The organism is Pseudomonas sp. BP6 (assembly GCF_017875935.1).
Classification (GTDB): Bacteria; Pseudomonadota; Gammaproteobacteria; order Pseudomonadales; family Pseudomonadaceae; genus Aquipseudomonas; species Aquipseudomonas putida_Y.
Genome location: NZ_JAGINI010000001.1, coordinates 4,616,974 through 4,732,316 on the forward strand (window position 1 = coordinate 4,616,974; position 115,343 = coordinate 4,732,316).

The following is a 115,343-nucleotide window of genomic DNA, read 5'->3' on the forward strand; positions in this document are numbered from 1 at the left end:
GGAAACCCACATGGGCCATGTGCACGCGAATCTGGTGGGTACGGCCGGTTTCCAGCTTGACCCGCACATGGGTGTGCGAGCGGAAGCGCTTGAGTACGCGGTAGTGGCTGACCGCCGGCTTGCCGCCGTCGGTTACAGCCATGCGCTGGCGCATGCCGCCGTGACGGCCGATGGGCGCGTCGATCTTGCCACCGGCAGTCACCACGCCAATCACGATGCACTCGTAGATGCGGCTGACCTTGCGGGCCTGCATCTGCTCGACCAGCTTGGTCTGCGCCTGCAGGGTCTTGGCCACCACCATCAGGCCGGTGGTGTCCTTGTCCAGGCGGTGCACAATACCGGCGCGCGGCACGTTGACGATGTCTGGCACATGGTGCAGCAGCGCGTTGAGCAGGGTGCCGCTGGCATGCCCGGCCGCCGGGTGCACAACCAGCCCGGCAGGCTTGTTGATCACCAGGATGTGGTCGTCTTCGTAGACGATATCCAGTTCGATATCTTCTGCGATCCACTCGCCCTGGGCCTCTTGCTCGGCCTCCAGGGCAAGCAGAGAACCACCATGAACAAGGTCTCGAGGGCGCACGACTGCACCATCGACCGTCAGGCGGCCCTCTTTGATCCACGAAGTTAGCCGCGAACGCGAGTACTCGGCGAACAATTGGGCGGCGACCTGGTCGAGGCGTTGGCCGCCCAGTTCGGACGGTACCTCTGCGCTAAGTTGAATGATCTCGGACATGCTCGATTCGGCGGGCGCACAGCCTTTGGTTTCGGCTGCGAGCTTGTGGTTAAATACGGCTTCTTTTGTCCCGGGGTTGGCCGGGGCGCTCATCATAACAGGACGGCACCGCCCAAGACAGCGGCCGTCAAAGGGACGCAAGCCGCCATGCGAGTGAAACACCTGCTGCTGATCGCCATCCTCGGGCTTACCGCGGCCTGTTCCTCTAATAAAGAGGTCATTGACGAGAACCTCAGCGAGGCCGAACTGTACCAGCAGGCCCAGGCTGATCTGGACAACTCCAGCTACACCAGCGCCGTGAACAAGCTCAAGGCCCTGGAGTCGCGCTACCCGTTCGGCCGCTATGCCGATCAGGCGCAACTCGAGCTGATCTATGCCAACTACAAGAACTCCGAGCCCGAGGCAGCCAAATCGGCCGCCGAGCGCTTCATCCGCCTGCACCCGCAGCACCCGAACGTCGATTACGCCTACTACCTCAAGGGCCTGACTTCGTTCGACCAGGACCGTGGCCTGCTGGCGCGCTTCCTGCCGCTGGACATGACCAAGCGTGACCCGGGCGCCGCCCGCGACTCGTACAACGAGTTCGCCCAGCTGACCAGCCGTTTCCCCAACAGCCGCTACGCGCCAGACGCCAAGCAGCGCATGATCTACCTGCGCAACCTGCTGGCTTCTTACGAAATCCATGTGGCCGACTACTACCTGAGCCGCCAGGCTTATGTAGCGGCTGCCAACCGTGGCCGTTACGTGGTGGAAAACTTCCAGGAAACCCCGTCCGTCGGTGACGGCCTGGCGGTGATGGTCGAGTCGTACCAGAAGCTGCACCTGGACGAACTGGCCGCCACGAGCCTGGAAACCCTCAAGCTCAACTACCCGGACCACCCGAGCCTGGTCGATGGCGAGTTCCAGCCCAAGCAGACCGAGTCTGACGGCCGCGGCTGGCTGTCCAAGGCCACCTTGGGCCTGATCGAAACCGATACCCCGCTGCCGCCAGGCGAAACCCGCGCCAACCAGGACGTGGTCAAGCAGTTCCAGGACGCGCGCGACGAGATGCCGCGAGAGCTGCTGCCTAAAGACGAGAACGGCGACCCTATCGTGCCGGAAGGCCCGAAAGAAGCCGAGAAAGACCGTTCCTGGTTCAGCTACATGACCTTTGGTCTGTTCGACTGACCCACAGCGGTAAATGAAAGGGAGGCCAGGCCTCCCTTTTTTTATGGCCGCGTCCTAGACTGTCGGCTTCTTCAACCGACAAGCTGGACATCATGGTTCGCCTACTTTTCTGGATCGCCCTGATCGCCGCCGCGTTCTGGCTGTGGCGCAAATACAAAGTCAGCCAGCAGTCGCACCCCGAGGCGAAGCTGGATGCGCCGCTGAAGATGGTGCGCTGTGCCCATTGCGGTGTGCACCTGCCCAACGACCGGGCGCTGCAGCAGGGCAATGAGTGGTATTGCAGCCAGGCCCACCTGCAGCAGGGCCCTGGCCACCAAGGCTGAACACGATGTCTGTTCAATCCTGAAACCAATTCGAAATCTGTGGGAGCGGGCTTGCCCGCGAAGCAGGCACCACGGTGTATGGCACCGGCTTCGCCGGTGTTCGCGGGCACGCCCGCTCCCACAGTTTTTATCTGCAATTTCGTGTTCCACATATCCCTCCCCGACCCTTTCACACCATTTACGACCCCTCCCCCCGGCCAGCATTGACCCATCCGGCCAAAATTCGCTAAATCCTATTTATCCGCATAAATATGAAAAATAGCGAAATGCTCAAACCCAAACGCAAGCGCCAGAAGCTGTCCGATGTGATCGTCGAATCAGTCAAGCGCTCGATCGTCACCGAAGCGCTGCACCCCGGCGACCGCCTGCCTACCGAGCGGGAGCTGATGGAGCATTTCGAATGTTCCAAGGGCACCGCCCGCGAAGCGCTAAAGGCACTGGAGGTGGAAGGCCTGGTCAGCACCCGCACCGGCCCGACCGGGGGTGCCTACCTGAACGAAGTGGGCACCGAGCCAGCCAGCCGCGCGCTGCGCAACTACCTGCACTTCCAGCACCTGGACGGCGAGCAGGTGTACCAGCTGCGCAAAGTCATCGAGGTAGAACTGGCGGTGTCGGTGATGGGCAAGCTGAGCGAAGCCGATTACGCCGCGCTGCAGGCCAATATCGACTTCTGCAGCGCGCCGGAAGACAGCGAAGAAGGCCAGCGTGAGCAGCGCTTGGCGGAGCTTGAATTCCACACCCTGCTGGCCAATCGCTGCCCCAACCCGTTGCTGCGTTTCATGGCGGTGTTCCTCAACGACCTGCTGCGCGACCTGGTGGTGCTGAAAAAGGCCTACCTGCCCAAGCGCCAGCAGTTCGCCGCCGCCAACATCGACTACCACAAGCAACTGCTGACCGCCTTGCGCGCCAGCGACGAACCCGCCGTACGCCGGCTGATGCACGAACACATGTGCGACGCCGAGCACCACATGACCGCGCTGGAAGGCGAGGTTGCCCGTAACTTCCTGCTGGAGTTCGATCACCACCACTGATGCGCCTGTAAAGAGGCCTGCACACAGGCCCGGCCGTACCCGCTTTGTCATTGCCACTCCTGCCTAATAACCACAAACAAGGAGTTACTCATGCAAAGACGTACCCTGCTCAAGGCAGGCCTTGCCCTGGGTGCCTTAGGTAGCCTCCCCTTGGGGGCACACCGAGCATTCGCCGACCAACCGCTGACCTTCTATGGGCTCAAGTCCATGTCGGGCGCCTTCGCCAGCTACGGCAAGTACGCCGACATGGGCTCGCGCCTGGCCATCGCCGAGCACCCACAGTTGCTCGGGCACCCGCTCAAATACAAAGTCATCGACACCGAAGGCAACGCCGGCAAGGCGGTGCGCAAGGTACAGGAAGCCATCGGCCAGGATGGCGCACGCTTTTTCCAGGGCTGCACCCTGTCGTCTTCGGCACTGGCGGTGTCCAAGGAGATCCACAAAGCCGGCGGCGTGTTCATGACGCCTGTGGGCGCCGATGAAATCACCGGCAAGGACTGCAATGCCTCAACCTTCCGCTGGTCGGTGCCCACCTATGGTGCCATCCGCGAAACCCTGGTGCCGATGAGCCGCCAACTGCCCCAGGCCAAGCGCTGGTACACCATCACCCCGCAATACGTATTCGGCGATGCCCTGCTGGACAACGCCCGCAAAGTGTTCGCCGAGCTCGGCGTAGAACACATCGGCAACAGCTATCACTCGTTGCAGGAGCAGGAATTCTCCGGCTACCTGACCAACGCCATCGCCGCCAAGCCCGACGTGCTGGTGCTGCTCAATTTCGGAAGCCAGGCCTCCAACGCCCTGCGCCAGGCAGTCAACTTCGGCATCAAGGACCGCATGAAAGTGCTGATGGTGTGGTCTGCCGGCCTCGACCAGTTCCAGGAGCTGGGCAGCGACGTGCTCGAGGGCGTGTACCTGGGCGCGCAGTACTGGCACCAGGTCGACACCCCGCTGAACAAACAGTTGGTCGCCGCCACCCGCAAGGCCTATGGCATCAACCCCAACTACCCGCTGGCCGCCGACTACATCGGCACCAAGGTGATGCTCGAGGCCATCGTCAAGGCCGGCAGCCTGGACGGGGCCGCCGTGTCTGCGGCATTGCAGGGCATGCGTTTCCAGGGCCCGACCGGCGAAGAACTGATCCGCCCGGGTGACCACCAGGTGCTCAAGGACTACTACCTGCTGCGAGGCAAGCCCCAGGGGCAGATGCGCGACGAGGACGACCTGGCCGAAGTCATCAGTTCGGGCCGCTCGTTCGTCGAGGTCGATCACACCGGTTGCGCCCTGGCCTGAAGCTGCGGCGTTAGTCACAAACACTTGTACAGGCAGCCGCCCAGCGCGCTGTCGAGGGCACGCTCATGCTCGATTTGTACCTGTTCCAACTGCTCAACGGCCTGGGCCTGGGGATGATCTACTTCCTCATCGCCGTGGGCCTGACGATCATTTTCGGCCTGCTCAACTTCGTCAACTTCGCCCACGGCGCGTTTTTCTTGCTGGGCGCCTACCTGTGCTACACCGCCGTGGCCGTCACCGGCAACTTCTGGCTGGCACTGCTGATTGCGCCACTGGTGGTGGCCGCGCTGGCCTGGGCGGTCGAGCGCCTGTTGATCAAACGCATCTACCACCTGCCACACACCTTCCAGATCCTCGTCACCCTCGGCATCGCGCTGATCATCCAGGAAGCGTCGGTGCTGATCTGGGGCCCGGTGGGCAAGAGCATTGCCGTGCCACCCGAACTGCGCGGGGTGCTGATACTCGGCGACTTCATCTACCCCTACTACCGCTTGTTCCTGATCGGCTTCGCAGCGCTGATCGGTATTGGCCTGTGGCTGCTGCTGGAACGCACCCGTTTCGGCGCATTGGTGCGGGCCGGTAGCGAAAGCACCGAAACCGTGTCGCTGTTGGGCACCAACATTTTCCGCCTGTTCTCCCTGACATTCGCCCTGGGCGTGGGCCTGGCGGGTGTGGCGGGTGTGCTGTTCGCGCCGCTACGGGGCGCCCAGCCCTTCGTCGGCCCAGAGATCCTCGGCATTGCCTTCGTGGTGGTGGTGATTGGCGGTATGGGGTCGTTCGGCGGGGCGCTGGTTGGCGGCCTGCTGGTGGGTGTGGTGCAAAGCATGATGACCAGTCTCTGGCCGCAAGGCGCCAGCCTGATGATCTATGGCGCCATGGCAGCAGTGATTCTGGTCCGTCCCTACGGCCTGTTCGGGAGAGCCTGAGATGAGCGAGAAAAACCCATTGCCAGTCGCCAAGGGCCGCGCCCCGGCACTGCTGTCGCTGGTAATTGCCAGCCTGGTGGCACTGCCGCTGTTGCTGCCATCGGCCACCCTGGCCACCGAGATCCTGATCTTTGCCATGGCCGCACTGGCCTGCAACCTGCTGCTCGGCTACACCGGACTGCTGTCGTTCGGCCAGGGCATCTTCTTTGGCGTGGGCGCCTATGGCGCAGCGCTGCTGATGATCCACCTGCAGTGGGGCATGTTCGCCGCGCTGCTTGGCGCAGCTGTGTTCGGCGCCCTCCTCGCGCTGCTGGTGGGCGCACTGGCGATCCGTCGCACGGGCATCTACTTCGTCATGCTGACCCTGGCCTTCAGCCAGATGGCCTACTTCCTGGCCTATACCCTCAGCGACTGGACCGGGGGTGACAACGGCCTGCTCGATGTGCCACGGCCGAATATCGAAATCGCCGGCCATGTGCTGGTCGACCTGGCCGACCCGCGGCACTTTTATGGATTCGTCGCGGTGCTGTTCCTGTTGATCTTCGCCGCAGCCCTGCGGGTGATCCGTTCGCCATTCGGCAGCACCCTGCTGGCCATCCGCGAAAACGAGACCCGCGCCGCCGCCATCGGCTACGACACCCGCCATTTCAAGATTCTGGTGTTCATGCTGTCGGGCGCCATCACCGGCATCGCCGGGGCGCTGTACGCCATGCTGCTGCACTTTGCGCCGCTGTCGAACATCGACCTGATGATGAGCGAGAACATCCTGATCATGACCATCGTCGGCGGCACCGGCTCACTGTTCGGCTCGCTGCTGGGCGCCGGCGCCATCGTGCTGCTGGGTGACGTGCTGTCGGAACTTTGGCCACGCTGGCTGATGCTGCTGGGGGTGATCCTGATTCTGGTGGTGGTGTTCATGCGTGGCGGCCTGTGGGGCGGCCTGACCGAACTGGGCAAGCGCCTGCTGGCCACCCGCAATGTCCATGACAAACCCCAGGCCAAGACCAAGGAGACCCTGTGATGAGCGACTACCTCCTGGAAACCCGCCACCTGGAGCTGGCCTACGGGCCGTTCAAGGCGGTCGCGGGCGTTGACCTCAAAGTGCGAGCCGGCACCATCCACACCGTCATTGGCCCCAACGGCGCCGGCAAGACCAGCCTGTTCCACTGCCTGACCGGCGAGCGTCAGGCCACGGCCGGCAAGATCCTGTTCAATGGCCAGGACATCATTCGCAAGCCGTCCCACGGGCGGGTGGCGCTTGGCATGGCGCGTTCGTTTCAGCTCACCAGCCTGTTCCAGAACCTTTCAGTGCGCGAGAACCTGCGCCTGGCCGCCCAAGGCCGTGATGGCCTGGGCGCGCTGAACTTCTGGCGTAGCGTCGAGCACAAGCGCAGCCACTGGAACACCGCCGACCAGGTGCTGGAGCGCCTGAAACTGAGCGCCCGTGCCGAAACCCTGGCGGGCGAGCTGTCGCACGGCCAGCAAAGGGTGCTGGAAGTGGGCATGTCGATCTGCGCCAAGCCCACCCTGCTGATGCTCGACGAACCCACTTCGGGCATGGGCATCGACGACATCCCGGTGATGACCGACCTGATCCGCGACCTTGGCCGCGACCATACCGTGCTGCTGATCGAGCACAACATGAGCATTGTCATGTCGATCAGCCAGCGCATCACGGTGATGAGTCACGGCCAGATCCTGGTCGAGGGTACCCCTGAACAGGTGCGCAACGACGAGCGCGTACGCACCGCCTACCTTGGAGAGGCCGCCTGATGCTCAACGTCGATTCGATCCATTCCTACTACGACAAGAGCCATGTGCTCGAAGGTGTCTCGCTCAAGGTCGAGGCAGGCGAACTGGTAACGCTGCTGGGGCGCAACGGTGCAGGCAAGACCACCACCTTGCGCAGCATCCTCGGCATCGTCCGCCCACGACAGGGACAGATCAGCTTCAACGGCCAGCAATTGGTCGGCCGCGAAATTTTCGATATCGCCCGGCTCGGCATTGCTCTGGTGCCGGAACACCGCGGCATTTTCCGCCAGCTCAGCGTGGAGGAGAACCTGAAGATTGCCGTGCGCAAGGCCAGTCGCTGGCAGCTGGAGGACGTGTACAGCATGTTCCCGCGGCTCAAGGAGCGGCGCCGCAACGGTGGTTTCGCCCTGTCCGGTGGCGAACAGCAAATGTTGGCCATCGCCCGCGCGCTGCTCAACGGCCCCAGGCTGCTGATCCTCGACGAGCCCACCGAGGGCCTGGCCCCGGTGATTGTCGATGAACTGGTGAAGATCCTGCGACGGATCAAGGACGAAGGGCTGTCGATCCTGCTGGTAGAGCAGAACCTGATGGTCTGCGATGCCCTTGCTGATCGCCACTATGTGCTGGAGCAGGGCCGCGTCGCTTACCAGGGCAGTGCGGCACAGTTCCGCGAGGACCCGAGCATCAAGAACCGTTACCTGGCCCTTAGCGCCTGACCCGACCGTGCCTACCTGTACCGGCCTATTCGCGGGTGAACCCGCTCCTACAAGGGTGTCACCACCCTCAGCCCTGCGAGGCCTTTGTAGGAGCGGGTTCACCCGCGAATAGGCCAGTACAAGCAACCCAGTAATTTCAGGAGAGATGAACCATGAACACCCGCATCGATCCCTCGCAGCACCTGCTCGGCCAAGGCCCGCTGGTCAACCGCGAACGCCTTTGGCAATCATTGATGGACCTGGCCCAACTCGGCGCCACTGCCAAGGGCGGCGTATGCCGCCTGGCCCTGACAGACCTCGACCGCCAGGCTCGCGACCTGTTCGTCCACTGGTGCGAAGAGGCCGGCTGCACGGTCAGCGTCGACGCCATCGGCAACATCTTCGCACGCCGCCCCGGGCGCAACCCTGCCCTGCCGCCGATCATGACCGGCAGCCACATCGACACCCAACCCACCGGCGGCAAGTTCGATGGCTGCTACGGCGTCATGGCCGGCCTCGAAGTGATGCGTACGCTCAACGACCTGCACCTGACCACCGAGGCCTCGCTGGAAGTGGTGGTATGGACCAACGAAGAAGGTTCGCGCTTCCCGCCCTGCATGATGGGCTCGGGCGTGTTTGCCGGTAAGTTCGGCCTGCAGGAAACCCTGGACAAGGCAGACGACCAAGGCCTGTCGGTTGGCGCGGAACTACAGCGCATCGGTTACGCCGGCGCGCGCCTGCCTACCGGGCATGCCGTGGGCGCCTACTTCGAAGCCCATATCGAACAAGGCCCGGTGCTGGAAGACCAACGCACCACCATCGGCGTGGTCCAAGGCTGCCTGGGGCAGAAATGGTTCGACCTGGTACTGACCGGTGTCGAGGCGCATGCTGGCCCCACGCCCATGCACCTGCGCAAGGACGCATTGGTCGGCGCTGCCGAGGTGGTGGCTGCGGTCAACCGCGTCGCTCACGCGCACCAGCCACATGCCTGTGGCACGGTCGGCTGCCTGACCTTGCACCCAGGCTCTCGCAACGTTATCCCCGGCCAGGTGCACATGACCATCGACCTGCGCCACCTCGACCCTGGGCACCTCGACGCCATGGTCAGCGAAGTGCGCGCAGCCATCGAAACCAGCACGGTGAAACATGGCCTGAGCTATCAGCTGACCCCGACAGCCGACTTCCCGCCGCTGTACTTCGCCGAGCAGTGCGTGGATGCCGTGCGCCAGGGGGCGCGCGCGCTGGGCCTGAGCCACATGGATATCGTCAGCGGCGCCGGTCACGATGCGATCTTCCTCGCTGAACTGGGCCCGGCCGGGATGATCTTCGTGCCATGCGAAGGTGGCATCAGCCACAACGAAATCGAAAATGCCGCGCCCCAGGACCTGGCCGATGGCTGCGACGTCCTGTTGCGCGCCATGTTCCAGGCCGCCAACCCGGGAGCCCGTTAAGATGACCCAGAAAACCGCGATTGGCGAACTCACCGCCGCCGAACTGCTTGAACTGTACCAGCGCCGCCAGCTGTCACCCGTCGAGGTGGTCGACGATGTGCTGGCGCGCATCGACCTGTATAACCCGGCGGTCAACGCCTACTGCCATGTGGATGACGAGGGTGCCCGCGCCGCCGCCCGCGCCAGCGAACAACGCTGGCAGCGCGGCCAGCCCTGTGGCCGACTGGATGGCGTACCCGCCTCGATCAAGGACCTGACCCTGACCCGCGGCATGCCTACCCGCAAGGGCTCGCGTACGACCTCGGGTACCGGGCCATGGGAGGTCGATGCGCCCGTCTCTGCGTTCATGCGTGAAGCCGGTGCAGTGCTGGTGGGCAAGACCACCACGCCAGAGTTCGGCTGGAAAGGCGTGACCGACAACCCGCTGTACGGCATTACCCGCAACCCGTGGGATACCAGGCTGACTGCTGGGGGGTCGTCTGGCGGTGCAGCAGCAGCAGCCGCGCTAAATCTGGGGGTGCTGCATCAGGGCAGCGATGCCGGTGGTTCGATTCGCATCCCCTGCGCATTTACCGGCACCTTCGGCATCAAACCGACCTTCGGCTATGTGCCGCAATGGCCGGCCAGCGCCATGACCGTGCTGTCGCACCTGGGGCCGATGACGCGTACCGTGGACGACTCGGTGCTGATGCTCGACTGCGTAGCGCGCCCCGATGCCCGCGACGGTTTGGCCGGCGCACCCCGGCAGGCGCCGTGGCTCAGCCAGCAGCAAGATCTGAGCGGCCTACGCATCGCCTACAGTGCCAATTTCGGTTACGTGCAGGTCGACCCACAGATCCAGGCACTGGTGGCGCAAGCGGTGCAGCGCCTGGCGCGGCTGGGTGCGCAGGTAGAGGAAGTGGACCCGGGCTTCAGCGACCCGCTAGAAACCTTCAATACCCTGTGGTTTGCCGGTGCGGCGCGGTTGGCCAGTGCCTTGAGCGATGAGCAGAAAGCGTTGCTTGACCCGGGGCTGCGCTGGATTGCCGAACAAGGCGCACAGATCAGCCTTGGCGAATACACCCAGGCGCTTGAGGCACGGGCAGAATTGATAGCGAAGATGAATGCCTTTCATCAGCGATATGACGTGCTGGTATCGCCGATGCTGCCGTTGGTGGCGTTCGAAGCCGGACACAACGTGCCGCCTGGGTCGGGGATGGCGCAATGGATGGAGTGGACGCCGTTCAGTTACCCCTTCAACCTGACCCAACAGCCGGCGGCCTCGGTGCCCTGCGGGTTCACCCGCGAGGGGTTGCCGGTGGGTCTGCAGGTGGTGGCCGGGCGCTTTGCCGATGAGCAAGTGCTGCGGGTGTGCAAGGTGTATGAGCAGCATTATCCGAGCCGGCACCTGCAAGCACCGATTACTGGCTGAAATCTGTGTTGGCTTCTGCGGCCCTTTCGCGGGTGAACCCGCTCCTACACGCACCGATTACTGGCTGAAATCTGTATTGGCTTCTGCGGCCCTTTCGCGGGTGAACCCGCTCGTGTAGGAGCGGGTTTACCCGCGAAGAGGTCCTCAGCCCAAACGCCCTTCTGGCGCATACGGCGCCGGGTCGATAATCGGCTCGGCCCCTGTCAGCAAATCGGTAAACAGTTGGCACGACGCCGGTGCCAGCACCAGCCCGTTGCGATAATGCCCGCAGTTGAGCCACAAGCCTTCATGCCCCGGCACAGGCCCAATGTAAGGGATGCCTTCTGGCGACCCCGGCCGCAGTCCCGCCCAGTGCGCCACCACTGTGGCGCCTTCAAGCTCAGGCAACAACTCCACTGCCGATGCCTTCAGGCTTTCCAGAGCATCCCCGGTCGGGGTCTTGTCATACCCGGCATGCTCCAGCGTGCTCCCCACCAGAATGTGCCCGTCACGTCGCGGGATTGCATAGCGCCCCTTGGCCAGCACCATGCTCGGCAAGAAGTCTTCTGCGCACTTGAACAGGATCATCTGGCCCTTCACGGGCTCCACCGGCAGTTCAAGGCCAAGGGTACGCAACAGGTCGCCACTCCAGGCGCCTGCGCTGAGCACAACCTCATCCGCCGCCAGTACGCCATCAGCCGTCTGTACACCAGCCACGCGCCCCTTTTCCTGCACGAAGCCGGTGATCTGGCAGTGTTCGCGCAAGCTCACGTTCGGCAGCGCCAGCAACGCCGCCTTCAGCGACTTGACCAAGCGCGGGTTGCGCACATTGGCCACGCCAGCCATGTAGATGGCGTGCTTGAAGCCCGGGCCCAGCACCGGCACCGCATCGTAGGCCGCGGAAATATCCACGGCACTCAGCGGCCGCTGCTCGCGCGCGGCCCAGGCCAATGCTTCGGCCTCGTCGTCCAGGTCGAGCCAGTACAGCCCGGTGGTGTGAACTTCGGGGTCGACCCCGGTGCTGGCGAACAGACGCTCGCCCAGCTGTGGATAAAAGTCCTGCGACCAGTGCGCCAGAGCGGTCACGGCGGGGCTGTAACGCCACGGGTACAACGGCGAGACAATGCCTCCGCCAGCCCAGGACGACTCTCGGCCAACCTCGCCCTGATCGCACACCACCACCTGGCCGACCTTGGCTGCCAGGTTGAATGCCGTCAGCAGGCCGATCACCCCGCCACCAACCACCACTACTTGCTTGCTCATCTGTCGATCCAACACCTGAAGTAAAACCGCGATGCACCGGGCATCATTGAACCTTCAACTTCCCCAACAGTGCGGGCCGTGCTCAACGGCGCCCGGATTGTGCTGCACGCCAGCCTGGTCGAGCTGGAAATCGCCACAGCCATCCTGCGCCATCAGCCCATGCGGTAGCCGCCGGGCGCGCAGCGTGAAGGTGTCACTGTCGCGCTGGGCCTGCAGGCTGTAGTAGCGGGTACCTTCGGGCAAGACCAGGTCGCCCTCGGCGTATTGGCCAGTGCGCACGCGGTGGCGCTCAAGGCGCAGGGCGGCATCATGCAGCAGGCCAACCACTTCGCTGCGCGCGGCTCGCCGAAGCTGGTCGCTGTAACTGGGGTAGGCAATGGCTGCCAGAATGCCGGTCACGGCCAGCACAATCAACAACTCGATCAGGCTCAAGCCTTGCTGCATGTCAGTCTCCTCGCAATCTTTGCCGCCAGGTGATGCGTTGGGTTTGATTGCCGGCCACGGCGTAGACCGCTTCCAGCACATGCCGTGAGCGGCTTTGCTTGCTGACGGCGGTAATCCGGAACAGGCTAACCGGCTGCCCTTCGGGCATGTGCGCGGCACGTGTGCTGACACCCAGGTTCTGCAGCTGGAAAAAGCCGGTCTGGGTACCTTGCCACTGCCCAACCAGATCGTGCGGCCTGGGCGGTGGCAGGCACGCGATACAAACGTCAGGGGGCGCCCGTTCAAGTTCGCGTACCCCAGCCAGCAAAGTGGCCTCAGCCTCTTCCAGCGCCATCAGGCCATCGCTCAGGTAGCCGGTCATCCGCGTTTCCACCAGCGCGTCGCGCAGGGCAGATGTGGCAAGCAGGCCCAGCAGGACGCTCAGGACCAAGGCCAGTAGAAGAACCACGCCACGCTGGTGAGTCATGAAGCGGGGACCGGGTTGCGGATTGCGACGCTCAACTCATGGCGCTGCTGAACCTTGAGCGTGGGTTCGTAAAGCGTCAGGCTGATATCCACCCGTTCCCCCCCCACCATCTGCACACGCTCTACACGCATCGCCTGCACATTATCAACCAACGGTTGAAATTTGCTGTTTCCGCGTTTGAACCTCAGCTTATCGCCCTGGAACTGGTAGACATACCTGCTGACCGGGTACACCAGTGGGTCCCCAGCCTTGCGCGCTGCATCGACAGACGCTTTGGTCAGGCAATCGGTGTGCAGAAACCAGTCAGGTCGGCCAGCTTGCCCAGGCAACTCCGCCACGATCAGGCTGAGGGTGGACGCTTCGATCACCAAGGGGCGAGCGAAGACCTGCTGTAATGCCGGGTCATCGAAATCGGAAGGTTTCAGGCGCAAACAGCCAAACATGCCGGCCATGCGAATATCCTGGGCCATGCGCAACAACGCCTGCCGCGCCTCATCCTGCATGCGCAGCGCAGTACTTTGCAGGCGCCAGGCCTGGTGAGCCGATGCAAAGAGCTGACTGGCGGCCGCCAACAGCATCAACCCGATAGTCAGCGCCAACATAAGCTCAACCAAACCAAAACCACGTTGGCCGCGCCTCATCGACGCCCCCGTTCATGCTCGCTGTGCGCCGCCATTGCCGCCTGCCCATTGCGACGCGCACTGTCCACAGCCTGCAAGGCCTGCAGTTGCAGCCCCGCTGCGGCGAACATACCCACGGCCACGACCACAACCGCCAACAGCACTTCCAGAAGCGTCATGCCCCCTTGCCTTGCGTGCATCCCTGCACCTCCTGCGACTTTTCCCGTCATTGCTTTCAACTTGGGCGACTGGACCTCTTGTCCAACCGCCAGGAAGCTATAGCCAAGCACGTCCAGGGAGGAATGCACGGTGAAGCAACGCGGCGTAACACTGATACAAATGTTGTCGGCCTTGGCCGTGGCGGTGTTGCTGACGCAGTTCGGCATACCGGCCTACGCCAGAATGAGCGATGACCTTCACAGGGCAGCAGCAGCGCGTGATCTGGCCCAAGCGTTGCGTAGTGCACGCAGCCATGCGCTGTTGCAGGGCCAGCCGGTGCTGGTGCTAGCGCTGGACGGTAATTGGGGGAATGGTTGGCGGGTGGTGCTGGAGCATAACCGGCAGGTGCTACGCGAACAGCGCCTTGCAAAGCCGCTGAAAATAACCAGCAATCGCGGTGAGCAGTTCAAATTCAGTGCGCTGGGCGTGCCAATGACGTCGAGCAACGGCTGGTTGGGCGCAACACTGGAAATGTGCGAACGCTCCGCTGCTCGCAGCCGATATCAGGTGGCGCTGGCATCAAGCGGCAGAGTCAGGTTGCTTACGGAGGACCAGAGCAATGACCGCTGCTAGCGCGGTCATTGCAGGAGCGGTCTTGTGTCGCGCAAGGGCTGCAAAGCAGCCCCTGCATTGGCGGCGGTGCTGCCCGTCAGATCAGCGAGCGAACCCGCAGCTCTTTGGGCATTGAAAAGGTGATGTTCTCTTCGCGCCCGTCCAGCTCTTCAGCGCCAGTGGCGCCCCAGGCCTTGAGCTGTTCGATCACGCCACGCACCAGCACTTCGGGCGCAGAAGCACCGGCGGTGATGCCGATCCGCGCGGTCTGGTCAAACCAGCCGCGTTGCATGTCCTCGGCACCGTCGATCAGGTAGGCCGGGGTGCCCATGCGCTCAGCCAGCTCGCGCAAACGGTTGGAGTTGGAACTGTTCGGGCTGCCCACCACCAGCACCACGTCGCTCTCGCCGGCCAGTTGCTTGACGGCATCCTGGCGGTTCTGGGTGGCGTAGCAGATGTCGTCCTTGCGCGGGCCACCGATGTTCGGGAAACGCGCACGCAGAGCATCAATGACGCGGCTGGTGTCGTCCATCGACAGTGTTGTCTGGGTGACGAAAGCCAGGTGGTCCGGGTCGCGCACCTGCAGGTTGGCCACATCTTCCTCGTCTTCGACAAGGTAGATGGCGCCGCCGTTGCTGGCATCGTACTGGCCCATGGTGCCTTCGACTTCCGGGTGCCCTTCGTGGCCGATGAGAATGCACTCACGGCCATCGCGGCTGTACTTGGCCACTTCGATGTGAACCTTGGTCACCAGCGGGCAGGTGGCATCGAACACTTTCAAGCCACGGCCAGCAGCTTCCTGGCGCACAGCCTGGGAAACACCGTGGGCACTGAAGATGACGATGACATCGTCCGGCACCTGGTCCAATTCTTCGACAAAGATGGCGCCGCGGTTACGCAAGTCTTCCACCACGAACTTGTTGTGCACCACTTCGTGACGCACATAGATCGGCGGGCCGAAGACTTCCAGCGCGCGGTTGACGATCTCGATCGCCCGGTCGACCCCGGCGCAGAAGCCGCGAGGGTTGGCGAGTTTGATTTGCATGCTCGGCTCCAGGCTTACAGGGCCTTCACCTCGAGGATCTCCACCTCGAAGGTCAGGGTCTTGCCAGCCAGTGGGTGATTGAAGTCGATGGTGACCTGGTCGTCATCGAACGCTTTGACCACACCCGGCAGCTCGGTGTTGGCGGCGTCGTTGAAGATGATCAGCAGCCCTTCGGACAACTCCATGCCTTCGAAGTTGGACCTCGGCATGACCTGCACGTTCTGCGGGTTAGGCTGGCCGAAGGCGTTCTCCGGGGCCACTGCCACGGTGCGCTTGTCACCAGCCTTGAAGCCGAACAGGGCGTTTTCAAAGCCCGGCAGCAGGTTGCCATCACCCACTTTGAAGGTGGCCGGGGCTTTATCGAACGTGCTGTCGACGGTATCGCCATTTTCCAGGTGCAGCGCGAAGTGCAGGGTGACTTCGGTGTTCTGGCCGATACGGGTGTCAGTCATGGACCGGATCCTCAGACTTCTTGCTCTTGAACATATCCAGCGCCAGCATCACCGCACCAACGGTGATGGCGCTGTCGGCCACGTTGAAGGCCGGGAAGTAATGGCGGTTCTGCCAGTGCACCAGGATGAAGTCGACCACATGGCCCAGCACGATGCGGTCGTACAGGTTGCCAATCGCCCCACCCAGCACCAGCGCCAGCGCCACGGCCAGCCAGGTCTCGTTGCGCCCCAGGCGCTTGAGCCACACCACCAGCACCGCGCTGACCACCACGGCGATCAGGGCGAACAACCAGCGCTGCCAACCCGCACCGTCAGCCAGGAAGCTGAACGCAGCACCGGTGTTGTAGGCCAGGGTCCAGCTGAAGTAGTCAGGAATGACCACGATCTGCTGGTACATGGTCAGGGTGTTGTTGAAGTACAGCTTGGTGGCCTGGTCGACGACCAGGACCAGCAAGCTCAGCCACAGCCATGCAAGGCGCCCGAAGCGCCCCGCTGCAGGGTTAGGCATAGTGGCGTACCTCACCCGAGCCGGTCAGGTTGTCGACGCAACGGCCGCAGATTTCCGGGTGTTCCGGATGGCTGCCAACATCGGCGCGGAAGTGCCAGCAACGGCCGCACTTGGTGTGGCCGGACTTGACCACTTTCAGCTTGAGGCCTTCGACCTCAGTGGCTACGGCTTCGGCCGGCGCCTGTGCGAATGGCACCACGCTGGCGGCCGAGGTGATCAGCACGAAGCGCAGCTCGTCGCCGAGCTTGCCCAGGTCGGCACTCAGGCCTTCGTCGGCGTACAGGGTAACTTCAGCCTGCAGGTTGCCACCAATGACCTTGGCGGTACGCTGGTTTTCCAGCTCTTTGTTCACCGATGCCTTCACCGCCATCACGCGGTCCCAGTAAGCGCGGCCCAGCTCGGTGCCTTCCGGCAGCTCGCTCAGGCCTTCGTACCAGCCGTTGAGCATCACCGACTCGTTGCGCTCGCCCGGCAGGTACTGCCAGATTTCGTCGGCGGTGAATGCCAGGATCGGCGCGATCCAGCGCACCAGCGCTTCGCTGATGTGGTACAGCGCAGTCTGGCAGGAACGGCGGGCGACACTGTTGGCGCCGGTGGTGTACTGGCGGTCCTTGATGATGTCGAGGTAGAAGCCGCCCAGCTCCTGTACGCAGAAGTTGTGCACTTTGGAGTAGACGTTCCAGAAACGGTACTCACTGTAGTGCTCTTCCAGCTCGCGTTGCAGCAGCAGGGTACGGTCCACGGCCCAGCGGTCCAGCGCCAGCATGTCTTCCGGGGCCAGCAGGTCGCGGGCCGGGTCGAAGCCGGACAGGTTGGACAGCAGGAAGCGTGCGGTATTGCGGATACGCCGGTAGGCGTCGGCACTGCGCTGCAGGATCTGCTCGGAAACGGCCATTTCACCGGAATAGTCGGTGGCCGAAACCCACAGGCGCAGGATATCGGCACCCAGGGTGTTGTTGACCTTCTCCGGTTCGATGGTGTTGCCCAGCGACTTGGACATCTTGCGGCCGTTTTCGTCCACGGTGAAACCGTGGGTCAGCAGCTCGCGATATGGCGCATGGTTATCGATGGCACAACCGGTCAGCAAGGAAGAGTGGAACCAGCCGCGGTGCTGGTCCGAACCTTCCAGGTACAGGTCGGCGCGCGGGCCGGTAGTGTGGCCAATGTCGTGCGAGCCACGCAGCACATGCCAGTGGGTGGTGCCCGAGTCGAACCACACGTCGAGGGTGTCGGCGATCTTGTCGTACTGGTCGGCTTCAGCACCCAGCAGTTCAGCGGCGTCCAGCTTGAACCAGGCCTCGATGCCTTGCTGCTCGACACGCTTGGCCACTTCCTCCATCAGCTCGACAGTGCGTGGATGCAGCTCGCCGGTCTGCTTGTGCAGGAAGAACGGGATCGGCACACCCCAGTTGCGCTGACGCGAGATGCACCAGTCCGGGCGGTTGGCGATCATCGCGTGCAGGCGCGCCTGGCCCCAGGCCGGAACGAACTTGGTGTCTTCGATGGCTTTAAGCGCACGCTCACGCAGCGGCTCGCCGGTGGTCGGCTGCTTGTCCATGCCCACGAACCACTGCGCGGTGGCGCGGTAGATCAGCGGGGTCTTGTGGCGCCAGCAGTGCATGTAGCTGTGGCTGATGGTTTCGGTGTGCATCAGCGCACCGACTTCGCTCAGCTTCTCGACGATGGCCGGGTTGGCCTTCCAGATGAACTGGCCGCCGAAGTAGGGCAGCGAATCGACATACACGCCGTTGCTCTGCACCGGGGTGAGGATGTCGTCATTGACCATGCCGTAGCGCTTGCAGGTGACGAAGTCGTCTTCACCGTAGGCTGGCGAGGAATGCACCACGCCGGTACCGGCGCCCAGCTCGACGTAGTCGGCCAGGTAGATTGGCGACAGGCGATCGTAGAACGGATGGCGGAAGTTGATCAGTTCCAGCGCCGAACCTTGGGCGGTGGCCAGGACCGAGCCTTCCAGGTTGTAGCGTTTCAGGCACGACTCGACCAGCTCTTCAGCCAGCACCAGCAGGCGCTCGCCGGTGTCGACCAGGGCGTACGTGAACTCCGGGTGGATATTCAGGGCCTGGTTGGCCGGGATGGTCCACGGGGTGGTGGTCCAGATCACGATGGCGGCCGGCTTGGCCAGCGAGGCCAGGCCGAAGGCGGCGGCGAGCTTGGCGTCATCGGCAACCGGGAAGGCCACGTCGATGGTCTGCGACTTCTTGTCGGCGTACTCGACTTCCGCTTCAGCCAGCGCCGAACCGCAGTCAAAGCACCAGTTCACCGGCTTCAGGCCCTTGAACACGAAGCCTTGCTTGACCATTTCGGCCAAGGCACGGATTTCACCGGCCTCGTTGGCGAAGTTCATGGTCTTGTATGGGTTGTCCCAGTCACCCAGTACGCCCAGGCGGATGAACTCGGTCTTCTGCCCTTCGATCTGGTCGGCAGCGTACTCGCGGCACAGCTCGCGGGTACGATCAGCGGAAAGGTGCTTGCCGTGGGTAACCTCGACCTTGTGCTCGATCGGCAGGCCGTGGCAGTCCCAGCCTGGCACGTACGGCGCATCGAAGCCGGCCAGGGTCTTGGAACGGACGATCATGTCCTTGAGGATCTTGTTCAACGCATGACCGATATGAATCTTGCCGTTGGCATAGGGCGGGCCGTCGTGCAGGACGAACTTGGGACGATCCTTGCCAATTTCGCGCAGCTTCTGGTACAGGCCAATGCTGTCCCAGCGCTGCAGGATCTGCGGTTCGCGCTGAGGCAGGCCGGCCTTCATGGGGAAGGCGGTGTCCGGAAGGTTAAGCGTGGCTTTGTAGTCGGTCATTTCAGGCTCTTCGTTAGCGGTTGAGCGTGCCAATGTGCACGTGCGGCGGCGATATCCGCATCGATCGCCGACTTCAGCGCCTCCAGGGAGGCGAATCGCTGCTCTTCACGCAGCTTGTGGTGGAACTCCACCGTCAGGCGCCGGCCGTAAAGATCGCCGGCAAAGTCCAGAAGATGAATCTCCAGGTGCGGGCGCCCATCACCGGCAACGGTGGGGCGCACGCCGATATTGCCGACACCCGGCCAAGCTTTGCCGTCGATCACGATGCTGGCCAGGTATACCCCGGACAGCGGCACGCGGCGGCGCTTGAGCTGGATGTTGGCGGTTGGTGTGCCGAGCTGGCGGGCCAGCTTCTGGCCGTGCAGCACGCGGCCTGTAATGCGGTACGGGCGGCCCAGCAGGTGTTCGGCCAGCTCGAAGTCGCCCTCGGACAAGGCCTTGCGCACTTCGGTGCTGCTGACCCGCAGGCCATCCTGGATGACCGTGTTGGCGGCCTCGACGGTAAAGCCGTACGCGTTGCCGGCCTCGACCAGGAAAGCGAAGTCGCCAGCGCGATCGCAGCCGAAGCGGAAGTCATCGCCCACTTCGAGATGACGCACGCCCAGACCGTCGACCAGAATGGCCTTGACGAAGGCATCGGCGCTGAGCTTGCTCAGACGCTGGTTGAACGCCAGGCACAGCACCCGGTCGATGCCTTCGGTCGCCAGCAGCTCGATCTTGTCGCGCAGCCGAGCCAGGCGTGCCGGCGCGGTATCGGGTGCGAAGTACTCGCGTGGTTGCGGTTCGAAGATCACCACGCAGGTCGGCAGGCCCAAGGCCTGACCGCGCTCGCGCAGGCGCGCCAGGATTGCCTGGTGGCCGCGGTGAACCCCGTCGAAGTTGCCAATGGTGGCGACACAGCCCCGGTGCTCGGGGCGCAGGTTGTGAAGACCTCGAACCAGCTGCATAACGCGCTTCTTGCTCATAAAGTGGCCGATTATAACCACACCCGGGCGCTGGTGACAGGCAGCAGCGCCCAAGGGCGGCGTGGAATGCGAAAAACCGACGCCTGACCCGCCCAAAGCCTCAGTGCAAGGCCTTGCGAGCGAAATGCCGGGGCCGGAAGCCGCACAGGTACAGGCAGCCAAAATACGTCACGACACCCGCCAGGATCAGCGCCCCAAGCCGCAGGAAGCGCTCAAGCATGATGCCCTGCTCCCAGGCCGGCATATAATGCATGCCCGCCAGCAGTACTGCCGACATCAGTGCCACCGCCAACACAAGCTTGAGCAGGAACACTGCCCAGCCTGGCTGAGGCTCGAACAGCTGCTGACTGCGCAGCTTCCAGAACAGCAAACCGGCATTCAGGCAGGCACCGAGGCTGATCGCCAATGCCAGGCCGGCATGTGCAAGCGGGCCGACCAGGGCAAGGTTGAACAGCTGGGTGCAGACCAGGGTAAAGACTGCGATCTTCACCGGCGTGCGGATATTCTGCTGCGCGTAGAAGCCAGGTGCCAGTACCTTGATCAGAATGATCGCCAGCAAGCCCACGGAATAGGCGATCAGCGCTCGCTGGGTCATTGCCGCATCAAACGCGCTGAACTTGCCATATTGAAACAAAGCAACGGTCAGCGGTTCGGCAAGAATGGCCAAAGCCAGTGTGCAGGGCAGCACCAGCAAGAAGCACAGGCGCAGGCCCCAGTCGAGAATCCGCGAGTACTCCTCGCGATCCTTGTTGGCGTAGGTCTTGGCCAGGGTGGGCAGCAGGATGGTGCCCAGGGCCACGCCCAGCACGCCCGAAGGCAGCTCCATGAGGCGGTCGGCGTAGTACATCCACGACACCGAGCCGGCCACCAGGAAGGAGGCAAAGATGGTGTTGATGATCAGCGAGATCTGGCTCACCGACACCCCCAGGATCGCCGGCAGCATCTGCTTCAGTACCCGCCACACACCCGCGTCCTTGAGATTCAGACGCGGCAGCACGAGCATGCCGATCTTCTTCAGCGCTGGCAGCTGGTACAGCAACTGCGCCAGGCCACCCGCCAGCACGCCCCAGGCCAACGCCATGATTGGCGGGTTGAAGTACGGCGTCAGCAACACGGCGAAGGCGATCATCGCCACGTTCAGCAGGGTGGGCGTAAAGGCCGGCACCGAAAAGCGGTTCCAGGTATTGAGGATCGCGCCGGCCAGGGAAGACAGCGAGATCAGGAATATATAAGGAAACGTCACCCGCAACAGGTCGGTGGTCAGCTCGTATTTTTCGGTGCTGTCGACAAAACCCGGGGCAGTCGCCCACACCACCCACGGTGCAGCGAGGATGCCGATGGCGGTCACCAGGGCCAGCACCAGGGTCAGAAGGCCGCTGACATAGGCAATGAAGGTTCGCGTCGCCTCCTCGCCCTGCTGGGTCTTGTACTCGGCCAGAATCGGCACGAAGGCCTGGGAGAATGCACCTTCGGCGAAGATGCGCCGCAACAGGTTGGGCAGTTTGAACGCGATGAAGAAGGCGTCGGTAGCGACACCAGCACCGAAGATACGGGCCAGGATGGTGTCGCGAACAAAGCCCAGCACCCGCGAAATCATGGTGATCGAGCTTACTGCAGCCAGGGATTTGAGCAGGTTCATCGAAAAGATTCACGCCAATGACAGAGGACGCTGCCAGACAGCGTCCGAATGTGCGATACTCCCGCGCCTTCGCAGGGGAGCCAAAAATTCCCGAGTGTACAGGTCGCGCAGCAGAAAGGAATCTTTCCTACCTGTTGGCGCACCGCTCGGCGGAACCTTGCAGGTGGCCTTGACATCCGCTCGACTGATCGGCATGATTCGCGGCCTATTTTGTTTGCTATTTACCTAAAGTCTTTCGAGGAGCTCGACGGTGGCCAACACACCTTCCGCCAAGAAACGTGCAAAACAGGCTGAGAAGCGTCGCAGCCACAACGCCAGCCTGCGTTCCATGGTTCGCACCTACATCAAGAATGTAGTCAAAGCCATCGACGCAAAAGACGCCGAAAAAGCGCAAGCCGCTTACGTTCTGGCTGTACCTGTAATCGACCGTATGGCCGACAAGGGTATCATCCACAAGAACAAGGCTGCTCGTCACAAAGGCCGTCTGAATGGCCACATCAAGGCGCTGAAAGAAGCTGCAGCTGCCTAAGCGACGTGCAAGTCGAAAAGCCGACCCTAGGGTCGGCTTTTTGTTGCCTGCGATTTATGCTTGCAGGCACAGCTCCATGTGGGACTCGATCTCTGTGGGAGCGGCCTTGTGTCGCGAAAGGGCTGCGGAGCAGCCCCGGCAATCTCAGCTTCTGCGCTGAAACCGAGGGGCCGCTACGCGCCCCTTTCGCGACGCAAGGCCGCTCCCACAAAAAAGCGGGGCCGCGCTTGGCGGCCCTACTTTTACATCACTTGGCGATCTGAATCTTCGGTGCCCACTGCAGCCATTCATCCTCGGCCTTGTCGAACAAGGCAAAGGTCTGCCGCGGCCGTGCCGGGTTACCCATCTGCTCGCCATCTGGCGTTGCGAAGGCGATACCGCCATCGATCAGGGTTTCCACCGACTCGGTATGCACTGTAGCCCCCTTGAACAGCCCCCAGTCGAAACCGAAACCACTGCTGTTCCAGAAGCGGCTACCGCTGCGCACCAAGGCGGCATAGCGCGGCTCGATGAGGATATGAATCAGCACGCGGTCAGCGCTCTGGCCCAGCTCGAAGCCTGTCACCTTGCCCACCTTGACCTCACGATAAGTAACCGGCACACCCGGCTTGATCGAGCCGCGGCGTGGCGCACTGAGCGTCAATGGCAGGCCGACCTCTGGCCCTGCTACCTGCGGGGCATCTGCCAAGGCGATGAAATCGCGCTGTGGCCCACGGTCCTTGGCTGCTGGCTGCACCTCCAGGTACTGCCCACCAATCAGAGTGTCGAGGTTTTCAGTGCGCACCAGGCCCAGGGCCGGCTTGACCACCCAGAACTGCGTCCCGGCACGGGCAATACGATCCGCCGCTTCGGTAATCCGCGCCCGCAGCAGCACCGCCTGCAGGTCATCGGTGAGGTCGACACTCTCGATACTGCCCACATCCAGGCCGCGGAAGCGGATGGCCGTGCCCGGCTTCAGGCCATCGGCACGCTCTACACGGATGGTGATCAACGTACCCGCACGGTTTACCGCCTCCTGACTGTCATGCAGGCGGAAGCGTGGAATGTGTCGCTTCAGCGGTACATCGGGCCGTGGCGTATCGAACGCAATACCGCCGGCCATCAGTGTTTGCAGCGACTCACTCTTGATCTTGATGCCCGACAGGCCGCCGGTCAGGGTGATCCCACTGACATTCCAGAAGCGCGACGAACCATTGACCAGCTTCTCGTACTCCTTCTCGATATGCACACCGATCAAGATGCGGTTGCTGTTACGGGCGAACTGATAGCTCTGCACGCTACCCACCTTCACCTGGCGATACATCACCGGGCTGCCGATTTCCAGCGAACCCAAGGTGTCGGCGAACAACACCATGTGCAGGCCCGGCGCCTTGAGGTCGAGCGGCGGCGCCTTGGCACGCGCCTCGAACTCACGCTCTGGCCGTGCGCCCTTCTCACCTGGACGAATGGCGATGTAGTTACCTTTGACCAGCGCTTCCAGGCCAGTGATTCCCGCCAGGGAAATCGACGGCTTGACCACCCAGAACTGCGTCCCCTCTACCAGGTAGTCCTCGGCCAGCGGGTCGAGTGTCAGCTCAGCCGAAGCGCTGGCCAGGTTGTCTTCCATCTTCAGGGCTTTCAGCGAGCCCACCTGGATGCCTTTGTACATGACGGGCGTGCGACCCGCCTGCAGCCCCTCATAATCGTTCAGCTTCACTTTTACCCGGATACCCGCCTGGGCGGCATCGAAGTCCTCGTACAGGCGGAACGGCAGGCTCGGATCGGTGGGTGGGCTGTCCTTGCGGTACTCCGGCGTGGCGAAGGCGATACCACCCGCCACAATGCTCGACAACGACTCACTGCGCACCTTCACACCCGAAAGTGAAGCATCGATGCTGACACCGCTGGCGTTCCAGAAACGCGTGTGCTTACGCACCAGGCTGGCGTAGGCCGGCTCGATGAAGACTTTCACCTCTACGGTGCTCTGGTCCTCGGACAGGCGGTAGCTTTTCACCCGGCCAACCTGAATCTGCTTGTAGAACACCGGGCTGTCCCGGTTGAGCGAGCCCAGCCTGTCGGCCTTGAGGGTCAGGTGCAGGCCTGGTTCCGAGTCCGAGAGCGGTGGCGCCACCTCCAATGCAATGAAGCGCTTGGTACGCTCCCCCTCCCCCGGACTAACGGCGATGTAGTTACCCGACACCAGTGTTTCAAGGCCAGATATACCGGCCAGACTGACACTCGGCTTCACCAGCCAGAAACGCGTGCCTTTGTTCAGATGGGGCTCGGCGGCTTTGTTCATCTCGATGGTGGCGATCACCCCCTGCGTGTCGCCCTTGGCGTCGAGCACCAGGCTTTTCACCTTGCCAACTGGCATACCCTTGTAGATGACCTCGGTCTTGTTGGCGACGATACCCTCTCCCGACTCGAAGCGGACTTCAATTTCCACGCCAGCGTCGCGGTAGGCCTGCCACGCGAGCCAGCCACCGATCATCAGTGCAATCAAGGGCAGGATCCAGATGGCCGACCAGTTCGAGGCTGGGCGGGTTTTAGCCGTTGGCAGGTCACTCATGGTCGTCATCCGACTCCGTGTTATCCCAAATCAGTCGGGGATCGAAAGTTAAAGCGGCAAGCATTGTCAGGATCACCACAGTTGCGAAGGCGACAGCGCCCAGGTTGGCTTCGACACTGGCTATTCGGCCAAAATTCACCACTGCCACCAGGATGGCAATGACGAAGATGTCCAGCATGGACCAGCGCCCAATGAATTCGATGAAGCGGTACATCAATATCCGCTGTCGGGCTGAAAGCGGTTGCCGCCGCTGAACGGAGTACAACAGCAGGCCGATGCCCACCAGCTTGAAGGTGGGGACCAGGATACTGGCAATGAACACCACAGCCGCAATGGGCACCATGCCGTGCTTGAGCAGGGTGATGACACCGGACATGATGGTGTCCGGACTGCCCTGACCGAGGGTGCTCACGGTCATGATCGGCAGTATGTTGGCCGGGATGTAGAGGATCGACGCCGCAATCAGCAACGCCCAGGTACGCACAATACTGTTCGGCCGGCGTGCATGCACAATAGCGCCGCAGCGTGTGCAGGTTTGCGCAGTACTGCCGTCCTCTCGCCTGTTCAGTTCGTGACACTCATTGCAGACAAGAATGCCTGCGTCAATCGCCCGCATGCAGGTCCTCCCCTGATAACGCACTCCAGATCTGGTGGGGCGACATCACCACCTCGAGCCACACCTGGATCAATAACAGACTGATGAAACAGAACAGCCCCAGGCCCACGGTGAGTTCGGCCAGATCCACCAGTTTGACGATGGCCACCAGCACCCCCATGAAATAGACCTCGAGCATGCCCCAGTCACGCAGGTGGTGATAGATGCGGTAGAAGACCAGGCCGTAGTCACGCCCGAAGTTCAGGCGGATGCTCAACAGGACGGCCAGTTGGCAGAGCAGTTTCGCCAGTGGAATGACCATGCTGCAGAGCAACACCACCACGGCAACACCGCGCATTCCCGAGTTGTACAAGCCGAGCACGCCACTCCAGACGGTATCGTCCGAAGTCTGACCAAGCAGGTGCAACTGCATGATCGGCAGAAAATTGGCCGGCACGAACAGCAAAAGGGCTGCCAGTACCAGGGCCAGGCTGCGATTGACCACATTGTGCCGGTGGGCATAGAGCTCGTAGCCGCAGCGCGGGCATTGGGCCTTCTCATCGTGCTGCAGCACTGGCTTGCGCAGCAGCAGGTCGCATTCATGGCAGGCGACAAGCTCGTCCAACGGCAGCTGGGCCAGGGTTTCAGGTTCGACAGAATTGGACATAGGGCGCTTCTGAATAGGTGCGTGAGGGCTATTCTAGTGTTCTGGCTCGAATTATGGGAGGCGACGTTGGCCTGGAGGGTATGCGCCCCTGCCTGGCGTTGCACCCTTCCCTGTAGGAACGGGTTTACCCGCGAACCCTGTAGGAGCGGGTTTACCCGCGAACACCGGCGAAGCCGGTGCCCTCCACCGAGTTGCCTGCTTCACGGCATGCCCACAGTGATTCAAACAAGCCCTGGCTTTTTTTCCCACAAAGACAAAACCCCTACCTGCATGCGCAGATAGGGGTTTTGCGAAATGAATCTTGACGATGACCTACTCTCACATGGGGAAACCCCACACTACCATCGGCGATGCATCGTTTCACTGCTGAGTTCGGGATGGGATCAGGTGGTTCCAATGCTCTATGGTCGTCAAGAAATTCTGTAGCCAGAATGTCCAGATGGACAGCCCAGCGAATCCGGATATGCGATATTTGTGGTCTTACGAATTTTCGGGTCTTTCGTCTTCACCACCGCAACCTGCGTCAGCAAATTGCTTGGGTGTTATATGGTCAAGCCTCACGGGCAATTAGTATTGGTTAGCTCAACGCCTCACAGCGCTTACACACCCAACCTATCAACGTCGTAGTCTTCGACGGCCCTTTAGGGGATTCAAGATCCCAGTGAGATCTCATCTTGAGGCAAGTTTCCCGCTTAGATGCTTTCAGCGGTTATCTCTTCCGAACATAGCTACCCGGCAATGCCACTGGCGTGACAACCGGAACACCAGAGGTTCGTCCACTCCGGTCCTCTCGTACTAGGAGCAGCCCCTCTCAAATCTCAAACGTCCACGGCAGATAGGGACCGAACTGTCTCACGACGTTCTAAACCCAGCTCGCGTACCACTTTAAATGGCGAACAGCCATACCCTTGGGACCGGCTTCAGCCCCAGGATGTGATGAGCCGACATCGAGGTGCCAAACACCGCCGTCGATATGAACTCTTGGGCGGTATCAGCCTGTTATCCCCGGAGTACCTTTTATCCGTTGAGCGATGGCCCTTCCATACAGAACCACCGGATCACTAAGACCTACTTTCGTACCTGCTCGACGTGTTTGTCTCGCAGTCAAGCGCGCTTTTGCCTTTATACTCTACGACCGATTTCCGACCGGTCTGAGCGCACCTTCGTACTCCTCCGTTACTCTTTGGGAGGAGACCGCCCCAGTCAAACTACCCACCATACACTGTCCTCGATCCGGATAACGGACCTGAGTTAGAACCTCAAAGTTGCCAGGGTGGTATTTCAAGGATGGCTCCATGAGAACTGGCGTCCCCACTTCAAAGCCTCCCACCTATCCTACACAAGCAAATTCAAAGTCCAGTGCAAAGCTATAGTAAAGGTTCACGGGGTCTTTCCGTCTAGCCGCGGATACACTGCATCTTCACAGCGATTTCAATTTCACTGAGTCTCGGGTGGAGACAGCGCCGCCATCGTTACGCCATTCGTGCAGGTCGGAACTTACCCGACAAGGAATTTCGCTACCTTAGGACCGTTATAGTTACGGCCGCCGTTTACCGGGGCTTCGATCAAGAGCTTCGCTTGCGCTAACCCCATCAATTAACCTTCCGGCACCGGGCAGGCGTCACACCCTATACGTCCACTTTCGTGTTTGCAGAGTGCTGTGTTTTTAATAAACAGTCGCAGCGGCCTGGTATCTTCGACCGGCATGAGCTTACGGAGCAAGTCCTTCACCCTCGCCGGCGCACCTTCTCCCGAAGTTACGGTGCCATTTTGCCTAGTTCCTTCACCCGAGTTCTCTCAAGCGCCTTGGTATTCTCTACCTAACCACCTGTGTCGGTTTGGGGTACGGTTCCCAGTTATCTGAAGCTTAGGAGCTTTTCTTGGAAGCATGGTATCAACCACTTCGTCGCCTAAAGGCAACTCGTCATCAGCTCTCGGCCTTGAAATCCCGGATTTGCCTAAGATTTCAGCCTACCACCTTAAACCTGGACAACCAACGCCAGGCTGGCCTAACCTTCTCCGTCCCTCCATCGCAATAACTGGAAGTACAGGAATATTAACCTGTTTTCCATCGACTACGCTTTTCAGCCTCGCCTTAGGGACCGACTAACCCTGCGTCGATTAACGTTGCGCAGGAAACCTTGGTCTTTCGGCGTGCGAGTTTTTCACTCGCATTGTCGTTACTCATGTCAGCATTCGCACTTCTGATACCTCCAGCAAGCTTCTCAACTCACCTTCACAGGCTTACAGAACGCTCCTCTACCGCATCATCATAAGATGATACCCGTAGCTTCGGTGCATGGTTTGAGCCCCGTTACATCTTCCGCGCAGGCCGACTCGACTAGTGAGCTATTACGCTTTCTTTAAAGGGTGGCTGCTTCTAAGCCAACCTCCTAGCTGTCTAAGCCTTCCCACATCGTTTCCCACTTAACCATGACTTTGGGACCTTAGCTGACGGTCTGGGTTGTTTCCCTTTTCACGACGGACGTTAGCACCCGCCGTGTGTCTCCCATGCTCGGCACTTGTAGGTATTCGGAGTTTGCATCGGTTTGGTAAGTCGGGATGACCCCCTAGCCGAAACAGTGCTCTACCCCCTACAGTGATACATGAGGCGCTACCTAAATAGCTTTCGAGGAGAACCAGCTATCTCCGAGCTTGATTAGCCTTTCACTCCGATCCACAGGTCATCCGCTAACTTTTCAACGGTAGTCGGTTCGGTCCTCCAGTCAGTGTTACCTAACCTTCAACCTGCCCATGGATAGATCGCCCGGTTTCGGGTCTATACCCAGCGACTAAACGCCCTATTAAGACTCGCTTTCGCTACGCCTCCCCTATTCGGTTAAGCTCGCCACTGAATATAAGTCGCTGACCCATTATACAAAAGGTACGCAGTCACCTAACAAAGTAGGCTCCCACTGCTTGTACGCATACGGTTTCAGGTTCTATTTCACTCCCCTCTCCGGGGTTCTTTTCGCCTTTCCCTCACGGTACTGGTTCACTATCGGTCAGTCAGTAGTATTTAGCCTTGGAGGATGGTCCCCCCATATTCAGACAAAGTTTCTCGTGCTCCGTCCTACTCGATTTCATTGATAAGAGATTTTCGTGTACGGGGCTATCACCCACTATGGCCGCACTTTCCAGAGCGTTCCACTAATCTCAAATCAACTTAAGGGCTGGTCCCCGTTCGCTCGCCACTACTAAGGGAATCTCGGTTGATTTCTTTTCCTCAGGGTACTTAGATGTTTCAGTTCCCCTGGTTCGCCTCTTGCACCTATGTATTCAGTACAAGATACTCAGCTTATGCTGAGTGGGTTCCCCCATTCAGAGATCTCTGGATCACAGTCTGTTTGCCGACTCCCCAAAGCTTATCGCAGGCTACCACGTCTTTCATCGCCTCTGACTGCCAAGGCATCCACCGTATGCGCTTCTTCACTTGACCATATAACCCCAAGCAATCTGGTTATACTGTGAAGACGACATTCGCCGAAAATTCGTACGTTGCTCTTTCGAGCAGAACTCACAAATTTTACCTTAGCCTGATCCACCAGCAGTGAAACTGGTGTTCAGTCTATATCTATCACATATCCGAATTTTTAAAGAACGATCTGACAAAAGTCAGAAATCAACATTCGAGCTGAATGTTCATTTCTAAGTTCTGACAAGTGACTGCGTACGGCGAAAGTGGTGGAGCCAAGCGGGATCGAACCGCTGACCTCCTGCGTGCAAGGCAGGCGCTCTCCCAGCTGAGCTATGGCCCCGTATTTTACGGCTGAACCATGTAATGGTAGGTCTGGGCAGATTTGAACTGCCGACCTCACCCTTATCAGGGGTGCGCTCTAACCAACTGAGCTACAGACCTATAACAGGGTCGCGTTACAGCATCGTCTTTTACAATGAATCAAGCAATTCGTGTGGGAGCTCATCAGCAGGCTGATGTCGTCGATTAAGGAGGTGATCCAGCCGCAGGTTCCCCTACGGCTACCTTGTTACGACTTCACCCCAGTCATGAATCACACCGTGGTAACCGTCCTCCCGAAGGTTAGACTAGCTACTTCTGGTGCAACCCACTCCCATGGTGTGACGGGCGGTGTGTACAAGGCCCGGGAACGTATTCACCGCGACATTCTGATTCGCGATTACTAGCGATTCCGACTTCACGCAGTCGAGTTGCAGACTGCGATCCGGACTACGATCGGTTTTGTGAGATTAGCTCCACCTCGCGGCTTGGCAACCCTCTGTACCGACCATTGTAGCACGTGTGTAGCCCAGGCCGTAAGGGCCATGATGACTTGACGTCATCCCCACCTTCCTCCGGTTTGTCACCGGCAGTCTCCTTAGAGTGCCCACCATAACGTGCTGGTAACTAAGGACAAGGGTTGCGCTCGTTACGGGACTTAACCCAACATCTCACGACACGAGCTGACGACAGCCATGCAGCACCTGTGTCAGAGTTCCCGAAGGCACCAATCCATCTCTGGAAAGTTCTCTGCATGTCAAGGCCTGGTAAGGTTCTTCGCGTTGCTTCGAATTAAACCACATGCTCCACCGCTTGTGCGGGCCCCCGTCAATTCATTTGAGTTTTAACCTTGCGGCCGTACTCCCCAGGCGGTCAACTTAATGCGTTAGCTGCGCCACTAAAATCTCAAGGATTCCAACGGCTAGTTGACATCGTTTACGGCGTGGACTACCAGGGTATCTAATCCTGTTTGCTCCCCACGCTTTCGCACCTCAGTGTCAGTATCAGTCCAGGTGGTCGCCTTCGCCACTGGTGTTCCTTCCTATATCTACGCATTTCACCGCTACACAGGAAATTCCACCACCCTCTACTGTACTCTAGCTTGCCAGTTTTGGATGCAGTTCCCAGGTTGAGCCCGGGGCTTTCACATCCAACTTAACAAACCACCTACGCGCGCTTTACGCCCAGTAATTCCGATTAACGCTTGCACCCTCTGTATTACCGCGGCTGCTGGCACAGAGTTAGCCGGTGCTTATTCTGTCGGTAACGTCAAAACAGCAAGGTATTAGCTTACTGCCCTTCCTCCCAACTTAAAGTGCTTTACAATCCGAAGACCTTCTTCACACACGCGGCATGGCTGGATCAGGCTTTCGCCCATTGTCCAATATTCCCCACTGCTGCCTCCCGTAGGAGTCTGGACCGTGTCTCAGTTCCAGTGTGACTGATCATCCTCTCAGACCAGTTACGGATCGTCGCCTTGGTGAGCCATTACCCCACCAACTAGCTAATCCGACCTAGGCTCATCTGATAGCGCAAGGCCCGAAGGTCCCCTGCTTTCTCCCGTAGGACGTATGCGGTATTAGCGTTCCTTTCGAAACGTTGTCCCCCACTACCAGGCAGATTCCTAGGCATTACTCACCCGTCCGCCGCTGAATCAAGGAGCAAGCTCCCGTCATCCGCTCGACTTGCATGTGTTAGGCCTGCCGCCAGCGTTCAATCTGAGCCATGATCAAACTCTTCAGTTCAATACTGCTTGGGTTTTTAAGAAACCCTAAACTTGGCTCAGCAATCTCAAATGACTATGTGATTTCTCGCATGGCCACTTGTGATGCTGATAATCTTTTTGACTATCAGTCCGTACTCACAAGCACCCACACGAATTGCTTGATTCGATTTGTTAAAGAGCGTTTGGTTAAGAGCTTTTCGTCTCAACCGAGGCGCGCATTCTACGCTTTCCTCAGAGCCTGTCAAGCGTTTATTTTGAAGTTTTTTGCGAGAAACTCGTTTAGCTTCAAACACTTGGCTCGCTGCGATCTCTCGTAGCGGGAGGCGAATCATACAGCACTTAGAAGCACTGTCAACCACCTTTTCAACCGCTTTCGATCATTTGATCGTAGCCCTTGCAGCACCTTCAGAATTGTCTAACTCATTGAATTTCAAGGAGTTTGTCGTTCCGTTGTCGCTGGAAGTGGGGCGCATTATAAGGGGATTCGCGAGGGCGTCAACCTTTAATTTCAAGAAAGTGAAATATAAGGGGAAAAGACCGTATCGGGGCTACCAGTGTTCGCCACAACAGTTTCAGCGCCTGTGAGACCGAGCACCGCCCGCGCGGCGCTTCGCGGGTAAACCCGCTCCTACGTTTGTTTCGGACCAGTCCCTCCTGTACCGGGCGCGCGCGACCGCCTTGTTGGTACGCCGCGATATCGAGACAGGCACCAAGGCGTTCGCGCGCGAATCCCACAGGCATAATTGGCCCGAAACAAACGTAGGAGCGGGTTTACCCGCGAAGCGCCGCGCGGGCGGCGCTCGATCTCACAGGCGCTGCAGGGGTTATGGCAGACACATCTCACCGCCAAAACCACCTCAAGACATCAACAACAGCAACAACCAAACCCCAAAAAACAAAACGGGGAGGCCTGACGGCCTCCCCGCTTCATCTACTTCCCTTACAGGCTAGGGAATGCAAACTGCGACGCTTCATGGCTGGCCCGCTGCGGCCAACGCTGGGTAATTGCCTTGCGGCGGGTATAGAAGCGCACACCATCCGGGCCATAGGCATGCAGGTCACCAAACAGCGAACGCTTCCAGCCACCAAAGCTGTGGTAGGCCACCGGCACTGGCAGCGGTACGTTGACACCCACCATACCCACTTCGATCTCGTCGCAGAACAAACGGGCCGCTTCACCGTCACGGGTAAAGATGCAGGTGCCGTTGCCATACTCGTGATCGTTGATCAGCTGCATGGCCTGCTCCAGGCTATTCACCCGGACCACGCACAGCACCGGACCAAAGATCTCTTCTTTATAGATGCGCATCTCCGGGGTCACCTTGTCGAACAGTGTGCCACCCACGAAGTAGCCATCTTCATTACCCGCCACACGGAAGCCACGTCCATCCACCACCAGCTTGGCGCCAGCAGCAACACCGTCATCGATGTAACCCACGACCTTGTCACGCGCTGCCGCAGTCACCAGCGGGCCCATGTCCAAGCCACACGAGGTGCCGGCACCAATCTTCAGCGCCTTGATCTGTGGCTCCAGCTTGGCAATCAGGGCATCGGCCACTTGGTCGCCCACGCATACGGCTACCGAAATGGCCATGCAACGCTCGCCACACGAACCGTAAGCCGCGCCCATCAGGGCACTGACTGCGTTGTCCAGGTCGGCATCCGGCATCAGCACCGCGTGGTTCTTCGCGCCCCCCAGGGCTTGTACACGCTTGCCACGCTTGGTGCCTTCGGCATAGATGTACTCGGCGATCGGGGTCGAACCCACGAAGCTCAGTGCTTTCACTTCCGGTGCTTCGATCAGCGCATCCACCGCTTCCTTGTCACCGTGCACCACGTTGAGGATGCCCTTCGGCAGCCCGGCTTCCAGCAGCAACTGGGCAATGTACAAGGTCGAGCTCGGGTCACGCTCGGAAGGCTTGAGGATGAATGCGTTGCCGCAGGCGATGGCCAGCGGGTACATCCACAGCGGCACCATGGCGGGGAAGTTGAACGGGGTAATACCGGCAACCACGCCCAGCGGCTGGAAATCGGACCAGGCGTCGATGTTCGGACCGACGTTGCGGCTGTACTCCCCCTTCAGCACTTCTGGGGCTGCACACGCGAACTCGACGTTCTCGATACCACGCTTCAGTTCGCCGGCGGCGTCCTCCAAGGTCTTGCCGTGCTCTTCGCTGATCATCTGCGAAATCTTGGCTTCGTTCTGCTCCAGCAGTTGCTTGAAGCGGAACATCACCTGGGCGCGCTTGGCCGGAGGGGTGTTGCGCCAGGCCGGGAAGGCGGCCTTGGCCGAGTCGATCGCTTCCTGAACAGTTGCGCGGCTGGCCAGTTCGACCTTGCGAACGGCCTGGCCAGTGGACGGGTTGAAGACATCGGCGGTGCGCTCACCCTTGGTAACCAGTTCGCCGTGAATCAGGTGCTGAACAATGCTCATGCAAAACTCCAGATAAACAAAGGAGAGCCAGGCACGCGCTGCGTGCGTGCGCCTGGCATCAAAATCGGAAAGATCAGTCGATCAGGTTCAGGGTTTCGCCTACCGCATCGAACAGGCGGTCCAGTTCCTGCGGCTTGGTATTGAAGGTTGGGCCGAACTGCAGGGTGTCGCCACCAAAGCGTACATAGAAGCCCGCTTTCCACAGCTTCATGGCCGCTTCGTATGGGCGAACGATGGCATCACCGTCACGGGCGGCGATCTGGATGGCGCCGGCCAGGCCGTAGTTGCGGATATCGACGATATTCTTGGTGCCCTTCACGCCGTGCAGCAGCTTCTCGAAATGCGGCGCCAGTTCAGCAGCGGACTGCACCAAATTTTCCTTCTGCAGCAGGTCCAGCGCGGCGATACCGGCGGCACAGGCTACCGGGTGCGCCGAGTAGGTGTAGCCGTGTGGGAATTCCACCGCGTATTCCGGGGTCGGCTGGTTCATGAACGTCTGGTAGATCTCGCTGCTGGCAATCACTGCGCCCATCGGGATGGCGCCGTTGGTCACCTGCTTGGCGATGCACATCAGGTCTGGGGTAACGCCGAAGGCTTCCGAGCCGGTCATCGCACCCATGCGGCCGAAGCCAGTGATCACTTCGTCGAAGATCAGCAGAATGTTGTGCTGGGTGCAGATTTCACGCAGACGCTTCAGGTAGCCCTTCGGCGGCGGCAGCACACCGGCCGAACCGGCCAGCGGCTCGACGATGACTGCTGCGATGTTGGAGGCATCGTGCAGCTCGATCAGCTTGAGCATTTCGTCAGCCAGAGCGATACCGCCCTCTTCCGGCATGCCCTTGGAGAAAGCGTTCACCGGCAACACGGTGTGGGGCAGGTGGTCGACGTCCAGCAACTGACCAAACATCTTGCGGTTACCGTTGACGCCACCCAGGCTGGTACCCGCGATGTTCACGCCATGGTAGCCACGGGCACGGCCGATGATCTTGGTCTTGGTTGCCTGGCCTTTCAGGCGCCAGTAAGCACGCACCATCTTCAGTGCGGTATCGGCGCACTCGGAACCGGAGTTGGTATAGAAGACGTGATTCAGATTGCCCGGAACCAGCTCGGCGATCTTTTCCGCCAGCTGGAACGACAGCGGGTGGCCGAACTGGAACGCTGGCGAGTAGTCCAGCGTACTCAGTTGGCGGCTCACCGCGTCAGCGATTTCCTTGCGAGTGTGCCCTGCGCCGCAGGTCCACAGGCCGGACAGGGCGTCGAAGATCTTGCGCCCGTGGTCATCGACCAGGTAGTTGCCTTCGGCCGCCACGATCAGGCGAGGGTCACGCTGGAAGTTGCGGTTGGCGGTGTAGGGCATCCAGTGGGCGTCCAGCTTGAGCTGGCTGGCGATACCGGCAGGGGCGGTTTCGGGCATGTTCATCGGCGGTTCCTCGGAAGACGATTAGGCAACGATGTATCTTGTTGCAGCTAAATTGGCACGGCGATAGAGTCTGAAAAAGCCTACATTTCTAACCTTCAGACAGGCCGAGACTAAACTAATGAGCCGACGACCCGATCCACTCGCCCAAGTCAGCGATTTCGACATCCGCCTGCTGAAGATCTACCGCAGCGTCGTCGAGTGCGGTGGCTTCTCGGCTGCCGAAAACGTACTGGGCATAGGTCGCTCGGCCATCAGCCAGCAGATGAACGACCTCGAGCAACGCCTCGGCCTACGCCTGTGTCAGCGCGGCCGCGCCGGTTTCTCGCTGACGGAGGAAGGCCGCGAGGTCTACCATTCAGCCCTGCAACTGCTCAGTGCACTGGAAAGCTTCCGCACCGAGGTCAACGGCCTGCACCAGCATTTACGCGGCGAGCTGAACATCGGCCTGACCGACAACCTGGTGACCTTGCCGCACATGCGTATCACCCACGCCTTGGCGGAACTCAAGGATCGGGGCCCTGACGTGCGCATCCAGATCCGTATGATCGCCCCCAGCCAGGTCGAGCACGGCGTGCTCGACGGCAGCCTGCACGTTGGCGTCGTACCACAGACCAGCCCGCTATCGGGGCTTGAGTACCAACCGTTGTACAGCGAACGCTCGCTGCTGTACTGCGCAGTCGGCCACCCGCTGTTCTACGCCGACGACCAGCAGATAGACGACGAACGCCTCAACAGCCAGGAAGCCATCACCCCCACCTTCCGTCTGCCCGCCGAAATTCAGGCGCATTACCAGGCACTGAATTGCACAGCCAGTGCTTCTGACCGCGAGGGCATGGCGTTTCTCATCCTCACCGGGCGCTATATCGGCTACCTGCCCGACCACTACGCCACGTTCTGGGTCCAACAAGGCCGTTTGCGTGCGCTAAAGCCCAGGGAGCGTTTTTATGACCTGAGCCTGAGCTGGGTCACCCGCAAAGGCCGGCGCCCCAACCTGGTGCTGGAAAGCTTCCTCGAAAGCCTGGCTGCGACACGTTGATGCCAGTCTGTGCCGTAAACGCTTGTCACTTCGGCACAGGCAGGTAATCTTGTGCCACAGCCGCAGCCACTGCCCCGTACGGAATCGTCCATGACCCTAGAAGTCCCTGCGCATCGCCTCTCCGCCTCGGGCAAGCCCGCGGGCCGTATCCGCCAGAAGAACGAACAGGCCATTATCCAGGCCGCCGAAGATGAATTCGCCCGCCATGGTTTCAAGGGCACCAGCATGAACACCATCGCCCTCAAGGCGGGGTTGCCCAAAGCTAACCTGCACTACTACTTCACCAACAAGCTGGGCCTGTACATCGCCGTGCTCAGCAACATCATCGAGTTGTGGGACAGCACCTTCAACGCCTTGAGCGTCGATGACGACCCCGGTGAAGCCCTGAGCCAGTACATCCGCACCAAGATGGAGTTCTCCCGGCGCAACCCGCAAGCTTCGCGCATTTTCGCCATGGAAGTGATCAGCGGTGGCACCTGCCTGACCGAATACTTCAGCGCCGATTACCGCGAATGGTTCCGCGGCCGTGCTGCGGTATTCCAGGCCTGGATCGAAGCAGGCAAGATGGACCCGGTCGACCCCGTGCACCTGATCTTCCTGCTCTGGGGCAGCACCCAGCACTACGCCGACTTTGCCACCCAGATTTGCCAGGTGACTGGCCGCAGCCGCCTGACCAAACAGGACATGGAAGACGCGAGCAACAACCTTATCCACATCATTCTGAAGGGCTGCGGCATCAAGCCGGCTGCCTGACCGTCCTTTATGCCTTCTACCCTGCTCGACCTCTGCGAATACCGCGAGGAAATCCGCAAAAGCCGCTTCATCACCCTCGCCGGGCCGATCAGCAGTGCCGCCGACGCGATGAATTTCATCGAACGTCACAGCGACTTGGCCGCAACCCACAACTGCTGGGCCTGGAAACTCGGCGCGCAGTACCGCAGCAGCGACGATGGCGAACCCGGTGGCACCGCTGGGCGGCCGATCCTGGCGGCCATCGAAGCGCAGGACTGCGACCAGGTGGTGGTGCTGGTGATCCGCTGGTACGGCGGCATCCAATTGGGCACCGGCGGCCTGGCCAGGGCCTATGGCGGCGGCGCCAACAAGTGCCTGCAACAGGCGCCCAAGCGCCTGCTGGTGCAACGCAGCAATTTCAGTTGCAGCTGCAGTTTCAGCGAGCTGGCGCTGGTGAAGCTGCGCCTGGCCGAGGTTGACGGCCTGGTCCTGGATGAACAGTTCACCGCCAATGGTGTTGACCTGCTGATTGCCCTCGGTGACGCCCACCTGGCGCCATTGCAACAGCAACTGGCGGATTTGAGCCGCGGACGTATTTTGCTCGAAGCACGCTGAACATTGCCCACAGCAACTGTGGGCCTGCCTGTGGATAAGCTTGGGGCAAGCTCTTGCAGGCTAGTGATTTCAAGGCCCTCAGAGCCTTGATCATATTTTGATCACTATTTGATGACAGTCGTAAACTGCTGAATGTGCGCGACTTACCCCCAGCGAACCGCCCACCCAAACCGCACCCCACTCGCTCACCTTGCACACAATAACTGTGGACCAGCTTGTGGATAACCCGTGTGCCAACCGGCGAAGCGCCCGGCCCCGCAAGGCCCAGACGAAACTGACCATTTTTTGACCAACAGCAAACCAGGCACGCATATCCGCCGTGACGTATGCTCAGTTCCTTTCTCCTACACCGATAAAGGAATGTTCCTATGGCTAATTCAAGAACTGCCCTCATCATCGGCGCCTCGCGCGGGCTTGGCCTGGGCCTGGTACAACGCCTGCACGAAGACGGCTGGAAAATCACTGCCACCGTCCGTAACCCGCAGCAGCCCGGCGCCCTGGCGAACGTGCCCGGCGTGCACATCGAGCAGCTGGAAATGAACGACACCGTCCAACTCGATGGCCTGAAGCAACGCCTGCAAGGCCAGGTATTCGACCTGATATTCGTCAACGCCGGGGTCATGGGCCCCTTGCCGCAAGATCTGGAGGCGGTAAGCAACAGCGACATTGGCGATCTGTTCATGACCAACGCCGTGGCGCCGATACGCGTGGCTCGCCGCCTGGTGGATCAAATACGCGAAGGCAGTGGTGTGCTGGCCTTCATGAGCTCGATCCTGGGAAGCATCACCATCCCCGACGGTGGCGAAATCTGCCTGTACAAGGCCAGCAAGGCGGCACTGAACTCGATGATCAACAGCTTCTTCGTTGAGCAGCAGCGCCCGGACCTGTGCGTGCTGGCCATGCACCCGGGCTGGGTGAAAACCGACATGGGTGGCGAAAACGCCGATATCGATGTGCTCACCAGCACCCGCGGCATGATCGAACAGATCAAGGCCCAAAGCGGCAAGGGCGGCCTGCGCTTCATCAACTACAAGGGCGAACCCTTGGTCTGGTGATTCACCAGGTCGCAGCCCGGCTGGGCGCATTGCCCGGCCGGCCCCTGTAGAATGGCCGCAACTGTACCTGATTGAGATGAACCACTATGTATGACTGGTTGAACGCCCTGCCCAAGGCCGAACTGCACCTGCACCTGGAAGGCTCGCTGGAGCCCGAGTTGCTGTTCGCCCTGGCTGAGCGCAACAAGATCGCCTTGCCCTGGGCCGATGTGGAGACCTTGCGCGGTGCCTATGCCTTCAACAACCTGCAGGAGTTCCTCGACCTGTATTACCAGGGCGCCGACGTGCTGCGCACCGAGCAGGACTTCTACGACCTGACCTGGGCCTACCTGCAGCGCTGCAAGGCCCAGAACGTGATCCACACCGAACCCTTCTTCGACCCGCAGACCCATACCGACCGTGGCATTGCTTTCGAAGTGGTGCTCAACGGCATCAGCCAGGCGCTCAAGGATGGCCGCGAACAGCTGGGCATCAGCAGCGGCCTGATCCTCAGCTTCCTGCGCCACCTCAGCGAGGATGAAGCGCACAAGACCCTCGATCAGGCCTTGCCGTTCCGCGATGCGTTCATTGCCGTAGGCCTGGACAGCTCGGAGATGGGCCACCCACCCAGCAAGTTCCAGCGTGTGTTCGACCGCGCCCGTAGCGAAGGCTTCATCGCCGTTGCCCATGCTGGCGAAGAAGGCCCGCCTGAGTACATCTGGGAAGCCCTCGACCTGCTGAAGATCAAACGTATCGACCATGGCGTGCGCGCCATCGAGGACGAGCGCCTGATGCAGCGCATTATCGACGAGCAGATCCCGCTCACGGTGTGCCCGCTATCCAACACCAAGCTCTGCGTGTTCGACCACATGAGCCAGCACAACATCCTCGACATGCTCGAGCGTGGCGTGAAAGTCACGGTCAACTCGGACGACCCGGCCTACTTCGGTGGCTACGTCACGGAGAACTTCCACGCTCTGCATACCCACTTGGGCATGACCGAAGACCAGGCGCGTCGCCTGGCGCAGAACAGCCTGGACGCACGGCTGGTTTGAGTAGCATGACGACGTTGCGCTCAACCGACCTGCAACGTCGCCACGCGGGCTATGCGATTGATCTGCTGGATACCCAGCGCCGAGATATGCAATGCCCGCGAGTCCTCCAACTCACGCATCCAGCCAGATTGCAGGAACAACCTGAACAAGGCCTGGCCCAGTACGCCCCCCAGATGCGGGCCCTGGTCATTCCATTCGGTGCAGCGGCAGATCACGCAACCTCGTTGCTGGTGTGGCGCCAGGGCATCTATGTACACCCCGACCAAGGCCAACTGCGCCCGCCCCTCGTCACTGACCCTCAAGTGCCGTCCGCTGCCTTCCAACCAGCCAGCCACCACCATGCGATGGTACAGCTCACTGGCCAAATCCCCACCCAGGTGATCGCCACAACGGCGCGCCCGGCGCATCGACAGGGGCAGCGACGATACCGGCGCTTCGGCACGCTCTCCCCTGGCGCTTTCCAGTTGTACGCTGGCCAAGGCCTCTACCGCTGCTCCGACCTGCGGGGTAGCCAGGCAGAAGTAACGTTTGCGGCCCCTGGCTTCATGCCTGAGCAAACCGGCCGACGACAGCAGCGAAAGGTGTGCGCAGGCTGACGATGAAGTCAGGCCAGTCATTATCGCGAGCTCATTGGCCAATCGTGGTGTGCCATCGATCAATGCCCACAGCATGGCACTGCGCTTGGGGTCGGCCATCAGGCTGGCGATCTGGCTGATACTGCTGGCTGCGTTCATGTCCTTGTAACTCCCTGCAATTTCACGGTGGGGATGCGATGGCCAACCCTGCCAGGGAAGCGCCTCTCGCTGGCACTGGCCTGGTTCGCCAGTATAAGCCGCAGAAAACGCCGTTCAGACGCCCACCTGCCGCAGCACCCAGGATGAAAAACCACTGGGTATGTCTACCCATGGCAAGCAGCGAAGCGGCTGCGAAATACTCCCCGGCACCACGTCAACCAAGGCACCGGTACGCCCACACAGGCGCGCTGAAACATCTTGATGAAAACAAACTTGCAGTCATTTCAGATACGGCCCACAGCAACCTTCCGCAAATAGCGCGAAACAAAGCGAAGGTTCTGTGGGTTTGCAGGCATTGCGCCCAAAGCAGGAAACACCGCCAGGAAAATGCACGCACCTACCGTCAGTCAGGACGCTGAAGCGGTGTCATGGCAGGCTCGCGGGCCAGCGCTACACTTGAGCCGCTGCCCTTTCTGGAGGTATGCCGCGATGAAAATTATCGTAAGTGCGTCGAGCCGAAACCCCGCCTGTCCTTGGCAAGTCCAGCTCGATCAGCACGTGGTCAGTTTCCGCAGCGAGGCTGAGGCACGTGCCTTCGTCGCCACGCTGGAAAACCGTCTGCAGGCACCTCATCCCCTCATGCGGGAGCCTTGGCCTGCAGACGTCGGGTCAACAGCGCGACACTGACCGCCAGCGCCCCGCACAGGCTGATCACGATTGCCATTGGCACCGCACTGCCGTCATGCAGCAGGCCGACCAGTGCGGCAGCACCCGCAGCGACGCTGAACTGCACACAGCCCATCAGTGCCGAGGCGCTACCGGCACGCGCGCCCTGTCCGCTCATGGCGCAGGCCGAAGCATTGGGAATGATGCAACCCAGGCTGGCGATACAGATGAACAGCGGCACCAGCAGCGGCCACAACTGCGCTGGGCGCAAGGCCGCCACGCCCAGCAGCACCAGGCCCGCAACCAGATACAGCCACACCGCGCGGCCCAGCAGGAACGCCGGTCCGCGTTTGGCCAGCAAGCGGGCGTTCACCTGCGCCACCAGAATAAAACCTGCGGCATTGGTACCGAACAGCCAGCCGTAGTGCTCTGCGGGTACGCCATACAGCTTGATGAACACGAAAGGCGAACCGGCGATATAGGCAAACATGCCGGCAATGGCGATACCGCCGGTCAGGGCATGGCCGAGGAAAACCCGGTCAGCCAGCAGCCGCAGGTACTGGCGCAACGCACCAGACAGCGGCTGGCGCGGTATATGCTCAGGCAGGCTTTCTGGCAGGCCCAGGCTTACCGCCAACAGGCAGCCGGCACTGAACAGGCTCAGAGCGAGGAAGATCGACTGCCAGCCGGCCAGGTTCACCAGCACCCCACCCAGCATCGGTGCCAGGATCGGCGCCAGGCCCATGACCAGCATCAGTTGCGAAAACACTTTGGCTGAAGCTACCGGGTCGCACTTGTCGCTGACGATAGCCCGCGAAAGCACCATGCCGGCACACCCACCCAATGCCTGGATAAAACGTGCCAGCACCAAGGTGTCGAGGTTGGGGGCATAGGCACAGGCCAGTGAAGCCAAGGTGAACAGGGTGACGCCGAAGATCAGTGGCTTGCGTCGACCAAAGCGATCGGCAACTGGGCCATAGGCCAATTGCCCGATAGACAGGCCCAGGAAGTAAGCGGCCAAAGTGGCCTGGATGTGTTTTTCATCGGTGGCGAACGCTTGCGCCATGGCCGGGAAGGCTGGCAGGTAGAAGTCGATCGCCAAGGGCCCGAACGCACTGAGTGCGCCCAGGATGAGCACCATTCGCAGGTTCATCAGGAATCCATAGCAGGCTAAGCAAGTGACTGATTCTACCTGCTGTGGACCCTATCGATGTGAAAACATTTGCAACACTGTTACCCCCCAGTGGGAGCAATCAGGTCTTCAGGCGAGTTCGGCCTGGTACCCCTCATCCCGAATCGCAGTGAGGATCTGCTCCTGCGCCAACTCGCTCTGCACACGCACCTGTTTGCCTGCCAGATCAACTTCCACCCTGGCTGCCGCATCCTGCTCCTGCACCGCGCGGGTCACGGCTTTCACGCAATGGCCGCAGGTCATGCCTTGTACATTGAACACTTGCATGAGGGTTACCTCCTTCAGGTTTTTCACTAGTCTCAAGCTTGCCATCAGGGCAAGGTCAAGCCTTGCCTGCAACACCCGGGGTGGAAATCCGCGTCCGCGTCGGCCAAGCTGCGCCTTTGACGATCAGGCAAGCAGGAGATTTTTTCATGTTCAGGGCAGCATTGGGCGTCGTCGGGCTATTGGGCGCGCTGGCTGTGGTGCCACCGGCCTTCGCCGAGGGCAACTCGGCCTACAGCGTACTGATCATTTCCCGGGAGCGCCTGGAAGTGGCCACCAGCTGCGAAATCGGCGTGTACCTCAACGACCAGCTTTCCGGGCGCGTTTTCCAGGAGCAGTCTACCTCGTTCAACTTGCCGCCTGGCCCGGTGGATGTACGCCTGCGCCTGCTACCTGGGCAAATGCCGGGTTGCGCCGCTGGTATAGAGGACCAGCGCAGCACGCGTTTGAATCTGCAGGCGGGCCAGATCAACAAATACCGCATCGCCATGGGGCAATATGGGCTGGAGTTGAAACGAGCCGACCTGGGCTATTGACCTTGCCTGCGTGGCAAGGTTGATGCTGGAGGCCTGTCCAAGGAGGAGAGCCATGCCCGCATCCACCACATACGACCTGCCGATCTCCGGCATGACCTGCGCCAGCTGTGCTGGCCGGGTCGAGCGCGCCCTGCGCAAGGTCACCGGCGCTGAACAGGTCAGCGTAAACCTCACCACTGAGAAAGCCCGGGTTCTGGCCGCGCCTGACAGCCTGCCGGCTTTGGTCAAAGCCGTGCGGGAGGCCGGTTACGGGGTGCCCACCCGCACCCTCGAGCTGCAGATTGGCGGCATGACCTGCGCCAGTTGTGTCGGCCGTGTGGAGCGCGCCCTGGGCAAATTGCCGGGGGTCGAGCAGGTCAGCGTCAACTTGGCCAGCGAACGCGCGCACCTCGAAGTGCTTGCGGCCCTGGATAACAACCTGCTGATCGACGCTGTGCAAAAGGCAGGCTACAGCGCCAGCCTGCCACAATCGACCAAGGACGACCAAAGCACTGTCCAGCGACGCCTGCGCAACGAGCGCCTGGCAGTCGGCGCAGCCTTGCTGTTGGCCCTGCCACTGGTATTACCCATGCTGGTGCAACCGTTCGGCTTGCACTGGATGCTACCCGCCTGGGCGCAGTTCCTGCTGGCCACACCCGTGCAGTTCATTCTCGGTGCCCGCTTCTACATTGCGGCCTGGAAGGCCGTGCGCGCCGGTGCTGGCAACATGGACCTGCTGGTGGCCCTAGGCACCAGCGCTGGCTATGGCCTGAGCCTGTACCAATGGGCACAGGCTCCCGCCGGCATGGCCCCGCACCTGTACTTCGAAGCCTCGGCCGTGGTGATTGCCCTGGTATTGCTGGGCAAGTACCTGGAAAGCCGCGCCAAACGCCAGACTGCCAGTGCCATCCGCGCCCTCGAAGCCCTGCGCCCGGAACGCGCCGTGCGCGTGGTCGACGGCCTGGAGGAGGACGTGGCGATCGCCCAGTTGCGCTTGGGCGACCTGGTACTGGTCAAGCCCGGCGAGCGCTTCCCGGTCGACGGCGTGGTCGAAGACGGCAGCAGCCACGCCGATGAGGCCCTGATCAGCGGCGAGAGCCTGCCAGTGCCCAAGCAACCCGGCGACAGCGTTACCGGTGGCGCCATCAATGGCGAAGGCCGGCTGCTGGTGCGTACCCAGGCGCTGGGCACCGAGACCGTGCTGGCGCGCATCATCCGCCTGGTGGAAGACGCACAGGCCGCCAAAGCGCCGATCCAGAAGCTGGTCGACCGTGTCAGCCAGGTATTCGTCCCCGCTGTGCTGGTACTGGCCCTGATCACCCTGATTGGCTGGTGGCTGGCTGGGACACCGCTGGAAATCGCGCTGATCAACGCCGTCTCCGTGCTGGTCATCGCCTGCCCCTGCGCCCTCGGCCTGGCCACGCCCGCGGCGATCATGGCCGGCACCGGGGTCGCCGCCCGCCACGGCATCCTGATCAAGGATGCCGAAGCCCTGGAACGTGCCCATGCGGTCAACCGCGTAGTCTTCGACAAAACCGGCACCCTCACCTCCGGCAGCCCGCGGGTGGTTCACAGTCAGGCGCTGGACGGCAACAGTGCCGACCTGTACCGCCTGGCCGGCGCCCTGCAGCGCGGGAGTGAACACCCACTGGCCAAGGCGGTACTGATGGCCTGTGCAGAGCAAGGGCTGGACGTGCCAAGCGTTGCCGACAGCCAGTCGCTGACCGGGCGCGGCATTGCCGGTCGCGTTGAAGGCCGTGAACTGGCACTGGGCAACCGTCGACTGCTTGACGAAAGCGGGCTGCAGCCCGGCGAGTTGGCCGAAAAGGCCCAGGCCTGGGAAGCCGAAGGGCGCACACTGTCGTGGCTGATAGAACGCGGCACGCAACCAAGTGTGGTAGGCCTGTTCGCCTTTGGTGACAGCCTCAAGCCGGGCGCCGCGCAGGCCATCGACACCCTGCACGCCCAACACATCAGCAGCCACCTGCTGACCGGTGACAACCGTGGCAGCGCCAGAGTGGTTGCCGAGGCCCTGGGCATCGACGATGTGCATGCCGAAGTGCTACCGGCCGACAAGGCCGCGACCGTGGCCGCGCTCAAGCAGGAGGGTGTGGTTGCGATGGTTGGCGATGGTATCAACGATGCACCGGCGCTGGCCGCAGCCGACATCGGCATTGCCATGGGTGGCGGTACCGACGTGGCCATGCAGGCCGCGGGCATCACCCTGATGCGTGGCGACCCGCGCCTGGTGCCCGCCGCACTGGAAATCAGCCGCAAGACCTACGCGAAGATCCGCCAGAACCTGTTCTGGGCATTCATCTACAACCTGATCGGCATCCCGCTGGCCGCGCTAGGTTACCTCAACCCGGTACTGGCAGGTGCCGCCATGGCCCTGTCCAGCGTAAGCGTCGTCAGCAACGCGCTGTGGCTTAAAACGTGGAAACCCACCAGCAACACCCAGGAGGCGCCATGAACATTGGCCAGGCCGCCCGCCGCAGCGGGCTCAGCACCAAGATGATCCGTTACTACGAATCCATCGGCCTGCTCAAACCGGCCACACGCAGCGACAGCGGCTACCGCCTGTACCAGGCGGAAGATTTGCACAACCTGGCCTTCATCAAACGCTCCCGCGACCTGGGCTTTTCCCTCGAGGAGGTCGGCAAGTTGCTGGCCTTGTGGCAGGACCGCCAACGTGCCAGCGCCGATGTGAAGGCGCTGGCCATGCACCATATCGATGAACTGAACCGGCGCATCGAGGAGCTGGTGAGCCTGCGCGACACCCTCGGCGAGCTGGTTTCGCACTGCCAGGGTGACGACCGCCCGGACTGCCCGATCCTCAAAGACCTGGCCAATGGCGCTGCAGGCAGCTGTTGTCACTGAGCTGCCACGAGCGTTTGGTATGCCATAAATGTCCAAACACGACCGAATAGTCACCAACCACGACTTTATCCAATAAATACGGGCCTTTTGGCTTTATAAAACCCGGATGCTGCCGATGTAGTTGCTACCTGCCTCGTGTGTCGAAAATAACAATTCCGGGAGCGTCGATGAGCATCAAACAGAAATTGATCTGGGCATTCGCGGTCATCGCCGGCTTGCCCATCGTTCTGGTGGCCACCCTGGTGGTCATCAACCTGCGCGGCGAAGCCCGCGACGGATTCCTCGACAGCAGCAGCCGGGAAATCCGCCAGGTCAGCAACGCGATGAACATCTTCTTCCAGGGGATCAACCAGAACGTCGAGTACATGGCTTCCCAGCCAATGGTCGCCGCCACGGGTAGCGAGCTGAACAAGTACATGAGCGCAACCCCGTCCTACGAACTGGGCGAGCAGGCCAGCAAAATACTCGACTTCATGACCCGCCTGGCCAACTCACATCCCGCCTACGCCTACCTGTCCTATGGGGTGAATGACGGCGGCTACACCGGCTGGCCGGCCGGCCAGAAGTTTGTCAATTATGACCCACGCACGCGCCCCTGGTACCAACTCGCCATGGCCAACCCTGGCAAGACGTTACGTACCGGCGCCTACTACTGGGCCGCCGACGATGCAGTGCTGGTCAGCACCGTGCGCACCGTGGCCAATCAACTGGGCAACCCCGGCGGTGTGGTCAACATCGACGTGTCGCTCAAGGGCCTGACCGAGATCGTCAAGCAGATCAAACTGGGCGAAAGCGGCTACCTGATGCTGGTGGAAAGCAACGGCAACGTGATGGTCGACCCGCGCGACGCCACCCACAACTTCAAGCAGCTGGGAAGCTTTGGCGACGGTTATGCCAAGCTGGCCAAAGCCGGCAAAGGCCTGGTGGAGGTCGAACTCAATGGCGTGCACTACATGGCTAACGTCTACCCCGACCAGCAACTGGGCTGGACCTTCATCGGCCTGATCGAGCAAAGCGAAGTGATGCAGACCACCACCCGGCTCACCTGGCTGATCGGCGTCATCGCTGTGGTGTTGGCCTCGCTGTTCGCGTTGGTCGGTGCGGCCTTCGCCAAACTGATCGTGCGCCCGATCAACAGTGTCACCAATGGCCTGGAAGACATCGCCCAGGGTGAGGGAGACCTGACCCGCAACCTGGAAATCCGCGGCCGCGACGAAACCGCGCAACTGGCCAGCTGGTTCAACCAGTTCCTCGGGGCCATTCGCAGCCTGATCCAGCACATCGGCACTGCTGCCAGCAAGATCCTCAGCACGTCCAGCAGCTCGACCCGCGTCTCCAGCGACATGGCCGAGGCGGCCGGCCGCCAGCGTGAAGCCGTGGACATGGTTTCCACCGCATTCCACGAAATGGTCGCCACCGCCAATGAAGTGGCACGGTCCTGCAGCCAGGCAGCGCAGTCGGCCGACAGTGGCCAGCAGCAGGCCCGCGAAGGCCAGCAGCAGATCGATGCGGCGGTACACAGCGTTGATCGCCTGAGCCACGAAATCGAGCAGTCGGCGCAGTCGATCCAGCAACTGGAGCGTGACAGCAACGCTATTCAGTCGATCCTCGGCACCATCCGTTCGATTGCCGAGCAGACCAACCTGTTGGCCCTGAACGCCGCCATCGAAGCGGCCCGTGCCGGTGAGCAGGGCCGCGGCTTTGCCGTGGTGGCGGACGAAGTGCGGGCGCTGGCCAAGCGCACTGCCGACTCCACCGCCGAAATCGACGGTCTGCTGGGCAACCTGGCCAGCCGTACCGCCGAAGTGGCCGAGCAGATGCACGCCAGCCTGGAAGTGTCGCAGCAGTCGGTGAGCCGCATTGGCCTGGCCCGCGACAGCTTCGGGCAGATCCGTGAGTCGGTGGACGTGATCCGCGACATGAACACCCAGATCGCCACGGCAGCCGAAGAACAGCATCAGGTGGCCGAGGACATCAACCGGCACATCAGCCAGATTCACGGGGATGCGCAGTTGGTGGCCGAGCTGGCCCAGGCGGCGCGCCAGGACTCCGAGAGCCTGGCCGGGCTGTCCAATGAGCTGGATACGCTGGTGCGCAGGTTCCGCACCTGATGATGCATGGCCTGTGCCGGCCCTTTCGCGGGTGGTAACGCGGCCTCTGTAGGCGCGGGTTTACCCGCGAAGAGGCCGGCACAAGCAACCGTAAACTAAAGCTTCAACTCCCCCGGTGTCGCCCCAAACAGCTGCTTGAACGCCGCAATGTAGGCCGAAGTGGAGTCATACCCACACCCCAGTGCCGCCTCGGTCACATTCTCCCCCGCCTCCAGCAACGCCAGCGACGACAACAACCGCATGCGCTGCCGCCAATTACGAAAGCTCAACCCGGTTTCCCGTTGAAACAGCCGCATCAGCGTCTTCTCCGAACACCCCAGCTCCCGCGCCCATTGCTGCAAGGTCTGCGACTGGTCTGGTGCAGCGATCAAGCCATTGCACAGCGCCAGCAAACCAGGGTGGCGGGGCAACGGCAGCGAAAAACCGACTTCCGGCAAAGTGCGCAACTGGTCGAGCAGCACCGCCACCAGACGCGCCTCGGCGCTGTCGTCCTCTGGGTAATCCGCCGGGAACAGGCAGAACTGCTTGATCAGCTCGCGCGCCAGCGGCGTCACTTCCAGCACCCGGCATTGTTCCGGCGCCCATGGGCAGGCATCGCGGCGTACATACAGGCTGCGCATCTCGGCTTGCATCGAGGTGACCACTTCATGCTCGGCATCGGCAGGGATCCACACCCCCCACTGCGGTGGGGCAAAGTAACTGCCGTCGCGTGTGTACACGCCGAGTACGCCGCTGATGGCGTAGGAAAACTGTACCCAGTCGTGCCGGTGGCGAGTGGTCCACGAACCGGCGCCAAGGCTTTCGGCACGGGCGTAGAGCGGTCTGGGCAGGTGTTCCAGCGCGGGGATAGCGCGGGGGTGTCCGATGATCGGCATGGTATTTTCTTTTAGTTCTGGCCAGACAAGCCTAACAGCTGGATCATGATCGAGGCACTCGCCGCCTCTGCCGTTACCCTGGAGGTACTTCAGCGCTCGACGATAACGGTCACCCCCTGCCCGCCTGCCGCACAGATCGAAATCAGTCCGCGCCCCTTACCCGCCGTCGCCAGCAGCTTGGCCAGGCTGGCCAATATCCGCCCACCGGTTGCCGCAAACGGGTGCCCGGCCGCCAGCGAACTGCCCTTGACATTGAGTTTGCTACGGTCGATCGCGCCAAGCGGCGCCTCCAGGCCCAACCGCTCACGGCAGTAGTCGGCATCCTCCCAGGCCTTGAGCGTGCACAGCACCTGGGCAGCAAAGGCTTCGTGGATTTCGTAATAGTCAAAGTCCTGCAGCGTCAGGCCATTGCGTGCCAGCAAGCGCGGCACGGCATACACAGGCGCCATCAACAACCCTTCGCGCCCCGTGACAAAATCCACCGCAGCGGTTTCGCCATCGACCAGATAGGCAAGCACCTGCAACCCCTGCTGCTGCGCCCACGCCTCGCTGCCCAACAGCACCAGCGAAGCACCATCGGTCAACGGCGTGGAGTTACCCGCCGTCAACGTGCCCTGCCCGCTGCGGTCAAAGGCTGGTTTGAGTCTGGCCAACTGCTCAAGACTCAGGTCGGGGCGCAGGTTGTTGTCCCGTGTCAGCGAAAGATACGGCGTCAACAGATCTTCCTGCCAACCCTCGGCATAGGCAGCGGCCAGCTTCTGGTGGCTAAGCAGGGCCAGTTCGTCCTGCTCGGTACGGCCAACGCGCCAGGTGTGGGCCATGCGCTCGCAATGCTCGCCCATCGACAACCCCGTGCGCGGCTCGCTATTGCGTGGTAGTTCGGGTTTCAGGTGACGAGGCCGCAGCTTGAGGAAAGGCTTTAACCGTTCGCCAAGGCTTTTGCCACGGTTGGCCTGCAGCAATATATGGCGCAAGCCTTCGTTGACGGCGATGGGCGCATCGGAGGTGCTATCGACACCGCCAGCAATACCGCAGTCGATCTGCCCCAGGGCAATCTTGTTGGCCACCAGCAGCGCAGCCTCCAGCCCGGTACCGCAGGCCTGCTGGATGTCGTAGGCCGGGGTCTGCGCAGACAGGCGCGAACTCAACACGCACTCGCGGGTCAGGTTCATGTCGCGCGAGTGCTTGAGCACGGCACCGGCCACCACCTCGCCCAACCGCAGCCCGTGCAGGCGATAGCGTTCGATCAAGCCTTCAAGCGCGGCCGTGAGCATCGCCTGGTTGCTGGCCGTGGCGTAGGCGCCATTGGCGCGGGCGAAGGGGATCCGGTTGCCACCCAGGATCGCGACCCGGCGAGCTGAACGCATGCGCTTATTCCTCCTGAAACAATTTGATCGGTACAGCCTAGGTGTTTTTACCGCATTCGAACGACCCTGCCGCAAAGTTGGTCCACACTTTCAAGCTTGCCTTTCGGGAGACCCCTCATGAGCGATCGCTACCTCGGTTTTGCCAACTCCAATCTCGGCCGCCGCCTCGTGGATGCCCTTGGCCTGCCACGCCCGGCGCCACTGGAGCGCTGGCAGGCTGGCCGCCTGCGCCCGGTAGAAGGTGCCCTGGTACTGGGTGGCGGGCCACTGGCGAAGCAGGTCGAAGCCATCGCCCCGTGCCTTACTGACGAGGTTTACAGCTTCAGCGCCGACAACCTGCAGGCTGAAGCCTGGGTGGCCGGCCTGGGGCCGAAAATCAAGGCCGTGGTATTCGATGCCAGTCATTTGTCCGACAGCGATGCACTGAAGCAGTTGCGTGAATTTTTCCAGCCGCTGCTACGCAGTCTGGCCCCATGCGCCCATGTACTGGTTTTAGGCCTTGCACCGGAAGGCCTCGACAACCCACTGGCCAGCGTTGCACAGCGTGCCCTTGAGGGCTTCAGCCGCTCACTGGCCAAGGAACTGCGCAATGGCGCTACTGCCCAGCTGTTGTATGTCGCCCCCGGTGCCGAAGATCAGCTGGAAGGCGCCCTGCGCTTCTTCCTCTCGCCAAAGAGTGCCTTCATCTCTGGCCAGGTTCTGCGCCTGCAAGCCTGCACCAGCCAGGTGGAAGACTGGACCCGCCCACTCGGCGGTCGCCGTGCGCTGGTCACGGGGGCTGCGCGCGGCATCGGTGCCGCCATTGCGGAAACCTTGGCACGGGACGGCGCCGATGTACTGCTGCTGGATGTACCGCAGGCCAGCCAGGACCTCGACGCCCTCGCTGCACGCCTTGGCGGCAAGGCACTGCCATTGGATATATGCGCTAGCGATGCGGCAACGCAACTGCTCGCAGCCCTGCCCGACGGCATCGATATCGTGGTGCACAACGCCGGGATCACTCGCGACAAGACACTGGCCAACATGACGCCGGAATACTGGGACGCCGTGCTGGCCGTGAACCTCAAGGCACCGCAGGTGCTCACCCAGGCGCTGTATGACAACGGCGCGCTGGGGGAAAACGCGCGCATCACCCTGCTGGCCTCGGTCAGCGGCATTGCCGGCAACCGCGGGCAGGCCAACTATGCCGCGAGCAAAGCCGGGCTGATCGGCCTGGCCCAGGCCTGGGCGCCACGGCTCGCCGAGCGCGGTGGCAGCATCAACGCCATCGCCCCCGGTTTCATCGAAACCCACATGACTGCAGCCATGCCCATGGGCCTGCGCGAGGCAGGGCGGCGCCTGAGTTCGCTGGGCCAGGGTGGGCGCCCGCAGGACGTCGCCGAAGCCATTGCGTGGCTCAGCCAGCCAGGCTCCGGGTCGGTCAACGGCCAGGTGCTGCGGGTGTGCGGCCAGGCACTGATGGGAGCTTGAGCATGAGCCGACAATGGCACGATCTGCACAACCCGGCCGCCCGCGCCAGCCTGTACCTGCGCGCAGCCAGCAAACGCACCATCAGCGGCGACCAGCTACCGGACGATGGCCTGCGCTGTTTCATTCGGGTTCAGCCAGGCAACCTGGGGGCGTATCGAAGGCTTTGCCACTTTCCCGATGATGGCCGCCTGCCGGGGACTTATCCACATGTGATGGCGTTTGCCCTGCAATTGCAGCTGATGACTGCCGATGATTTCCCCTTCCCGCTGCTTGGCCTGGTACACCTGCACAACCGCATCGAAGTGCTGCGCCCCCTTGGTGCTGTCGAAGGGCTGCGTTTTGCGGTGCACGCGCATAACCTGCAGCGCCATGCCAAAGGGGGCTCCTTCGACCTGGTCACCGAGGCTGAAGATGGCATCGGCCTGCTCTGGCGCGAGACCAGCCGCATGTTGGTGCGTGGCTTGGCGCTGGAAGGCGAGGCAAGTGAGCCCGCCGACACTGAGCCTGATCCATTGCCCGAGGCCACCCGCTGGTATGCCGACAGTGATATCGGTCGGCGTTATGCCAAGGTGTGCGGGGATTACAACCCTATCCACCTCAGTGCGGTCAGTGCGCGGTTGTTCGGCTTTCCCACGGCCATTGCCCATGGCATGTGGACCAAGGCCATGGCCTTGGCCGCGCTGCGTGGGCACCTGCCGCACAGTGGCTATGCCTTTGAGGTGGACTTCCGCAAGCCGGTAAGGTTGCCTTCGGAGGTGGTGCTCAGTGCCAGTGAAGCGGGCCCTTCGGGCCAACTGCGCCTGGATGGGCACGGGGACGTGCTGCATATGGTCGGCCGTTGGGAGTGCCTGTAGGCCGGGCCTGTCCTGGCGGTATACGCTTGCTTTGCATCGGGCCTGGGCAGAAGCTATGCAGCAATAGGAGACCCCCGATGAACCTGCAAGAAATCACCCAACGCCTGCATCAGATCCGCGATACCAACGACTGGCGCGGCTTCCACAGCCCGAAGAACCTGGCCATGGCCGCCAGCGTCGAAATGGCCGAGCTGGTAGAAATCTTCCAGTGGCTGAGCGAGGACGAATCGCGCCAACTGCCTGCCGACAAACTGGCCCACGCCGGCCAGGAAGTCGGTGACGTGGTGCTCTACCTGTTGCTGCTGTGCAGCGAACTGGGTCTGGACATGGACCAGGTGGTGCGTGCCAAGCTGGCCGACAGCGAGAGGCGCTTCGCCCGATGAACGATCGTCATTTCGATGAGCTGGCCACCCGCTTTGCCGAAAAGATCTATGGCGGCGCCAAGGGTGCGATCCGCCTGGCGGTGTTGCAGGCCGACCTGGCCGAAGCGCTACCCGACCGCCCGCTACGCATCCTCGACATCGGCGCCGGGTTGGGCCACATGGCCTTGTGGCTGGCCGAGCGCGGCCACCAGCTGACCCTGGCCGAACCTGCGGCGCCCATGCTCGAAGGCGCCAGGGCGCGCTTTGCCGAAGCCGGCCAGACCGCGACCTTCATCCAGGCACCCTGGCAAGACCTGCTCGGCCAACTGACCGAGCGCTACGACCTCGTGCTCTGCCATGCCGTGCTCGAATGGCTGGCCGAACCCGAGAGCATCCTGCCAGTGCTGCACCAGCTCACGGCGCCCGACGGCTGGTTATCGCTGGCCTTCTACAACCGCGACGCACTGGTCTATCGCAACCTGCTCAAGGGCCATTTCCGCAAGTTGCGCAGCAACCGGCTGGAAGGTGAAAAGCAGAGCCTGACCCCACAGAAACCGCTTGATCCACGCGAACTCAAGGCGCAACTTGAGCCTATGTGGCAGGTTGAAAGCGAAAGCGGCGTGCGGGTGTTTCACGACTATATGCCCAAGGAATTCCAGGGCAAGGCCGAGCTGCTCGACCTGCTGGAAATGGAACTGGCCCACCGTCGCCACCCTACCTTCGCCGGACTTGGCCGCTACCTGCACTGGGTCTGCCGCCCCCGCTAATCCGCCACGCCGGGAGGAACACATGCCGTACCGTCTGTTGTGCCTGGCCCTGCTGCCCATTGCCCTGGCTGGTTGCCAGGGCAGCAACCCGTATGTGGCCAGCAGCCGCCCGTTACCACCGGCCCCTGCGCAGGCGGCCCACACCTTCGACGCCAGTGCTTACCCTGCACCCGCTCGTGACTATGGGCACTACCGCAGCTGGAGCTGGCGCAACGGCCAGTTGCCCAGCGGCGCTGTGGGTGCCGACCCGGCGCAACTGGCCGATGCGGTGAGCGGCGCGCTCGACCAGCATGGCCTGCGCCCCTCTCGCGCAGGCCCTGGCGATTTGCTGGTGAGCGCCGGTATGCGCCTGGAAAAACGCTTGCGACAGGTGCGTGACTACGACAGCTACGACCCCTACTACGGGCCGTACCCTTATGGTGGCGTGGGCTATGGCGGCTATCACCATGGTTATGGGGGCTATGCCAGCGTGCCCATCGTGCGTACCTACGAGGTCGAAGTCCTGGTGGTACGCATCGACCTGTACGACGCCCGCAGCGGCCAACCGGTCTGGAGCGCCAGCGCCGAAAGCAGCAGCAACAAGGACTCGCCCCGCGAGCGCGAAAGTGCCTTGCGCGATTCTGTGCACAAGGCGCTCAGCGGCTATCCTCCCAGTTAATAGCTAACGGAGAACCATCATGTTGCGCCGTCTCGTTCTACTGTCATTCGCATTGTTGCTCGCTGCCTGCTCGAGCAACAACGTCCAGCAGGATTTCGATGCCAGCCGCGATTTTGCCGCCTACCGTAGCTGGGCATGGCAGGAGCCAGGCCTGCAGTACCGCCCGGATGACCCAAGGATCAAGAGCGACCTTACCGAGCAGCGCATTCGCCAGGCGGTGGCAGACCAACTCGACCAGCGTGGCCTGCGTCCGGTACAAGGCGGAGCGCGGCCCGACCTGGCAGTACGCACGTACCTGATCGTGGAACAGCGCCAACAACAGATCACCACCAACTACGGCGGTGGCTGGGGTGGCTACTGGGGCGGCTACTGGGGTGGCCCGATGTACAACGAAACCCGCAGTGTCGACTACAAGGTCGCCACCATCCAGGTCGACATGTTCGATGGGCGTGACGGCAAGCTGGTATGGCGCGGCAGTGCCGAGCAGATCATGAACAACTACCCGCCAAGCCCGGAAGAACGTAACAGCGCAATCCGCAACACCGTGGCCAAGGTGCTGGGCAACTACCCACCGGGCAGCAAAAAATAGCGTCGGAATATGGCGTTGGCATGCACCGTGGCCCGCGAAGGAAGTGGCACGGTGCATGTTACTGCCTTCGCGGCTGAACCCGCGCCTACACTGATCGCGATTCTCAGTACGACTGAATCCCCTGCCAGGCCGGTGTCAGCTGCGACAAAATCCATTCCACGCACGCCTTTTTTCCGTTGCCAACCGCACTCCCCCGCGCGTTCCCGTCTATCTTCATCTAGGTAAACCTGACTGACCGGGTAGAAGTGTTCAACATTTGGGAAAGGCGACCTGCCAATGCAAAGCATTGTTCTCCTGCTGTGGCTTGCCTTGTGCTCCGAACAGGATGTGCGTCAACGCCAGATCTCCAACATGCTGACCCTGGGGGTGGCTGGCTGCGCCCTGGCCTGGCTGTTCGCTACCGGCCACAGCTGGATAGGCGCCGATGCCAGCGATGCCGGTTGGGCGCTGGCCATCGTCATGCTGCTGACCCTGCCAGGCTACATGCTCGGCCGCTTCGGCGCTGACGACGTCAAGCTGATGGGCGCCCTGGCCCTGGCCACAAGCCCGCAATATGTACTCGGCACCTTTATTGGCGCGGGTGTCAGTGTGCTGGTCTGGCTATTGACCCGCCGACGCCTGTGGACTCTGCTCAATCCCAAGATAAAGAAGCGTTTGCAGGCCCTGACCGAGGAAATGGGCGACAAGCAGGCTTTCGTCCCTTATGTGTTGTCAGGTTTTCTTCTGACAGCCGTATGGATCCAGTAAGCCTTCCAGTGGTCCGATGACTTGTACACGCCTTGTACAATTTCGCCTAGTGCGACTACTTTTAAGCTGCCAGAGCGTCTGGCACGGGAGCAGGGCCGTATAAGAACAGGGAGTTGATCGTGTCCAGATCAGTGAGTGAAGTGAAGGTGTTGGTGGTTGATGACCAACCGGTCATTGTCGAACAACTGAGTGAATTCCTCGAAACCAAGGGCTATGCCTGCGTTACAGCCCTCTCAACCGACGAAGCCATCGAGCACTATGTGGCAGACCCTAGCATCGGCCTGCTTATCTGTGACCTGCACATGCCCGATCGGGACGGCATCGAGCTGGTGCGCGCCTTGAAGGAGATCAACGGCAGCCAGCGCATGTTCGAAGCCATCATGTTGACTGGGCGTGCCGAGAAGCAGGACTTGATCCGGGCGCTACGCGAAGGTTTCGCCGATTACTACCAGAAGCCGATGGACCTCGATGAACTGCTGGCAGGCGTCCGCCGGCAGGAAGAGGTCTTGCTGGAGCGCCAGCGCAATATCCGTGATCTGGGTGGATTGAACCAGCGCTTGCAGGAACTGGCCGAGTCGGTGGACGAACTGTATCAGGACCTGGAAAAAGCCCGTGGCCAAGGCACCCACCGGCGTGCCAGTGATGCAGAAGAAAGCGAAAGCGAGCTGCCAGCAGCGTTCGAGAAACTGTCACCACGCCAATTGGAAGTGGCGCGCCTGGTTAGCAAGGGCAAGACCAATTACCAGATCGCCTGTGAACTGGGCATTACCGAAAACACCGTGAAGCTGTATGTATCTCAGGTATTGCGTTTGACGCATATGCACAACCGCACCCAACTGGCTCTGGCGCTGACCCCTAGCTCGTCGCCCGTGCACCAGCGGTTCACGACCCATTGAGTGAAGGCTCGGCACACCATTCTGGAGCGGCCTAGCGCTGCGAAAGGCTGCTCCTGCAAGCCCATAGTTGCCTGCTACAACTGGATCGCCAGGTTCAACGACAGCCGAGGCCCACGGTCCAGGCTATCCAGCGCCACATCCGCCAACGGCTTGGCCACTTCCAGCGCCACATTGAACATATGCCCAGCCCCTAACCGCACACCCAGCGCCACCGAAGCCAGATGGGCGTCCTCCACCGGTCCCCGGTTATGCCAGGCCTGTGCGGTATCCACCACCGCATAGGGCTGAACCCGCGCAAGCCAGCTACTTCGCATGCTGTAGTTAAGCTCGTAAGCCACACACCAGCCCTTGTCACCGTCCGCCTGATCGCGCGGGTAGCCACGCCCGAAATTCTGCCCGCCAAACCCCGCACGCTCACTGTCGGGCAAGCGATCGTCACTCCAGTACAACGCACCGGATACCACCCCCTGCCAGTTTTCCAGCAGCGTGTCGCTCTGCAGGCCGGAAAGCCGAAAGCGCAGGAAATCGAGATCGTAGTCAGCATCGCTGCGTGCCCCCAGATAGTCCAGGCCCTGATAGACCCCGACACTGACGATACGCAAACGCCCCTGCTCCACCTTGCGCCAGTCACCTTCGAATGACAGCGCCCGTACATAGGTGTCGTACTTGCGAAACGGTGGCTGCTCGGCCGTCCGGTCTTGATCTTTCTCACTGACTGAGTACACGTGGCCCTGCACCGCCAGCCACTCATTCGGCCTTACGATCACCGGCTGGCGCAAACCGATCGCATAGCGTTCACTGTCGTGCTTGCGAGTGATATCGCGGCCATCGTCCAGACGTATGCGCGTGCCGGGCTCGCTGCGGTAGCGCGAGGCCGATAGCAGCAGTTGGCTACCGGCAGAGTCCAGGTACTGGCTGTAATCGAGACGCTGGTAATGGACCCGGTCTTCCCCAGAGGGCAGCAGCCAACTGGCCGCGAACTGTTCGCCATGGCGAGTCTGGGCATTGCTGGCTGCCGTCAACAGGGCCTGAGCAGCGTCACGGCTGGAGTCGGCCACGGTCACCGCGGCGCTGAGCGGCTTGCGCCGTGCATGCACGGTCAACTGGGCGACATCCTCGGCAGCCCGCGCCATTGTCAGTTCGGCCTCTACCACGACCCCTGGCATGCGCGTAGCCAGGCCCAGATAGCGCTCCAGCGTTTCGCGGGTCAGTGGGCGCTCGGCCTCAATGCGCGCCAGCAACTGCTGCAAATACTCATTGGCCGGTCCAATATCGCCGTCCACGTGGTGATCACGTACGTAACCTTCGACCAGCACCACGTTGACCCTGCCATCGGCCACATCCTGAGGCGGCAGGTAGGCATACGACAGCAAGTAGCCCTCCTGCCGGTAGCGTTGGGTCAGGCGCTGGGTGTATTGCTGCAATTCACCCAACGTGGTTTCGCGCCCGATCAGCGGCTGATAGTGTTCGCGCAGGTCGCCCAAGGGGAACACCGTGCCGCCCTCGAAACGCACTTTTTGCAGCACCAGCCGGGTGTTGGCCGGGGCCCAGTCGGGGTTGTCGATAGCCGCCCCTGCCAACCATATGTGGGGGCTCACAGGGGAGTAGTCCGTCATCGGCAGATTGGCGCTGGGCAGACGCCGCTCGTATTCATGGCTGTCGAGAAACCCCGGCAACGGGTCTGCGTGAGCAGCAAGTGCCCAAAGCAGCAACATCAGGGGCACGACCAGAGGACGCATAGGGCACTCCATGTTCCCATGGGTTGCGGGGCACCAGCCGGTCACACCCGTCACTTGCAAGCGTAGGTGCTGGCCCGGCGGCCGTCGAACACCTACTCGCTGACCTGGAACGCCACCCGCGCCGTCTGACCGCTTTCGTCCAGCACGCTGAGTTCAGCCTGCCCGACCTGTGGCAAACGCAACAACAGGCTGTCCTGCCCTTGGGTTTCGCCCAACGGTCGGCCGTTGAGGAACCACCAGCGCCGTCCGCCCCCCCCCAAGGCAGATACCTGCAATTGCAACGGCTCAGTGTTGGTGGCCGGGCGGCGCAGATGGTCGCCAGGGCGCACACCGACGATCGACAGCGGTGGTGCACTGGCCGGCGCCTGCGGCGGGCAGGCCGGGTCGATGGCCGGCAAACGCGCCATGCGCCGCTCGACACGCGGTAGCCACGGCTCCAGCGGCGCCGGCCACAGGACGATGTCACGAGCCCTGGCGCCCGGGCAGCTACCATCGACCCGCAGGCCCTGCTCGTTGACCCACACTGTTTCGCGCAAGCCCAGGCCCAGCGGCTGGTCAGTTGCCTGCAAGGTTGGCGGCGTGGTGCCGTCCAGGGTCCATGCAAAGCGCTGACGCCGACAGTTGGTGTCCTGCTTGCTCATTGGCTGGCCCAGCGGCCAACAGATTGCCGCAACGCCAATATTCGCAGGTACTCGCTCTACCGGGACGCTGATACCGCGTTGGCTGTCGCGATTGCTCAACAGATCGTGCACCTGCAACATCAGCGGCGCCGCCGACGCCAGGCCGAACTGACCGGGCACCGGTGTACCGTCGGGGCGGCCAATCCATACGCCAATCAGGTAGCGCGGCCCCACGCCAATCGACCAGGCATCGCGAAAGCCGTAGCTGGTGCCAGTTTTCCAGGCCAGTTGCGGGCGCTGCACCAGTTCGGCGTGCGGGTCGCGGTCCGGGCGCGCCTGGCCACTGAGAATACGCCGGATGATCCACGCCGCCCCCGGTGACAGCAACCGGTGCTCCACCAGGGGGGCCTGTGGCTGCAAGCGCACCTGCGCACTGTTGCCCCCCCGCGCCAGCGCCGCGTAGCCGCCGACCAAGTCTTCCAGGCGGCTGCCGGCACCGCCCAGGATCAACGACAGGTTGGGCTCGGCAAGGGGCGGCAGTATCAGCGGCATGCCCGCCATGCGCAATTGCGCGGCAAAGCGTTTCGGGCCGTAGGCTTCCAGCAATTGCACGGCGGGCAGGTTGAGCGACAGGGCCAGCGCTGAGCTCGCCGACACCGGCCCGCTGAAACCCATGGAGAAGTTGCCAGGGCGATAGTCGCCATAGCGTCGTGGAACATCTTGCAACAGCGATTCGGAATGGATCAGGCCATCGTCCAGCGCCATGCCGTAAAGAAACGGCTTGAGGGTGGAGCCGGGCGAACGTAACGAGCGCACCATGTCGACATGGCCAAAGCGGCGCTCATCAGACAAATCTATCGAGCCCAGGTACGCGCGCACCGCCATGCTCTGCGCTTCGACCACCAGAATGGCGGCCGAGGTACGCTCGGGCAGCCGGGCGCGCCAGCCCAGCAACAAGTCTTCGAGGCGCCGCTGAAGCGCAGCGTCAAGCGTGGTCCGAATCAGTGGCGGGCTGTCAGCACTGTTCAGGCGTCGGGCCAGCAATGGCGCCAAAGCCGGCTCCTGGCGTGGCGCCAACACCAACGGCTCCTCGGCTGCCTCGCGGAGCTGCTGGGCCGGCCATACCTGGTATTCAGCCAGGCGCTGCAGCACCTTGTCCCGGGCACGCTGGGCACGCTCGGGGTGGCGGTCCGGGCGCAGCCGGCTGGGTGCCTGGGGCAGCACAGCCAGCAGCGCCGCTTCGGCGGGTGTCAGGTGACGGGGGGACTTGCCCAGGTACGCCCAGCTGGCTGCCGCCACGCCCTGAAGCGTGCCGCCGAAAGGTGCGCGGTTCAGGTAGATCTGCAGGATGTCACGCTTGGACAAGTGCCACTCCAGCTGCAACGTGCGCCATAGCTGGCGCAGTTTACCGCCCAGGGTACGGTCGTGCGGGTCGAGCAGGCGTGCCACCTGCATCGACAGTGTGCTGCCGCCCGACACGACACGCCCGCTGCGCAGGTTCAGCCAGGCCGCACGGGCCAATGCCAGCGGGTTGACCCCTGGGTGGTCGTAGAACCAACGGTCCTCGTAAGCCAGCAAGGCCTGCAGGTAAAGCGGCGAAACCTCTTCAGGGCTAACTGGGTAGCGCCACACGCCCTCAGCATCGGCAAATCGCCACAACGGTGTGCCGTCTTCGGCCAGCACTACCCGGGCCAGGTCGTCACCCGGCATCGGCAGCGGCCAGATACGATCAGCCAGCCAGAACAGGCCGCCCAGCACCAGCAAACTGATCAGCGTGGCACGCAACAACCTGCCCGCACGGCTGCGTGGTCGCGCTAAGCTTGGCATCGGGAACCGACCTGGCCAGGTAATGGCCAAAGGCTTTGGGACGACAACCTCGCCGATTTTTTCATCAGGAAGCAACTATGCATGTAGAAGGTTTTTTCGAGTGGCTGGGCCAGGCACTGGGGTCGTTGATCCGCTTCATCGTCGACGCATTGAGCGGGCTGTTCAACCTGCTGGCCAATGCTGGTGGCAACTTCATCGATGGCCTGTCGCGCACCTTGGGCATGGACACCTCGCTGCTGAGCATCCTGGCGCTGATCATCGGCCTGATGCTGCTGTACTCGGCAATCCGCGCATTCATGCGCGCGTCGATCATCCTCGGGATCATCTGGCTGGTGCTGGGGCTGTGGGTGATGAGCTGGGTGATCCACTGATCTGCGCGGTCTTTGTGGGAGCGGCCTTGCGTCGCGACAGGACTGCACAGCAGCCCCAGGATTTCAGCTTCGCCGCTTGAACTTCCGGGGCCGCTTCGCGGCCCTATCGCGGCGCAAGGCCGCTCCCACATTGTCCGCGTCGAGCGGGTCGCTAGCGGGCTTTCACGGTCATCTCCCCTTGCCCATCGCCCACGGCCTGCAGGTTCGGCCGATACATCGACTCGACCTGCGGCGGCGGCACGCGGTAAGTGCCCGGTGTCACCGCTCGCGCCAGGTACAGCAGGTGGGTGGTGCCATAGCCGTCAAGCTTGAGCGCGGCAACATAACGGTCATCACGGTACTCCTGATGCACCACGCTGGCGTTCTGCATCGACTCGCGCCACGCCTTCACTGCAGTGCTGGCGTTGTCCAGGCTGGCCGCGCTTTGAGCCAGGTTCTGGTTTTCCAGCTCCAGGCCTGCCGGCAGCAGGTCCACCACCAGCGCGTCCGGCACGCGGTCCTCGGCTTTCAGCGCCAGGTGCACGAGCACAAGGTCGCCACTGCGCAGGTTGTGCACGTCCAGCGGCTGGCCATTCATGCCCAGGTACTCTCTACGAATCTGCAGGCCGTTGCCGCCAGCAGCAGGCGCCTGCCGTGGATAGCCCGACAAGGTCAGCTGCTGGTACAGCGTCTCGTTGCCTTCATTCTGCACGCTCAGTGGCGAGGCCAGTAACGGGCCTTCCAGCTTCATACCGGCGTCGGCATTGTTCAACTCGCGCACTTCACCCGCGCTGTCCAGGCGTGCCTGCCACTGGCCTTCCGGCTTGCCCAGCAGGCCACGGCCAGCGAGGAACAGTGCATTGCGCTCTTGGGTCGACAGCCAACGGTTGGCTGCCAGTTCATCCGACAAGGCGAACAGGCGCTGATCGACCTGGCTGCTGGCCAGGTTGCTTTCCTGTAGCAGCGCCAGGATCAGCGCCTGGTCACGCAGGGCGCTGCCGTAATCGGCCAGCCAGCCTTTGCCACGGCTGATGCCCAGGCCCGCCTGCAAGGCTTGCTCGGCACGCGGTTTGTCGCCCATTTTGTCCAGCGCCACCGCCAGTTGTACCAACGGCAGACCGGAGCGGGCATCGGCGCGACGTTCGAACAGGCCTCGCAGGGCACCCAACGGCGCCTGCTGGCTGCGCGACAGCACCAGCGCCGCATAGGCCTGCACGGCAAAGCGTGTGTGGTCGGCATTTTCGCTGTAGTCGACTTCGATCAGGTTGCGTTCCTGCAGGTAACGCAGCAGGCGCTCACTGGCCTTCTTCAGTGACTCGGCAGGCACGCCGTAACCTTGGTCACGGGCACGCAGCAGGAAGTCAGTAACATAGGCGGTGAGCCAGTACTCTTCTTCGCTGTCCGAACTCCACAGGCCAAAGCTGCCGTTGTAGCGCTGCATCCCCAGCAAGTGCTCGATGCCCATCTCGATCTTGCGCTTGCGCACATCCGCCGGCTCCCCCTTGATGCCCAGGCGCTTGAGGCTGTCGGCATCGGCGTACAGCGAGGGGTACAGGCCACTGGTGGTCTGTTCGAGGCAGCCGTAGGGGTAGGCTTGCAGCGCGCGAATCTGCTCGGCAAGGTTCAGCGGCGGCCGGCTCGACAAGGCCAGGCTGGCTTCCAGGCCAGCCGGTTCGAAGGCGGCCAGGTCTGCTTCGGGCAGGGTCCACGGCTGGTCCTTCAAGGCCACGCGGTAGTGCTTGAGCATTGCCGGGTAGGCCGGGCGCACGCCCAGCGTCCACTCACGCTCGAACGCTGTGATCGGCTCGTTCGGCAGTTGCAGGCCCGTCACCCGGACATGTACCTTGCCCTGCCCCAGACCACCCTGGGCCTGCACCGGAATCATCAGCGTCGAGCGCTGCCCTTCGGCCAGATTAACGCTCTGCACGGCGTCGGCCGCCAGGCTCAGTTGCCCTTCTGTGGTGATTTCGACGTTCAGTTGCTGGGCGCGGCCGGACAGGTTGGCCAGGTCCAGTGCCAGGCGGGTACGGTCACCACCGGCCAGGAAGCGCGGGGCCGAAAGCTCGGCAATCAACGGTGCGGCGACCACGGTCTTGCCTTCGGTCATGCCGAAGTGCTCTTCGGTCCAGGCCTGGGCCATCAACCGCAGTTCGCCGTTGAAGTCGGGGATATCGACCGTGGCCTGGCCCTCACCCTTGTCGTCCAGCGTCACCGGCAGGCTCTGTTGGGCAACGATGGTTACCGTAGTGTTGGGTCGCTTGCCCCCCTTGGCCATCGCTGCGTCACCACCGAATGCCAGGCTGGCCAGGCGGCCCTGCCCGGCCTCGATCAGTTGGCCGTAGATGTCCAGTTGATCGGCACCATAGGCCTTGCGCCCGAACAGGCTGGCGAACGGGTCGGGGGTTTTGAAATCGGTGATGTTGAGGATGCCCACGTCCACCGCCGACAACAGCACATGCACCTGCTTGGGCACGCTGCCATCGGCGTTGGCGGCCTTGATCTTCACCGTCAACGGCTGTTTCGGGCGCATTTTCTCCGGTGCCTGCAGGCTCAGCGCAAGCTTGCGCTCGGCGCGGTCCAGCGGCAGGTGCAGCACGCCCACGGCGCGCTTGGGCGTGGCATTGGCCTTGCGCTCACCCGGGCGGATAACCAACGCGCTGATGTACAGATCGTGGCGGGCCCAGGCCTTGTCCAGTTGCACGTCAAAGGTCTTGCCCTCGGCGGGCACATCGATTTCCTGCCACCACAGCGGGCCATCGCTGGACTCGATCATCAGGTAGCCGCTGCCCGCAGCGGGCGGGGTGACGGTGACCTTGGCGGTAGCGCCATCGGCGTAGGAGGGTTTGTCCAGCGCCAGCTTGACCTGGTCCGGTCGCACCGCGCCGCCCTCAGCGTTGTCCTGGGCACGATAGCCGGCCCAGAAGCGCTCACTGGATACCAGACCGGTCTGCGGGTCTTCGACCTCGACGCGGTAAGGGCCCCATTCAACCTGGAAGCTGAGCTTGGCAGTGGAACCTGCCTTGACGCTGATCGTCTCTTCGTTCTGGGTCAGGAACTTCTCGTTGTAGGCGTAACTCCAGCCGTCGCTTTGCGAGTAATTCCAGTAGTAATCGCGGCGTTCGCGAACAAGGCGCACCTTGAGCGCATCGGCCGCCAGTTTGTTACCGTCGCGGTCGGCCACCAGGAACTCGAATTCCACCGGCCCGTTGCTATCAGTTTCCTCACCTTCGAACAGGCCTCGCAGGCCCGGCAGGCGCTCAGCCGGCCAGATAGGCTGCTCCAGGCGCCGGGTGATCGGCCGGCCACCCGACTCCTGCAGGCTGGCCTGCACGGTAAGTTGCAGCGGAGAGCGGGCCTCGGCCCAACGGCTTTCGATATCGACCACCGCCTTGCCGGCCTGGTCAAGGGTGACTTCGTCCAGTTCCAGGTCCTGGTTCAGATCGGTTTCGGTGACCGAACCGAACTGGTAACCAGGCAACGCCGGTACCGCCTCGCGCAGCGGGCGTACATAGGCCTGACCGCTCAGGCGATTGCCGGCGGCCGGGGCGCCATAGAGGTAACGGCCATTGACCTGGATGCGCGCATCTTCATCCGGCGAAAGCGGTTGGCTGCTGCCCTTGAGCTCCAGCGCCAGGCGCTCGGGCAGGAAGTCTTCGACAAGGAATTCATAGACCTGCTTGCGCCCGCCACCCAGGTCGAGCAGCAGTTGCCAACGGCCCGTCGGGGCCTCGGTGGCCAGTTGCAACTGGTATTGGTACAAGCCATTGCTGTCGGCTTCCCAGACGAACTTGCGGCTCACCTGTTCATCCGGGCGACGCACTTCCACGCTCACTGGCTGGGCTTTGACCGGCTTGCCGTCCTGGTCGCGCAGCAGGCCGTTGAGCAGCACCGTCTCACCCGGGCGGTACAGGTCACGCGGGCCGAAAATGAAGAACTGCAGCGGGTTGGCCTGAGGCCCGGTGATGTCGAATTCGGCCAGATCCAGGGCTGCGGTGTTCAGGCGCAGCAGCGTGGTATGCACGCCCTGAGTGGCGATCAGGGTATCGGCCTTGGGCGTGATCGGCAGTTGGGCATGCCCCTTGCCATCGGTAGTGGCCTGGGCCAGCAGCTTGCCCTTTTCGTCATGGATTTCCAGGTTGACGCCGCTCAGCGCCTTGCCGCCTTCCAGGGCTTGAGCAAACACGTCGATGCGGTCGCGGTAGCGGTGGGCCGACACGCCGATGTCGCTAAGGGTGAACAGGGTTGCCGGCTGAGAATAATCGTAGGTACCCGAGGCGCGCATCACTGCCAGGTACACGCCTGGCGCCTGCAACGGCTTGATGCCGGCAATCGGCAGCAACACGGTCTCACGCGTGTTGCGTGCCGGGTTGAGATCGAAGCGGCCGCTGTAGACCAGCTCGGCCATGTCCAGGGTTTCCTTGGACTGGTAGTAGTACAGGCTGCTGTTGCGCCCCCAGTTGGCCAGGAAGGTCGAGAGCATGTCTGGCTTGACGCGGAAGAACTCGACATCCACCTTTTCGACGTTCAGGGCAATCACCGGCAGGCCTTCGGCCAGACGCGTAGGCAGCAGCGAGCCGCGGCTGGCAAAGCCGATGGTCGGCTGCATGTCGCGGGTTTCCAGGCGGGTGATCGACTCGCTGTCCAGCTGCTTGCCATTGACTGCCAACAGCCCCTTGTCGACGGTCAGCACCAGCTTGCGCTTCGGCTCCAGGTGGCGCAAGCGCAGCTCCATCTGGTTGTCGGAGAGTTCCCAGGCACCGTCGAGCTTGCCTTTGACGGTGTCTACCAGGTGCACTTTGTTGGCGAAGTCCTGCTTGGCATCCAGCGGTACGGAGAAGCTGACCGACAGCGTTGCCGCGCCATCGAGCTGCACTTCCGATACGTCCAGCACCGTGAGTTCGCGGCCCTCGTAGCGCTTGGCGAGCACGGTCGGGTCCTCACGCCTGGGGGCGGAGGCTTCGGCGGGCACGGGTGCCACAGACTTCTCGACCGGCGCCGGTTTACCCGGCGTGGAAGAGTCACAGGCACTGAGCAACGCCAGCGCGCAGGCCAGCAACAATCCTTTGTTGAACATGAGATAGGAACTCTTGGGCAGCGTGTACGTGAGGGCAGCAACTATAGCGCAACGTCAGGTGCAGCACCCGGCGTTGCGCGCCAGGTCAGACCATGGTCGCGCTAAATGGTTGCCTGGTCGGTACACTGTGGCCATTCGTTAAAAGGGGGCCGCGTTGCGCCCCTTCGCGGGCTTGCCCGCTCCCACAGGTTTGGCGCCGGCCGCAAGAGCAACACTTTCCTGTGGGAGCGAGCACGCTCGCGAAGGGGCGCACAGCGGCCCCAAGATCTCATGGAATGCACATGCCCCAACTCGCTGCCGACTGGCGCCACCGACCCACCCACCGCAAGGTCTGGGCGCTGGCCGCGCCGATGATCCTGTCCAACATCTCGGTACCGCTGGTGGCGCTGGTCGACAGCACGGTCATCGGCCATCTTCCGCACGCCCACCAGCTGGGTGCGGTGGCCGTGGGTGCCACCTTGTTCACCTTCATGGTCGGCCTGATGGGCTTCCTGCGCATGGGGTCCACCGGCTTCGCTGCTCAGGCCGCCGGCCGTGGCGACGGTGCAGCATTACGCCAGGTACTGGTGCAAGGGCTACTGCTGGCGGTCGGCTTCGCCCTGTTGATCGGCCTGCTGGCCCTGCCCTTCAGCCAGCTGGCACTTCATGCGATGCAACCCAGCGCAGCCCTGCAGCAGTCCACCGAAGACTTCTTCCATACCCGCCTGCTTGGCCTGCCTGCGGCGCTGGCCAGTTACGCGCTGGTCGGCTGGTTCCTCGGCACCCAGAACGCCAGGGCTCCACTGGCCATCCTGCTGACCACCAACCTGCTGAACATCGCCTTGAACCTGTGGTTCGTGCTGGGCCTGGACTGGGGCGTACTGGGCTCGGCGCGGGCGTCGGTGATTGCCGAATGGACTGCCGCCCTGCTCGGCCTGGCCTTGACCCGTCCGGCCCTGCGGGCCTACCCGGGGCAGATCGTGTGGGCAGCGCTCAAGCGCTGGCAGGCCTGGAGGCCACTGCTGGCGGTGAACCGCGACATCTTCCTGCGCAGCCTGGCGCTGCAACTGGTGTTCCTGCTGATTACCGTGCAAGGCGCACGCCTGGGCGAAGCGACCGTGGCGGCCAACGCCCTGTTGCTCAATGGCCTGCTGCTGACGGCCTATGCGCTGGATGGGCTGGCCCATGCGGTGGAGGCCTTGTGCGGCCATGCCATTGGTGCCCGTGACCGCGACACCCTGCGTCGCTCGCTGGTGGTGGCCTGCGGCTGGTCGCTGATCACTAGCCTGGGCTTTGCCGGGCTGTTCCTGTTGGGTGGGCACCTGTTCATCGACTTGCAGACCGACATCGACAGTGTGCGGGCGGCGGCTTATCCGTATTTGCCCTACCTGGCATTGCTGCCGTTGATCGCGGTGTGGAGTTACTTGCTGGATGGGTTGTTCATCGGCGCGACCCGGGCGCGGGAAATGCGTAATGCAATGCTGGTTTCGGTATTGATTGCGCTGCCGGTGGCAGTGGCCATGAGCGGGTTGGGCAACCATGGGTTGTGGATGGCGTTTCTTGGGTTCATGGGGTTGCGGGCGGTGACGTTGGGGTGGGTCGGGTGGCGGTTGCAGCAGAGGGACCTGTGGTTTGGCTGATTGGGGCCGCTTTGCGGCCCATCGCGACGCAAGGCCGCTCCCACAGGGGATAGCGGGTCGGCCTGCTTTCGCGATCGCTGTGGGAGCGGCCTTGTGTCGCGAAATGAGGGCGAAGCCCTCACATGCTCACAGCCATACACAGTCCCAATGGGGATACTCGCCAGCCCGCCGCACCAGGCCGGGCCGAATGGGGTTTGCGATGATGTAGCGGGCCACCGCTCGCACATCCTCCTCGCGACGCAAAGCCCGGTCATGAAAGCTGGTTTGCCAGATATGCCGTCTTTCAGCACCGGCCTTGTACAAGGCACAGCTGCTTCTGGATTTGAATTCGCACATTAGCCTACCCAGGCTCACTGGACCCAGCTCGATAAGCCAGTGAAGGTGATCCGGCATCAACACCCATGCCAGCGATCGACAAGCCTTGCGCTCATCGCTGAACCGCAACTGCTGGATCACGGTCCTGGCGAATCGGACGTCTTTGAACAACGGCGTTCGGCTGCGGGTAGTTGTGGTCAACAGGTAGAGGCGCCCGGATTCGGACACCCGGCCATTACGTAAACGATGGGAGCCTGGACGTTCCATGTCTTTCTCCTTTGAATTGTGCATTCAAAGTTAGCGCCGCGAATGCGACGGGCGAGGACAGGACCATTACCGGGTATGACACGGTGAGGGCTTCGCCCTCATATCGCGACACGAGGCCGCGCCCACAAAAACAAGCAATCCGTGCAGTTTCTGCGGGGCGGCCCGTCAATTACGACAACAGGTACGAAGACCGGGTCAAGCCCAGGCGCAAGGCATCCAGATACTGGGTCCGCTCGCGCGCAGTGATCTTGGCGCTGGCAACCTTGTCGCGGTAATGCGTCATCAACTCCTCCGGCGACAGGTGCACGTAGCGCAGCATGTCTTCGATGGTGTCGTGGGTTTCGATACCGGCGTGGTACACGCTGCCGTCGGCATTCTGGTAGATGTTCACCGAGTCGGTGTCACCGAACAGGTTGTGCATGTCACCCAGGATTTCCTGATAGGCACCCACCAGGAACACGCCCAGCAGGTAATCCTCGCCCTCCTTCACCGCATGCACCGGCATGCTGGTTTCGATACTTTGCTCGTCAACGTACTGGTTGATCTTGCCGTCGGAGTCGCAAGTCAGGTCCTGCAATACCGCACGCCGCATCGGCTCTTCGTCCAGGCGGTGCAGCGGGATGATCGGCAGTACCTGGCCGATGGCCCAGGTGTCTGGCAGGCTCTGGAACACCGAGAAGTTGCAGATGTACTTGTCGGCCAGCTTGTCGTTCAGCTCGTCCAGCACCTGGCGGTGCGAGCGCTGGCGGGCTTTCAGCGAGTTGTGCAGGCGGCGGCACACGGCAAAATAGCACTGCTCGGCCAAGGCTTTCTCGCCCAGGCTGATCTTGCCGTCGGCGTACTGCGCGGCCACATCACCCATGTAGTGGGTGGCACGCCAGTAGGTCTCGGTGACCATCTCGATGTCGGTCGGGCCAAGCAGATCGGCCAGCCACTGCACGGTCTCGGGCAGGGCTTCCTTGTTCTCGATGGTGGGTACGTCGTCGTTGTGCTTCTCGACATCGGTGACCTGGATCACCAGCATGGCGTGGTGCGCAGTCAGCGAACGGCCACTCTCGGAGAAGATGTGCGGATGCGGCAGGCCCTGCGCGTCGCAGAACTCCTTGAGCATGCCCACCACCACGCCGGCGTAGTCGTCCATGTCATAGTTGATCGAGCTGGCATTGCGCGAATGGGTGCCGTCGTAGTCCACGCCCAGGCCACCGCCAACGTCAATGTGGTCGACCGGCAGGCCCAGCGCACGCAGTTCGCCGTAATAACGGATGGCCTCTTTGAAGCCGTGCTGGTAGTCGGCCAGGTTGGCGATCTGCGAACCCATGTGGAAGTGCAGCAGGCGGATGCCCTGGTCCAGACCGGCATCGCGGAAGCGCTGCACCACCGAGAGCAATTGGGCGGCGGACAAACCGAACTTGGACTTCTCGCCACCGGTGTCGGCCCACTTGCTCGAGGCCAGCGACGACAGGCGAACACGCAGGCCAACCTGCGGTTTCACCTTGAGCTCGGCGGCTTCTTCGATCACCAAGGCTACTTCCGACTCTTTCTCGATGACGATGAACACGTTGTGGCCGAGCTTCTGGCCCATCAGCGCCAGGCGAATGAACTCACGGTCCTTGTAGCCGTTGCAGACGATGGTGCCGCCCTTCGGCGCCAGCGCCAGCACTGCCAGCAACTCGGGTTTGGAGCCGGCTTCCAGGCCGATGGAAACGTTCTGCGTGGCGATGATGTTCTCCACCACCGCTTCCTGCTGGTTGACCTTGATCGGGTACAACGCGGTGTACTGGCTCTGGTATTCCAGGCGCGCGATGTTGGCGTCGAAGGCGCCGGTCAGCTGGCGCACACGGTCCTGCAGAATGTCAGGGAAGCGCACCAGCAAGGGCAGCGACAAGCCGCTCTGGCGCAGTTCGTCGACCTGCTTGAACAGGTCAATCGGAGCACTGTCAGGGCCGTTGGGGCGTACTTCGACGCGCCCGGCGTCATTGATGGCGAAATAGCCAGCGCCCCAATGGCGGATGCCATAAACACTGCGGCTATCAGCCACGGTCCATTGGCTACCATCGTCTTTGCGTGTGCGTCGTACGGACATTCAAGTCCCCTATAGATAAGTCGAAGACACTGCCCGCAGGCAGCGGGGCGAGTGTAAAAGCTGAAAATGACGATTCATCCGTGCTCAGGCATAGACTCTGACCACGGGAACGAGTTTAGAAAGCGCTGGGCAAAAAATCGCGCGGTGGCTTCAGCCGCCGGACTTTTTCGCCTTGAAACCCTGTTTGGTCAGCTCGCCGATCAACAGCTCGACATGGTCGCCCTGGATCTCGATAACCCCGTCCTTCAGCGCGCCGCCGGTACCGCAGCGGCGCTTGAGCGTGGTCGCCAGTTCTTTAAGCTGGTCAGGCGGTAGCGGCACGCCGGTGACGGTGGTCACGGTCTTGCCACCACGGCCTTTGCTTTCGCGGCGCACGCGGGCAATGCCGTCGCCTTCGGGGATGGTTTGCTGCTTGCAGGTGCAGGCATCCACCGGCTGGCCACAGTCGGGGCAGTGCCGACCGGCGTCGGTGGAGTACACGAGACCGCCAAGGGCGGAAAAGGAAGAAGCTTTCTTGGCCACTTTTGTTCCTCGGTGCTGAGGACAAAAACTGGTCGTGCCTTGGGGTTGAGGCCGACCGCGAAGCCCCACTCTGGCAGGGGCGGCGCTACTGCTGCAAGAATTGCGGCAGCCCGAAAAGGGCGCGCAGTGTAACGATAAATACGCCTGTTGTGTAGGAGCGGGTTTACCCGCGAACAAGGGCAAAGCCCTTGCCCTGCGAAACGGGTGTCTGGGCCGGTATTTCGCGGGCAAACCCGAGGCTACAAAGTGGCCTTGTAGCGCTGCAACGCCGCCAACGAGTCCGGGCAATAAGGCTTGCTCAGGCTTTCCTGCTCAGCCTGTTCCAGACCGATGAAGCGCGCCTCGATCACCTCTTCCGGCTGCAACCGCAACGGCGCATCCGACACCGCCGAATATACCGCACACCACAAGCGGTTATCCGGCTGGTCAAAGTAGAACCGCTCGTGGAAGCGCAACTCAGCGCCTTCGATGCCCAGCTCTTCGGCCAGCTCGCGCGCTGCCGATTCGGCATACGCCTCCCCAGCCGTGACCATGCCGCCCGCCGCCACATCCCAATACCCTGGGTACAGCGCCTTGCTCAGCGTACGCCGGTGTACACACAATTCACCGGCACTGTTGAACAGCAGAATGAACGTGCAGCGCCCGATCAGGCCACGCTCGCGCAGCTCGGCACGGGGCAAGGCGCCCAGTACCTGGTCGGTCTCGTCCACCCAGGTGACCAGCTCGCGGTCGGAAGCCGCCCGATGGGCGGCCTCGGCGGGGCTGATAGCCATCATCAACCCTGCGACAACAACTGACGCAGGTCGATTACCGCAGCGTTGGCCCGGGAAATGTAATTGGCCATGACCAACGAGTGGTTGGCCCACATGCCGAAGCCACTGCCATTGAGCACCATCGGGCTCCACAGCGCCTCTTGCGAGGCCTCCAGCTCACGAATGATCTGGCGCACGCTGACGGTGGCATTCTTCTTCGCCAGCACGTCGGCGAAGTCAACCTCGATGGCACGCAGCAGGTGCGACAGCGCCCAGGCTTGGCCACGGGCTTCGTAGAACACGTTGTCAATCTGCAGCCATGGGGTTTCTACCAGCTCCTCGTCCACCTGCGGCGCCTGACCGGCAACGACCGACTCGGTCTTCAACGTGCTGTTGAGCTTGACCCGCCCAACGCTTGCCGACAGGCGCTGCGACAGCGAGCCCAGACGGGTGGCCACGTCACCCAACCAGTTGTTCAGGTTGTCGGCGCGGGTATAGAAGATCGCGCCCTTGTCGCCAGCAGCCAGACGGGTCTGGTAACGGGTCAGCGACTTGATGCCCTCTTCGAACTCCGACTCGCTCGACGGCAGGATCCAGCTCTTGTTGTCGAAGTTGAAGCGTGGCTCGGCCTTGGCCAGGTCGGCGTCTTCGGTGGACTGCGACTGCGAACGGGCGAAGTCTTTGCGCAGAGCACGGGACAGGTCGCGGACCTGGACCAGCACGCCATACTCCCAACTTGGCATGTTGTCCATCCACAGCCCTGGCGGGAAGCGGTCGTTGGAAATGTAGCCGCCCGGCTTGTTCAACAAAGTGTTGGCCACGGTCTTGAGGGTTTCGACGGTGGTATAGCCCACCACCATCTGCTGGCCAGCACGTTCGGCTGCGGCCTGGGCGTTTTGCTGCACCGGGAACAGAGCAGGCTCCTGGCTCCAGTACCAGCCCAAGCCGATACACACCAGCAGGTACAACCCGATCAGGGTCCCCAGGGCACGGCTCCAAAGGCCGCCAAGGTAGCTACGGGCGGCAGCGCCGCGCCCGTCGACACGCTCACGGGGCTCGGCTTTGGCCTCTCGGTTTTTCCAGTCCAGCATGGCTTTGTCCTTAATCAGTCACGACGGTTCAGGGGCTTTGACCACAGGCCTGCGCTAGGGTGCCACGGTAAGCCCGAATGCCAGCACTATAAAGCAGACACCACCGTACGCATAAGCGACCATTCAGTCAGCAACTGAATATTCGTTCTGCCCGCTTTGTTGACGCAGGGCACTCACGCACTTGAAAAGAGCTGCTAGCATAGAGCCATCATTGCCCCTGCACATCCCAACCTATAAGTAGCCAGGACATGAGCCAAGCAGTCGAGCCGAGCCCGCAGTGCCCCGTCCAACAGCTGACGCGTAACGGCCTGCGCAAGGACGATCCGCTCGACCAGTTGCATCTGCCCGTGCGCAAACCGGTGTACATCCTGCTGCAGGACCACGAGCGCGCCCAGCGCCTGGCCCAGCAACTGGAATTCTTTGGTCTGGTGGTGCAAGCGTTGCCGAGCGCCGCAGCGTTTCTCGCCTCGATCAGCGAGTACCCGCCGTCGGCCATCATCATGGATGTCGACTTCACCGGCGCCGGGCTGGGCTTGCTGCTGGCCGCTCAGGTGCAGCAGGGCCTGGCACGCTCCATTCCGTTGCTGTTCTTCAGCCATCACGAAGCCGACACCCCTACCCGCCTTGCCGCAGTACGCGCCGGCGGTCAGGATTTTCTCACCGGCAGCCTGGAAGCTTCAAGCTTGCTGGAAAAGGTCGAACGGCTGACCAACACCGCCCCGCACGACCCGTTGCGCGTGCTGATCATCGACGACTCGCGCACCCAGGCCCTGTACACCGAGCGTGTACTGGCCGGTGCCGGCATGCTCACCCGCAGCCTGACCGACCCGATCCGCACGATGGCAGAGCTTGCCGACTTCCAGCCCGACCTGATCATCCTTGACCTGTACATGCCGGCTTGCACCGGCCCGGAGCTGGCCAAGGTAATCCGCCACAGTGACCGCTATGTGAGTGTGCCGATCATCTACCTGTCTGCCGAGGACGACCTGGACAAGCAACTGGATGCCATGAGCGAAGGCGGTGATGACTTTTTGACCAAGCCGTTTCGCTCACGCCACCTGATCACTACCGTGCGCAACCGCGCCGCCCGCGCCCGCCATTTGAAGGCGCGCATGGTTCGCGACAGCCTGACCGGGCTGTACAACCACACTCATATCCTGCAGCTGCTGGAAGACTGCAGCTTCCGCGCCCGCCGTGAACAGCAGCCGTTGAGCTTTGCCATGCTCGACATCGACCACTTCAAGAAGATCAACGACCGCCATGGCCACCCCATGGGCGACCGAGTGATCAAGAGCCTTGCTCTATTCCTCAAGCAGCGCTTGCGCAAGACCGATTTCATTGGCCGCTACGGTGGCGAGGAATTCGCCATCGTCATGCCCAATACCGCGCTGGACGCCGCACACAAAGTGCTGGACGAAATTCGCCGGCGCTTTGCCGAAATTCTCTACCCGGCGCAGCCACGAGACTTGCAGTGCACCTTCAGCGCCGGCGTGGTGCAACTGGATGAGGGGCTGGATGCACTGACCATGGCCAGCGCAGCGGACGAGGCGCTGTACCGGGCCAAGCATGCGGGGCGCAATTGCGTCGTTCGTGTAGAGCCCTGAAATTCGCACTCACTGTGCCGGCTTCTTCACAGACTCGCCCGCTTCCCCAGGCATTTCACACACCTCAAATCTGGAGGTAAACCTGTGGGAGCGGGCAAGCCCGCGAAGAGGCCAGTGCAGGCCACACCAATAGAGGCACTGTGCCACTTTTTTTCTGACGCCAAGCCCCTGGCGTCATCACCCCGTCACAAAATCGCAATAACTTCAGGCGCCTACCTCTCCCCTGCGCAGGAAGTTCGCGGCTATGCGCCTGAAGTGGCTGACCAATTTCAACACCCTGTTGCTGGTAACCGTGTGTATCGCCTTGGGCGCCACCCTGTGGTGGTCGCAGCGCGCCCTCGAGCGCCCCTACCAGCTGATGGAGCGCTATCTGGGCCTGTCCCAGCAGTTCCAGAACCAGGCGGCGCGCAATATCCAGGCCTACCTGGGCAGCGGCGACGCCCTGCGCCAGGCCGCCGCCATGGAGGCGACCCAGCAGTTGCAGGCCGCACTGACGGACTGGCCGGTAGAGCTGGCCGAGAAGTTGCGCCCCAGCCTGGATAGCCTGCAGGCCTTCACCGCCAATGAACTGCTGGCCGCCGGCAAGCTGGCCGGCGACCCACAAGCCCTGCTGCTGCAAGCCGAGCGGGAGCTGGGGGCGAACTTCGAGCAGATGGCCAGCTACGCCCGCGACAGTGGCAACGCCGAGGCCAATAGCTACTTGCTGCCCTTGCTCGACGCCACCCTGCATCTGGGGCGGCTGTCATTGGCTCGCGACAAGCTGGTCAGCAGCGGCCGCCCAGAGCTGGCCGACGAGGTGGAGCGCGAACTGCAACTGATCCGCGCCCAGGCCCAGACGGTCGACGGCCTGCCAATGCTCGGCGTAACCCGCACGGCCGAATCCGGAGCCGACGACTTCGCTGCGATGATGGGCCTGGAATCCCAGAGCAGCGCCCAGCAGGAAGACATTGCCGTGGGCCTCAAGCGTGAATTGCAAAGCCTGCTCAACCGCTACCCGGCCGAACTGCAACGCACCCGCGAACAGATCGAGCGCCGCGCCGAACTGGCCGCCACCACCGGCCAGCGCCTGGAAGCCGTACAACAGGCCATCGCCGCGCTGGAACCCGAAGTACGCGGCCAGCATGCGAAAATCGCTGCCGAGGTGCGCATCATCCAAGGCCTGATGATCGGCCTTATCCTGCTGATCGCCCTATTGATCGATACGCTGCAACGGCGCCTGGCCCGTACCCTGACCGGACTGGCCCCGGCCCTGTCACGCTGGGCCGAGGGCGATTTCGCCCAAGCCATCGCCCTGGGCAAGACCAACCGCGAACTGCACGACATCCAGGAGTCGCTCAACCGCCTGCGTCAGTACCTGGTGGAGCTGGTCGGCACCATCCGCCATAACGCCGAGCAGGTGGCCGGCAGCAGCCATGCCCTGGCCGGCATGAGCGCTGCGCTGCACGGCGGCGCCGAGCGACAGGCCGGCGATACCGGGCAGATCCGCGATGCCTTGGGCGAGCTGGAAGCAACCATTCAACAAGTGGCTGGTGATGCCAGCGCAGCCGCCGAGGCCAGCCGCGATGCCGGGCGTGCGGTGGAACAAGGCCAGGCGGTAATCGGCCAGAGCCTGTCGGGCTTGCGTGAACTGGTCGATGAAGTGCAAGGCAACGCCCGCATGATCGAGCAACTGGCGGAAGAATCGGCAACCATTGGCGGGGTGCTGACGGTGATCCGCTCGATTGCCGAGCAGACCAACCTGCTGGCACTGAACGCCGCGATCGAAGCGGCCCGCGCCGGCGAAATGGGCCGTGGCTTTGCCGTGGTTGCCGATGAGGTGCGCTCGCTGGCTCAGCGCACCACGGGGGCTACCGGCGAGATACAGGCATTGATCGACCGCTTGCAGCAGGCCGCCAGGAGTTCGGTGGCGGGGATGCGCGCGCAACTGGAACACGCCGAGGCCACGGCCAACCAAGCCCAGGCGGCGGATGGGGCACTGGATGAGATTGTCTGTGCCATTCGTACCATTTCCGATACAGCGGTGCGGATTGCCGATGTCACGGCGCAGCAGAGTGGCGCGGTAAGCGAGATTCGTGATCACAGCGAGCGGATTCACGAACTGGGTGAAGACAACCTGCAGCGCATTGGCGAGGGGCGTGAGCAAGGCGAACAGTTGCTGAGCCTGGGCGGTGAGCTGAACCGGGCGGTGCGAGCGTTCAGGGTCTGAGCCGGCGGGTGGTCGCCACGACAGGTGTAGCAGTTGGGTGGTGTTCGACGGGACATGTGCTGCGCCTGGGAGATCGAGCGCCGCCCGCGCGGCGCTTCGCGGGTAAACCCTACGTTTGTTTCGGGCCAATTATTCCTGCGCATCCGTTATCATGCCGGGCACGTTCCACCTCGCGAGTCCGCCATGCGCCGCCTGTTTTTCATGCTGTTCCTGCTGCTGGCCAGCCCTGCCTTCGCCGCAGGCCTGCTCGACAACCGCCCCAGCGCCACCCTCGGCGCCGCTTCGCTGGCCAACAACGCCGACTTCCTGCCGGTACACGAGGCCTTCAAGCTCAACCTGGTCCAGGCCGATGCGCAAACCATCAAGCTGCGCTTCGTCGCCACCGATGGCTACTACCTCTACCGCCACCGCTTCCAGTTCCACACGGAACCGGCCGATATCACCCTGGGCACGCCGAACATCCCCAAGGGTGAGCCCAAGCACGATGAATTTTTCGGCGACGTCGAGGTGTACCACGGCGTGCTCGATATCGAGTTGCCGCGCAAAGACCCACGCGCCTTCACCCTGCTGGTGGGCTACCAGGGTTGCGCCGACAAGGGCTTGTGCTACCCACCGGAAACCGCACGCCTGAGTATTGATGGCGAAGGCGCTGCAAACGCGCCGGCCACCCGCGAGCACGGCTGGAACTGGAAGTCGCTGCTGCTGTTCTTCCTCGCCGGGGTCGGCCTGACCTTCACCCCCTGTGTCCTGCCGATGTTGCCGATCCTCTCCGGTGTGGTGCTGCGCGGCCAGGTTGGCGGCGTGCGCGGCCTGGCGCTGTCGCTGGCCTACGTGCTGCCAATGGCGGCCAGCTTCGCGGTACTCGGCGCACTGATGGGCCTGTTCGGTGCAAGCCTGAACCTGCAGGCGCGCCTGCAGTCGGCCTGGGTGCTGGTTCCCTTCGCGCTGTTCTTCGTGGTGTTCGCCCTGGCCATGTTCGGCCTCTTCGAGCTGAAGCTGCCCCAGGCCCTGAGTAACCGCCTGAACAACGTCGCCAATCACACCCGGGGCGGCTCGCTGCTGGGCGCAGCAGTGCTCGGTGTGCTCTCCAGCTTGCTGGTTTCTCCGTGTGTATCGGCGCCCTTGGCCGGTGCCTTGCTCTATATCAGTGCCAGTGGCGATGCCCTGGGTGGCGCGCTCAAGCTGTTCGCCCTGGGTTTGGGCATGGGTGCGCCGTTGCTGCTGATGGCCACCGGGGGCGCGGCCTGGCTGCCCAAAAGCGGCCCGTGGATGAACACCGTGAAAAACGCCATCGGCGTACTGCTGCTGGGGCTGGCCATCGGCTTGCTCAGCCGTGTACTGCCAGGCCCTGTGACCTTGCTGTTGGTCGGTTTCCTCGCCGCGGGTGTGGCACTGTTCCTCGGCGCCCTTGAATTCGTCGTCAAGACGGCACCCCAGCGCCTGGCGCAACTGCTCGGTCTGGCCTTGCTGGTGTACGCGCTGGCTTGCTGGTACGGCGCCCTCACTGGCCAGGGCGACCCGCTGCGCCCGCTGCCGGTTGCGTCACTGACCGCCAGCGGCGGCCTGCCAGCAGCAAAAGCCGATGCCTGGCAGACCATCACTACCCCTGATGCGTTGGACGCAGCCCTGGCGCAGGCCAAGGCTGCCGGCCAGCCAGTGCTGCTGGACTGGTACGCCGACTGGTGCATCAGTTGCAAAGTGATCGAGCATGAGGTGCTCAATGCACCACAGGTGCAAACACAGCTGTCCGGCTTCAAATTGCTGCGTTTCGACCTAACCGAAAGTAATGCCCAGCAACGCAAACTGCTCGACCGCTACCAGCTGTTCGGCCCACCCGCCCTGCTGTTTTTTTCTGGGAACGGCAGCGAAATTACCGCTGATCGGGTGATTGGCGAGATAAATGCCGGTGAATTTGCGCAGATTCTGACGCGCGTACGCGGCAAAGTCGGTCTATAACTTCCCGCGAGCCGGGAAAAATCCTGAAATGAATGACCGGATTTAATTATCCGGTCACATACTTCGCGCGAACCTCGGACATCGTGCTGGCTATTGCCGGGAACTGGACACTTGCCGTTGCTTTACGGCACACTCGCCGCGCTGTGTCGAATTGCCCTACAAATCCAAGGAATCCGCAGATGGCAACGCTACTGGTGCTCCACGGCCCCAACCTTAACCTGCTCGGTACTCGCGAGCCAGGCCACTATGGCGCCGTGACCCTGGCTCAGATCAACCAGGACCTGGAGCAACGTGCCCGCGCCGCAGGCCACCATCTGCAGTACCTGCAGAGCAATGCCGAATACGAACTGATCGACCGCATTCACGCCGCACGCAACGAGGGTGTGGACTTCATCCTGATCAATCCGGCTGCTTTCACCCACACAAGCGTCGCATTACGTGACGCATTGCTTGCGGTGAGCATCCCATTCATCGAAGTGCACCTGTCCAACGTGCACAAACGCGAACCGTTCCGTCACCACTCCTACTTTTCCGATGTTGCCGTAGGGGTGATCTGCGGTCTGGGCGCCAGCGGTTATCGCCTGGCCCTGGAGTCCGCACTGGAACAACTGGCTGCCAACGCACAGCCCAAATGATGAAAACCCTGGCCTAAGTGGGCCGGGGTTCGAGAGAAACGTTTCAGATACGTTTTTTTGTATTTCGCCCCCTGACCGAACCTTTGGGAGTTGATGATTAATGGATATCCGTAAAGTCAAGAAACTGATCGAGCTGCTGGAAGAGTCTGGCATCGACGAACTGGAGATCAAGGAAGGCGAAGAGTCGGTCCGTATCAGCCGTCACAGCAAGACTCCAGCAGCCCAGCAGTTCTACGCACCGGCGCCTATGGCTGCCGCCCCTGCCGCTGCCCCGGTTGCCGCTGCTGCCCCAGCCGCCGAAGCCGCTGCTGCTGCCCCGGCCCTGAAAGGCACCGTGATCCGTTCGCCAATGGTAGGTACCTTCTACCGCAAGCCTTCGCCGACCTCGCCTAACTTCGCTGAAGTTGGCCAGTCCGTGAAGAAAGGCGACACCCTGTGCATCGTCGAAGCCATGAAGATGATGAACCACATCGAAGCCGATATTGGCGGTGTCATCGACGCCATCCTGGTAGAAGACGGCCAGCCGGTTGAGTTCGACCAGCCGCTGTTCACCGTCGTTTGAATCGCGGAGAGCCAACGATGTCTGGGAAGCTCGAAAAAGTCCTGATCGCCAACCGCGGGGAAATTGCCCTGCGGATCCTGCGTGCCTGCAAAGAGCTGGGTATCAAGACCGTCGCCGTGCACTCCACTGCCGACCGTGAACTGATGCATCTGGGCCTGGCAGACGAGTCGGTCTGCATCGGCCCTGCATCGTCCAAGGATTCCTACCTGCATATCCCGGCGATCATCGCTGCCGCCGAAGTGACTGGCGCCACTGCGATTCACCCGGGTTACGGCTTCCTGGCAGAAAACGCCGACTTCGCCGAACAGGTGGAAAAATCCGGTTTCGCCTTCATCGGCCCGAAAGCCGACACCATTCGCCTGATGGGCGACAAGGTTTCGGCCAAGGACGCGATGATCAAGTCGGGCGTACCGACCGTACCGGGCTCCGATGGCCCACTGCCAGAAGACGAAGAAGTTGCCCTGGCGATTGCCCGTGACGTCGGCTACCCGGTGATCATCAAGGCCGCCGGTGGCGGTGGTGGTCGCGGCATGCGCGTGGTGCACAAGGAAGAGGACCTGATTTCCTCGGCCAAGCTCACCCGTACCGAAGCCGGTGCAGCCTTCGGTAACCCGATGGTTTACCTGGAGAAGTTCCTGACCAACCCACGCCACGTGGAAGTACAGGTACTGTCCGACGGCCAGGGCAACGCCATTCACCTGGGCGACCGCGACTGCTCGCTGCAGCGCCGTCACCAGAAGGTACTGGAAGAAGCACCAGCCCCGGGCATCGATGAGAAAGCCCGCCAGGAAGTGTTCAAGCGCTGCGTCGATGCGTGCATCGAGATCGGCTACCGTGGTGCCGGTACTTTCGAGTTCCTGTACGAAAACGGCCGCTTCTACTTCATCGAGATGAACACCCGCGTGCAGGTTGAGCACCCGGTATCGGAGATGGTCACTGGCATCGACATCGTCAAGGAGATGCTGAGCATCGCCGCTGGCAACAAGCTGTCGTTCCGCCAGGAAGACGTGGTGATCCGTGGCCACTCGCTGGAGTGCCGGATCAACGCCGAAGACCCGAAGAAGTTCATCCCGAGCCCAGGCAAGGTGAAGCACTTCCACGCCCCAGGCGGCAACGGCGTACGCGTCGATTCGCACCTGTACAGCGGTTATTCGGTTCCGCCGAACTACGACTCGCTGATCGGCAAGCTGATCACCTACGGCAAGGACCGCGACGAAGCCATGGCGCGCATGCGCAATGCCCTGGACGAGATCGTCGTCGACGGCATCAAGACCAACATCCCACTGCACCGCGACCTGGTGCGTGATGAAGGCTTCTGCAAAGGCGGCGTCAACATTCACTACCTCGAGCACAAACTGGCCAACCAGGAGTGATCGTGTAGTGTGATGTACCAGAACCCCGGCCCTGTGCCGGGGTTTTTTATTGCCCCTAGCTCTTCATCCGCGGCATGTCGATACGATGCTCATGCACTCGCCGATAAAGCGTCGCACGCGAAATACCCAAAGCCCGCGCCGCATCCGCCGGCTTCCAGCGATGGCGGATCAGCGCGTCCAGCAACAGCTGCCGGGCCGGGCACGACACCCCGCTTTCAGCCGAGCCAACCGCTTCACCACGCACCTCCTGCGGCAGATCCTGCAGCCGCACCTGCCCGCCCTCACTCACCGCGCAGGCATACCGCAACACCTGCCGCAGCTGGCGCAAATTACCCGGCCAGCGATAAACCAGCAGCGCCTGCAACGCGTCATCCGCCAACACCACCTCCACCCCGCAGGCCGCAGCCTCCTCGGCAAGCAACTGGTGAATCAGCCCCAGCCGGTCATCACGTTCACGCAAGGGGGGTAGCTCAAAGCGGGCATTGGCCAGGCGGAAGTACAAGTCTTCACGAAATCGCCCGTCCTCCACCATCGACGCCAGATCGCGATGGGTCGCACAGATCACCTGAATATCCACCCGCTCCCGCCGTGCCGCCCCCAGCGGCGCCACCTCCCCCTCCGCCAGCACCCGCAGCAGGCGGGTCTGCAGGTTCAGCGGCATGTCCCCGATCTCGTCGAGAAACAACGTGCCGCCATCGGCCTGCTGCAACAGCCCTTGCATGCCTTTGCTGGAAGCCCCGGTGAAGGCCCCGGCCACATAGCCGAACAACTCGCTCTCGATCAGGGTTTCCGGAATGGCCGCGCAGTTCAGGGTAACGAATGGGCCATCACAGCGCTGGCTTTGCTGGTGCAGTTGGCGGGCGAATACCTCCTTGCCGGCCCCGGTCTCACCCAGTACCAGCACCGCCAGGTTGCAGTCCTTGACCCGCGTGGCCAGCCGCAGGTGCTGCTCGATACGGGTGTCCTGTGCCTGGCGCACAGGCTGCGCACGCTGGCGTTGCTGCGGTGCGCTGACCCGGCCATACAAACCGCCCAGACCGGGCAGGCGTTGGGCGGACGACGCGCTCACCCGGCGCAGCTGGTCGATGTCGAACAGTTCGCCAATGTGCTCGGGCAAGCGCCCCAGGCGTTCCACAAGCCGTTGCCGCGCCAGGCTGTTGATTGCCTGCAAGCGGCCATCGGCATCCCAGGCCAGCAGGTAGTCGGGCTGGCTCTCCACATAACCCGGCGTGCCGTGGGCGCGCATCACCCAGTGGCCCTGGGCGCTGTGCATGAAGAAGGCGTTTTCGATCTCGCGGGCCGTCTGCTCGACCAGTTGGCGGATCAGGTGCTGGCTGCGCCGATCATCCGGCGACTGCAAAGCCGACACATCAACCACGCCCAGCAGCTCGCCCAACGGGTCGAACACCGGCGCCGCTGTGCAGGTCAGGCCAATGAAGGCGGCGCGGAAGTGATCGCGCTTGTGCACCGTGACCGGGGCCTTGCTGGTCAGTACCGCCGCCACGCCGCATGTGCCCTCCTCGCCCTCCGACCAGCAGGTCCCCAGATACAGCCCAGCCTTGCGACAGTCGTTGCGGATGGCCGACTCGACCCGGTAATCGATGGTGCGCCCCTGGGCATCGGTAAGCAGCACGCAGTAGTCAGCGCCGCGCACCCGTTCGTGCAAGCGCGCCACGGCATCGCTGGCGATGCGCAGGAACAGCTCGGCGCGTTCGCGGCATTCGTTGAGCAGGCTTTGGGAAAGGATACGCGGCCCCTGCTGGGAAGCGGGGTCGAGGCGGTACACATCCATGGAGCGACGCCATGAATCGAGGATCAGCGGTGGTACCGGCGCCTGCGGCAGGCGGTCGGCATTCTTCAACACCCTGCTGACGCAGTCCACATGGGCTCGGGAGTTCGCGGCAAGCATTCAGGCCCTCCGGTTCTCGTTGCTGTTTTTATCGTTGTCCGGCCATTAAGCGCCTCTGGGCATGCCCCGACAAGCACTGTGTGATTACCGGCTGGCTTGAGACGCAGCGTCTCAGCGTCTCGGCAACAGAGGCCCGGAGCTGGCACCCGGCGTCTCGCCGCCGCCCCCCGTAAGACCTGCCCGATCACGACCAGAGCCCTCTAGCCCGGCCACTTCAGCCATCGCGAAGAAAGCTGGCACCCCGCTTGCTCCTGCCCTTGCAAACAAAAATACGAGGTGCGCCATGCCGCTACCCGCCCCGAATGTCGGGATCATTGCCAACCCTGCCTCTGGCCGCGACCTGCGCCGCCTGACCGCCAATGCCGGGCTCTATTCGAGCACCGACAAGGCCTCGGCCATCCAGCGTCTGCTGGCCGCTTTCGGTGCCACCGGCATTAGCCGGGTGTTGCTGTCCAGCGACATGACCGGCATCGCTGCCGCAGTGCTCAAGGCCAGCCAGGGCCCGGGGGCCCGTGACCAGCACTGGCCGGCCATCGAGATACTCGACCTGCCACTGACCCAGACCGTGGCCGATACCCGCCTGGCAACCCGGCGCATGGTCGAGCGCGGCGTGACGATGATCGCCGTGCTGGGCGGTGATGGCACCCACAAGGCGGTCGCTGCCGAGGCCGGTGACGTGCCGCTGCTGACCCTGTCCACCGGCACCAACAACGCCTTCCCCGAACTTCGTGAAGCCACCAGCGCAGGCCTGGCCGGTGGCCTGCTTGCCAGTGGCCGGGTAGCGGCCAGCATCGGCTTGCGCCGTAACAAGCGCTTACTGGTGAAAGTGCCCGAACAACAGTTGGCCGAATGGGCCTTGGTCGAGGTGGCCGTGTCGCCACAGCGCTTCATCGGTGCCCGTGCACTCAGCCGCAGCGAGGACCTCTGCGAAGTCTTCGCCTGCTTCGCCGAACCCCACGCCATCGGCCTGTCGGCCCTGTGCGGCCTGTGGTGCCCGGTGTCACGGCAAGATCCGCACGGCGCCTGGGTACGCCTGGCCCCCGGTGCCGAACAGGCGTTGTTGGCACCATTGGCGCCCGGCCTGCTGCAAGCCTGCGGCATCTCCGCCTGCGGTCCGCTGACGCCCGGCGTCGCCCATCGCCTGAGCCTGGCCAGCGGCACCCTGGCCCTGGACGGCGAACGCGAAATCGAATTTGCCGAGCATGACACGCCCACCATCACCCTCGACCACCAAGGCCCACTCAGCGTGGACGTCGAGGCCGTACTGGCGCATGCCGCCCGCCACCACTTGCTGGCCGTCCCGCGCGGCCACCGCCTGCACCCTGCAAACCCGTGTTGAGACAACCCCGGAGAACAACAAGATGTCCAATCAACTCAGTACTGAACAACTGCTGCATGCCTATGAAGTCATGCGGACCATCCGCGCCTTCGAAGAACGCCTGCATGTGGAGTTCGCCACCGGCGAAATTCCCGGCTTCGTCCACCTGTATGCAGGCGAAGAAGCCTCTGCCGCCGGGGTCATGGCCCACCTGCGCGACAGCGACTGCATCGCCTCGACCCACCGCGGCCATGGCCACTGCATCGCCAAAGGCGTGGACGTGTACGGCATGATGGCCGAGATCTACGGCAAGAAGACCGGCGTGTGCGGCGGCAAGGGCGGCTCGATGCACATTGCCGACCTGGAAAAAGGCATGCTCGGTGCCAACGGTATCGTCGGCGCCGGCGCACCACTGGTGGCCGGGGCGGCGCTGGCGGCCAAGCTCAAGGGCCGCGATGACGTGTCGGTAGCCTTCTTCGGCGATGGGGCATCCAACGAGGGCGCCGTGTTCGAAGCCATGAACATGGCGTCGATCATGAACCTGCCCTGCATCTTCGTGGCCGAGAACAATGGCTACGCCGAGGCCACTGCCTCCAACTGGTCCGTCGCCTGCGACCATATTGCCGACCGCGCTGCCGGCTTTGGCATGCCTGGCGTCACCATCGACGGCTTCGACTTCTTTGCCGTATACGAGGCCGCCGGCGCCGCCATCGAGCGCGCCCGTTCCGGGCAAGGGCCGTCGCTGATCGAGGTCAAGCTCAGCCGTTACTACGGCCATTTCGAAGGCGATGCGCAAACCTACCGCGCCCCTGATGAAGTGAAGAACCTGCGCGAATCCCGCGACTGCCTCATGCAATTTCGCAACAAGACCACCCGCGCCGGCCTGCTCACGGCCGAGCAACTGGACGCCATCGACGCCCGCGTCGAGGACCTGATCGAAGACGCCGTTCGCCGCGCCAAGTCCGATCCCAAGCCACAGCCCGCCGACCTGCTCACCGACGTCTACGTCGCCTACCCCTGAGCCGCGGAATACAAGAACAACAGGAGAACCACCATGGCAAGAAAGATCAGCTACCAGCAGGCCATCAACGAAGCTCTGGCCCAGGAAATGCGTCGCGACAACACAGTGTTCATCATTGGCGAAGACGTCGCCGGCGGTGCCGGTGCGCCCGGGGAGGATGACGCCTGGGGTGGCGTGTTGGGCGTGACCAAAGGCCTGTACCACCAATTCCCCGGGCGCGTGCTTGACGCGCCGCTGTCGGAAATCGGCTACGTCGGCGCCGCCGTCGGTGCTGCCACCCAGGGCCTGCGCCCGGTGTGCGAACTGATGTTCGTCGACTTCGCCGGCTGCTGCCTGGACCAGATCCTCAACCAGGCCGCCAAGTTCCGCTACATGTTCGGCGGCAAGGCAGTGACCCCGCTGGTGATGCGCACCATGTATGGCGCCGGCCTGCGCGCGGCCGCCCAGCACTCGCAGATGCTCACCTCGCTATGGACGCACATCCCCGGCCTGAAAGTGGTGTGCCCATCCTCGCCTTACGATGCCAAGGGCTTGTTGATCCAGGCGATCCGCGACAACGACCCGGTGATCTTCTGCGAACACAAGCTGCTGTACAGCATGCAGGGCGAGGTGCCGGAAGAGGTGTACACCGTACCGTTCGGCGAAGCCAACTTCGTGCGCGATGGCGACGACGTGACCTTGGTTACCTACGGGCGCATGGTGCATGTGGCGCTGGAGGCCGCCAACAACCTGGCCCGTCAGGGCATCGACTGCGAAGTGCTGGACCTGCGTACTACCAGCCCGCTGGACGAAGACAGCATTCTGGAAAGTGTGGAGAAGACCGGCCACCTCGTGGTGATCGATGAAGCCAACCCGCGCTGCTCGATGGCCACCGACATCAGCGCGCTGGTGGCGCAGAAGGCTTTTGCCGCACTCAAGGGCCCGATCGAAATGGTCACCGCGCCGCATACCCCGGTGCCGTTCTCCGACGCCCTGGAAGACCTGTACATCCCTGACGCGGCGAAGATTGAAGCCGCCGTGCGCAAGGTGATCGAAGCCGCAAGGAGTGCCGCATGAGCCAGATCCATACCCTGACCATGCCCAAGTGGGGCCTGTCGATGACCGAGGGCCGGGTGGACACCTGGCTCAAGCAGGAAGGTGACGAAATCAGCAAGGGCGACGAGGTGCTGGACGTCGAGACCGACAAGATCAGCAGCAGCGTCGAAGCGCCGTTCAACGGCGTGCTGCGCCGCCAGGTGGCCAAACCGGATGAAACCCTGCCCGTCGGCGCACTGCTGGCGGTGGTCGTCGAAGGCGAAGCAGAAGAGGCCGAAATCGATGCGGTGGTACAGCGCTTCCAGGCCGAGTTCGTCGCCGAAGGTGCGGCCGACCAGAGCCAGGGGCCGGCCCCGCAGAAGGCGGAAGTAGGTGGGCGCCTGCTGCGCTGGTTCGAGCTGGGTGAAGGCGGCACACCGCTGGTGCTGGTGCACGGTTTTGGCGGTGACCTCAACAACTGGCTGTTCAACCACCCGGCGCTGGCGGCCGAGCGGCGGGTCATCGCCCTCGACCTGCCGGGCCACGGCGAGTCGGCCAAGGCCCTGCAGCGGGGCGACCTGGATGAGCTCAGCGAAACCGTGCTCGCCCTGCTCGACCACCTGGACATTGCCAAGGCTCACCTGGCCGGCCATTCCATGGGTGGTGCCGTCAGCCTCAATGTGGCGCGCCTGGCCCCGCAGCGGGTGGCCAGCCTGAGCCTGGTGGCCAGCGCTGGGCTGGGCGAAGCGATCAACGGGCAGTACTTGCAAGGTTTCGTCACCGCGGCCAACCGCAATGCACTCAAACCGCAGATGGTGCAGTTGTTTGCCGACCCGGCGCTGGTCACCCGGCAAATGCTGGAGGACATGCTCAAGTTCAAGCGCCTGGAAGGTGTGGACCAAGCCCTGCAGCAGTTGGCAGGGGCGCTCGCCGACGGCGACCGGCAGCGCCACGACTTGCGCGGGGTACTGGGCAATCACCCGGCGCTGGTGGTGTGGGGCGGCAAGGATGCGATCATCCCGGCCAGCCATGCCGAGGGCCTGGAAGCCGAAATACGGGTGCTGCCAGAGGCCGGCCACATGGTGCAGATGGAGGCGGCCGAACAGGTCAACCAGCAACTGCTCGCATTCCTGCGCAAGCACTAAGCCCTTTTCGTGAGCCTGGAGAACAACAATGAATGACCTGAGCCACACCCACATGCGCGCTGCCGTCTGGCATGGCCGCAACGATATTCGTGTCGAACAGGTACCTTTGCCGGCCGACCCTGCGCCGGGCTGGGTGCAGATCAAGGTGGACTGGTGCGGCATCTGCGGCTCCGACCTGCACGAGTATGTTGCCGGCCCGGTGTTCATCCCGGTAGAGGCCCCGCATCCGCTGACCGGCATTCAGGGCCAGTGCATCCTCGGCCACGAATTCTGCGGCCACATCGCCAAGCTTGGCGAAGGCGTGGAAGGCTATGCCGTAGGCGACCCGGTGGCAGCAGACGCCTGCCAGCATTGCGGCACCTGCTATTACTGCACCCATGGTCTGTACAACATCTGCGAACGCCTGGCCTTCACCGGTCTGATGAACAACGGTGCCTTCGCCGAGCTGGTCAACGTGCCCGCCAACCTGCTCTACCGGCTGCCGCAGGGCTTCCCTGCCGAAGCCGGGGCACTGATCGAACCGCTGGCGGTGGGTATGCACGCGGTGAAAAAGGCCGGCAGCCTGCTTGGGCAAACCGTTGTAGTGGTGGGAGCCGGCACCATCGGCCTGTGCACCATCATGTGCGCCAAGGCTGCGGGTGCGGCGCAGGTCATCGCCCTTGAGATGTCCTCTGCGCGTAAAGCCAAGGCCAAGGAAGTGGGCGCCAATGTGGTGCTGGACCCCAGCCAGTGCGATGCCCTGGCGGAAATCCGTGCACTGACAGCAGGGCTGGGCGCCGATGTGAGTTTTGAGTGCATCGGCAACAAACATACGGCCAAGCTGGCCATCGACACCATCCGTAAAGCAGGCAAGTGCGTGCTGGTGGGTATTTTCGAAGAGCCCAGCGAGTTCAACTTCTTCGAACTGGTGTCCACCGAGAAGCAGGTGCTGGGGGCGTTGGCGTACAACGGCGAGTTTGCCGATGTGATTGCCTTCATTGCTGATGGTCGTCTGGATATTCGCCCACTGGTAACCGGCCGGATCGGATTGGAGCAGATTGTCGAGCTGGGCTTCGAGGAACTGGTGAACAACAAAGAGGAGAACGTGAAGATCATCGTTTCACCAGCTGTGCGCTGATTGTACCTTGAAGGCAACGTGGCACCTGTGGGAGCGGGCGCGCCCGCGAAGAAGCAACACGGTGGAGGGCACCGGCTTCGCCGGTGTTCGCGGCTGAAGCCGCTCCTACAGGGTACGCGCAGGGTACACGGCCTATGCGCCGAGACATGGGCTCACTGTCTCAGGCTCCCATTCTGCGTCATACTCGGCAGACCTATTGCCCGGTCCTCGCCATGCGTCCACTGCTCCCCATTACCCTGCTCCTGCTGCTCGCCGCCTGTGGCGATGGCGAATCGCTGCTCCCACCGGACGCACGTCTGCCTGACGGTGGGCGTTACCGGGGGCAGGTGGTCGATGGCCTGCTGCAGGGTGAGGGCCGGATCGACTACCCCAACGGCAGCTGGTACGCCGGCAGCTTCAAGGACGGCCAGTGGCACGGCCAGGGCGAATGGCATGGCCAGAACGGCGAGGTCTACCGCGGCCAGTTCGCCGAGGGGCTGTTTCAGGGCCTGGGCGACCTGACCACCCCAGGCAGCCACTATAGCGGCACCTTCCGCCACGGCCGCCGCGACGGCGAGGGCACCCTCAAGCAAGCCGACCAGACATACCGCGGCCAGTTCAAGGACGACCTGTACGACGGCGCAGGCCAACTGGAACTGGCCGACGGCAGTCGCTATCAAGGCTTGTTCGCCAAGGGCAAGCCCAACGGCGCCGGGGTGCGCAGCGATGCCAGCGGCAACCAGTTCAGCGGCCTCTTCGTCAACGGCCAGCTACAAGGCGCCGGCACCTACGACAGCGTTGATGGCGAGCAGTACATCGGCGAGTTCAAGGACAACCGCCTGGAGGGCCGTGGCCGCTACGAAAATGCCGATGGCGACGTGTGGATCGGTGAATTCAAGGACGGCTCGCTGAACGGCGAAGGGGAACTGCTGGGCAGCGATGGCAGCCACTACAAGGGTGAGTTCGCCGACTGGCGTCTGTCGGGCCAGGGCAGCCTGCAACTGCCCGACGGCAGCAAGTACATCGGCGGGTTCCTGAACGATGCCTACCATGGCCACGGGCGGCTGATCCTGACCAGTGGCAGGGTCGAAAGCGGAACATGGGCCAACGGCGTGCGCGTGCGTGACCAGAATGGCAAGCTGCTGCCAGACCCACTGGACCTGGCATTGCTCAACCAGGGCCGGCTGCTGGACGAGGCGCTGGCTCGGGTACCACGCTCGGCGCCACCGATCCAGCTGTATAGCCTGGTAGTGGCCGGCGATGGCCAGCAAAGCGTATTCCTGCGCGAAGCCGACTATGTCAGCAACATGCTCAGGGTGCGCTTTGGTGCGAGCGGCCAGGTGACGCTGGTCAACCACCGCGACCACATGGCCACACGCCCCATGGCCACCCGCGAGAACCTGTCCCGCGCCGCCACCACCCTGGCAGAGCGCAGCGGCCCTGAAGACCTGGTGTTCATCTACCTCACCAGCCATGGCAGCCAGGATCACCAACTGGTGCTCGACCAGCCCCGCCTGCAGCTGGCCGACCTGGCCGCTGACGAGCTGGCCACTGCCCTGGCACCGCTGAAGGATCGCGACAAGGTAATCGTCATCTCCGCCTGCTATTCAGGGGGCTATATCGCCCCGCTCAAAGATGAGCGCACGCTGATCATGACTGCTGCCCGGGCCGACCGCGTCTCCTTCGGTTGCTCGGAAGAAGCCGACTTCACCTACTTTGGCGATGCCCTGTTCGCGGAAGCGCTGAACCAGACCGACGACCTGAAACAGGCGTTTGAACTGGCCCGCGCCAGCGTTGCCGAAAGAGAACACAGGGAAGGCTTCGAGGCCTCCGAGCCGCAGCTGTGGGCACCGCCCGCCGTGCTTGAGCACTGGCACCACCTGCGCCAGCAACAAGCCAAAGAAGCGTTGCGTAACACCACACAGGCCAACGCGAGGGAACAGGCAAAAATGCCCGGCACTCACTAGACTTGTGTGTAACAAGGGAGAGACATCATGTACTTGACGCCTCAGCATGTCCTGCTTGCCGGAGCCACCGGCCTGACCGGTGAGCACCTACTGGACCGCCTGCTCAACGAGCCCACCATCACCCGAGTACTGGCGCCTACGCGCCGACCATTGGCCGAGCACCCGCACCTGGAAAACCCGGTGGGCGACCCGGCGGTATTCCTTCCGCAACTGGCTGGCCAAGTCGACATCGCATACTGCTGCCTGGGCACCACGCTGAAGCAGGCCGGTTCCGAGTCGGCTTTCCGCGCAGTGGATCTGGACATGGTGGTCGCCTTCAGCAAGCGTGCCCGGGAAATGGGCGCGCGGCATCTGCTGGTGGTCAGTGCAGTGGGCGCCGACCCCAAGTCGTCAATTTTCTATAACCGGGTCAAGGGCGAGATGGAAGAAGCGCTCAAGGCTCAGGACTGGCCACAGTTGACCATCGTGCGGCCCTCGTTCCTGCTGGGCGAGCGGCTGGAGCCAAGGCTCACTGAACAGCTTGTTGCGCCGTTTTCCAGGTTGATACCCGGGAAGTACCGGGGAATCGAGGCTTGTACCCTGGCGCGGGCCCTGTGGCGGCTGGCGCTGGAGGAAGAAGACGGCGTGCGGGTTGTGGAGTCGGATGAGTTGCGCAAGTTGGGCAGGATCTAGGCTTCGCTTGTGCTGGCCTCTTCGCGGGCACGCCCGCTCCCACAGGGTCTCCATAATCTTCCAGTGACTACTCACAAGTAGGAATGGGCGTGCCTGCGAAGAGGCCATCACAGGCCGCCGGTGGCCTGGAAGCCTATGCCGGCCGCTGTCAGCAAAGACAACGGCAGCAGCAGGGTATCGAGCAGCATGCTGCCGGGCAGATCCAGGCGCGGATACGCCGGAGCGTCCGCACCGTAATGATCCCGCGGGCAACACCCGCCATTGATCACATACAAATCCAGCCGGGTACCGGCATACACCACCGGTGCGCCGGGCTTGTTGGCATCCAGCGTGCGCACAGTGGCGCACCCACCCAGCATCACAAGCGCCAGCAACCCCGCCAGTGCTCGCTTCAATCATCCACCCCGAAGTGGTGCTCGCCCCAACGTGGCAACATGTCCTGGGGGATGTTCAGCAGGTTGAGGATACGCGCCACGACAAAGTCGACTAGGTCGTCGATGGTCTGCGGCTGGTGATAGAACCCCGGAGCCGCCGGCAAGATGACCGCGCCCATTTGCGACAGCTTGAGCATGTTTTCCAGGTGGATGGTGGAGAATGGCGCTTCGCGTGGCACCAGGATCAGTTGACGACGCTCCTTGAGGGTGACGTCGGCAGCCCGCTCGATCAGGTTGTTGCAGGCGCCAGTGGCGATGGCCGACAAAGTGCCAGTGGAACAGGGGACCACCACCATTGCCGCCGGGGCGCCAGAACCCGAGGCTACCGGCGACATCCAGTCTTCCTTGCCATACACACGGATCTGCCCATCGGCCGCGCCGGTGTATTCAGTCAGAAACGCCTGCATCGCCTGGGGCTTGGCCGGCAACACAACATCTGTCTCGGTGGCCATCACCAACTGTGCGGCCTTGGAGATCAGGAAGTGCACCTCGCGGTCTTCGCGTACCAGGCAATCGAGCAGGCGAAGGCCATACTGGGCACCCGAGGCGCCCGTCATGGCCAGGGTGATGCGTTCCGGCCCGCTCACTTCAGCGCCTCGGCCAGCTTGCCGTGCAGGCCGCCGAAGCCGCCGTTGCTCATGATCACCACATGGGTGCCTGGGCGAGCCTGGCCTTTGATCCGCTCGATGATCGCTTCGAGGCTATCGGCCACCACGCTCGGCACCTTGCACTGCGCGGCGGTGGCGGCCAGGTCCCAGCCGAGGTTGGCCGGCGCATACCAGATCACCTGGTCGGCGTCGTTTACGCTTTCTGGCAGGCCGTCACGGTGGGCACCGAGTTTCATCGAGTTGGAGCGTGGCTCGATCACCGCGATCACAGGCGCCTCCCCCACCCGCTTGCGCAGGCCGTCGAGCGTGGTGGCAATGGCAGTCGGATGGTGGGCGAAGTCATCATAGATGGTCACACCTTGTACTTCGGCAACCTTCTCCATGCGCCGCTTGACGCTCTTGAACGCACTCAGGCCGTCGATGCCCATGGCCGGCACCACGCCTACATGACGCGCGGCTGCCAGGGTGGCCAAGGCGTTGGCGACGTTGTGCTGGCCGGTCAGTGCCCAGTCCACCACACCCTGCACTTCACCCTCGAACAGTACTTCAAAGCGCGAGCCATCGGGGCTGAGCAGGCGGGCTTGCCACTGGCCGCCCTCCCCGGTGGTTTGCACAGGGGTCCAGCAGCCCATGCCGATCACACGCTCCAGCGCTTGCTCGGTGGTCGGGTGGATGACCAGGCCTTCGCTGGGGATAGTCCGCACCAAGTGGTGGAACTGCCGCTCGATCGAGGCCAGGTCCGGGAAGATGTCTGCGTGATCGAACTCAAGATTGTTGAGGATCGTGGTACGCGGGTGATAGTGGACGAACTTCGAGCGCTTGTCGAAGAAGGCGCTGTCGTACTCGTCGGCCTCCACCACAAAGAACGGCGTGTCGCCCAAACGGGCCGACACCGAGAAGTTCTGCGGCACACCACCAATCAGGAAACCCGGGCTCATGCCGGCGTGTTCCAGCACCCAGGCCAACATGCTGCTGGTGGTGGTCTTGCCGTGAGTACCGGCAACAGCCAGCACCCAGCGCCCTTGCAGCACGTGGTCGGCCAGCCACTGCGGGCCGGAGACATAGGGCAGGCCCTTGTTCAGCACGTATTCAACCGCGGGGTTGCCGCGCGACATGGCGTTGCCGATGACCACCAGGTCTGGCGCCGGATCCAGCTGGGCCGGGTCATAGCCTTGGGTCAGCTCGATACCCTGGGCTTCGAGCTGGGTACTCATCGGGGGGTAGACGTTGGCGTCGGAGCCGGTGACGCGGTGGCCAAGTTCCTTGGCCAGCACCGCCAGCGAACCCATGAAAGTGCCGCAAATACCGAGAATGTGAATATGCATGGTCGACCTCGCAAAACATCGAGGCAGGGTAGCCCAGGGCGCGACAAATCGCACCCGCTGTTTCGCTCAGTCGCCCCTTGTAATGCCGTGTTTGCGCAGTTTTCGATACAAGGTATTGCGGCTGATGCCCAAGTGCTCGGCGACGCGGGTGAGATGCCAGTGTTTTGCCTCCAGGACCTCCTTCAGCGCTTGCCGCTCCGCGTCGAGCAGAACCTCGCTCCCTACAGATTCATCCTCAATCTCTGCGGCACCGCCGGACCTGCGGGAGCGGGCTTGCCCGCGAACGAGGGCAATGCCCTCGCCCTCTATTGCCTGGTAGGACATCTTCGCGGGCTCGCCCGCCCCCACGGGAGGTGGGCTGGTGCGGATGACTGCGGGGAGGTCCGCAAAGGTAATGCGGGCATCTTCGCAAAGCGCCACCAAAGTACGCAGCACATTGCGCATCTGCCGCACGTTCCCCGGCCAGGTAAATTCGAGCAGCGCCTGCCGCGCCCTGGGCTCGATGTCTATGCGTTGCCCCTGCGTCTCCTGGCGTAGCAGAAAGTCCAGCAACTGCGCCTTGTCACTGCGTTCTCGCACCGCCGGCAACGCCACCTCCAGGCCATTGAGGCGGTAATACAGGTCCTCGCGGAAACTACCCTGTTCAACCCGTTCCAGCAGGTCACGGTGCGTAGCGCTGACGATGCGCACGTCCACCGCCTGTGGCTCTCCCCCGATCGGCACCACCTGGCGCTCCTCCAGCACCCGCAGCAGGCGGGTTTGCAGGGCAAGCGGCATATCGCCGATCTCGTCCAGCAGCAAGGTGCCGCCGTCGGCCTGCAACAGCTTGCCGCGCATGCCCTCCTTGCGCGCGCCGGTAAAACTGCCGCCGCGATACCCGAACAGCTCACTCTCGATCAGGCTTTCCGGGATAGAAGCGCAGTTGATGGCGACGAACGGCTTGCCGCGCCGCTCACTGGCCTGATGCACAGCCTGGGCGAAGGCCTCCTTGCCACAGCCGGTCTCGCCGCGCAGCAGCAATGGCACATCGCGCTCGAACACCCGCACGCTGCGGCGGAAATCATTTTGCAACGCAGGGTCCAGCAGACAGACCAGCGGCTCCACTTCACGTGCAGGCCGCGGCTGGGCGGCCGGCACTGACCAAACCGGCGCCCGGGCCTGCCCCCGCAGGCTGGCGAACACCTGGCGACCATCCAGGGTGCGCAGCGGCCAGACAGTGCTGCCGCCGGGCGTGGCACGGCTGAACATTTCGTCATGGCTGCACGCGAAAAAGCACTCCAACGGTTTGCCCAGCACGCCACCCCGTACCGTGCCCAGCAGGTTCAGTGCGCTTTGGTTGGCAGCGCAAATGCGGCCATCGCCGTCGAACGCCAGCAAGCCTTCGCTGAACAGGCCGACCGACTCGGCTTGCAGGTGAAAACGCAATAACCATTGCTGCTCGAAATGGCGCAGGAAATAGCAGCTCTCGATCATCTTCGCCGACAGGTTGACCAATGCCATGGTGTGGAACTGGCTTTGCCGCGATACGTCGGGGCGGGCAGAGGACACGTCGAGTACCGCCAGCAGTTCGCCATGCGGGTCGAACACCGGGCTGGCCGAGCAGGTCAGGCCGGTGTGACGGCCACGGAAGTGCTCGTTCTGGTGGATGGTCAGCGCCTGGCGTTCGACCAGGCAGGTGCCGATGCCATTGGTGCCCTCGCGCGCCTCGCTCCAGTCGGCGCCCAGCCACAGCCCGGCCTGTTCGAAGCTGCGCCGCTCGGTGGGGGCACTGACGCAGTTGAGGATCACCCCGCGGGCGTCGGTCAGCAGCACCGCGTGGCCCGCGCCGGAAAGCTGCTGGTGCAGGCTGTTCATTTCATGGTCGGCAATTTGCAGCACCTGGTGCAGGCGCTCGCGGCTTTCCAGCAGGCGCCCATGCTCAAGCACCACCGGGGCTTCGATCACCGCCGGGTCGAGGTGGTAGTCCTCCAGGCAGCGCAGCCAGGAACGGGCGATGGACGGGTCACTGCCGCCCTCCCCGGCCCCACCATGGGCAACGCTATGGACCTGCCGGGCATGGCGAGTGAAGTGATTGCTCTGCATTGTTGTAATTCTCCGCAGATAGAGCGTCAGCCCAGCATCCTCCACCCGGGTAGGCTTTGCAATGCACACACCGATGACGTGCCGCAAACGGCACAAAGTGTCACCCCTGGCGTACCGACGCCGGCACAGCCCCTCTTTGAGAGGGCCGGTAAAAATGACCCAAGTCATTGATTTGCCTGGCACGGCCAACACTGGCCCAACCCTTGCTCTATGCTTTTCAACTCCCTAAAAAGCACAATACCAAGGAGACACACCATGCGTTATGCACATCCCGGTACCGAGGGCGCGAAGGTTTCCTTCAAGAACCGCTACGGCAACTACATCGGTGGTGAGTTCGTTGCTCCGGTAAAGGGGCAGTACTTCGAAAATACCTCCCCGGTGAATGGCAAGCTGATCGCTGAATTCCCCCGTTCTACTGCCGAAGACATCGAGAAAGCCCTGGATGCCGCCCATGCTGCGGCCGACGCCTGGGGCCGCACTTCAGTGCAGGATCGTTCCAACGTTCTGCTGAGGATTGCCGACCGTATCGAGCAGAACCTCGAACTGCTGGCCATCACCGAAACCTGGGACAACGGCAAGCCGATCCGCGAAACCCTCAACGCCGACATTCCGCTGGCAGTCGACCACTTCCGCTATTTCGCTGGCTGCATCCGCGCCCAGGAAGGCGGTGCTGCCGAGATCAATGAAGGCACCGTGGCCTACCACATCCACGAGCCACTGGGCGTGGTCGGGCAGATCATCCCCTGGAACTTCCCGATCCTGATGGCTGCCTGGAAGCTTGCCCCGGCACTGGCCGCTGGTAACTGCGTGGTGCTGAAGCCTGCCGAACAGACGCCACTGGGCATCACCGTCCTGCTCGAAGTCATTGGCGACCTGTTGCCACCTGGCGTGCTCAACGTGGTGCAAGGCTACGGCCGCGAAGCCGGTGAAGCCCTGGCCACCAGCAAGCGCATCGCCAAGATCGCCTTCACCGGCTCTACCCCGGTGGGCTCGCACATCATGAAATGCGCGGCCGAGAACATCATCCCGTCCACCGTCGAACTGGGTGGCAAGTCGCCGAACGTGTACTTCGAAGACATCATGCAGGCCGAGCCAAGCTTCATCGAGAAGGCGGCAGAAGGCATGGTGCTGGCGTTCTTCAACCAGGGTGAAGTGTGCACCTGCCCGTCGCGTGCCCTGGTGCAAGAGTCGATCTACCCGCAGTTCATGGAAGTGGTGATGAAGAAGGTGCTGCAGATCAAGCGCGGCGACCCGCTGGACACCGACACCATGGTCGGCGCCCAGGCCTCGCAGCAGCAGTTCGAAAAGATCCTCTCGTACCTGCAGATTGCCCAGGACGAAGGCGCCGAGCTGCTCACCGGCGGCAAGGTCGAGAAGCTGGAAGGTGCGCTGGCTACCGGTTACTACATCCAGCCGACCCTGCTCAAGGGCAACAACAAGATGCGCGTGTTCCAGGAAGAAATCTTCGGCCCGGTGGTCAGCGTCACCACCTTCAAGGACGAAGCCGAAGCGCTGGCGATTGCCAACGACACCGAGTTCGGCCTGGGTGCCGGCGTGTGGACCCGCGACATCAACCGTGCCTACCGCATGGGCCGCGGCATCAAGGCTGGCCGTGTGTGGACCAACTGCTACCACCTGTACCCGGCGCATGCCGCGTTCGGTGGGTACAAGAAGTCGGGGGTCGGGCGTGAGACGCACAAGATGATGCTGGATCACTATCAGCAGACCAAGAACCTGCTGGTGAGCTACGACATCAATCCGTTGGGCTTCTTCTAGACCGCGTCGCCTTCTTCGCGGGTAAACCCGCTCCTACAGGTCCTGCGCTGGTCTTGAATCTTGCGCAATCCCTGTAGGAGCGGGTTCACCCGCGAAGAGGCCAGGCCGGCATACCCTGACCCCAGGGCGGCAACCGTGCACCAGCCGCTCTGGCTCGCTTCCTGCAGTACCCATCACCATCGGCCCGGAACCCTTCCGGCCACCAAGAAAAACAACAGGTGAATCTATGCCAAGCGAACATTCCGCCGGATCGCCGGCAGGCTCTTCCGTCGACTTCGAGAAAGTCGGCTCTGACTATTTCCAGCAACGTGAACTGAAAAAAGGCGCCGCCGGCTGGGTACTGCTGGTCGGCCTGGGCGTGGCCTACGTCATTTCCGGCGATTACGCCGGCTGGAACTTTGGCTTGGCTCAGGGCGGCTGGGGTGGCATGTTCCTGGCCACCTTGCTGATGGCCACCATGTACCTGTGCATGTGCTTCTCGCTGGCCGAGCTGTCGTCGATGATCCCCACCGCTGGCGGCGGCTACGGCTTTGCCCGCAGTGCCTTCGGCCCGTGGGGCGGCTTTCTGACCGGCACGGCGATCCTGATCGAATACGCCATCGCCCCTGCCGCCATCGCGGTGTTCATCGGCGCCTACTGCCAATCGCTGTTCGGTATCGGCGGCTGGATGATCTACCTGGCGTTCTACATCGTGTTCATCAGCATCCACATTTTCGGCGTGGGTGAGGCACTGAAGCTGATGTTCATCATCACCGCCATTGCCGCCATTGCCCTGGCCGTATTCCTGATAGGCATGGTGCCCCATTTTGATGCGGCCAACCTGTTCGACATCGCCAAAACGGACGCCGTCGGCGCCAGCAGCTTCCTGCCGTTCGGCTATGTCGGCGTGTGGGCAGCCATCCCCTACGCCATCTGGTTCTTCCTTGCCGTCGAAGGCGTGCCACTGGCCGCAGAAGAAACCAAGAACCCCAAGCGTGACCTGCCACGCGGCCTGATCGGTGCCATGCTGGTACTGCTGGCCTTCGCCTTGCTGATCCTGGTGGTCGGCCCGGGCGGCGCAGGCTCCGAGGCGCTGAAGGCCTCCGGTAACCCGCTGGTCGAAGCCCTGTCGAAGGCCTACGGCGGCTCCACCTGGATGGGCGGCTTCGTCAACCTGGTCGGTCTGGCCGGGCTGATCGCCAGCTTCTTCTCGATCATCTATGCCTATTCCCGGCAGATCTTCGCCCTGTCCCGCGCCGGTTACCTGCCGCGCAAACTGTCGGAAACCAACAAAAGCAAGGCCCCGGTACTGGCCTTGGTCATCCCCGGCATCATCGGTTTTGCCCTGTCGCTGACGGGCCAGGGTGACTTGCTGATCCTGGTGGCAGTATTTGGCGCTACCCTGTCTTACGTGCTGATGATGGCTGCGCACATTACCCTGCGCATCCGCCGGCCAAAGATGGAACGCCCATACCGCACCCCGGGCGGCATCTTCACCTCCGGTCTGGCCCTGGTGCTGGCGTGCATCGCCGTGGTCGCCGGATTCCTGGTTGACCCGCGGGTAGTCATTGGCGCTGCAGTGATCTATGCGGTATTAATTGCCTACTTTGCTTTCTACAGCCGCCACCACCTGGTCGCGGGCACACCGGAAGAGGAATTCGCCGCGATCCAGAAGGCCGAAGAGGCCCTGCACTGATCGTCGCCACCCGCCGCGGGGCAACCCGCGGCTCTGGAGATTCTGTATGGCAAGTTTCGTACACACGGTCGGCCATCTGGTCTACCGCTTCGACAGCCTCAAGGACGTGATGGCCAAGGCCAGCCCGGCACGCTCCGGGGACTGCCTGGCAGGCGTGGCGGCCAGCAACGACGCCGAGCGCGTCGCCGCGCAGATGGCTTTGGCCAATATTCCGCTGACGCATTTTCTCAATGAAGCGCTGATCCCTTACGAAGCAGATGAAGTTACCCGCCTGATCATCGACACCCACGATGCCCAAGCCTTCGCCCCGGTCAGCCACCTGACCGTGGGTGGCCTGCGCGACTGGCTACTGAGCGAGGAAGCCAACGAAGACAGCCTACGCGCCCTGGCGCCCGGGTTGACCCCGGAAATGGCCGCTGCCGTGTCGAAGATCATGCGCGTGCAGGACCTGGTGCTGGTGGCACAGAAAATCCGCGTGGTCACCCGGTTCCGCGGCACCATGGGCCTGCGCGGGCGCCTGTCGACCCGGCTGCAACCCAACCACCCGACAGACGAACCGGCCGGTATTGCCGCCAGTATTCTCGACGGCTTGCTGTACGGCAACGGCGACGCCATGATCGGCATCAACCCGGCCACCGACAGCATTGCTTCGATCTGCGCCCTGCTGGAAATGCTCGACGCCATCATCCAGCGCTACGACATCCCCACCCAGTCCTGCGTACTGACCCACGTCACCACCTCGATCGAAGCGATCAACCGCGGCGTGCCACTGGACCTGGTGTTTCAGTCCATCGCCGGTACAGAGGCGGCCAATGCCGGCTTCGGCATCAACCTGAACGTATTGCAGGAAGGCTACGAAGCCGGTCTGTCGCTGAAACGTGGCACCCTCGGGCAGAACCTGATGTATTTCGAAACCGGCCAGGGCAGCGCGCTCTCGGCCAACGCCCACCACGGCGTCGACCAGCAGACCTGCGAAACCCGCGCCTATGCCGTGGCCCGTCACTTCAAGCCGTTCCTGGTCAACACCGTGGTCGGTTTCATTGGCCCGGAATACCTGTACAACGGCAAGCAGATCATCCGCGCCGGCCTCGAAGACCATTTCTGCGGCAAACTGCTGGGCGTGCCGATGGGTTGCGATATCTGCTACACCAACCATGCCGAAGCCGATCAGGACGACATGGACACCTTGCTGACGCTGCTGGGTGTGGCCGGCATCAACTTCATCATGGGCATCCCCGGCTCCGACGACATCATGCTCAACTACCAGACCACCTCGTTCCATGACGCGCTGTACGCGCGCCAGACCCTGGGCCTGAAGCCCGGGCCGGAATTCGAGGCATGGCTGGCCCGCACCGGCATCTTCACCCAGGCCGATGGCCGGGTGCGCTTCGGTGACAACCTGCCGCCGGCCTTCCGCCAGGCCTTGGCACAGCTTGCATAGGGATGACCATGGACCATCGCACGCCTACCCCCGACAACCCTTGGCTGGCCCTGCGCAACCTGACCCCGGCGCGCATCGCCCTGGGCCGCACCGGCACCAGCCTGCCGACCGGGGCGCAGCTGGACTTCCAGTTCGCCCATGCCCAGGCACGAGATGCCGTGCACCTGGCTTTCGACCACGCCGGCCTGGCCAGCCAGCTGAGTGACCGCGGGCGCGAAAGCCTGGTGTTGCACAGCGCTGCCAGCGACCGCCACCAGTACCTGCAGCGCCCGGACCTTGGCCGCCGGCTGAACGAAGACTCGATTGCGACCCTTCGCCAGCATGCCCAGGCCAACCCCGGCGGCGTCGACCTGGCCATCGTGGTGGCTGACGGCCTCTCGGCACTGGCCGTGCATCGCCACACGCTACCGTTCCTGACCCGCTTCGAGGAACAGGCTGCCGCCGACGGCTGGACCAGCGCCCCGGTGGTGCTGGTCCAGCAGGGCCGTGTGGCAGTGGCCGACGAGGTCGGCGAGCTGCTGGGCGCACGGATGACGGTGATGCTGATCGGTGAACGCCCGGGGCTGAGCTCGCCCGACAGCCTTGGCCTGTATTTCACCTATGCACCCAAGGTCGGCCTGACCGATGCCTACCGCAACTGCATTTCCAATATCCGCCTGGAGGGGCTGAGCTATGGCATGGCGGCGCACCGCCTGTTGTACTTGATGCGCGAAGCCTGCCGGCGGCAGCTTTCCGGGGTGAATCTGAAGGACGAAGCCGAGGTACATAGCCTGGAGAATGAAGACAGCGCCAGCCAGAAAGGTAACTTCCTGCTCGGCAAAGGGTAAAAAACCTGTCACGGAAGGCGGATTGCACTTGTGTCGTGCATTGGGCAGCATGCCCTTGAACGCTGCTTGCAATCCGCTGTTTCCCAAATGGACTCTGAGGGCCGCACATGCGCATCATCAAGGCAACCCTGGAACACCTCGACCTGATCACGCCGTTGTTCGTCAAATACCGTGAGTTCTACGGGCAGTTGCCCTATCCCGACAGCTCGCGCAGCTTTCTGGAAAAGCGCCTGAAGCGGGATGAATCGGTGATTTACCTGGCACTTCCGGATGATGACGACGGTAAACTGCTGGGCTTTTGCCAGCTGTATCCGAGCTACTCGTCGCTGTCGTTGAAGCGGGTATGGATTCTCAACGATATCTATGTAGCTGAGGACTCCCGGCGCATGCTGGTCGCCGACCACCTGATCCGCGAAGCGAAGAAAATGGCCAAAGAGACCAATGCTGTTCGCATGCGCGTGTCGACCAGCGCGAATAATGAAGTTGCGCACAAGACTTACGAATCCATCGGGTTTCGTGAAGATACCGAGTTCAAGAGCTACATCCTGCCGATCAGTCAGGACTGACCGGCACCGACCGCATCGATGGCAAGCCCGCTTTCACAAGCAAGGTAGTGATCCTTGAGGGAGCGGGCGTGCCGGCGAAGAAGCTGGTAAAGGAATCCCCCTCTACCGTAACCCCCCGCTACAAACTCCCCGGGCATGATCCTCACTTAGCCGTATAATGGCTCACCTGTCATGTGTGAAAATTTACCCTTCCCCCGGTAACCAAGCCTACGCCCAAGAACACAGGTGCTGTACATGGATTTCAACCCGCTGGACCTTATCCTGCATCTCGATGCCTACCTCGATCTGCTGGTCACCAATTACGGTCCCTGGATCTACGCCATCCTGTTCACCGTGATCTTCTGCGAAACCGGCCTGGTAGTGATGCCTTTCCTGCCGGGCGACTCGCTGCTGTTCATCGCCGGCGCCGTCGCGGCGGGTGGCGGCATGGACCCGGTGCTGCTGGCCGGCCTGCTGATGGCCGCTGCAATCCTGGGCGACAGCACCAACTACGTGATCGGCCGAACGGCCGGCGAGCGCTTGTTCAACAAACCCAACTCCAAGATCTTCCGTCGCGACTACCTGCAGCGTACCCACGACTTCTATGAACGCCATGGCGGCAAGACCGTGACCATGGCGCGCTTCCTGCCCATCTTGCGTACCTTTGCACCGTTCGTCGCGGGCATCGCTCACATGCACTACCCACGCTTCCTCGGCTTCAGCGTTGCCGGCTCGCTGCTCTGGGTCGGCGGCCTGGTCACCTTGGGCTACTTCTTCGGCAACGTGCCGTTCATCAAGCAGCACCTTTCGCTGATGGTGGTGGGCATCATCATCCTGTCGCTGGTGCCGATGATTCTCGGCTTGCTGCGTGGGCGCCTGGGCCGCACGGCCAAGGCTCACTGAACAGGTAAAGAACGAACCGCATGTGGTCATTCAGCGCCTGGCGGCGCAAGCGTACTCTGGCGCGTTACCCGATCACGCCACAGCAATGGCAGGCCGTACGCGAGCGGCTGCCGATGCTGGACGGCATCAGCGACGCTGAAGACCACTGGCTGCGCGAAGCCTGCATCCTGTTCCTGCTCGACAAGCACCTCACCTGCCTGCCCGGGGTCGAACTGGACGACGAACAGCGCCTGATGCTGGCTGCCCAGGCACAGTTACCGCTGCTTCACCTGGGTGAGCTGAACTGGTACCAAGGCTTCCACGAAATCATCCTGTACCCCGACGACTTCAAGAGCCCCCAGCGCCACCGCGATGCCAGTGGCGTGGAGCATGTGTGGGACGGAGAACACAGCGGCGAGGCCTGGCAGCAGGGGCCGATCATCCTGGCCTGGAACGGCGTGCAGGCCAGTGGTGGCTGGGAGGCTTACAACCTGGTCATCCATGAACTGGCGCACAAGCTCGACATGCTCAATGGCGATGCCAACGGCCTGCCACCACTGCACAGCAGCATGCCAGTTGATGAGTGGGCAACAGCCATGCAGCAGGCTTACGACGACCTCAACCAGCAACTGGACGCCAACCCCGCAGCCGAAACCGCCATCGACCCCTATGCTGCGGAAAACCCGGCAGAGTTCTTTGCCGTTACCAGCGAGTACTTCTTTAGTGCCCCCGACCTGCTACATCAGGCTTATCCACAGGTCTACCACCAGTTGTCGAAGTTCTACCGGCAAGACCCGCTGGCGCGCCTGTGCCGGCTGCAGGCGGAACACCCCGAGTACCGCGAAAGCCACGCCTGACGGGCCCGCACATCAGGCCAAGCGTGGCGTGCCCCGGCAGAATGTGCCTATAATCGCCGCCACTTTTTGGTCAAACACGGGGGCACTGCCCAATGAGCTACAGCAAGATTCCGGCGGGCAAAGACCTGCCGAACGACATCTACGTCGCCATCGAGATCCCGGCCAACCACGCGCCGATCAAATACGAAATCGACAAGGACAGCGATACGCTGTTCGTCGACCGTTTCATGGCTACCCCGATGTTCTACCCAGCCAACTATGGCTTCATCCCGAACACCCTGGCTGACGACGGTGACCCGCTGGACGTGCTGGTGGTTACCCCTTACCCAGTGGCCCCAGGCTCGGTTATCCGCGCCCGTCCGGTTGGCGTGCTGAACATGACCGACGACGGTGGCGGCGACGCCAAGGTCATCGCTGTTCCTCACGACAAGCTGTCGCAGCTGTACGTTGACGTCAAGGAATACACCGACCTGCCAGCCCTGCTGATCCAGCAGATCGAGCACTTCTTTGCCAACTACAAAGATCTCGAGAAGGGCAAATGGGTCAAGATCGAAGGCTGGGAAGGCGCCGACGCCGCCCGTGCCGCGATCACCAAATCGGTCGCTGCCTACAAGGGCTGATTTCGACTGCAGGGAAACCCCGCTTTGGCGGGGTTTTTCATGCCTGAATGGAACGCGCTCACTGCTGGGAACAAATCCTACACAGTCCTACACCAGCATCCTACAAACAGCCTCTTTTCGTACAAATCCCGTCAACACCCGGTTCATTTCCTTACTGGCAACCCGCCGCTACACTCGCCGCCATGAACACTTCCGGCGACCGCCTCAGAGCCCTGCTCCACGAATGTGGCCTGACCCCTTCCGATTTCGCCGCCCAGCGCAGCGTCACAGCACAGCACGTCAACAACTGGTTCAAACGCGGTGTACCTTTGGCCCGGCTGGACGAACTGGCCGATCTGTTCTGTGTGCACCGACGTTGGCTGCGCACCGGTGAAGGCCCCAAATACCCCAACCCACTCCTGCGCAACGGCCTTCCACGGCCAGCGCCCGCCAATCCGCTTACCCCGCTGTGGGAACATCGTGGCCGGGTATTGAAGGTGCCCTACTACGAAGTGCGCAACGGCTTGCTGTCGCCGGTGGGCAGCAAGCACCTGCGCTTGCCGGCAAAAACCCTGAAGGGCTTGGGCGTGCAAGCCAGCAATGCAATCTGCCTGGCAATGCCGGCCAACAACATGCTCCCGCTGATTCCGCTGGAAGCGACCCTGGCCATCGACCTGGGCATGACCCAGGTGGTCGAGGGCGAAACCTATGCCCTGCTGCAAAACGGCATGCTCAGGGTGAACAACCTCAGTCTTGGCCCGCACGACACCCTGTACCTGCACAGCCATGACCGGCGCAACTATGCGGTCGAACGCTACACCCCTGCTCAGCGCCAGGCGCAGGGCCTGGAAATTCTTGGCTGGGTGTTCCACTGGTCACATTTGCGCCAGCAGCGGCCCAGTTGAAGCACCCTGCGCAATTTTTTGCTGGGCATCCTGCGCCCGCCCTTGTATGCTACGCCGCACATTAAGCCCCGACCGGCGCAAGCCGCGGTCCAGAGGGCTCGGCGATATCCCACACGGGCATCTGCCATCTCTTTCAGGCCCTTGATGGCCACACAGTTAAGGCGATTGCGGCTTACCATAAATTAGTCGGAAGCGTCCCCGAGAAGCCGGCCACAAGCCGGCTTTTTAATTCAACAAGCCTTTAAAAAGCGTTCACAATCCGCGGCTTTCCAACACCTACCTCAGCCCGTAGAACGAAGCCACTTGCACCTCCAGTTGCGCTCAGCCCCCCGCTGTCGCAAGCGGTCTTGGTGTGCCTGCTTTTTCTTGCAGCGTATATGGACATCAAGTTGATATTTCGAAATCTTCCAATGAAGAGGATTTTTTTGAGGTGAGCGTTTCGCGCCAGACTATAATAAAATGATTAGATGCAAGCCGACACCTGCTGCTACCCTCGAAGACTGCTGATTAATGATATTTAATCTGTGAAGGCTTGATGTGGCGATGAGGATTTAATATGAACGCCTTGTTGAAAGAGCTGCACGCCTATCATCATGAGGTGGCCACCAAAATTAATCAGATCAAAGAGTTACTGGAGAGGATAAGGCACGGATCTGCGGGTGCCGATGACCGCAAGCTGTTGTTTAAGCAACTGGAAGCCTTGCATGGTGATGCAGAGCGGCACCACCATGAAAACGAAGAGCTTATTCGGCTGGCCTTGCTAGCGACCGAGGCCCCGATCCACCAACGGGTCAAGGATATCGAGCAAGATCATCAAGCCTTCAAGCGAATTGCCGGACAACTCAAGATGTTGGAGCACTCAACGCAGGAAGCGAGAGTAATCGCCGACACGATCGAAGACTTCATCAAGAAATACTATGATCATATGGATGCTGAGGAGAATATTTTCTTTCCGGTGGCAGACAAGTGGTTGTCAGACACCCAATGGCAGGAAATAAAGCTTCAATGGCACCAGTCAGCGCTTTAAATATCGTGTATTAAAATCAGGGCACTGCTTAATACTCGAACTCGCAACTTTATTGCACTGATACCCGATGGGACATATACCCTCCTATGGCAATTTACCGTAAGGTGGATTAGCCGGACGCATACGATAGGGTTCCAGAGAGCACATTCTTGACGCTCAGTCCGATGTGTACTATCAGTGACCGACTGAAGGACTTTGCAGCTTGCTGTTGCATACCTCAGAAAGCCTGAACCTTGCTCTGCCACTCTCCTTGGCCTGATACAAAGCTTGATCTGCCAGGCCTACAAGCTGATGTGCGTCCTGCCCCTGCTTAGGCTGGAGACAGGCTACACCTTGTGAAATAGTCACCCGGTCAGCGACCAATGACTCCACATGAGGGATCTTCAGATTCTCCACAGCATCAGATAACTGCTGAGCAACGGTAGCGGCGCCACTGAGGTGGGTGCCGGGCAGAACGCAGACAAACTCTTCACCGCCATAGCGCGCAACCATATCCAAAGGTCGTCTGATCCCACTGTCCAGAGCCGCTGCAACAAGGCGCAGGCACTGGTCCCCCGCTAGATGCCCATAGTGGTCATTGAAGCGTTTGAAGTAATCGATGTCGACAAGAATCAGACCCAGCCACCCTCCGTCACGGCACAAGTGACTCCAAGCTGCATGGAGGTGTTGCTCGAACGCTCGTCGGTTGGCTATGCCTGTCAAACCGTCGATCGACGCCTGACTCTTCAAGTAGTCGCTTTGCAACTTCAAAGTCAGATGGGTTTTTACCCGAGCGCGGGCAATACCGGGATGAAATGGCTTGCTAATGTAGTCAACAGCGCCAAGCTCAAGTCCTTTTGCCTCGTCCGCCTCTTCCCCCTTGGCGGTTACGAATATCACAGGAATGGCCGCCGTCAACGGACTGGCCTTAAGTCGACGACATACCTCATAGCCGTCTATGCCGGGGAGCATCACATCGAGCAGGATCAAATCCGGGAACTGTGTCAGGGCCATATCCACTGCCTTATTTCCATCCATGGCCATGTAAATTTCATGGTCAGCACGAAACAACTCATTCAGCGCGTGGATATTGAGTGCCTGGTCATCCACGATCAATAAACGCGGCTTGACCTTTGGATGTCCAGATTCATCGTTCATCAACATTCCTTTTGAGTGAATCGGTCAGCTTATCGCACCACAGGGTGGCTGACTGGAAATCTAGATCGTCGACGGCCTGCTTAAGCGCGTCAAAGATCGCTTTGCTGTGTAACGGTACCGCATCCTGCAAGGACTCAGCTCGCTGGAGTGCGACGAGATTGCTGCTGACCAACAGCGCTCGCAGGCCACCTAATTCACTTTCCCAGTCCCTGTCCGTGAATGCAAGTGGTCGTTCAGTAGCGAACACCACGGGACTGACAAAGGCAAGATTGAGCCGTGTGCAGTCAGACGCGAGTTGCATGTGCAGGTGCGATAGCCACCGAGGATTGGCCATGAACGACTGCCCCTCCTCCGGCGACGCCTGCAGGAGGCGCTGCTCCAGTTCGGCAGCCAGCGCGGATAGCCCACTAGCACCCATGGTGCCGGCACTGCCCTTGATGGTGTGCAATTGCATCAACACACCGGCCTTTTCGCCGTTGCTGCAGTGCCGCTCCAGTTTATCAAGATTTTGTCGCATCTCATCTGGAAAACGCTGCAGCACATTACGCAACAGTGTCAAGTTACCGCCGAAGCGCCGCAACACACTTTCGGTTGACTCATCGCTCGGCGAGTCGCTCGATTGAATGGCCGGCCGGACAGGCACCTCTCGGTCCAGAAGCTTCCTGAGAACCGCTACAAGGTTTTCCAGATCAACAGGTTTGCCTACATGTTCATTCATTCCTGCGGCCAGGCACGCCTCACGCTCGGAGGTTGAGGCGTTTGCAGTCATGGCGACAATAGGCAAGCCCCAATGAAGGGGGCTTTGACGAATCCGACGGGTTGCCTCCAGCCCGTCCATGTCAGGCATCTGGATATCCATCAGTACCGCATCGAAGGTTTGCACGCCATTCAACACGGCCTCGACACCCTGCTGCCCCCCCTCAGCCAACGTCACTTTGGCCCCCTCGAGTTCCAACAGTTCCTGAGCCACCTGGCGATTGAGCGGATTATCCTCAACCACCAATAACTTGATACCGTCGAGCCTGGATAGCGGGCTCACGGGCCCAGTGACATTGGAAGGTTGCGTACCTGAAACTGCAAGCCCCACAGTAGTGGCAAGCTGCTTAGGGGTGATTGGCTTGCTCAAGACCGCAACATAAGGCTCCTGTGGCCCCTGCTGTAAACTCGCGAACACCTCGTGACTATGCGCAGTAACCATCACCACTACCGGCGCAGAATCCATGAGCGAGTCCCGTATAAGGCGAGCAGCAGTCAGACCATCGACATCCGGCATGCGCCAATCCATCAACACTACATCGTAAGGGCGCACATTCGCGGCAGTTAGCACGCGCTCCACCGCCTCTCGCCCTCTACTGGCCTGATCGACCTGCCATCCTAACGCGACAGCAGTTCTAGCAAGTACTTCGCGGGCCGTGTGATTGTCGTCGACCACCAACACATTGAGGTCAGGAAAAACTGTCGTGTGCTCTGTCTCAATGGTATTCGCCAAAGCGAACTCCAGCTCGAACCAGAAACAGCTGCCCGCCCCTGGCTGACTGTCCACTCTCAGGGTGCCGCCCATCAGCTCGATCAGCCGCTTACAGATCGCCAGCCCCAGGCCCGTCCCACCATAGCGTCGACTGATAGAGGCCTCGGCCTGGCTGAACCCGTCGAAGATCCGCTGGAGTTGCTCTTCGCTGATACCTATTCCCGTATCGGTCACAGAAATTCGCAGCCGAACAGCATCGGGCCGACGATCACAGACTCTGATGCTAACGGTAATCTCGCCACGCTCAGTGAACTTGAGCGCATTGCCAGCCAGATTGATAAGAATCTGTTGCAGACGCAGGCTGTCGCCCACCAGGCATGGGGGTAATGAGGTATCGAGATCGAACAACAATTCGACATCCTTATCTGCCTGGTTGCCCCCCAGCACCGCAGCAAGGTCCGTCATCAGCCCATTGATCTCGAAGGGATGTGGATCGAGCTGCAGCTTGCCGGCTTCGATCTTGGAGTAGTCAAGAATGTCATTGAGCAACCCCAAAAGCGATTTGGCAGCGCCGTGCGCCTTGCGGATATAGTCAAGCTGCCGCGCATCAAGCTCTGTGGCCTGAACCAAATGCAGCATGCCCAGCACAGCATTCATGGGTGTGCGAATTTCATGGCTCATGTTGGCCAGGAAAGCACTCTTGGCGGCATTGGCCGCGTCCGCCTGTTCTTTAGCGAGAAACAAGCGTGACTGCAGCTCATGTTCTACCGTGACATCGCGATTTATGCCTATAACTTTCCGGCAGCCTGTTTCAGCAACATACTCGATCCTGGCAGCGGCCTGAACATAACGAATACCGCCACCGGGTAACTGAAGACGGAACAGTGTCTCGAATACGCCGTTCCCATCAAGTAATCCCTGTAGCAATCGGGCGGCAACTTCAGCGTCGTCGGGGTGCAGGCGCTCCTGCCAGTGCTTGTAACTCAGGCCAACCGCTTTCAAGGCGAGCGGCTGTTCATAAATCTCGAACATCCGATCATTCCACTGCAGATCATCGTCTTCGGGAGACCACGTCCACACCCCCAGTTTCGCCACATCCGAAGCCAAGGCCAGCTGGTCGCGTGCCGAAGCGATGGCATCATGCTGACGCCGCTGTTCGGAAAGATCGAAGAGCACGGCGACGAGCATGGGCTGACCGCCAATCTGCATGCAGCCCAGCGTGACCTGCGCGGGGAAGATAAGCCCATCCTTGCGGCGAGCCTCCACTTCTCGGGAAACCCCGGTCATATTGCTGCTGGCCGGATCACCAAGCGCATCCTGCGAGAGCGACAAGTCACCCTCGAATAAAGCGGGCAACAAGACTCCAACGTCACTGCCGACAAGCTCGTCAGGTTGGTAGCCAAAAACGTTCTGCGTAGCACGATTGCAAGACTGAATCAGCCCTGTCCGATCGATCCTGATGACAGGGTTGACGGCTGTATCGAGAATGGTCTGTGTCAGTGCCAGGCTGTCGGCCAAGCGCTCCTCTACCTGCTTGCGCCGGCTGATATCGATAGCGATACCCAGGTATCCACTCAACCTGCCATCGGCATTGTGCATGCCGGTGACCAGCAACGTAACACTGAAACGCGTGCCGTCCTTGCGCACGTACGTCCATTCCCGAACCTCCGCCTCGCCCAGAGAAGCCTTGTGCACAAAAACGCGGAAGCCCCCTATCGTTTCTCCATAGGCCCGGCTCAACTCCTCGCCTCGTTGTGCCATTTCCTCATCCAGATGGAACATACCGGGGGTGCGAAGGCCAACGACTTCCTCGGCCGTGTAGCCAAGCAATTGCTCAGCCCCTTTGTTGAAAACGGTGATGATGCCCTCGAGGTCGGTTGCGATGATCGAGACCTGTGATGCCGAGTGCAGGACGTTGGTCAGCAGGGCATTCAGCTCGCGCAGCTCTGTCGTGCGCTCGGCCACCTGATGTTCCAGGCCAACATTCAGTTCCAGAATGCGTGCCTCTGCCCGCTTCTGCTGGGTGATGTCGCGAACGGTCTTGGAGGCCCCAACAACCCGCCCTGCTGCATCACAAATAGGCGAGACTGTTACCGAAACGTCTAACGACTGGCCGTCTTTACGCACTCGTCGGGTCTCAAAGTGCTCGATACGCTCGCTGCGAGCTATTTTCTCCAGCAAATGCACTTCCTCGTCCGCCAACTCGCAGGGCAATATCCGGCCCAGTAAAGTGCGGCCCAGTACTTCATCGCTGCCATAGCCAAAAATCTTCTCGGCGCCATGGTTCCAGGCCGTGACGATGCCATCCAGGGTCTGGCCAATGATTCCATCGTTGGAGTTCTCAACAATGGCTGCGAGCTTGGCCTGTTCCGCCAGAACGTCGCGTCGACGTCTACGGCTGACACTGAAAACCCCCACCAATGCCGTGATCAACAGGGTGCTGCACAGCCCGATGCCAAAGGCACTGCGGGGGGAGAACTGGCGTAACTCCTGCACGAAAGAGGGGTATGCAACCAACTCGATTTCCCAGCGACGACCAAAAACCAACTGGGTCAAATGGGTGCGCATGACCTCTTGCTGTTCCCCGCCATTTTGATTGCGCTCATAGAATTGCACAGGGGCGGCCGCATCGGTCACGTCACGCAAATGCAACCGAATTCCATCGGATGGTAATGGCAGCCCTGTAAGGACCTCTTCGGTCAGTAGCGGTGCATAACTCCAACCAAAACCTTGTGCCACTCTTTCGGCAACGGTATCCGGCGTATTTCCCGTTCGGTAGATCGGCAGCAGGAACAAGAATGACTGCAGCGGTTTGCCCGTTGCCTGGACCAAGGTGATCGGACCCGTGAGACGCGCAGCTCCCGTGCGCATTGCCGCGCCAGCAGCCTCTCGCCTGTTCTTTTCTGACGCGATATCCAGGCCTACCGCTGCCAGGTTCTTGTCCTGAGGCTCGATGTACTGAATGACGAAGCGCTCGCCCTCATGTGGCGTAAGCTGGCGTATCGTGAAATCAGGTTTGCCATCGAGCCTGGCCTTTTGCAGGAAAGCCGCTTCGGCACTGGCTGGAACGCGACGAATGAAACCGAAGCCGCGGGCCCCCGGAAACTCGGTATCGAGGTCTCGAGTCTTGATGTAAGTCAAAAAGCCATGACGGCTGGCCTGTTGCTCGCCCATGACCTGAAGAGCACCACGCGCCCCTCTCAAGCCGAACTCATAAAGATGGATGCGAGCAGCAACAGCATCGCTTGTACGCTGGACTGCACGGGTCAATGCAGCCTCGGCATGCGCCCTGTTCTGATTCATCAGAACGTAGGAGGTCATAAGGGTAACCGCCAGGCCTGCGACAAACACAGCGATCATCGCTGTAACAGATCCAAGCTTCAGAATACGATCTTTCAATTTCACCCCACATCAGCGGCTGGCCAAACGAGAAAAATCGATTGCGCTAGATTGGCCTCAGATTGCCGGTCTCCAGCATCTGTTGCAGTTGCAGGAACGGTACTGGTCGGCAGTAGTGATATCCCTGCATCAGCCAGCAACCCAGTGCCATGAGGCTGATCGCCTGCTCCTGGTTTTCCACACCTTCGGCAATCAGCTCCAACCCCAGCGCCTGGCCCATACGCACAATGGCTTCGATGATGGCGGCATCACTGTGGTCGTCAAGCATGTCGCGCACAAAACTCTGGTCGATTTTCAGCACATCGATGGGCAGTTGCTTGAGATAACTCAGGCTAGAGTAGCCGGTACCAAAATCGTCGATTGCCAGCCGCACACCCATGCGTTTCAGTGCCTCAAGTGTTTCTCGCGCCTTGACGACATTGTCTGCCAACACGCCCTCCGTGATTTCCAGTTCGAGCAGGTACGCAGGAAGCCCCGAGTCCTTGAGCCCCCTACGTATCATGTCGAAGAAATTATCTTCACGAAATTGAACAGCGGAAATATTGACGCTGACGGGTACTTGAAATCCTGATTCCATCAATAGGCAGGCGTCTTTACAGGCCTGCGTCAGTACTTGACGCCCCAGCGGAACAATCAATCCAGTCTCCTCTGCGACCGGAATGAATTCACCTGGTGAAAGCAGCGTACCATCGGATTGTCGACAGCGAATCAACGCTTCCATGCCACGTATACACCCCGTTCGGGCATCCATTTTCGGCTGATAGAAAACCTCGAAGACGCCCTGTTCCAAGGCGCTGCGCATATGTTGTTCAAGCATATGCCTGGCACGGGTGCTGGTTTCCAATGTCCGGGAAAAGAAGCGGGAGCGATTCCTGCCTTCACGTTTGGCCTGATACATGGCTGCATCGGCGTGACTGTAAAGCGCTTCCAGGTCGATACTGTCTTCGGGGTAGATACTGACACCAATACTGGTGGTAATGCTGTAACGCTTCTCGCCAATCTGCATCGGGGACGCAAGCGTCCGCAATAACTGTTCGCACAAGTCCCCAATAGCTTCTAGCCGGACCACTTGCGGCAGTAAAATCACGAACTCATCGCCTCCCGGCCGGCTCACCGTATCCTGCGGCCGAACGCTGCTGGCCAAACGCTCAGCGACGCACTTTAGAATGGCATCCCCGACTGAATGCCCCAATGAGTCATTGATGCTCTTGAAATGATCCAGATCCAACAGTAACAACGCGACCTTGCTGCCGTTGCTCTGGGCCTGCTGGATCGCTTGTGCTGCGCGGTTCGTGAATAGTTGACGGTTGGGCAAGCCAGTTAGCGCATCGTAATAGGACAAGCGCTTGGCTTCATTGCGCAGATTCAGGTGGGCGCGTACATGGGCCCTTACCACGGGAACATTGATAGGCTTCTGGATAAAGCCAACCCCTCCGAACTCCAGGGCACGAACTTGATTGTCGCACTGGATATGGGAGCTGACGAACAGGACGGCAGCGTCACAGAGCTTTGGGTCGGTCTTGATCGCCCGGCACAATGCAAAGCCATTCATGTCGGGTAACTCGATGTCGATAAGGATCAGGTCGGGGCGGTATTCCCCGGCCACCTGCAGCGCTTCACGGCCGTCATGGGCAACATGAACCTCACCGAAGCTGCTGACAGACCCTTGAAGAACTTCACGATCGCTTGATTGGTCATCAACGATCAGGATCACAGAGTTCATCTGATCTGCCAGATCAAGCATGTGTGACTCCTGGAAATCCATTTCAAAGCGTCAGCGTAGACGATCAGCTGCGAATTGCGCAGTCAGACAAGCCCCGCCAAGGCTTTCAGACGTGCGACCGTTTCCGTCGGCTCATCGTGTTCGAGCGCAGCCGCCAGGCGCATGATCACCTGATTGCGGTGAACATGGGACTTTGGCAAAGCATATACAGCGCCGATCAAATCACGCATCGACATCGGCAGTGCCCAACGCGCCTTCAGTGCAAGCGCGAAAGCGCGGCCATAAGTCGCAACCGCCAGCGATAGCATATCGTCATCAATTGCATGTCCGCGCCCTGCCCAAAGATCAGCCTGATACAAGACACACAGTTCGCCGATTCGGTGAAGTAACGCAGCGGCATGCAGCGGCGCCGGGTCCAGGTCGCATTGCCTGGCGAGGGGTACAACCCGCTCCGCCAAGCGCTCCGAGGCCACAAACTGCTCTTGTAACCATAATCCAATCAGCGGGTCTTCAACGACCGATGCCTGGCGCAATGCCATCGCTATCGCCAGGTTGAGCGCCGTTCGCCCGCCAAGGCGTGTCAACGCTTGCGCCAAGCCCTCACACGGCTGTACCCCACCGCCATAAGCGGCACTGTTCGCAGCCGAAATGAGGTAAGCGCACAGCGCCGGCTCGTTCTGCCAGCGCATAGCCAGCTCGCGGAAATCCATCGGCACACCACTGAAGGCTTGCTGGAGGCTTTCTTTCACACTGGAAAGCAGTGGAAGGTCCAGATCGGAAGCCGACAACTGACTCAGGTAAGTATCCAGGCTATCACTGAGGGCAGGCGCCGCCGGGGCCAGTTCGTCATCCGGCAACAGTGCATTGATCTTTGCCATGACGGCAGGAACATCAAAAGGTTTAGTGATGTAAGCACTGATACCCAATTGCCTTACTTCCAAAACGCTCTGCCGGTCAGAGCGCTCAGTAATGACCACCAAGGGTATTTCCGTATCAGACGTGCGTATAAAACGAAGCAAGTCGATGCCTGCACCGTCGGGAAGATTCCAGTCAGACAACACCAA

94 protein-coding genes, 2 tRNA genes and 3 rRNA genes (2 of these 99 only partly in view) are annotated in these 115,343 nt (G+C 61.8%); 55 read left to right on the forward strand and 44 right to left on the reverse strand.

Annotated features, from left to right (window positions below; translation table 11 throughout):
* On the reverse strand, positions 1-733 hold the 5' portion of the coding sequence (gene rluD / locus J3A98_RS20955; RefSeq protein WP_003247554.1) for a 23S rRNA pseudouridine(1911/1915/1917) synthase RluD. The gene continues 230 nt to the left of window position 1, outside the view; the window shows 733 of its 963 coding nt (coding positions 1-733); its start codon is at positions 731-733; its stop codon lies beyond the left edge, outside the window.
* A gap of 147 nt (positions 734-880) precedes the next feature.
* Here rluD and J3A98_RS20960 point away from each other — a divergent pair, with 147 nt between their 5' ends.
* From J3A98_RS20960 to J3A98_RS21005, 10 genes are all read left to right on the forward strand, one after another.
* A complete protein-coding gene (locus J3A98_RS20960; RefSeq protein ID WP_004577276.1) occupies positions 881-1,900 on the forward strand; it encodes an outer membrane protein assembly factor BamD in 1,020 nt (339 codons plus the stop codon).
* 92 nt (positions 1,901-1,992) lie between these two features.
* The gene (locus tag J3A98_RS20965) at positions 1,993-2,223 is read left to right on the forward strand and encodes a PP0621 family protein (RefSeq protein ID WP_014589594.1); all 231 of its coding nucleotides are present in this window, start codon (positions 1,993-1,995) and stop codon (positions 2,221-2,223) included.
* Positions 2,224-2,489: 266 nt separating this feature from the next.
* Complete coding sequence (locus J3A98_RS20970) at positions 2,490-3,254, forward strand: FCD domain-containing protein (RefSeq protein ID WP_020192253.1); 765 nt, start codon at positions 2,490-2,492, stop codon at positions 3,252-3,254.
* A 90-nt stretch (positions 3,255-3,344) separates the two neighbouring features.
* Positions 3,345-4,547 (forward strand): ABC transporter substrate-binding protein, encoded by a 1,203-nt coding sequence (locus tag J3A98_RS20975; protein ID WP_003247562.1) that lies wholly within the window; start codon positions 3,345-3,347, stop codon positions 4,545-4,547.
* Between the two features lie 65 nt (positions 4,548-4,612).
* The gene (locus tag J3A98_RS20980) at positions 4,613-5,473 is read left to right on the forward strand and encodes a branched-chain amino acid ABC transporter permease (protein ID WP_176685542.1); all 861 of its coding nucleotides are present in this window, start codon (positions 4,613-4,615) and stop codon (positions 5,471-5,473) included.
* Position 5,474: 1 nt separating this feature from the next.
* Positions 5,475-6,494: a branched-chain amino acid ABC transporter permease gene (locus tag J3A98_RS20985; RefSeq protein ID WP_209968129.1), complete on the forward strand. Its 1,020-nt coding sequence runs from the start codon at positions 5,475-5,477 to the stop codon at positions 6,492-6,494.
* The gene (locus J3A98_RS20990) at positions 6,494-7,246 is read left to right on the forward strand and encodes an ABC transporter ATP-binding protein (protein WP_176685540.1); all 753 of its coding nucleotides are present in this window, start codon (positions 6,494-6,496) and stop codon (positions 7,244-7,246) included. The genes J3A98_RS20985 and J3A98_RS20990 overlap by 1 nt, the downstream gene beginning before the upstream one ends.
* On the forward strand, positions 7,246-7,941 hold the full coding sequence (locus J3A98_RS20995) for an ABC transporter ATP-binding protein (protein ID WP_020192256.1): 696 nt from the start codon (positions 7,246-7,248) through the stop codon (positions 7,939-7,941). Before J3A98_RS20990 ends, J3A98_RS20995 begins: the two co-directional genes overlap by 1 nt.
* 152 nt (positions 7,942-8,093) lie before the next feature.
* Positions 8,094-9,371 carry a Zn-dependent hydrolase gene (locus J3A98_RS21000; protein WP_245354979.1) on the forward strand — a complete coding sequence of 426 codons (1,278 nt, stop codon included), beginning with the start codon at positions 8,094-8,096 and terminating at the stop codon, positions 9,369-9,371.
* 1 nt (position 9,372) lies between these two features.
* Entirely contained in the window at positions 9,373-10,782 is a 1,410-nt protein-coding gene (locus J3A98_RS21005; protein ID WP_209968132.1) for an amidase, read from the forward strand.
* Positions 10,783-10,926: 144 nt separating this feature from the next.
* On the opposite strand, the gene thiO is transcribed toward J3A98_RS21005, so the two are convergent.
* The 5 genes from thiO to J3A98_RS21030 are packed head-to-tail and all read right to left on the reverse strand — an operon-like array spanning position 10,927 to position 13,754.
* Entirely contained in the window at positions 10,927-12,024 is a 1,098-nt protein-coding gene (gene thiO, locus J3A98_RS21010) for a glycine oxidase ThiO (protein ID WP_176685744.1), read from the reverse strand.
* 54 nt (positions 12,025-12,078) lie between these two features.
* Positions 12,079-12,468, reverse strand: coding sequence for a type IV pilin protein (locus tag J3A98_RS21015; protein WP_176685743.1), 390 nt, complete (start codon positions 12,466-12,468; stop codon positions 12,079-12,081).
* A 1-nt stretch (position 12,469) separates the two neighbouring features.
* The gene (locus J3A98_RS21020) at positions 12,470-12,934 is read right to left on the reverse strand and encodes a hypothetical protein (RefSeq protein ID WP_176685742.1); all 465 of its coding nucleotides are present in this window, start codon (positions 12,932-12,934) and stop codon (positions 12,470-12,472) included.
* Entirely contained in the window at positions 12,931-13,575 is a 645-nt protein-coding gene (locus J3A98_RS21025) for a prepilin-type N-terminal cleavage/methylation domain-containing protein (RefSeq protein ID WP_209968134.1), read from the reverse strand. Before J3A98_RS21025 ends, J3A98_RS21020 begins: the two co-directional genes overlap by 4 nt.
* Positions 13,572-13,754: a prepilin-type N-terminal cleavage/methylation domain-containing protein gene (locus tag J3A98_RS21030; RefSeq protein ID WP_049588116.1), complete on the reverse strand. Its 183-nt coding sequence runs from the start codon at positions 13,752-13,754 to the stop codon at positions 13,572-13,574. The genes J3A98_RS21025 and J3A98_RS21030 overlap by 4 nt, the downstream gene beginning before the upstream one ends.
* 109 nt (positions 13,755-13,863) lie before the next feature.
* Here J3A98_RS21030 and J3A98_RS21035 point away from each other — a divergent pair, with 109 nt between their 5' ends.
* Entirely contained in the window at positions 13,864-14,346 is a 483-nt protein-coding gene (locus J3A98_RS21035) for a GspH/FimT family pseudopilin (protein ID WP_209968137.1), read from the forward strand.
* A 76-nt stretch (positions 14,347-14,422) separates the two neighbouring features.
* On the opposite strand, the gene ispH is transcribed toward J3A98_RS21035, so the two are convergent.
* From ispH to murJ, 6 genes are all read right to left on the reverse strand, one after another.
* Positions 14,423-15,370 (reverse strand): 4-hydroxy-3-methylbut-2-enyl diphosphate reductase, encoded by a 948-nt coding sequence (ispH, locus tag J3A98_RS21040; protein WP_209968139.1) that lies wholly within the window; start codon positions 15,368-15,370, stop codon positions 14,423-14,425.
* Positions 15,371-15,384: 14 nt separating this feature from the next.
* Complete coding sequence (fkpB, locus tag J3A98_RS21045) at positions 15,385-15,822, reverse strand: FKBP-type peptidyl-prolyl cis-trans isomerase (protein WP_010951871.1); 438 nt, start codon at positions 15,820-15,822, stop codon at positions 15,385-15,387.
* A complete protein-coding gene (gene lspA / locus J3A98_RS21050) occupies positions 15,815-16,330 on the reverse strand; it encodes a signal peptidase II (protein ID WP_176685739.1) in 516 nt (171 codons plus the stop codon). The genes fkpB and lspA overlap by 8 nt, the downstream gene beginning before the upstream one ends.
* Entirely contained in the window at positions 16,323-19,154 is a 2,832-nt protein-coding gene (gene ileS, locus J3A98_RS21055; protein ID WP_209968141.1) for an isoleucine--tRNA ligase, read from the reverse strand. Before ileS ends, lspA begins: the two co-directional genes overlap by 8 nt.
* A complete protein-coding gene (ribF, locus tag J3A98_RS21060) occupies positions 19,151-20,101 on the reverse strand; it encodes a bifunctional riboflavin kinase/FAD synthetase (RefSeq protein ID WP_010951868.1) in 951 nt (316 codons plus the stop codon). The genes ileS and ribF overlap by 4 nt, the downstream gene beginning before the upstream one ends.
* A 118-nt stretch (positions 20,102-20,219) precedes the next feature.
* Positions 20,220-21,758 (reverse strand): murein biosynthesis integral membrane protein MurJ, encoded by a 1,539-nt coding sequence (gene murJ / locus J3A98_RS21065; protein WP_129933645.1) that lies wholly within the window; start codon positions 21,756-21,758, stop codon positions 20,220-20,222.
* A gap of 250 nt (positions 21,759-22,008) precedes the next feature.
* On the opposite strand from murJ, the gene rpsT reads away from it, so the two are divergent.
* The gene (gene rpsT, locus J3A98_RS21070; protein ID WP_003247625.1) at positions 22,009-22,287 is read left to right on the forward strand and encodes a 30S ribosomal protein S20; all 279 of its coding nucleotides are present in this window, start codon (positions 22,009-22,011) and stop codon (positions 22,285-22,287) included.
* Positions 22,288-22,534: 247 nt separating this feature from the next.
* Here rpsT and J3A98_RS21075 read toward each other — a convergent pair whose 3' ends face one another.
* From J3A98_RS21075 to J3A98_RS21120, 10 genes are all read right to left on the reverse strand, one after another.
* Positions 22,535-24,835 carry an MlaD family protein gene (locus tag J3A98_RS21075; protein ID WP_209968143.1) on the reverse strand — a complete coding sequence of 767 codons (2,301 nt, stop codon included), beginning with the start codon at positions 24,833-24,835 and terminating at the stop codon, positions 22,535-22,537.
* Complete coding sequence (locus tag J3A98_RS21080) at positions 24,828-25,451, reverse strand: paraquat-inducible protein A (RefSeq protein WP_209968145.1); 624 nt, start codon at positions 25,449-25,451, stop codon at positions 24,828-24,830. The genes J3A98_RS21075 and J3A98_RS21080 overlap by 8 nt, the downstream gene beginning before the upstream one ends.
* Positions 25,438-26,097 carry a paraquat-inducible protein A gene (locus J3A98_RS21085; protein ID WP_209968147.1) on the reverse strand — a complete coding sequence of 220 codons (660 nt, stop codon included), beginning with the start codon at positions 26,095-26,097 and terminating at the stop codon, positions 25,438-25,440. The genes J3A98_RS21080 and J3A98_RS21085 overlap by 14 nt, the downstream gene beginning before the upstream one ends.
* A 299-nt stretch (positions 26,098-26,396) precedes the next feature.
* Positions 26,397-26,512 (reverse strand): 5S ribosomal RNA (gene rrf / locus J3A98_RS21090).
* A gap of 131 nt (positions 26,513-26,643) precedes the next feature.
* Positions 26,644-29,536: ribosomal RNA gene (locus tag J3A98_RS21095) — 23S ribosomal RNA — on the reverse strand.
* A 243-nt stretch (positions 29,537-29,779) separates the two neighbouring features.
* A tRNA-Ala gene (locus J3A98_RS21100) sits at positions 29,780-29,855 on the reverse strand.
* A gap of 24 nt (positions 29,856-29,879) precedes the next feature.
* Positions 29,880-29,956: transfer RNA gene (locus J3A98_RS21105), tRNA-Ile, on the reverse strand.
* 85 nt (positions 29,957-30,041) lie between these two features.
* A 16S ribosomal RNA gene (locus tag J3A98_RS21110) occupies positions 30,042-31,578 on the reverse strand.
* Together the 16S, 23S and 5S rRNA genes with 2 tRNA genes alongside form the textbook arrangement of a ribosomal RNA operon.
* A 921-nt stretch (positions 31,579-32,499) precedes the next feature.
* Positions 32,500-33,993: a CoA-acylating methylmalonate-semialdehyde dehydrogenase gene (locus J3A98_RS21115; protein WP_003255276.1), complete on the reverse strand. Its 1,494-nt coding sequence runs from the start codon at positions 33,991-33,993 to the stop codon at positions 32,500-32,502.
* Between the two features lie 73 nt (positions 33,994-34,066).
* Positions 34,067-35,413 (reverse strand): aspartate aminotransferase family protein, encoded by a 1,347-nt coding sequence (locus J3A98_RS21120; RefSeq protein WP_209968149.1) that lies wholly within the window; start codon positions 35,411-35,413, stop codon positions 34,067-34,069.
* A 118-nt stretch (positions 35,414-35,531) separates the two neighbouring features.
* On the opposite strand from J3A98_RS21120, the gene J3A98_RS21125 reads away from it, so the two are divergent.
* From J3A98_RS21125 to J3A98_RS21145, 5 genes are all read left to right on the forward strand, one after another.
* Positions 35,532-36,449, forward strand: a complete 918-nt coding sequence (locus J3A98_RS21125) for a LysR family transcriptional regulator (RefSeq protein ID WP_176684411.1) — start codon at positions 35,532-35,534, stop codon at positions 36,447-36,449.
* Between the two features lie 90 nt (positions 36,450-36,539).
* Positions 36,540-37,202, forward strand: a complete 663-nt coding sequence (locus J3A98_RS21130; protein ID WP_003255279.1) for a TetR/AcrR family transcriptional regulator — start codon at positions 36,540-36,542, stop codon at positions 37,200-37,202.
* 9 nt (positions 37,203-37,211) lie between these two features.
* Positions 37,212-37,796, forward strand: coding sequence for a YigZ family protein (locus J3A98_RS21135; RefSeq protein WP_176684410.1), 585 nt, complete (start codon positions 37,212-37,214; stop codon positions 37,794-37,796).
* A 368-nt stretch (positions 37,797-38,164) separates the two neighbouring features.
* Complete coding sequence (locus J3A98_RS21140; protein ID WP_176684409.1) at positions 38,165-38,851, forward strand: SDR family oxidoreductase; 687 nt, start codon at positions 38,165-38,167, stop codon at positions 38,849-38,851.
* A gap of 86 nt (positions 38,852-38,937) precedes the next feature.
* Positions 38,938-39,885: an adenosine deaminase gene (locus J3A98_RS21145; protein ID WP_209968151.1), complete on the forward strand. Its 948-nt coding sequence runs from the start codon at positions 38,938-38,940 to the stop codon at positions 39,883-39,885.
* A gap of 20 nt (positions 39,886-39,905) precedes the next feature.
* Here the strand turns inward: J3A98_RS21145 and J3A98_RS21150 are convergent, their stop codons facing one another.
* A complete protein-coding gene (locus J3A98_RS21150) occupies positions 39,906-40,619 on the reverse strand; it encodes a helix-turn-helix transcriptional regulator (RefSeq protein WP_209968153.1) in 714 nt (237 codons plus the stop codon).
* A gap of 489 nt (positions 40,620-41,108) precedes the next feature.
* On the opposite strand from J3A98_RS21150, the gene J3A98_RS27015 reads away from it, so the two are divergent.
* Positions 41,109-41,306 carry a hypothetical protein gene (locus tag J3A98_RS27015; RefSeq protein WP_245354978.1) on the forward strand — a complete coding sequence of 66 codons (198 nt, stop codon included), beginning with the start codon at positions 41,109-41,111 and terminating at the stop codon, positions 41,304-41,306.
* Here the strand turns inward: J3A98_RS27015 and J3A98_RS21155 are convergent.
* Entirely contained in the window at positions 41,257-42,438 is a 1,182-nt protein-coding gene (locus J3A98_RS21155; RefSeq protein WP_176684407.1) for a multidrug effflux MFS transporter, read from the reverse strand. The genes J3A98_RS27015 and J3A98_RS21155 overlap by 50 nt on opposite strands.
* A 108-nt stretch (positions 42,439-42,546) precedes the next feature.
* Positions 42,547-42,744, reverse strand: coding sequence for a cation transporter (locus tag J3A98_RS21160; protein WP_014589568.1), 198 nt, complete (start codon positions 42,742-42,744; stop codon positions 42,547-42,549).
* A 146-nt stretch (positions 42,745-42,890) separates the two neighbouring features.
* Between J3A98_RS21160 and J3A98_RS21165 the strand changes: the two genes are divergently transcribed.
* From J3A98_RS21165 to J3A98_RS21180, 4 genes are all read left to right on the forward strand, one after another.
* Complete coding sequence (locus tag J3A98_RS21165) at positions 42,891-43,277, forward strand: hypothetical protein (protein ID WP_003255287.1); 387 nt, start codon at positions 42,891-42,893, stop codon at positions 43,275-43,277.
* A gap of 52 nt (positions 43,278-43,329) precedes the next feature.
* The gene (locus J3A98_RS21170) at positions 43,330-45,729 is read left to right on the forward strand and encodes a heavy metal translocating P-type ATPase (protein ID WP_209968155.1); all 2,400 of its coding nucleotides are present in this window, start codon (positions 43,330-43,332) and stop codon (positions 45,727-45,729) included.
* Entirely contained in the window at positions 45,726-46,136 is a 411-nt protein-coding gene (cueR, locus tag J3A98_RS21175; protein ID WP_176684405.1) for a Cu(I)-responsive transcriptional regulator, read from the forward strand. Before J3A98_RS21170 ends, cueR begins: the two co-directional genes overlap by 4 nt.
* A 167-nt stretch (positions 46,137-46,303) precedes the next feature.
* Complete coding sequence (locus J3A98_RS21180; RefSeq protein ID WP_209968157.1) at positions 46,304-48,247, forward strand: methyl-accepting chemotaxis protein; 1,944 nt, start codon at positions 46,304-46,306, stop codon at positions 48,245-48,247.
* Between the two features lie 95 nt (positions 48,248-48,342).
* Here the strand turns inward: J3A98_RS21180 and J3A98_RS21185 are convergent, their stop codons facing one another.
* Positions 48,343-49,122: a helix-turn-helix transcriptional regulator gene (locus J3A98_RS21185; protein WP_209968159.1), complete on the reverse strand. Its 780-nt coding sequence runs from the start codon at positions 49,120-49,122 to the stop codon at positions 48,343-48,345.
* 89 nt (positions 49,123-49,211) lie between these two features.
* Complete coding sequence (locus J3A98_RS21190) at positions 49,212-50,489, reverse strand: acetyl-CoA C-acetyltransferase (RefSeq protein ID WP_209968161.1); 1,278 nt, start codon at positions 50,487-50,489, stop codon at positions 49,212-49,214.
* 117 nt (positions 50,490-50,606) lie between these two features.
* Between J3A98_RS21190 and J3A98_RS21195 the strand changes: the two genes are divergently transcribed.
* From J3A98_RS21195 to J3A98_RS21230, 8 genes are all read left to right on the forward strand, one after another.
* Entirely contained in the window at positions 50,607-51,959 is a 1,353-nt protein-coding gene (locus tag J3A98_RS21195) for a 3-oxoacyl-ACP reductase (RefSeq protein WP_209968163.1), read from the forward strand.
* 2 nt (positions 51,960-51,961) lie between these two features.
* Positions 51,962-52,813, forward strand: a complete 852-nt coding sequence (locus J3A98_RS21200) for a MaoC/PaaZ C-terminal domain-containing protein (RefSeq protein WP_209968165.1) — start codon at positions 51,962-51,964, stop codon at positions 52,811-52,813.
* A gap of 77 nt (positions 52,814-52,890) precedes the next feature.
* On the forward strand, positions 52,891-53,196 hold the full coding sequence (locus tag J3A98_RS21205) for a MazG-like family protein (RefSeq protein WP_176684399.1): 306 nt from the start codon (positions 52,891-52,893) through the stop codon (positions 53,194-53,196).
* The gene (locus J3A98_RS21210; protein ID WP_176684398.1) at positions 53,193-53,942 is read left to right on the forward strand and encodes a methyltransferase domain-containing protein; all 750 of its coding nucleotides are present in this window, start codon (positions 53,193-53,195) and stop codon (positions 53,940-53,942) included. Before J3A98_RS21205 ends, J3A98_RS21210 begins: the two co-directional genes overlap by 4 nt.
* 22 nt (positions 53,943-53,964) lie before the next feature.
* On the forward strand, positions 53,965-54,600 hold the full coding sequence (locus tag J3A98_RS21215) for a DUF4136 domain-containing protein (RefSeq protein WP_209968168.1): 636 nt from the start codon (positions 53,965-53,967) through the stop codon (positions 54,598-54,600).
* A gap of 19 nt (positions 54,601-54,619) precedes the next feature.
* Positions 54,620-55,189: a DUF4136 domain-containing protein gene (locus J3A98_RS21220; RefSeq protein WP_180688901.1), complete on the forward strand. Its 570-nt coding sequence runs from the start codon at positions 54,620-54,622 to the stop codon at positions 55,187-55,189.
* A 276-nt stretch (positions 55,190-55,465) separates the two neighbouring features.
* Complete coding sequence (locus J3A98_RS21225; RefSeq protein WP_176684395.1) at positions 55,466-55,936, forward strand: A24 family peptidase; 471 nt, start codon at positions 55,466-55,468, stop codon at positions 55,934-55,936.
* A gap of 119 nt (positions 55,937-56,055) precedes the next feature.
* Complete coding sequence (locus tag J3A98_RS21230) at positions 56,056-56,832, forward strand: response regulator transcription factor (protein WP_176684394.1); 777 nt, start codon at positions 56,056-56,058, stop codon at positions 56,830-56,832.
* 74 nt (positions 56,833-56,906) lie between these two features.
* Here J3A98_RS21230 and J3A98_RS21235 read toward each other — a convergent pair whose 3' ends face one another.
* Both J3A98_RS21235 and pbpC read right to left on the reverse strand, forming a co-directional pair.
* Positions 56,907-58,571, reverse strand: coding sequence for a POTRA domain-containing protein (locus tag J3A98_RS21235; protein WP_209968170.1), 1,665 nt, complete (start codon positions 58,569-58,571; stop codon positions 56,907-56,909).
* Positions 58,572-58,663: 92 nt separating this feature from the next.
* Positions 58,664-61,018, reverse strand: a complete 2,355-nt coding sequence (pbpC, locus tag J3A98_RS21240; protein ID WP_209968172.1) for a peptidoglycan glycosyltransferase PbpC — start codon at positions 61,016-61,018, stop codon at positions 58,664-58,666.
* A gap of 77 nt (positions 61,019-61,095) precedes the next feature.
* Between pbpC and J3A98_RS21245 the strand changes: the two genes are divergently transcribed.
* Complete coding sequence (locus tag J3A98_RS21245; RefSeq protein WP_004577004.1) at positions 61,096-61,389, forward strand: hypothetical protein; 294 nt, start codon at positions 61,096-61,098, stop codon at positions 61,387-61,389.
* A 151-nt stretch (positions 61,390-61,540) separates the two neighbouring features.
* Here J3A98_RS21245 and J3A98_RS21250 read toward each other — a convergent pair whose 3' ends face one another.
* Positions 61,541-66,442: an alpha-2-macroglobulin gene (locus J3A98_RS21250; RefSeq protein WP_209968174.1), complete on the reverse strand. Its 4,902-nt coding sequence runs from the start codon at positions 66,440-66,442 to the stop codon at positions 61,541-61,543.
* Positions 66,443-66,723: 281 nt separating this feature from the next.
* On the opposite strand from J3A98_RS21250, the gene J3A98_RS21255 reads away from it, so the two are divergent.
* Positions 66,724-68,061, forward strand: a complete 1,338-nt coding sequence (locus J3A98_RS21255) for an MATE family efflux transporter (protein WP_209968176.1) — start codon at positions 66,724-66,726, stop codon at positions 68,059-68,061.
* Between the two features lie 126 nt (positions 68,062-68,187).
* On the opposite strand, the gene J3A98_RS21260 is transcribed toward J3A98_RS21255, so the two are convergent.
* The 5 genes from J3A98_RS21260 to J3A98_RS21280 all read right to left on the reverse strand — a co-directional run bounded on the left by J3A98_RS21260 (position 68,188) and on the right by J3A98_RS21280 (position 73,091).
* Positions 68,188-68,643, reverse strand: a complete 456-nt coding sequence (locus tag J3A98_RS21260; protein WP_209968178.1) for a transposase — start codon at positions 68,641-68,643, stop codon at positions 68,188-68,190.
* A 169-nt stretch (positions 68,644-68,812) separates the two neighbouring features.
* The gene (speA, locus tag J3A98_RS21265; RefSeq protein ID WP_209968180.1) at positions 68,813-70,726 is read right to left on the reverse strand and encodes an arginine decarboxylase; all 1,914 of its coding nucleotides are present in this window, start codon (positions 70,724-70,726) and stop codon (positions 68,813-68,815) included.
* Between the two features lie 150 nt (positions 70,727-70,876).
* Complete coding sequence (locus J3A98_RS21270) at positions 70,877-71,248, reverse strand: translation initiation factor Sui1 (protein WP_209968183.1); 372 nt, start codon at positions 71,246-71,248, stop codon at positions 70,877-70,879.
* A gap of 239 nt (positions 71,249-71,487) precedes the next feature.
* Positions 71,488-72,021, reverse strand: a complete 534-nt coding sequence (locus J3A98_RS21275; protein WP_176684387.1) for an NUDIX hydrolase — start codon at positions 72,019-72,021, stop codon at positions 71,488-71,490.
* 2 nt (positions 72,022-72,023) lie between these two features.
* Positions 72,024-73,091: a DUF2333 family protein gene (locus tag J3A98_RS21280; protein WP_176684386.1), complete on the reverse strand. Its 1,068-nt coding sequence runs from the start codon at positions 73,089-73,091 to the stop codon at positions 72,024-72,026.
* Between the two features lie 248 nt (positions 73,092-73,339).
* Between J3A98_RS21280 and J3A98_RS21285 the strand changes: the two genes are divergently transcribed.
* From J3A98_RS21285 to accC, 6 genes are all read left to right on the forward strand, one after another.
* The gene (locus J3A98_RS21285; RefSeq protein WP_209968185.1) at positions 73,340-74,695 is read left to right on the forward strand and encodes a diguanylate cyclase; all 1,356 of its coding nucleotides are present in this window, start codon (positions 73,340-73,342) and stop codon (positions 74,693-74,695) included.
* A gap of 244 nt (positions 74,696-74,939) precedes the next feature.
* The gene (locus J3A98_RS21290; protein WP_209968187.1) at positions 74,940-76,901 is read left to right on the forward strand and encodes a methyl-accepting chemotaxis protein; all 1,962 of its coding nucleotides are present in this window, start codon (positions 74,940-74,942) and stop codon (positions 76,899-76,901) included.
* 183 nt (positions 76,902-77,084) lie between these two features.
* Positions 77,085-78,857, forward strand: coding sequence for a protein-disulfide reductase DsbD (locus J3A98_RS21295; protein ID WP_209968188.1), 1,773 nt, complete (start codon positions 77,085-77,087; stop codon positions 78,855-78,857).
* 179 nt (positions 78,858-79,036) lie between these two features.
* A complete protein-coding gene (gene aroQ, locus J3A98_RS21300) occupies positions 79,037-79,492 on the forward strand; it encodes a type II 3-dehydroquinate dehydratase (protein ID WP_003255330.1) in 456 nt (151 codons plus the stop codon).
* A 100-nt stretch (positions 79,493-79,592) separates the two neighbouring features.
* Complete coding sequence (gene accB, locus J3A98_RS21305) at positions 79,593-80,054, forward strand: acetyl-CoA carboxylase biotin carboxyl carrier protein (protein WP_176684382.1); 462 nt, start codon at positions 79,593-79,595, stop codon at positions 80,052-80,054.
* 17 nt (positions 80,055-80,071) lie between these two features.
* Positions 80,072-81,427, forward strand: coding sequence for an acetyl-CoA carboxylase biotin carboxylase subunit (accC, locus tag J3A98_RS21310; protein ID WP_003255333.1), 1,356 nt, complete (start codon positions 80,072-80,074; stop codon positions 81,425-81,427).
* A gap of 55 nt (positions 81,428-81,482) precedes the next feature.
* Here the strand turns inward: accC and J3A98_RS21315 are convergent, their stop codons facing one another.
* The gene (locus tag J3A98_RS21315; protein WP_209968190.1) at positions 81,483-83,336 is read right to left on the reverse strand and encodes a sigma-54-dependent Fis family transcriptional regulator; all 1,854 of its coding nucleotides are present in this window, start codon (positions 83,334-83,336) and stop codon (positions 81,483-81,485) included.
* A gap of 283 nt (positions 83,337-83,619) precedes the next feature.
* Between J3A98_RS21315 and J3A98_RS21320 the strand changes: the two genes are divergently transcribed.
* From J3A98_RS21320 to J3A98_RS21350, 7 genes are all read left to right on the forward strand, one after another.
* Entirely contained in the window at positions 83,620-84,675 is a 1,056-nt protein-coding gene (locus J3A98_RS21320; protein ID WP_209968192.1) for an NAD(+)/NADH kinase, read from the forward strand.
* Between the two features lie 22 nt (positions 84,676-84,697).
* Positions 84,698-85,675, forward strand: coding sequence for a thiamine pyrophosphate-dependent dehydrogenase E1 component subunit alpha (locus J3A98_RS21325; RefSeq protein WP_010951830.1), 978 nt, complete (start codon positions 84,698-84,700; stop codon positions 85,673-85,675).
* Positions 85,676-85,708: 33 nt separating this feature from the next.
* On the forward strand, positions 85,709-86,731 hold the full coding sequence (locus tag J3A98_RS21330; RefSeq protein ID WP_209968194.1) for an alpha-ketoacid dehydrogenase subunit beta: 1,023 nt from the start codon (positions 85,709-85,711) through the stop codon (positions 86,729-86,731).
* Positions 86,728-87,834, forward strand: a complete 1,107-nt coding sequence (locus tag J3A98_RS21335) for an acetoin dehydrogenase dihydrolipoyllysine-residue acetyltransferase subunit (protein ID WP_176684379.1) — start codon at positions 86,728-86,730, stop codon at positions 87,832-87,834. The genes J3A98_RS21330 and J3A98_RS21335 overlap by 4 nt, the downstream gene beginning before the upstream one ends.
* A gap of 52 nt (positions 87,835-87,886) precedes the next feature.
* Complete coding sequence (locus J3A98_RS21340; protein WP_245355382.1) at positions 87,887-88,951, forward strand: 2,3-butanediol dehydrogenase; 1,065 nt, start codon at positions 87,887-87,889, stop codon at positions 88,949-88,951.
* 212 nt (positions 88,952-89,163) lie between these two features.
* Positions 89,164-90,897, forward strand: coding sequence for a C13 family peptidase (locus J3A98_RS21345; RefSeq protein WP_209968196.1), 1,734 nt, complete (start codon positions 89,164-89,166; stop codon positions 90,895-90,897).
* Positions 90,898-90,924: 27 nt separating this feature from the next.
* Complete coding sequence (locus J3A98_RS21350; protein ID WP_209968199.1) at positions 90,925-91,569, forward strand: oxidoreductase; 645 nt, start codon at positions 90,925-90,927, stop codon at positions 91,567-91,569.
* Between the two features lie 107 nt (positions 91,570-91,676).
* Here J3A98_RS21350 and J3A98_RS21355 read toward each other — a convergent pair whose 3' ends face one another.
* The 4 genes from J3A98_RS21355 to J3A98_RS21370 form a co-directional block, all read right to left on the reverse strand.
* Positions 91,677-91,964 carry a YceK/YidQ family lipoprotein gene (locus J3A98_RS21355; protein WP_209968201.1) on the reverse strand — a complete coding sequence of 96 codons (288 nt, stop codon included), beginning with the start codon at positions 91,962-91,964 and terminating at the stop codon, positions 91,677-91,679.
* Positions 91,961-92,590, reverse strand: coding sequence for a flavin prenyltransferase UbiX (ubiX, locus tag J3A98_RS21360; protein ID WP_013970698.1), 630 nt, complete (start codon positions 92,588-92,590; stop codon positions 91,961-91,963). Before ubiX ends, J3A98_RS21355 begins: the two co-directional genes overlap by 4 nt.
* The gene (gene mpl, locus J3A98_RS21365) at positions 92,587-93,936 is read right to left on the reverse strand and encodes a UDP-N-acetylmuramate:L-alanyl-gamma-D-glutamyl-meso-diaminopimelate ligase (protein ID WP_209968203.1); all 1,350 of its coding nucleotides are present in this window, start codon (positions 93,934-93,936) and stop codon (positions 92,587-92,589) included. The genes ubiX and mpl overlap by 4 nt, the downstream gene beginning before the upstream one ends.
* Before the next feature lie 66 nt (positions 93,937-94,002).
* On the reverse strand, positions 94,003-96,018 hold the full coding sequence (locus J3A98_RS21370; protein WP_209968205.1) for a sigma-54-dependent Fis family transcriptional regulator: 2,016 nt from the start codon (positions 96,016-96,018) through the stop codon (positions 94,003-94,005).
* 255 nt (positions 96,019-96,273) lie between these two features.
* Here J3A98_RS21370 and J3A98_RS21375 point away from each other — a divergent pair, with 255 nt between their 5' ends.
* From J3A98_RS21375 to J3A98_RS21420, 10 genes are all read left to right on the forward strand, one after another.
* Entirely contained in the window at positions 96,274-97,794 is a 1,521-nt protein-coding gene (locus J3A98_RS21375; RefSeq protein WP_021783950.1) for an aldehyde dehydrogenase family protein, read from the forward strand.
* Positions 97,795-98,020: 226 nt separating this feature from the next.
* The gene (gene eat / locus J3A98_RS21380; protein WP_003255355.1) at positions 98,021-99,469 is read left to right on the forward strand and encodes an ethanolamine permease; all 1,449 of its coding nucleotides are present in this window, start codon (positions 98,021-98,023) and stop codon (positions 99,467-99,469) included.
* A 46-nt stretch (positions 99,470-99,515) separates the two neighbouring features.
* Positions 99,516-100,910 carry an ethanolamine ammonia-lyase subunit EutB gene (locus J3A98_RS21385; protein WP_104886750.1) on the forward strand — a complete coding sequence of 465 codons (1,395 nt, stop codon included), beginning with the start codon at positions 99,516-99,518 and terminating at the stop codon, positions 100,908-100,910.
* Positions 100,911-100,918: 8 nt separating this feature from the next.
* On the forward strand, positions 100,919-101,737 hold the full coding sequence (gene eutC / locus J3A98_RS21390) for an ethanolamine ammonia-lyase subunit EutC (protein ID WP_103443583.1): 819 nt from the start codon (positions 100,919-100,921) through the stop codon (positions 101,735-101,737).
* Between the two features lie 107 nt (positions 101,738-101,844).
* Complete coding sequence (locus J3A98_RS21395) at positions 101,845-102,303, forward strand: GNAT family N-acetyltransferase (RefSeq protein WP_028697785.1); 459 nt, start codon at positions 101,845-101,847, stop codon at positions 102,301-102,303.
* Positions 102,304-102,537: 234 nt separating this feature from the next.
* Complete coding sequence (locus J3A98_RS21400) at positions 102,538-103,185, forward strand: DedA family protein (RefSeq protein ID WP_209968208.1); 648 nt, start codon at positions 102,538-102,540, stop codon at positions 103,183-103,185.
* A gap of 20 nt (positions 103,186-103,205) precedes the next feature.
* Positions 103,206-104,021 (forward strand): M90 family metallopeptidase, encoded by an 816-nt coding sequence (locus tag J3A98_RS21405; RefSeq protein WP_209968211.1) that lies wholly within the window; start codon positions 103,206-103,208, stop codon positions 104,019-104,021.
* 92 nt (positions 104,022-104,113) lie between these two features.
* Positions 104,114-104,641, forward strand: a complete 528-nt coding sequence (gene ppa / locus J3A98_RS21410; RefSeq protein WP_003255365.1) for an inorganic diphosphatase — start codon at positions 104,114-104,116, stop codon at positions 104,639-104,641.
* A 182-nt stretch (positions 104,642-104,823) separates the two neighbouring features.
* The gene (locus tag J3A98_RS21415) at positions 104,824-105,525 is read left to right on the forward strand and encodes an XRE family transcriptional regulator (protein WP_209968213.1); all 702 of its coding nucleotides are present in this window, start codon (positions 104,824-104,826) and stop codon (positions 105,523-105,525) included.
* 556 nt (positions 105,526-106,081) lie between these two features.
* Positions 106,082-106,552: a hemerythrin domain-containing protein gene (locus J3A98_RS21420; RefSeq protein WP_209968216.1), complete on the forward strand. Its 471-nt coding sequence runs from the start codon at positions 106,082-106,084 to the stop codon at positions 106,550-106,552.
* A 174-nt stretch (positions 106,553-106,726) separates the two neighbouring features.
* Here J3A98_RS21420 and J3A98_RS21425 read toward each other — a convergent pair whose 3' ends face one another.
* The 4 genes from J3A98_RS21425 to J3A98_RS21440 form a co-directional block, all read right to left on the reverse strand.
* A complete protein-coding gene (locus J3A98_RS21425; protein WP_245354977.1) occupies positions 106,727-107,689 on the reverse strand; it encodes a diguanylate cyclase in 963 nt (320 codons plus the stop codon).
* Positions 107,679-112,556, reverse strand: a complete 4,878-nt coding sequence (locus J3A98_RS21430) for a PAS domain S-box protein (RefSeq protein WP_209968219.1) — start codon at positions 112,554-112,556, stop codon at positions 107,679-107,681. Before J3A98_RS21430 ends, J3A98_RS21425 begins: the two co-directional genes overlap by 11 nt.
* Before the next feature lie 46 nt (positions 112,557-112,602).
* Positions 112,603-114,300 carry an EAL domain-containing response regulator gene (locus tag J3A98_RS21435; protein ID WP_209968221.1) on the reverse strand — a complete coding sequence of 566 codons (1,698 nt, stop codon included), beginning with the start codon at positions 114,298-114,300 and terminating at the stop codon, positions 112,603-112,605.
* Between the two features lie 62 nt (positions 114,301-114,362).
* On the reverse strand, positions 114,363-115,343 hold the 3' portion of the coding sequence (locus tag J3A98_RS21440; RefSeq protein ID WP_209968223.1) for a response regulator. Its footprint extends 150 nt past the window's final position; only the last 981 of its 1,131 coding nucleotides appear in the window; the start codon falls outside the window, past its right edge; it ends in the stop codon at positions 114,363-114,365.

What these genes read in the sequence shown, in the direction of transcription:
- J3A98_RS20980 (WP_176685542.1), top strand. Translation starts at nt 4,613, where the DNA reads ATGCTCGATTTGTACCTGTTCCAACTGCTCAACGGCCTGGGCCTGGGG.
- J3A98_RS21210 (WP_176684398.1), top strand. Translation starts at nt 53,193, where the DNA reads ATGAACGATCGTCATTTCGATGAGCTGGCCACCCGCTTTGCCGAAAAG.
- J3A98_RS20970 (WP_020192253.1), top strand. Translation starts at nt 2,490, where the DNA reads ATGCTCAAACCCAAACGCAAGCGCCAGAAGCTGTCCGATGTGATCGTC.
- J3A98_RS20985 (WP_209968129.1), top strand. Translation starts at nt 5,475, where the DNA reads ATGAGCGAGAAAAACCCATTGCCAGTCGCCAAGGGCCGCGCCCCGGCA.
- J3A98_RS21375 (WP_021783950.1), top strand. Translation starts at nt 96,274, where the DNA reads ATGCGTTATGCACATCCCGGTACCGAGGGCGCGAAGGTTTCCTTCAAG.
- J3A98_RS27015 (WP_245354978.1), top strand. Translation starts at nt 41,109, where the DNA reads ATGAAAATTATCGTAAGTGCGTCGAGCCGAAACCCCGCCTGTCCTTGG.
- J3A98_RS20960 (WP_004577276.1), top strand. Translation starts at nt 881, where the DNA reads ATGCGAGTGAAACACCTGCTGCTGATCGCCATCCTCGGGCTTACCGCG.
- eutC (WP_103443583.1), top strand. Translation starts at nt 100,919, where the DNA reads ATGGACCATCGCACGCCTACCCCCGACAACCCTTGGCTGGCCCTGCGC.
- J3A98_RS21155 (WP_176684407.1), bottom strand. Translation starts at nt 42,438, where the DNA reads ATGAACCTGCGAATGGTGCTCATCCTGGGCGCACTCAGTGCGTTCGGG.
- J3A98_RS21345 (WP_209968196.1), top strand. Translation starts at nt 89,164, where the DNA reads ATGCGTCCACTGCTCCCCATTACCCTGCTCCTGCTGCTCGCCGCCTGT.
- J3A98_RS21370 (WP_209968205.1), bottom strand. Translation starts at nt 96,018, where the DNA reads ATGCAGAGCAATCACTTCACTCGCCATGCCCGGCAGGTCCATAGCGTT.
- J3A98_RS21295 (WP_209968188.1), top strand. Translation starts at nt 77,085, where the DNA reads ATGCGCCGCCTGTTTTTCATGCTGTTCCTGCTGCTGGCCAGCCCTGCC.
- J3A98_RS21125 (WP_176684411.1), top strand. Translation starts at nt 35,532, where the DNA reads ATGAGCCGACGACCCGATCCACTCGCCCAAGTCAGCGATTTCGACATC.
- J3A98_RS21320 (WP_209968192.1), top strand. Translation starts at nt 83,620, where the DNA reads ATGCCGCTACCCGCCCCGAATGTCGGGATCATTGCCAACCCTGCCTCT.
- murJ (WP_129933645.1), bottom strand. Translation starts at nt 21,758, where the DNA reads ATGAACCTGCTCAAATCCCTGGCTGCAGTAAGCTCGATCACCATGATT.
- J3A98_RS21120 (WP_209968149.1), bottom strand. Translation starts at nt 35,413, where the DNA reads ATGAACATGCCCGAAACCGCCCCTGCCGGTATCGCCAGCCAGCTCAAG.
- J3A98_RS21250 (WP_209968174.1), bottom strand. Translation starts at nt 66,442, where the DNA reads ATGTTCAACAAAGGATTGTTGCTGGCCTGCGCGCTGGCGTTGCTCAGT.
- J3A98_RS21135 (WP_176684410.1), top strand. Translation starts at nt 37,212, where the DNA reads ATGCCTTCTACCCTGCTCGACCTCTGCGAATACCGCGAGGAAATCCGC.
- J3A98_RS21245 (WP_004577004.1), top strand. Translation starts at nt 61,096, where the DNA reads ATGCATGTAGAAGGTTTTTTCGAGTGGCTGGGCCAGGCACTGGGGTCG.
- J3A98_RS20995 (WP_020192256.1), top strand. Translation starts at nt 7,246, where the DNA reads ATGCTCAACGTCGATTCGATCCATTCCTACTACGACAAGAGCCATGTG.
- J3A98_RS21290 (WP_209968187.1), top strand. Translation starts at nt 74,940, where the DNA reads ATGCGCCTGAAGTGGCTGACCAATTTCAACACCCTGTTGCTGGTAACC.
- J3A98_RS21005 (WP_209968132.1), top strand. Translation starts at nt 9,373, where the DNA reads ATGACCCAGAAAACCGCGATTGGCGAACTCACCGCCGCCGAACTGCTT.
- J3A98_RS21085 (WP_209968147.1), bottom strand. Translation starts at nt 26,097, where the DNA reads ATGTCCAATTCTGTCGAACCTGAAACCCTGGCCCAGCTGCCGTTGGAC.
- J3A98_RS21385 (WP_104886750.1), top strand. Translation starts at nt 99,516, where the DNA reads ATGGCAAGTTTCGTACACACGGTCGGCCATCTGGTCTACCGCTTCGAC.
- J3A98_RS21030 (WP_049588116.1), bottom strand. Translation starts at nt 13,754, where the DNA reads ATGCACGCAAGGCAAGGGGGCATGACGCTTCTGGAAGTGCTGTTGGCG.
- J3A98_RS21315 (WP_209968190.1), bottom strand. Translation starts at nt 83,336, where the DNA reads ATGCTTGCCGCGAACTCCCGAGCCCATGTGGACTGCGTCAGCAGGGTG.
- J3A98_RS21015 (WP_176685743.1), bottom strand. Translation starts at nt 12,468, where the DNA reads ATGCAGCAAGGCTTGAGCCTGATCGAGTTGTTGATTGTGCTGGCCGTG.
- accB (WP_176684382.1), top strand. Translation starts at nt 79,593, where the DNA reads ATGGATATCCGTAAAGTCAAGAAACTGATCGAGCTGCTGGAAGAGTCT.
- J3A98_RS21280 (WP_176684386.1), bottom strand. Translation starts at nt 73,091, where the DNA reads ATGCTGGACTGGAAAAACCGAGAGGCCAAAGCCGAGCCCCGTGAGCGT.
- J3A98_RS21400 (WP_209968208.1), top strand. Translation starts at nt 102,538, where the DNA reads ATGGATTTCAACCCGCTGGACCTTATCCTGCATCTCGATGCCTACCTC.
- accC (WP_003255333.1), top strand. Translation starts at nt 80,072, where the DNA reads ATGTCTGGGAAGCTCGAAAAAGTCCTGATCGCCAACCGCGGGGAAATT.
- aroQ (WP_003255330.1), top strand. Translation starts at nt 79,037, where the DNA reads ATGGCAACGCTACTGGTGCTCCACGGCCCCAACCTTAACCTGCTCGGT.
- J3A98_RS21020 (WP_176685742.1), bottom strand. Translation starts at nt 12,934, where the DNA reads ATGACTCACCAGCGTGGCGTGGTTCTTCTACTGGCCTTGGTCCTGAGC.
- J3A98_RS21340 (WP_245355382.1), top strand. Translation starts at nt 87,887, where the DNA reads ATGCGCGCTGCCGTCTGGCATGGCCGCAACGATATTCGTGTCGAACAG.
- J3A98_RS21275 (WP_176684387.1), bottom strand. Translation starts at nt 72,021, where the DNA reads ATGGCTATCAGCCCCGCCGAGGCCGCCCATCGGGCGGCTTCCGACCGC.
- pbpC (WP_209968172.1), bottom strand. Translation starts at nt 61,018, where the DNA reads ATGCCAAGCTTAGCGCGACCACGCAGCCGTGCGGGCAGGTTGTTGCGT.
- eat (WP_003255355.1), top strand. Translation starts at nt 98,021, where the DNA reads ATGCCAAGCGAACATTCCGCCGGATCGCCGGCAGGCTCTTCCGTCGAC.
- J3A98_RS21335 (WP_176684379.1), top strand. Translation starts at nt 86,728, where the DNA reads ATGAGCCAGATCCATACCCTGACCATGCCCAAGTGGGGCCTGTCGATG.
- ribF (WP_010951868.1), bottom strand. Translation starts at nt 20,101, where the DNA reads ATGCAGCTGGTTCGAGGTCTTCACAACCTGCGCCCCGAGCACCGGGGC.
- J3A98_RS21180 (WP_209968157.1), top strand. Translation starts at nt 46,304, where the DNA reads ATGAGCATCAAACAGAAATTGATCTGGGCATTCGCGGTCATCGCCGGC.
- J3A98_RS21220 (WP_180688901.1), top strand. Translation starts at nt 54,620, where the DNA reads ATGTTGCGCCGTCTCGTTCTACTGTCATTCGCATTGTTGCTCGCTGCC.
- J3A98_RS21140 (WP_176684409.1), top strand. Translation starts at nt 38,165, where the DNA reads ATGGCTAATTCAAGAACTGCCCTCATCATCGGCGCCTCGCGCGGGCTT.
- J3A98_RS21185 (WP_209968159.1), bottom strand. Translation starts at nt 49,122, where the DNA reads ATGCCGATCATCGGACACCCCCGCGCTATCCCCGCGCTGGAACACCTG.
- lspA (WP_176685739.1), bottom strand. Translation starts at nt 16,330, where the DNA reads ATGCCTAACCCTGCAGCGGGGCGCTTCGGGCGCCTTGCATGGCTGTGG.
- mpl (WP_209968203.1), bottom strand. Translation starts at nt 93,936, where the DNA reads ATGCATATTCACATTCTCGGTATTTGCGGCACTTTCATGGGTTCGCTG.
- J3A98_RS21415 (WP_209968213.1), top strand. Translation starts at nt 104,824, where the DNA reads ATGAACACTTCCGGCGACCGCCTCAGAGCCCTGCTCCACGAATGTGGC.
- J3A98_RS21205 (WP_176684399.1), top strand. Translation starts at nt 52,891, where the DNA reads ATGAACCTGCAAGAAATCACCCAACGCCTGCATCAGATCCGCGATACC.
- ppa (WP_003255365.1), top strand. Translation starts at nt 104,114, where the DNA reads ATGAGCTACAGCAAGATTCCGGCGGGCAAAGACCTGCCGAACGACATC.
- fkpB (WP_010951871.1), bottom strand. Translation starts at nt 15,822, where the DNA reads ATGACTGACACCCGTATCGGCCAGAACACCGAAGTCACCCTGCACTTC.
- J3A98_RS21170 (WP_209968155.1), top strand. Translation starts at nt 43,330, where the DNA reads ATGCCCGCATCCACCACATACGACCTGCCGATCTCCGGCATGACCTGC.
- J3A98_RS21235 (WP_209968170.1), bottom strand. Translation starts at nt 58,571, where the DNA reads ATGCGTCCTCTGGTCGTGCCCCTGATGTTGCTGCTTTGGGCACTTGCT.
- J3A98_RS21200 (WP_209968165.1), top strand. Translation starts at nt 51,962, where the DNA reads ATGAGCCGACAATGGCACGATCTGCACAACCCGGCCGCCCGCGCCAGC.
- J3A98_RS21130 (WP_003255279.1), top strand. Translation starts at nt 36,540, where the DNA reads ATGACCCTAGAAGTCCCTGCGCATCGCCTCTCCGCCTCGGGCAAGCCC.
- J3A98_RS21145 (WP_209968151.1), top strand. Translation starts at nt 38,938, where the DNA reads ATGTATGACTGGTTGAACGCCCTGCCCAAGGCCGAACTGCACCTGCAC.
- J3A98_RS21350 (WP_209968199.1), top strand. Translation starts at nt 90,925, where the DNA reads ATGTACTTGACGCCTCAGCATGTCCTGCTTGCCGGAGCCACCGGCCTG.
- J3A98_RS21405 (WP_209968211.1), top strand. Translation starts at nt 103,206, where the DNA reads ATGTGGTCATTCAGCGCCTGGCGGCGCAAGCGTACTCTGGCGCGTTAC.
- J3A98_RS20975 (WP_003247562.1), top strand. Translation starts at nt 3,345, where the DNA reads ATGCAAAGACGTACCCTGCTCAAGGCAGGCCTTGCCCTGGGTGCCTTA.
- J3A98_RS21330 (WP_209968194.1), top strand. Translation starts at nt 85,709, where the DNA reads ATGGCAAGAAAGATCAGCTACCAGCAGGCCATCAACGAAGCTCTGGCC.
- speA (WP_209968180.1), bottom strand. Translation starts at nt 70,726, where the DNA reads ATGTCCGTACGACGCACACGCAAAGACGATGGTAGCCAATGGACCGTG.
- J3A98_RS21225 (WP_176684395.1), top strand. Translation starts at nt 55,466, where the DNA reads ATGCAAAGCATTGTTCTCCTGCTGTGGCTTGCCTTGTGCTCCGAACAG.
- J3A98_RS21215 (WP_209968168.1), top strand. Translation starts at nt 53,965, where the DNA reads ATGCCGTACCGTCTGTTGTGCCTGGCCCTGCTGCCCATTGCCCTGGCT.
- ileS (WP_209968141.1), bottom strand. Translation starts at nt 19,154, where the DNA reads ATGACCGACTACAAAGCCACGCTTAACCTTCCGGACACCGCCTTCCCC.
- J3A98_RS21435 (WP_209968221.1), bottom strand. Translation starts at nt 114,300, where the DNA reads ATGCTTGATCTGGCAGATCAGATGAACTCTGTGATCCTGATCGTTGAT.
- J3A98_RS21260 (WP_209968178.1), bottom strand. Translation starts at nt 68,643, where the DNA reads ATGGAACGTCCAGGCTCCCATCGTTTACGTAATGGCCGGGTGTCCGAA.
- J3A98_RS20990 (WP_176685540.1), top strand. Translation starts at nt 6,494, where the DNA reads ATGAGCGACTACCTCCTGGAAACCCGCCACCTGGAGCTGGCCTACGGG.
- J3A98_RS21150 (WP_209968153.1), bottom strand. Translation starts at nt 40,619, where the DNA reads ATGAACGCAGCCAGCAGTATCAGCCAGATCGCCAGCCTGATGGCCGAC.
- J3A98_RS21165 (WP_003255287.1), top strand. Translation starts at nt 42,891, where the DNA reads ATGTTCAGGGCAGCATTGGGCGTCGTCGGGCTATTGGGCGCGCTGGCT.
- J3A98_RS21190 (WP_209968161.1), bottom strand. Translation starts at nt 50,489, where the DNA reads ATGCGTTCAGCTCGCCGGGTCGCGATCCTGGGTGGCAACCGGATCCCC.
- J3A98_RS21195 (WP_209968163.1), top strand. Translation starts at nt 50,607, where the DNA reads ATGAGCGATCGCTACCTCGGTTTTGCCAACTCCAATCTCGGCCGCCGC.
- J3A98_RS21425 (WP_245354977.1), bottom strand. Translation starts at nt 107,689, where the DNA reads ATGAACGATGAATCTGGACATCCAAAGGTCAAGCCGCGTTTATTGATC.
- J3A98_RS20965 (WP_014589594.1), top strand. Translation starts at nt 1,993, where the DNA reads ATGGTTCGCCTACTTTTCTGGATCGCCCTGATCGCCGCCGCGTTCTGG.
- cueR (WP_176684405.1), top strand. Translation starts at nt 45,726, where the DNA reads ATGAACATTGGCCAGGCCGCCCGCCGCAGCGGGCTCAGCACCAAGATG.
- J3A98_RS21115 (WP_003255276.1), bottom strand. Translation starts at nt 33,993, where the DNA reads ATGAGCATTGTTCAGCACCTGATTCACGGCGAACTGGTTACCAAGGGT.
- J3A98_RS21255 (WP_209968176.1), top strand. Translation starts at nt 66,724, where the DNA reads ATGCCCCAACTCGCTGCCGACTGGCGCCACCGACCCACCCACCGCAAG.
- J3A98_RS21420 (WP_209968216.1), top strand. Translation starts at nt 106,082, where the DNA reads ATGAACGCCTTGTTGAAAGAGCTGCACGCCTATCATCATGAGGTGGCC.
- ispH (WP_209968139.1), bottom strand. Translation starts at nt 15,370, where the DNA reads ATGCAAATCAAACTCGCCAACCCTCGCGGCTTCTGCGCCGGGGTCGAC.
- J3A98_RS21080 (WP_209968145.1), bottom strand. Translation starts at nt 25,451, where the DNA reads ATGCGGGCGATTGACGCAGGCATTCTTGTCTGCAATGAGTGTCACGAA.
- thiO (WP_176685744.1), bottom strand. Translation starts at nt 12,024, where the DNA reads ATGAGCAAGCAAGTAGTGGTGGTTGGTGGCGGGGTGATCGGCCTGCTG.
- J3A98_RS21395 (WP_028697785.1), top strand. Translation starts at nt 101,845, where the DNA reads ATGCGCATCATCAAGGCAACCCTGGAACACCTCGACCTGATCACGCCG.
- J3A98_RS21285 (WP_209968185.1), top strand. Translation starts at nt 73,340, where the DNA reads ATGAGCCAAGCAGTCGAGCCGAGCCCGCAGTGCCCCGTCCAACAGCTG.
- J3A98_RS21000 (WP_245354979.1), top strand. Translation starts at nt 8,094, where the DNA reads ATGAACACCCGCATCGATCCCTCGCAGCACCTGCTCGGCCAAGGCCCG.
- J3A98_RS21325 (WP_010951830.1), top strand. Translation starts at nt 84,698, where the DNA reads ATGTCCAATCAACTCAGTACTGAACAACTGCTGCATGCCTATGAAGTC.
- J3A98_RS21025 (WP_209968134.1), bottom strand. Translation starts at nt 13,575, where the DNA reads ATGAGGCGCGGCCAACGTGGTTTTGGTTTGGTTGAGCTTATGTTGGCG.
- J3A98_RS21075 (WP_209968143.1), bottom strand. Translation starts at nt 24,835, where the DNA reads ATGAGTGACCTGCCAACGGCTAAAACCCGCCCAGCCTCGAACTGGTCG.
- J3A98_RS21160 (WP_014589568.1), bottom strand. Translation starts at nt 42,744, where the DNA reads ATGCAAGTGTTCAATGTACAAGGCATGACCTGCGGCCATTGCGTGAAA.